This is a genomic window from Streptomyces diacarni, assembly GCF_003323715.1.
GTDB lineage: Bacteria > Actinomycetota > Actinomycetes > Streptomycetales > Streptomycetaceae > Streptomyces > Streptomyces diacarni.
The window spans coordinates 1-115343 of sequence record NZ_QOIN01000053.1 but is presented as its reverse complement, the minus strand read 5'-3'; the positions used below and the strand labels follow the sequence as shown (position 1 = coordinate 115343).

General features: G+C 72.4%; 95 protein-coding genes, 2 tRNA genes and 1 pseudogene (1 of these 98 running past the window's edge). 40 read left to right on the top strand and 58 right to left on the bottom strand.

The annotated features are described in order from the left end of the window. The 5 genes from DTL70_RS26915 to DTL70_RS26895 form a co-directional block, all read right to left on the bottom strand. On the bottom strand, positions 1-341 hold the beginning of the coding sequence (locus DTL70_RS26915; RefSeq protein WP_114024601.1) for a MurR/RpiR family transcriptional regulator. Its footprint begins 511 nt before the window's first position; 341 of the gene's 852 nt are visible here — the first part of the coding sequence; the start codon lies at positions 339-341; its stop codon lies beyond the left edge, outside the window. A 157-nt stretch (positions 342-498) separates the two neighbouring features. Continuing rightward, positions 499-1746 carry a Gfo/Idh/MocA family protein gene (locus DTL70_RS26910; protein ID WP_114024600.1) on the bottom strand — a complete coding sequence of 416 codons (1248 nt, stop codon included), beginning with the start codon at positions 1744-1746 and terminating at the stop codon, positions 499-501. 79 nt (positions 1747-1825) lie between these two features. Further along, complete coding sequence (locus DTL70_RS26905) at positions 1826-2731, bottom strand: carbohydrate ABC transporter permease (protein ID WP_245979790.1); 906 nt, start codon at positions 2729-2731, stop codon at positions 1826-1828. Then, positions 2724-3731, bottom strand: a complete 1008-nt coding sequence (locus DTL70_RS26900; protein ID WP_114024599.1) for a carbohydrate ABC transporter permease — start codon at positions 3729-3731, stop codon at positions 2724-2726. The genes DTL70_RS26905 and DTL70_RS26900 overlap by 8 nt, the downstream gene beginning before the upstream one ends. After that, positions 3728-5017 carry an ABC transporter substrate-binding protein gene (locus tag DTL70_RS26895; protein WP_114024598.1) on the bottom strand — a complete coding sequence of 430 codons (1290 nt, stop codon included), beginning with the start codon at positions 5015-5017 and terminating at the stop codon, positions 3728-3730. The genes DTL70_RS26900 and DTL70_RS26895 overlap by 4 nt, the downstream gene beginning before the upstream one ends. A 167-nt stretch (positions 5018-5184) precedes the next feature. Here DTL70_RS26895 and DTL70_RS26890 point away from each other — a divergent pair, with 167 nt between their 5' ends. Continuing rightward, complete coding sequence (locus DTL70_RS26890) at positions 5185-5607, top strand: hypothetical protein (protein ID WP_114024597.1); 423 nt, start codon at positions 5185-5187, stop codon at positions 5605-5607. 376 nt (positions 5608-5983) lie between these two features. Here the strand turns inward: DTL70_RS26890 and DTL70_RS26885 are convergent, their stop codons facing one another. Then, positions 5984-7372: a cystathionine beta-synthase gene (locus tag DTL70_RS26885; RefSeq protein WP_114024596.1), complete on the bottom strand. Its 1389-nt coding sequence runs from the start codon at positions 7370-7372 to the stop codon at positions 5984-5986. 406 nt (positions 7373-7778) lie between these two features. Between DTL70_RS26885 and DTL70_RS26880 the strand changes: the two genes are divergently transcribed. The 3 genes from DTL70_RS26880 to DTL70_RS26870 all read left to right on the top strand — a co-directional run bounded on the left by DTL70_RS26880 (position 7779) and on the right by DTL70_RS26870 (position 11870). Continuing rightward, on the top strand, positions 7779-8810 hold the full coding sequence (locus tag DTL70_RS26880) for an SGNH/GDSL hydrolase family protein (protein WP_114024595.1): 1032 nt from the start codon (positions 7779-7781) through the stop codon (positions 8808-8810). Between the two features lie 275 nt (positions 8811-9085). Continuing rightward, positions 9086-10306 carry an acetyl-CoA C-acetyltransferase gene (locus DTL70_RS26875; protein ID WP_114024594.1) on the top strand — a complete coding sequence of 407 codons (1221 nt, stop codon included), beginning with the start codon at positions 9086-9088 and terminating at the stop codon, positions 10304-10306. Between the two features lie 292 nt (positions 10307-10598). Next, positions 10599-11870, top strand: a complete 1272-nt coding sequence (locus tag DTL70_RS26870) for a hypothetical protein (protein WP_114024619.1) — start codon at positions 10599-10601, stop codon at positions 11868-11870. A 14-nt stretch (positions 11871-11884) separates the two neighbouring features. On the opposite strand, the gene DTL70_RS26865 is transcribed toward DTL70_RS26870, so the two are convergent. Continuing rightward, positions 11885-12214: a hypothetical protein gene (locus tag DTL70_RS26865; RefSeq protein WP_114024593.1), complete on the bottom strand. Its 330-nt coding sequence runs from the start codon at positions 12212-12214 to the stop codon at positions 11885-11887. Between the two features lie 114 nt (positions 12215-12328). Here DTL70_RS26865 and DTL70_RS26860 point away from each other — a divergent pair, with 114 nt between their 5' ends. Then, entirely contained in the window at positions 12329-12556 is a 228-nt protein-coding gene (locus DTL70_RS26860) for a DUF4287 domain-containing protein (RefSeq protein ID WP_114024592.1), read from the top strand. Positions 12557-12776: 220 nt separating this feature from the next. Here the strand turns inward: DTL70_RS26860 and DTL70_RS26855 are convergent, their stop codons facing one another. After that, positions 12777-13661, bottom strand: a complete 885-nt coding sequence (locus tag DTL70_RS26855; protein ID WP_114024591.1) for a Bax inhibitor-1/YccA family protein — start codon at positions 13659-13661, stop codon at positions 12777-12779. 211 nt (positions 13662-13872) lie between these two features. Next, a complete protein-coding gene (locus DTL70_RS26850; protein ID WP_114024590.1) occupies positions 13873-14499 on the bottom strand; it encodes a DoxX family protein in 627 nt (208 codons plus the stop codon). A 128-nt stretch (positions 14500-14627) separates the two neighbouring features. Here DTL70_RS26850 and DTL70_RS26845 point away from each other — a divergent pair, with 128 nt between their 5' ends. After that, complete coding sequence (locus DTL70_RS26845) at positions 14628-15191, top strand: MarR family winged helix-turn-helix transcriptional regulator (RefSeq protein ID WP_114024589.1); 564 nt, start codon at positions 14628-14630, stop codon at positions 15189-15191. Here DTL70_RS26845 and DTL70_RS26840 read toward each other — a convergent pair. Next, positions 15140-16054 carry a nitroreductase/quinone reductase family protein gene (locus DTL70_RS26840; RefSeq protein WP_114024588.1) on the bottom strand — a complete coding sequence of 305 codons (915 nt, stop codon included), beginning with the start codon at positions 16052-16054 and terminating at the stop codon, positions 15140-15142. The genes DTL70_RS26845 and DTL70_RS26840 overlap by 52 nt on opposite strands. Before the next feature lie 495 nt (positions 16055-16549). Continuing rightward, positions 16550-17167: a TetR/AcrR family transcriptional regulator gene (locus DTL70_RS26835; protein WP_114024587.1), complete on the bottom strand. Its 618-nt coding sequence runs from the start codon at positions 17165-17167 to the stop codon at positions 16550-16552. A gap of 193 nt (positions 17168-17360) precedes the next feature. On the opposite strand from DTL70_RS26835, the gene DTL70_RS26830 reads away from it, so the two are divergent. After that, complete coding sequence (locus DTL70_RS26830) at positions 17361-18875, top strand: MFS transporter (RefSeq protein ID WP_245979788.1); 1515 nt, start codon at positions 17361-17363, stop codon at positions 18873-18875. A 142-nt stretch (positions 18876-19017) separates the two neighbouring features. Here DTL70_RS26830 and DTL70_RS26825 read toward each other — a convergent pair whose 3' ends face one another. Then, positions 19018-20241 (bottom strand): aminotransferase-like domain-containing protein, encoded by a 1224-nt coding sequence (locus tag DTL70_RS26825; RefSeq protein WP_114024586.1) that lies wholly within the window; start codon positions 20239-20241, stop codon positions 19018-19020. Positions 20242-20521: 280 nt separating this feature from the next. Here DTL70_RS26825 and DTL70_RS26820 point away from each other — a divergent pair, with 280 nt between their 5' ends. Continuing rightward, positions 20522-20881, top strand: a complete 360-nt coding sequence (locus DTL70_RS26820; RefSeq protein WP_114024585.1) for a hypothetical protein — start codon at positions 20522-20524, stop codon at positions 20879-20881. A 200-nt stretch (positions 20882-21081) separates the two neighbouring features. Next, on the top strand, positions 21082-22191 hold the full coding sequence (locus tag DTL70_RS26815; protein ID WP_245979786.1) for a hypothetical protein: 1110 nt from the start codon (positions 21082-21084) through the stop codon (positions 22189-22191). A gap of 344 nt (positions 22192-22535) precedes the next feature. Here the strand turns inward: DTL70_RS26815 and DTL70_RS26810 are convergent. Beyond that, positions 22536-22621: transfer RNA gene (locus DTL70_RS26810), tRNA-Leu, on the bottom strand. A gap of 487 nt (positions 22622-23108) precedes the next feature. Between DTL70_RS26810 and DTL70_RS26805 the strand changes: the two genes are divergently transcribed. Both DTL70_RS26805 and DTL70_RS26800 read left to right on the top strand, forming a co-directional pair. Next, entirely contained in the window at positions 23109-23924 is an 816-nt protein-coding gene (locus DTL70_RS26805; protein WP_114024584.1) for an ABC transporter ATP-binding protein, read from the top strand. A gap of 75 nt (positions 23925-23999) precedes the next feature. Then, positions 24000-26546, top strand: coding sequence for an ABC transporter permease (locus tag DTL70_RS26800; protein WP_114024583.1), 2547 nt, complete (start codon positions 24000-24002; stop codon positions 26544-26546). A gap of 106 nt (positions 26547-26652) precedes the next feature. On the opposite strand, the gene DTL70_RS26795 is transcribed toward DTL70_RS26800, so the two are convergent. The 12 genes from DTL70_RS26795 to DTL70_RS26740 all read right to left on the bottom strand — a co-directional run bounded on the left by DTL70_RS26795 (position 26653) and on the right by DTL70_RS26740 (position 40508). Further along, a complete protein-coding gene (locus DTL70_RS26795; RefSeq protein ID WP_114024582.1) occupies positions 26653-28098 on the bottom strand; it encodes an SAM-dependent methyltransferase in 1446 nt (481 codons plus the stop codon). Positions 28099-28363: 265 nt separating this feature from the next. Next, positions 28364-29806: an NAD(P)/FAD-dependent oxidoreductase gene (locus tag DTL70_RS26790; protein ID WP_114024581.1), complete on the bottom strand. Its 1443-nt coding sequence runs from the start codon at positions 29804-29806 to the stop codon at positions 28364-28366. Between the two features lie 464 nt (positions 29807-30270). Next, positions 30271-31230 (bottom strand): Ppx/GppA phosphatase family protein, encoded by a 960-nt coding sequence (locus tag DTL70_RS26785; protein ID WP_114024617.1) that lies wholly within the window; start codon positions 31228-31230, stop codon positions 30271-30273. A 2-nt stretch (positions 31231-31232) separates the two neighbouring features. Next, positions 31233-31790 (bottom strand): DUF501 domain-containing protein, encoded by a 558-nt coding sequence (locus tag DTL70_RS26780; protein WP_114024580.1) that lies wholly within the window; start codon positions 31788-31790, stop codon positions 31233-31235. A gap of 66 nt (positions 31791-31856) precedes the next feature. Then, the gene (locus DTL70_RS26775; RefSeq protein ID WP_114024579.1) at positions 31857-32336 is read right to left on the bottom strand and encodes an FtsB family cell division protein; all 480 of its coding nucleotides are present in this window, start codon (positions 32334-32336) and stop codon (positions 31857-31859) included. Positions 32337-32433: 97 nt separating this feature from the next. Next, positions 32434-33714 (bottom strand): phosphopyruvate hydratase, encoded by a 1281-nt coding sequence (gene eno, locus DTL70_RS26770; RefSeq protein WP_114024578.1) that lies wholly within the window; start codon positions 33712-33714, stop codon positions 32434-32436. A gap of 179 nt (positions 33715-33893) precedes the next feature. Beyond that, positions 33894-35024: a transglycosylase family protein gene (locus DTL70_RS26765; RefSeq protein ID WP_114024577.1), complete on the bottom strand. Its 1131-nt coding sequence runs from the start codon at positions 35022-35024 to the stop codon at positions 33894-33896. 159 nt (positions 35025-35183) lie between these two features. Beyond that, entirely contained in the window at positions 35184-36428 is a 1245-nt protein-coding gene (locus DTL70_RS26760) for a cytochrome P450 family protein (protein WP_114024616.1), read from the bottom strand. A gap of 245 nt (positions 36429-36673) precedes the next feature. Further along, complete coding sequence (locus DTL70_RS26755; protein ID WP_114024576.1) at positions 36674-37372, bottom strand: lysoplasmalogenase; 699 nt, start codon at positions 37370-37372, stop codon at positions 36674-36676. 104 nt (positions 37373-37476) lie between these two features. Further along, a complete protein-coding gene (locus DTL70_RS26750) occupies positions 37477-38457 on the bottom strand; it encodes a nucleoside triphosphate pyrophosphohydrolase (RefSeq protein ID WP_114024575.1) in 981 nt (326 codons plus the stop codon). A 191-nt stretch (positions 38458-38648) separates the two neighbouring features. Continuing rightward, on the bottom strand, positions 38649-39317 hold the full coding sequence (locus tag DTL70_RS26745) for a SurA N-terminal domain-containing protein (RefSeq protein ID WP_114024574.1): 669 nt from the start codon (positions 39315-39317) through the stop codon (positions 38649-38651). Between the two features lie 390 nt (positions 39318-39707). Continuing rightward, complete coding sequence (locus tag DTL70_RS26740; RefSeq protein ID WP_425470413.1) at positions 39708-40508, bottom strand: HNH endonuclease family protein; 801 nt, start codon at positions 40506-40508, stop codon at positions 39708-39710. 216 nt (positions 40509-40724) lie between these two features. Between DTL70_RS26740 and DTL70_RS26735 the strand changes: the two genes are divergently transcribed. Next, positions 40725-41990 carry an FUSC family protein gene (locus DTL70_RS26735; RefSeq protein WP_114024573.1) on the top strand — a complete coding sequence of 422 codons (1266 nt, stop codon included), beginning with the start codon at positions 40725-40727 and terminating at the stop codon, positions 41988-41990. A gap of 51 nt (positions 41991-42041) precedes the next feature. On the opposite strand, the gene DTL70_RS26730 is transcribed toward DTL70_RS26735, so the two are convergent. From DTL70_RS26730 to DTL70_RS26725, 3 genes are all read right to left on the bottom strand, one after another. Further along, positions 42042-43331, bottom strand: a complete 1290-nt coding sequence (locus DTL70_RS26730) for a serine/threonine-protein kinase (RefSeq protein WP_114024614.1) — start codon at positions 43329-43331, stop codon at positions 42042-42044. Continuing rightward, a complete protein-coding gene (locus DTL70_RS33710) occupies positions 43328-43480 on the bottom strand; it encodes a hypothetical protein (RefSeq protein ID WP_181861097.1) in 153 nt (50 codons plus the stop codon). Before DTL70_RS33710 ends, DTL70_RS26730 begins: the two co-directional genes overlap by 4 nt. Before the next feature lie 714 nt (positions 43481-44194). Continuing rightward, positions 44195-46204: an N-6 DNA methylase gene (locus tag DTL70_RS26725; protein ID WP_114024613.1), complete on the bottom strand. Its 2010-nt coding sequence runs from the start codon at positions 46202-46204 to the stop codon at positions 44195-44197. 216 nt (positions 46205-46420) lie between these two features. Between DTL70_RS26725 and DTL70_RS26720 the strand changes: the two genes are divergently transcribed. Continuing rightward, a complete protein-coding gene (locus DTL70_RS26720; RefSeq protein ID WP_114024572.1) occupies positions 46421-47020 on the top strand; it encodes a hypothetical protein in 600 nt (199 codons plus the stop codon). Positions 47021-47096: 76 nt separating this feature from the next. Beyond that, positions 47097-47522 carry a hypothetical protein gene (locus DTL70_RS26715; RefSeq protein WP_114024571.1) on the top strand — a complete coding sequence of 142 codons (426 nt, stop codon included), beginning with the start codon at positions 47097-47099 and terminating at the stop codon, positions 47520-47522. 72 nt (positions 47523-47594) lie between these two features. On the opposite strand, the gene mfd is transcribed toward DTL70_RS26715, so the two are convergent. From mfd to DTL70_RS26690, 5 genes are all read right to left on the bottom strand, one after another. Next, the gene (gene mfd, locus DTL70_RS26710) at positions 47595-51161 is read right to left on the bottom strand and encodes a transcription-repair coupling factor (RefSeq protein ID WP_114024570.1); all 3567 of its coding nucleotides are present in this window, start codon (positions 51159-51161) and stop codon (positions 47595-47597) included. A gap of 334 nt (positions 51162-51495) precedes the next feature. Next, complete coding sequence (locus DTL70_RS26705) at positions 51496-52428, bottom strand: coiled-coil domain-containing protein (protein WP_114024569.1); 933 nt, start codon at positions 52426-52428, stop codon at positions 51496-51498. A gap of 88 nt (positions 52429-52516) precedes the next feature. Next, positions 52517-53527, bottom strand: a complete 1011-nt coding sequence (locus DTL70_RS26700) for an LCP family protein (protein WP_114024568.1) — start codon at positions 53525-53527, stop codon at positions 52517-52519. A gap of 123 nt (positions 53528-53650) precedes the next feature. Continuing rightward, positions 53651-56347: an SUKH-4 family immunity protein gene (locus DTL70_RS26695; RefSeq protein ID WP_114024567.1), complete on the bottom strand. Its 2697-nt coding sequence runs from the start codon at positions 56345-56347 to the stop codon at positions 53651-53653. Between the two features lie 7 nt (positions 56348-56354). After that, complete coding sequence (locus tag DTL70_RS26690) at positions 56355-57335, bottom strand: SMI1/KNR4 family protein (protein WP_114024566.1); 981 nt, start codon at positions 57333-57335, stop codon at positions 56355-56357. A 282-nt stretch (positions 57336-57617) separates the two neighbouring features. On the opposite strand from DTL70_RS26690, the gene DTL70_RS26685 reads away from it, so the two are divergent. Then, positions 57618-58274, top strand: coding sequence for a YwqJ-related putative deaminase (locus tag DTL70_RS26685; RefSeq protein ID WP_114024565.1), 657 nt, complete (start codon positions 57618-57620; stop codon positions 58272-58274). Continuing rightward, positions 58271-58753 (top strand): annotated as a pseudogene (locus DTL70_RS26680) (SUKH-3 domain-containing protein); the annotation flags it as partial. The gene DTL70_RS26685 and the pseudogene DTL70_RS26680, both read left to right, overlap by 4 nt. Positions 58754-59006: 253 nt before the next feature. Here the strand turns inward: DTL70_RS26680 and DTL70_RS34455 are convergent. Beyond that, a complete protein-coding gene (locus DTL70_RS34455; protein ID WP_245979785.1) occupies positions 59007-60818 on the bottom strand; it encodes a sensor histidine kinase in 1812 nt (603 codons plus the stop codon). 179 nt (positions 60819-60997) lie between these two features. On the opposite strand from DTL70_RS34455, the gene DTL70_RS26665 reads away from it, so the two are divergent. The 6 genes from DTL70_RS26665 (at position 60998) to pth (ending at position 66558) form a co-directional block, all read left to right on the top strand. Further along, positions 60998-61888 carry a hypothetical protein gene (locus DTL70_RS26665; RefSeq protein ID WP_114024564.1) on the top strand — a complete coding sequence of 297 codons (891 nt, stop codon included), beginning with the start codon at positions 60998-61000 and terminating at the stop codon, positions 61886-61888. Further along, a tRNA-Gln gene (locus tag DTL70_RS26660) sits at positions 61874-61945 on the top strand. Before DTL70_RS26665 ends, DTL70_RS26660 begins: the two co-directional genes overlap by 15 nt. A gap of 131 nt (positions 61946-62076) precedes the next feature. Further along, entirely contained in the window at positions 62077-63627 is a 1551-nt protein-coding gene (gene glmU, locus DTL70_RS26655) for a bifunctional UDP-N-acetylglucosamine diphosphorylase/glucosamine-1-phosphate N-acetyltransferase GlmU (protein ID WP_114024563.1), read from the top strand. Between the two features lie 153 nt (positions 63628-63780). Continuing rightward, the gene (locus tag DTL70_RS26650; RefSeq protein ID WP_114024562.1) at positions 63781-64758 is read left to right on the top strand and encodes a ribose-phosphate diphosphokinase; all 978 of its coding nucleotides are present in this window, start codon (positions 63781-63783) and stop codon (positions 64756-64758) included. A gap of 419 nt (positions 64759-65177) precedes the next feature. Further along, on the top strand, positions 65178-65789 hold the full coding sequence (locus tag DTL70_RS26645; RefSeq protein ID WP_114024561.1) for a 50S ribosomal protein L25/general stress protein Ctc: 612 nt from the start codon (positions 65178-65180) through the stop codon (positions 65787-65789). 175 nt (positions 65790-65964) lie between these two features. After that, positions 65965-66558 (top strand): aminoacyl-tRNA hydrolase, encoded by a 594-nt coding sequence (gene pth, locus DTL70_RS26640; protein ID WP_114024560.1) that lies wholly within the window; start codon positions 65965-65967, stop codon positions 66556-66558. Positions 66559-66566: 8 nt separating this feature from the next. Here pth and DTL70_RS26635 read toward each other — a convergent pair whose 3' ends face one another. Further along, complete coding sequence (locus DTL70_RS26635) at positions 66567-67214, bottom strand: DUF421 domain-containing protein (protein ID WP_245979783.1); 648 nt, start codon at positions 67212-67214, stop codon at positions 66567-66569. Between the two features lie 184 nt (positions 67215-67398). Between DTL70_RS26635 and DTL70_RS26630 the strand changes: the two genes are divergently transcribed. Then, positions 67399-67914: a hypothetical protein gene (locus DTL70_RS26630; protein ID WP_114024558.1), complete on the top strand. Its 516-nt coding sequence runs from the start codon at positions 67399-67401 to the stop codon at positions 67912-67914. A gap of 130 nt (positions 67915-68044) precedes the next feature. Here the strand turns inward: DTL70_RS26630 and ppc are convergent, their stop codons facing one another. After that, the gene (gene ppc / locus DTL70_RS26625) at positions 68045-70897 is read right to left on the bottom strand and encodes a phosphoenolpyruvate carboxylase (RefSeq protein WP_425470412.1); all 2853 of its coding nucleotides are present in this window, start codon (positions 70895-70897) and stop codon (positions 68045-68047) included. Positions 70898-71146: 249 nt separating this feature from the next. On the opposite strand from ppc, the gene DTL70_RS26620 reads away from it, so the two are divergent. The 3 genes from DTL70_RS26620 (at position 71147) to DTL70_RS26610 (ending at position 74109) form a co-directional block, all read left to right on the top strand. Continuing rightward, positions 71147-72256, top strand: a complete 1110-nt coding sequence (locus tag DTL70_RS26620) for an acyl-CoA desaturase (RefSeq protein WP_114024557.1) — start codon at positions 71147-71149, stop codon at positions 72254-72256. Positions 72257-72466: 210 nt separating this feature from the next. After that, a complete protein-coding gene (locus tag DTL70_RS26615; protein ID WP_114024611.1) occupies positions 72467-73138 on the top strand; it encodes a TetR/AcrR family transcriptional regulator in 672 nt (223 codons plus the stop codon). 350 nt (positions 73139-73488) lie between these two features. Next, positions 73489-74109 carry a GNAT family N-acetyltransferase gene (locus DTL70_RS26610; protein ID WP_114024556.1) on the top strand — a complete coding sequence of 207 codons (621 nt, stop codon included), beginning with the start codon at positions 73489-73491 and terminating at the stop codon, positions 74107-74109. A gap of 108 nt (positions 74110-74217) precedes the next feature. Here the strand turns inward: DTL70_RS26610 and DTL70_RS26605 are convergent, their stop codons facing one another. Next, positions 74218-75009 carry a trans-aconitate 2-methyltransferase gene (locus DTL70_RS26605; protein ID WP_114024555.1) on the bottom strand — a complete coding sequence of 264 codons (792 nt, stop codon included), beginning with the start codon at positions 75007-75009 and terminating at the stop codon, positions 74218-74220. Between the two features lie 71 nt (positions 75010-75080). Here DTL70_RS26605 and DTL70_RS26600 point away from each other — a divergent pair, with 71 nt between their 5' ends. Beyond that, the gene (locus DTL70_RS26600) at positions 75081-75578 is read left to right on the top strand and encodes a MarR family winged helix-turn-helix transcriptional regulator (protein WP_114024554.1); all 498 of its coding nucleotides are present in this window, start codon (positions 75081-75083) and stop codon (positions 75576-75578) included. Positions 75579-75657: 79 nt separating this feature from the next. Further along, on the top strand, positions 75658-76419 hold the full coding sequence (locus DTL70_RS26595) for an SDR family NAD(P)-dependent oxidoreductase (protein WP_181861096.1): 762 nt from the start codon (positions 75658-75660) through the stop codon (positions 76417-76419). A 144-nt stretch (positions 76420-76563) separates the two neighbouring features. On the opposite strand, the gene DTL70_RS26590 is transcribed toward DTL70_RS26595, so the two are convergent. The 5 genes from DTL70_RS26590 to galT all read right to left on the bottom strand — a co-directional run bounded on the left by DTL70_RS26590 (position 76564) and on the right by galT (position 81691). Next, positions 76564-76995: a PPOX class F420-dependent oxidoreductase gene (locus tag DTL70_RS26590; protein WP_114024553.1), complete on the bottom strand. Its 432-nt coding sequence runs from the start codon at positions 76993-76995 to the stop codon at positions 76564-76566. Between the two features lie 72 nt (positions 76996-77067). Further along, positions 77068-78021 carry a response regulator transcription factor gene (locus DTL70_RS26585; RefSeq protein WP_114024552.1) on the bottom strand — a complete coding sequence of 318 codons (954 nt, stop codon included), beginning with the start codon at positions 78019-78021 and terminating at the stop codon, positions 77068-77070. Positions 78022-78309: 288 nt separating this feature from the next. Continuing rightward, positions 78310-79515 (bottom strand): galactokinase, encoded by a 1206-nt coding sequence (gene galK / locus DTL70_RS26580; RefSeq protein WP_114024551.1) that lies wholly within the window; start codon positions 79513-79515, stop codon positions 78310-78312. After that, on the bottom strand, positions 79512-80507 hold the full coding sequence (gene galE, locus DTL70_RS26575; protein ID WP_114024550.1) for a UDP-glucose 4-epimerase GalE: 996 nt from the start codon (positions 80505-80507) through the stop codon (positions 79512-79514). Before galE ends, galK begins: the two co-directional genes overlap by 4 nt. Further along, a complete protein-coding gene (gene galT / locus DTL70_RS26570; protein ID WP_114024549.1) occupies positions 80504-81691 on the bottom strand; it encodes a galactose-1-phosphate uridylyltransferase in 1188 nt (395 codons plus the stop codon). Before galT ends, galE begins: the two co-directional genes overlap by 4 nt. 280 nt (positions 81692-81971) lie before the next feature. Here galT and DTL70_RS26565 point away from each other — a divergent pair, with 280 nt between their 5' ends. Further along, a complete protein-coding gene (locus DTL70_RS26565) occupies positions 81972-83642 on the top strand; it encodes a sodium:solute symporter family protein (protein ID WP_114024548.1) in 1671 nt (556 codons plus the stop codon). A gap of 28 nt (positions 83643-83670) precedes the next feature. Then, positions 83671-84048, top strand: coding sequence for a hypothetical protein (locus DTL70_RS26560; RefSeq protein WP_114024547.1), 378 nt, complete (start codon positions 83671-83673; stop codon positions 84046-84048). A gap of 96 nt (positions 84049-84144) precedes the next feature. Here the strand turns inward: DTL70_RS26560 and DTL70_RS26555 are convergent, their stop codons facing one another. The 8 genes from DTL70_RS26555 to DTL70_RS26520 form a co-directional block, all read right to left on the bottom strand. Further along, complete coding sequence (locus DTL70_RS26555; RefSeq protein WP_114024546.1) at positions 84145-84822, bottom strand: response regulator transcription factor; 678 nt, start codon at positions 84820-84822, stop codon at positions 84145-84147. Between the two features lie 272 nt (positions 84823-85094). After that, positions 85095-86948 (bottom strand): outer membrane protein assembly factor BamB family protein, encoded by a 1854-nt coding sequence (locus DTL70_RS26550; protein WP_114024545.1) that lies wholly within the window; start codon positions 86946-86948, stop codon positions 85095-85097. Positions 86949-87303: 355 nt separating this feature from the next. Beyond that, entirely contained in the window at positions 87304-89142 is a 1839-nt protein-coding gene (locus DTL70_RS26545) for an ABC-F family ATP-binding cassette domain-containing protein (RefSeq protein WP_114024544.1), read from the bottom strand. Positions 89143-89232: 90 nt separating this feature from the next. Then, positions 89233-90096 carry a DMT family transporter gene (locus tag DTL70_RS26540; RefSeq protein ID WP_114024543.1) on the bottom strand — a complete coding sequence of 288 codons (864 nt, stop codon included), beginning with the start codon at positions 90094-90096 and terminating at the stop codon, positions 89233-89235. Then, the gene (locus DTL70_RS26535) at positions 90093-90581 is read right to left on the bottom strand and encodes a YbaK/EbsC family protein (protein WP_114024542.1); all 489 of its coding nucleotides are present in this window, start codon (positions 90579-90581) and stop codon (positions 90093-90095) included. Before DTL70_RS26535 ends, DTL70_RS26540 begins: the two co-directional genes overlap by 4 nt. Positions 90582-90703: 122 nt before the next feature. After that, positions 90704-92350 carry a penicillin-binding transpeptidase domain-containing protein gene (locus DTL70_RS26530; RefSeq protein ID WP_181861095.1) on the bottom strand — a complete coding sequence of 549 codons (1647 nt, stop codon included), beginning with the start codon at positions 92348-92350 and terminating at the stop codon, positions 90704-90706. A 313-nt stretch (positions 92351-92663) separates the two neighbouring features. Continuing rightward, entirely contained in the window at positions 92664-93098 is a 435-nt protein-coding gene (locus tag DTL70_RS26525) for a TIGR03668 family PPOX class F420-dependent oxidoreductase (RefSeq protein ID WP_114024541.1), read from the bottom strand. A 42-nt stretch (positions 93099-93140) separates the two neighbouring features. After that, on the bottom strand, positions 93141-94937 hold the full coding sequence (locus DTL70_RS26520) for a dolichyl-phosphate-mannose--protein mannosyltransferase (protein WP_114024540.1): 1797 nt from the start codon (positions 94935-94937) through the stop codon (positions 93141-93143). Positions 94938-94996: 59 nt separating this feature from the next. Between DTL70_RS26520 and rsmI the strand changes: the two genes are divergently transcribed. From rsmI to DTL70_RS26490, 5 genes are all read left to right on the top strand, one after another. Next, positions 94997-95872 carry a 16S rRNA (cytidine(1402)-2'-O)-methyltransferase gene (gene rsmI / locus DTL70_RS26515; RefSeq protein WP_114024539.1) on the top strand — a complete coding sequence of 292 codons (876 nt, stop codon included), beginning with the start codon at positions 94997-94999 and terminating at the stop codon, positions 95870-95872. Between the two features lie 321 nt (positions 95873-96193). After that, positions 96194-96493 (top strand): hypothetical protein, encoded by a 300-nt coding sequence (locus DTL70_RS26505; RefSeq protein WP_114024538.1) that lies wholly within the window; start codon positions 96194-96196, stop codon positions 96491-96493. 26 nt (positions 96494-96519) lie between these two features. Continuing rightward, complete coding sequence (locus tag DTL70_RS26500; RefSeq protein WP_114024537.1) at positions 96520-97398, top strand: TatD family hydrolase; 879 nt, start codon at positions 96520-96522, stop codon at positions 97396-97398. Positions 97399-97573: 175 nt separating this feature from the next. Further along, a complete protein-coding gene (rsmA, locus tag DTL70_RS26495) occupies positions 97574-98461 on the top strand; it encodes a 16S rRNA (adenine(1518)-N(6)/adenine(1519)-N(6))-dimethyltransferase RsmA (RefSeq protein WP_114024608.1) in 888 nt (295 codons plus the stop codon). A gap of 12 nt (positions 98462-98473) precedes the next feature. Then, complete coding sequence (locus tag DTL70_RS26490) at positions 98474-99415, top strand: 4-(cytidine 5'-diphospho)-2-C-methyl-D-erythritol kinase (protein WP_114024536.1); 942 nt, start codon at positions 98474-98476, stop codon at positions 99413-99415. Between the two features lie 59 nt (positions 99416-99474). Here DTL70_RS26490 and DTL70_RS26485 read toward each other — a convergent pair whose 3' ends face one another. The 4 genes from DTL70_RS26485 to DTL70_RS26470 form a co-directional block, all read right to left on the bottom strand. Continuing rightward, a complete protein-coding gene (locus DTL70_RS26485; protein WP_245979793.1) occupies positions 99475-100719 on the bottom strand; it encodes a serine hydrolase domain-containing protein in 1245 nt (414 codons plus the stop codon). 176 nt (positions 100720-100895) lie between these two features. After that, the gene (locus DTL70_RS26480; protein ID WP_114024534.1) at positions 100896-101690 is read right to left on the bottom strand and encodes an energy-coupling factor ABC transporter ATP-binding protein; all 795 of its coding nucleotides are present in this window, start codon (positions 101688-101690) and stop codon (positions 100896-100898) included. Then, positions 101678-102442 carry a cobalt ECF transporter T component CbiQ gene (gene cbiQ / locus DTL70_RS26475; protein ID WP_114024533.1) on the bottom strand — a complete coding sequence of 255 codons (765 nt, stop codon included), beginning with the start codon at positions 102440-102442 and terminating at the stop codon, positions 101678-101680. Before cbiQ ends, DTL70_RS26480 begins: the two co-directional genes overlap by 13 nt. A gap of 19 nt (positions 102443-102461) precedes the next feature. Then, the gene (locus tag DTL70_RS26470; RefSeq protein ID WP_114024532.1) at positions 102462-103589 is read right to left on the bottom strand and encodes an energy-coupling factor ABC transporter permease; all 1128 of its coding nucleotides are present in this window, start codon (positions 103587-103589) and stop codon (positions 102462-102464) included. Positions 103590-103830: 241 nt separating this feature from the next. Here DTL70_RS26470 and DTL70_RS26465 point away from each other — a divergent pair, with 241 nt between their 5' ends. From DTL70_RS26465 to DTL70_RS26455, 3 genes are all read left to right on the top strand, one after another. After that, positions 103831-104244 (top strand): SsgA family sporulation/cell division regulator, encoded by a 414-nt coding sequence (locus DTL70_RS26465; protein WP_114024531.1) that lies wholly within the window; start codon positions 103831-103833, stop codon positions 104242-104244. A 388-nt stretch (positions 104245-104632) separates the two neighbouring features. Further along, positions 104633-107968, top strand: coding sequence for a S41 family peptidase (locus DTL70_RS26460; protein ID WP_114024530.1), 3336 nt, complete (start codon positions 104633-104635; stop codon positions 107966-107968). 106 nt (positions 107969-108074) lie between these two features. Further along, positions 108075-108263 (top strand): hypothetical protein, encoded by a 189-nt coding sequence (locus tag DTL70_RS26455; protein WP_114024529.1) that lies wholly within the window; start codon positions 108075-108077, stop codon positions 108261-108263. A gap of 119 nt (positions 108264-108382) precedes the next feature. Here the strand turns inward: DTL70_RS26455 and DTL70_RS26450 are convergent, their stop codons facing one another. From DTL70_RS26450 to DTL70_RS26435, 4 genes are all read right to left on the bottom strand, one after another. Continuing rightward, complete coding sequence (locus DTL70_RS26450) at positions 108383-109273, bottom strand: SDR family oxidoreductase (RefSeq protein WP_114024528.1); 891 nt, start codon at positions 109271-109273, stop codon at positions 108383-108385. Then, complete coding sequence (locus DTL70_RS26445; RefSeq protein ID WP_114024527.1) at positions 109270-110265, bottom strand: alpha/beta fold hydrolase; 996 nt, start codon at positions 110263-110265, stop codon at positions 109270-109272. Before DTL70_RS26445 ends, DTL70_RS26450 begins: the two co-directional genes overlap by 4 nt. Next, positions 110262-111875, bottom strand: coding sequence for a flavin-containing monooxygenase (locus DTL70_RS26440; RefSeq protein ID WP_114024526.1), 1614 nt, complete (start codon positions 111873-111875; stop codon positions 110262-110264). Before DTL70_RS26440 ends, DTL70_RS26445 begins: the two co-directional genes overlap by 4 nt. 388 nt (positions 111876-112263) lie before the next feature. Further along, a complete protein-coding gene (locus tag DTL70_RS26435; RefSeq protein ID WP_114024525.1) occupies positions 112264-112965 on the bottom strand; it encodes a TetR/AcrR family transcriptional regulator in 702 nt (233 codons plus the stop codon). Positions 112966-113281: 316 nt separating this feature from the next. On the opposite strand from DTL70_RS26435, the gene DTL70_RS26430 reads away from it, so the two are divergent. Together DTL70_RS26430 and DTL70_RS26425 are read left to right on the top strand one after the other, a co-directional pair. After that, entirely contained in the window at positions 113282-114385 is a 1104-nt protein-coding gene (locus tag DTL70_RS26430) for an FAD-dependent monooxygenase (protein WP_114024524.1), read from the top strand. Positions 114386-114534: 149 nt separating this feature from the next. Next, the gene (locus DTL70_RS26425; RefSeq protein ID WP_114024523.1) at positions 114535-114993 is read left to right on the top strand and encodes a DUF6640 family protein; all 459 of its coding nucleotides are present in this window, start codon (positions 114535-114537) and stop codon (positions 114991-114993) included. Positions 114994-115343 lie beyond the last annotated feature (350 nt).

Below are 115343 nucleotides of genomic sequence, written 5' to 3'. Positions count from 1 at the left end.
AGCGCGGCCAGGTGCCGCAGGTTCTCGATCTCGGCGTGGACCGCCTGCTGGTACTCGTTGAGCCCGCCGGGATCCTCGCCTGCCGCGGTGGGCTCCGTCCCCTCCTGCGGTTCGCTCTCGCGCAGGTGGCGGCGGAGTGCCGGGTAGCCGTCGAAGCCGAGCGCCACGGCGAACCGGGTGACGGACGGCTGGCTGACCCCGGCCAGTTCGGCCAGCTCGACGCTGGAGAGGAAAGGCGCGTCCCCCGCCCTGCGGACCATGCAGTGGGCGATGCGGCGCTGGGTCGGGGTCAGCCGGTGTCCGTCGAACAGTTTCAGCAACCGCGCGCTCGCGCCGCCCATCCCACACCTCGCATTCAGCCCGCTCCTCCCGTGCATAATCCTATGCAGCCAGCGGGCGCCGCGGCAAGACGGCCACCGGAGGGTCGGGAGGCGGGGGTCAGAGGCGGGGCCGGGAGCCCGGGGGACGGGGACCGGGGGACGGAGGGCGGGGAGGGTGTCAGCCCTGTCCGTCCGCGAACCACCGCGCCAGCTCGGGAGCGAGACGGGAGACCGTCACCGGCGTGCCCCCGTCCCGCAGCGACTCGGTGGCAGCGACCCCGGCCGCCACGGCCTCACGCGCCGCGACGGGGCTGGTGTCGGTGGCGCCGCCCTCGCTCACGAACCGCAGGAACTCCGCCACCAGCAGCGGATCGGAGCCGCCGTGCCCGCCCTCCTCGTCACCGCGGGAGGGCATGGGGACCACGAGATCGGCCTCGGCGCGGTAGCCCTCCCGGCTGCGCCGGTTCCACACCCGCACCTCGGCGCTCTCCCCGTGGTCGCCGAAGTTCTCCAGCCGGCCCTCGGTGCCGATGACGGTGTAGTTGCGCCAGTAGTCGGGCGTGTAGTGGCACTGCTGGTAGCTGGCGTGGACGCCGCCCTGGAGCCGCATCACCACCATCGACAGGTCCTCCACGTCCACGACCGGGTTGAGCCCCGTGTTCGCCAGCGGCGGCCAGTTGTTCTCCGGGTCGTACCAGTCGGGCATCACCGTGCCCGGTGCCTGGCCCGAGCGGTCGGCGATGTCGCCGTAGAGCGTCAGGCCGCCCAGCGCCGTGACCCGCTCGGTGTAGGCGCCGGCCAGCCAGTGGATGACGTCCAGGTCGTGCGCGCCCTTCTGGAGGAGCAGGCCCGTGGTGTTGCGGCGGTCGGCGTGCCAGTCCTTGAAGTAGAAGTCGCCGCCGTGCCCCACGAAGTGACGGCACCAGACGGCCTTGACCTCGCCGATCTCGCCCCGCTGGATCAGCTCGCGCATGGTGCGCACCACGGGCATGTGCCGCATGTTGTGGCCCACGTACAGCCGGGCGCCGCCTTCCCTGGCCGCCTCCAGCACCCGGTCGCAGCCCTCGGTGGTGATGGCCAGCGGCTTCTCCACGAAGACGGCGACACCCGCCCGCAGCAGCTCGGTCGCGAGCTGCTCGTGCGTGTGGTCGGGGGTGATGACGAAGACCGCGTCCAGCTCCTCGGCCTCCAGCAGCTCGCGGTGGCCGCCGTAGAGCCGTACGTCGTCGCCGAACCACTCGCGGGCCCGCGGGAACATCGCCGGAGCCGTGTCGACGGCGGCCACCACGCGGGAGCCCTCGCCGGGGCGGTGTGCCTGACGGGCGAGGGTGGCGCGCAGCCCGAGCCCGATGACGGCCAGGCGCAGGTCCCGGGTGCGGGGCCGCTCGGCGCCTCCGGGCGCCGGGGCGAGGGTGGTGTCGCTCATGTGGTCTCCAGCCATTGCGGTCACGTCGTTGTCAGCCGTTCCGGTCACGTCATATCCAGCTGTTCCGGTCACGTGGTGGTCAGCCCTTCATGCCGGAGAAGGCGATGCCCTGGATGAAGTGCCGCTGCATCGCCACGAAGACGACGATCACCGGCAGTGTGGCCAGGACGGAGCCGGCCATCAGCACCGGGTACTCCGTCAGGTGCGCGCCCTGGAGGGTGGCGAGACCGGCCGACAGCGGCATCTGGGACGGGTCGGTGTTGACGACCAGCGGCCACATCAGATCGTTCCACGACCACAGGAAGGTGAGGATGCCCAGGGCCAGCAGCCCGGGGCGGGCCAGCGGCAGGGCGATCCGCCAGAAGACGGTGAACGGGTTGGCCCCGTCCAGCCTCGCCGCCTCCTCCAGCTCGGTGGGCAGCCCGAGGAAGAACTGGCGCAGCAGGAATGTACCGAAGGCGCTGAACATGCCGGGGACCACCAGCGCCTGCAGGGAGTTGAGCCAGCCGAGGTCCTGCATGATCTGGTACTGCGGCAGCAGGAACAGCTGGCTGGGCACCATCAGCACCGCCAGGAACCCCAGGAAGAGCGCTCCGCGCCCGGGGAAGGCGATGCGCGCGAACGCGTACGCCGCCATCGAGCACAGCAGCAGCTGCGCGACGGTGCGCAGCAGCGTCATCAGCACGGTGTTCAGCAGCTGGTCGGTGAACGGTATCGAGGAGAAGACCGTCGCGTAGTTCGACCAGTCCCAGTGCTCCGGCAGGAACGTCGGCGGCACCCTGGTCGACTCGCCGAACGACTTGAAGGAGGTCAGCACCTGCCACAGCAGCGGGAAGACCGTCACGACCGCGCCCAGGGACAGCAGCACGTGCGCCGGCCACAGCCGCCCCTCGCGGTTCCTGCGGGCCGCGCGGCGGGCCGCGGCGGGCGGTCGGCCGCCCTCGGGGCGCGTGCGGCGCGGGGCTGCCACGCTCGTCTCAGTCATAGTGGACCCACCTCTTCTGCAACCGGAACTGGAGGGCGGTCAGCGCCATGATCAGGACGAACAGCACACAGACGATGGCTGCTCCGTACGCGCGCTGGTTGTCGTAGAAGGACTTCTGGAAGAACAGCATCACGATGGTCTGGCCCTCGCTGTAGGCCGGGTTCGTGACGCCGACGGACGTGTTGGCGCCCAGGATCATGTAGATCAGGTCGAACACCTGGAGCGACTGGATCACCGACAGCACGGTGGTGAAGAACAGCGTCGGACTCAGCAGCGGCAGGGTGACGGAGAAGAACTGGCGCACGCGCCCCGCCCCGTCCAGGGAGGCGGCCTCGTAGTAGTCCTGCGGGATGCCCTGCAACCCCGCCAGCAGCAGGATCATGTTGTATCCGACGGTCATCCACACGCCGACGGCGGCGACGGCGAAGCGCACCACGCCCGGGTCGGAGACCCAGTAGGTGCCGTCGACGCCGATCGCGTCGAGCGCCTGGTTGAGGATGCCGACGTCGCCGTTGTAGAGCCAGCGCCACACCACCGCGACAGCGGCCGGCATCGTGACGACCGGCAGGAAGTACAGCGTCCGGTAGAACCCGGTGCCGCGCATGCCCTTCAGGTTCAGCAGCACGGCCAGCACCATCGAGACGGGGATGCCCAGCAGCACCAGCACCGTGTAGATCAGGCTGTTGCCCAGCGACTGCCACACCTCGGGGTCGTGCAGCATCGTGCGGTAGTTCTCCAGCCCGATCCACGAGGTGCCGCCGAAGGGGCCCCACTCGGTGAAGCTGAAGTACAGGGTCTGCAGCACGGGCCACAGGTAGAACACCGCCAGACCGAGACCCGCGGGGGCGATCAGCGCGTAGCCCCACCACTTGTCGCGGTGCAGGAAACGGCGCTCCCTCTTGCGCAGCGCACGCTGGCTGGACGCGGAGCGGGCAGCCCCCTCGGACGGAGGCGGCGACGCCGGCTTCGCCGCCGCGGTGGCCTCGACGTCGACGCTCATGCCTTCCCCTCCTGGGCGAGCAACTGGTTCATCGCCTTGGTGAGGGAACGCGACACGTCGGCCAGGCTCTCGTCCCCGCTCCACGCCCGGGACAGCAGCTGCAGCTCCTTGTGCGACCAGGCGGCGGTGTTGGTGGAGATCGGATACGGCACCGCGTAGTCCACGGCGTCCAGGTGGACCTTCAGGTCGAACTTCGGCATGGAGTCGACCCACGGCTGCTGGGTGCCGTTCCGTGCGGGGATGGCCGTGCCCTTGGCCTGGAGGAGCGCACCGCGCCTGGAGGAGAGGAAGCGCACGAAGTCCCGGGCGAGCTTCGGGTGCGGCGTCCTGGCATAGACGACGTTGGCCAGGCCGTGGATGACGCTGGCCCGGCGCTTGCCGCGCGGCAGCGGGGCCACGTCCACCTTGCCGCGCAGCGCCGGGTCGGCCCAGAAGACGGCCGCGTTGTACGAGCACTCGTACGTCATGGCGAGCTTGCCCGCCTGGAACATCTGCGTGGCGTCGGTGTCGGTGAGCTGCTGGAGGGTGGGCGAGGCGCGGTAGCGGTGGATCATGTCGATCCACAGCTGGAGCCCGTCGAGTGTCTGCGGGTCCGCGTACCCGGACTCGGTGCGGTCCTTCGAGAGCACCCAGCCGCCGGCCTGCGGTATGGAGTTGTAGTAGTTCTCCTGGGCGCGCACCGGGGCGCCCACGCCGTAGACCCCGCGGCGCCTGTCCGTCAGCCGCTGGGCGCTGGTGATCAGGTCCTGCCACGTCCACGAGTCGTCCGGGTGGTCCACGCCCGCCCGGTCGAACAGCTCCTTGTTGAACCAGAGCGCGACCGTGTCGAAGTCCTTCGGCGCCCCGTACTGGGTGCCCTTCCAGCGGTAGAGCTTCGCCAGGTCGGGCGGGAAGTCGGCCGGGTCGAGGATCGCCTCGGGGCCCTCCGTCTCCAGCGGGAGCAGCTGCCCGTTGTCGGCGTACAGGCCGAAGTTGGGCCCGTTCATCCAGAACACGTCCGGTGCCGAGCCGCCCGAGCAGGCCGTGCGCAGCTTCGTCCAGTACGTGGCGTTCGGGGTGAGCTGCACGTCCACGCTCACGCCCGGTCTGGTCCGCTCGAACTCCCTTGCGGCCTTCTCCATGGCCGGCATCTGGTACACGTCCCAGACGCCGTAGGTGATCCGACCGCGTTCGGCGCCGCCCTTGGACGAGGCGGTGGTCGGTTTCGGGGGACTGCCGCAGCCTGCCGCGAACGCCGTCGTACCGAACGTCGTCGCGGCGGCAGCGAAGAGAGAACGTCTGCGCACGCCGGAGGGCCTTCCTGGGAGCCTGATGCCCGGAAAGTTATGTGCTCGAAGATGACGCGTCAAGACTCGTTTCGATCAACTTAATGCAATGTGGTGCAGCCGGGTCCCGCCGCGGAGGGGTGCTAGCACCACTCCACTCCACCCCGCGCGCCCGTACCGTGACAGGCATGAGCACACCCGATCCCGAGCTGAAGAAGGAACTCGACGCCACCCTGCACACCCGCAGGGAGCTGGGGCCCGAGTACGAGGGCGAGCTGATCGACGCCTTCCTGGAGAAGGTGGAGCAACGGCTCGACAACGTCGTCGACAAGCGGATGCGCCGGCAGCTGGCGGAACAGCAGATGGTGGCCGCGCGCGGCGCCGCGTCGGGCAGGGCCCACCAGGGATCGCCGGTCTTCTCCGACGGCCTCGGCGCCCGGCTCGGCCTGGCGGTCGCCTCCCTGGTGCTGGCGATCCCCCTCTCGGCGATCGCCGTCGTCAACGCCGGCATGACAGGCCTGTTCACCTGCTGGGCCGGCATCGTCGCCGTCAACGCCCTCCAGGCCAGCCGGTCCTGGTTCACCCCCGCACGCCGGGACAAGAACGAGTAGCCACACCTCCGGCTTGAGCGCGTCCGCCGGGAACCGGCCCGCCACGTGCGGAGCCCCACCGGGCGGGCCGGCACGCACGTGTGCCCCTCCCGGGGGGCGGGTCGGCACGAGGAGCCCCACACGGAGGGCCGACACCGCACGTGTGGCCCCCCGCGAAACCCACACGGCACGAGCGGACCCGTCCGGGGGGGCACACGGAATGGCCCGCCCGGGGCCGTCACCGTACGAGCAACCCGCCCGGGGCCCGGCACCGCACGAGTAGTCCCCCCGTCGGGCCCCACGGAGTGGCCCCCCCCGGGGGACGAGAGGCGGCGGCGAGGCGTTCGGGCGCCGGGGAAGACCCGGGCCCGGGGGAGACCTCCCCCGGGCCCCCGTCTCAGCGGGCCAGGTACGCCAACAGGTCCTGCCGGCTGACGACCCCGCTCGGTTTGCCGTCCGCCAGTACCACCGCCGCGTCGGCGCCCTCCAACACGGCCATCAGGTCGGCGACGGCCTCGCCCGCGCCGACGTGCGGCAGCGGCGCGCTCATGTGCTTGTCGAGCGCGTCCCCCAGGGAGGCCCGCTGCGCGAACAGTCCGTCGAGCAACTCCCGTTCGACGACGGATCCGATCACCTCGGCGGCCATCACGTCGGGGTGGCCGGCGCCGCGCTTGACGACGGGCATCTGCGAGACGCCGTACTCGCGCAGCACCTCGATGGCCTCGCCGACGGTCTCCTCCGGGTGCATGTGCACCAGGGAGGGCAGCGGGCCCTCCTTGTACCGCAGGACGTCGCCGACCCGCGCCCCCGCGGTACCGCCCTCCTCCAGGAAGCCGTAGTCGTTCATCCACTCGTCGTTGAAGATCTTGCTGAGGTAGCCGCGCCCGCTGTCGGGCAGCAGGACGACGACCACCGCGTCCTTGGCGTCCGGACCCAGCCGGCGCGCGACCTCCAGCGCACCGACGACCGCCATCCCGCAGGAGCCGCCCACCAGCAGGCCCTCCTCCTTGGCGAGGCGGCGGGTCATCTGGAAGGAGTCCTTGTCGGAGACGCCGATGATCTCGTCGGTGATGTTGCGGTCGTACGCGTCGGGCCAGAAGTCCTCGCCGACGCCTTCGACGAGGTAGGGCCGCCCGCTGCCACCGGAGTAGACCGAGCCCTCGGGGTCGGCGCCCACGATCCGCACCCGGTCGCCGCTTACCTCTTTCAGGTACCGTCCGGTGCCGCTGATGGTGCCGCCTGTGCCGATACCCGCGACGAAGTGGGTGATCCGCCCGTCCGTCTGCTCCCAGAGCTCGGGCCCGGTCGTCTCGTAGTGCGAGCGGGGGTTGTCGGGGTTGCTGTACTGGTCGGGCTTCCAGGCCCCGGGGGTCTCCCGCACCAGCCGGTCGGAGACGTTGTAGTACGAGTCGGGGTGTTCCGGGTCGACGGCCGTGGGGCAGACCACGACCTCGGCCCCGTAGGCACGCAGCACGTTGATCTTGTCGGTGGAGACCTTGTCGGGGCACACGAACAGGCAGCGGTAGCCCTTCTGCTGCGCCACGATGGCCAGACCGACCCCGGTGTTGCCCGAGGTGGGTTCGACGATCACTCCGCCGGGGCGCAGCGCGCCCGACTCCTCGGCCGCCTCGATCATGCGCAGCGCGATCCGGTCCTTCACGGAGCCGCCCGGGTTGAAGTACTCCACCTTGGCCAGGACGGTGGCCTGGATGCCTTCCGTGACACTGGTGAGCTTGAGCAGCGGGGTGTTGCCGACAAGCTCGATCATCGACTCGTGATACTGCACCGTGGTCTCCGCGCGTAGTCGTGGTCGCGGGCCGCGGGTCGCGGGCCCGTGCCGACACCATATGGGGCAACACGCGCACGCAGGGGGCGCGTTGCAGCACGGTCCGGGGCGGGCAACACAGTCTTGAGGGGTACGAGCCCCGGCGCGCGGCGGGACGGTCACCACTTACTGGGCGGCCACCCGGACCAGGGTCCTTCGGGAGGCTTCCCGAACGGGCCTCGGGAACATCGTCCGACGAAGCCGCGCGCCACCCGAGGAACGGCGCGCACGTCCACGCCGCGAACCAGCTGAATCAGTGGAACCAGCGGAACCAGCGGAATCAGACGAAGCAACGGCAACCGAACCAGGTTGACCACAGCAACCGGACGAATCATCAGTACGGCAACGCGGGAGGCGGAAGAGCACAATGCCGATGTCGAAGGCGTCGAGCGCGAGAGTGGCCCGGCGAATCGCGACCGCAGCCGCCTACGGAGGCGGCGGAATCGGCCTGGTCGGCGGGGCGGCGGTCGGGCTGCTGTTCACCGAACTCCAACTGGCGAAACGTCATATCGGCGGCTCGGACGACGAGCCGCCCGAGTCCGACGGTCTGTACGGCGGCGCCTTCGGCAGGCTCTACGCCGGGCGCGAGCTGCGCATGGCCTTCCTCGGCGACTCGACGGCGGCGGGACAGGGCGTGCCCAGGGCACGGCAGACGCCCGGCGCCCTGCTGGCCTCCGCGCTCGCGGCCGTGGCCGAGCGCCCCGTGGAACTGCGCAACGTCGCACTGTCCGGGGCCATGTCCGACGACCTGGAGCGGCAGATCACGCTGCTGCTGAGCGCACGGGAGCCGGCGATGGCACCGGACGTGTGCGTCATCATGATCGGCGCCAACGACGTCACCCACCGGATGTCCCCGGCCCGCTCGGTCCGCTACCTGTCGGACGCGGTGGCGCGGCTGCGGACGGCCGGCTGCGAGGTGGTGGTCGGCACCTGCCCCGACCTGGGCAGTGTCGAGCCCGTCGGGCAGCCGCTGCGCTGGATCGCGCGGCGGCTTTCACGTCAGCTGGCGGCGGCACAGACCATCGCCGTCGTCGAGGAGGGCGGACGGACGGTCTCGCTGGGCGACCTGCTGGGGCCTGAGTTCTCCGCCAACCCGCGCGAGCTGTTCGGCCCGGACAACTACCACCCGTCCGCCGAGGGGTACGCCACCGCCGCCATGGCGGTCCTGCCCACCCTGTGCGCGGCGCTGGGGCTGTGGCCGGACGAGCGCCCCGACAGCCGCCGTCGCGAGGGCGTGCTGCCGGTCGCCCGTGCGGCGGCCGAGGCGGCGGCCGAGGGCGGCACCGAGGTCGCCGGGATGCGGGGCCCCTGGGCGCTGCTCAAGCACCGCCGCCGGCGCAGGCTGCCGCCCGAGCAGGAGACCACCTGGCAGCGCGAGGAGGAACCCGAACGCCACTGAGCGGCCGGCGGCCCGGACGGGAGCGTGCCGGACGAGAGCGTGCCGCCCACTGAGCGGACAGCTCCGGGACGGGATGGGGCGGACAGCTCCGGGACGGGGAGGAGGGGCGCGGCCGAGCGGCGCGCTGCTCGGCGGGAGCTTCTTGACGCCTCCCCGGGGCAAAGCAAACGCTTAGAAGAGGCCCGCATCACACCGTTCAGACCGTGACCGGCACCCTACGGGCGGGTAGCTTCCGCTGCGTACCGCCGATCCGCCGACTCCCCCAGGAGCTCCTGATGCCCGAAGCAGTGATCGTCTCCGCCGCCCGCTCCCCCATCGGCCGCGCCTTCAAGGGCTCCCTCAAGGACGTACGCCCGGACGACCTGACGGCCGAGATCATCAAGGCGGCGCTGGCCAAGGTGCCCGAGCTGGACCCGCGGGACATCGACGACCTGATGCTCGGCTGCGGTCTCCCCGGCGGCGAGCAGGGCCACAACCTCGGCCGCGTCGTCGCGGTGCAGATGGGCATGGACCACCTGCCGGGCTGCACGATCACCCGCTACTGCTCCTCGTCCCTGCAGACGACCCGCATGGCGCTGCACGCGATCAAGGCGGGCGAGGGCGACGTGTTCGTCTCGGCGGGTGTCGAGGCGGTCTCCCGTTCGGTCAAGGGCACCTCGGACGGGATGCCCGACACGCACAACCCGCTCTTCGCCGACGCCGAGGCGCGCACCGCGGCCCGCGCCGAGCAGGGGGGAGAAGGCTGGACCGACCCGCGCGAGAACGAGCAGGTCCCCGACGTCTACATCGCGATGGGCCAGACCGCCGAGAACCTCGCGCGGCACAAGGGCGTCACCCGCCGGGAGATGGACGAGTTCGGCGTCCGCTCCCAGAACCTGGCGGAGAAGGCGATCGCCGACGGCTTCTGGGAGCGGGAGATCACGCCGGTCACCACCCCCGACGGCACGGTCGTCGGCAAGGACGACGGGCCGCGGCCCGGGGTGACCCTGGAGGGCGTCGAGGGCCTCAAGCCCGTCTTCCGCCCGGACGGCCTGGTCACCGCGGGTAACTGCTGCGCGCTCAACGACGGCGCCGCCGCGCTGGTGATCATGTCCGACACCAAGGCCCGCGAGCTGGGGCTGACCCCGCTCGCCCGCATCGTGTCGACCGGCGTCTCGGCGCTCTCCCCCGAGATCATGGGGTACGGCCCGGTCGAGGCCAGCAACCAGGCACTCGCCCGCGCGGGCATGTCGATCGGCGACATCGACCTGGTCGAGATCAACGAGGCCTTCGCCGCGCAGGTCATCCCCTCCTACCAGGACCTCGGCATCGACCTCGACAAGCTCAACGTCAACGGCGGCGCCATCGCCGTCGGTCACCCCTTCGGGATGACCGGCGCCCGCATCACCACCACGCTGCTCAACTCGCTCCAGTGGCACGACAAGCAGTTCGGCCTGGAGACGATGTGCGTGGGCGGCGGTCAGGGCATGGCGATGGTGCTGGAGCGCCTGAGCTGACCTCGGAGCGCGGCGGTCCCCGGTCGCCCACCCGCTGAGACGCCGCCGAGACAAAAGCGCCCCCAGGATGTGATATACACCCTGGGGGCGCCACATTTTCGCAGGTCAGAGCGGTGCGCCGGGGACGGCGCCGGTCTCCCACCTGTCCAGTTCGCCGGGATTTGCACTACGGTCGAAGAGCCTTGGACGACCTCACCGACACCGTGTACCGACACCGCTGTTGTAGGAATTCAGGGTGAACGACCGGGGGGACCGCGTCAGGGGGAACGAACCGGAACCGGGAGTCAAGTCAGTGAGCGCCATATCCCTCATCCTGCTGTGTGCGGCGGCCGTGGCCACCGCATTGGGCGGTGCGGCACTGCACACGGCGCGTGGCCTGCGCCGCCAGCTGACGGCGCTGCGCGCCGAACTGGAGGCGGGGCGGCCCGACGCCACGGGCGCGCCCACCGTGGTCCCGCACGCCCGCACGGCACCGGCTGACGGAGCCCGTGCCGCAGCGGCCGAGGAAGCCCGCGTGGCAGCAGCGGCCACCGACGCCCCCACGGCAGCGGCCGCGGAGGGCGACACGGAGGCGGCAGGTCCCTTCTCCCGGCAGATCCGCGCCGCGGTCGCCGCCGCGCTGGCGGACGAGCGGGAGCGCGAACTCGCCGAGGCGCGTGCCTTCTGGGCCGCCCAGGAGGCACGCGGCGACGCGGGACCGGAGTCCGGCGCCCTGCTGGCGGGGCACGGCACCGAGTACGAGATCGCACCCGGCGACCTCGCCGACGGCTTCACCGACCCGAACCGGTGCACGGACTGCGACCCGGGGGCCACCGACCTCACCGGCCTCGTGGACTTCACGGATTACGCCGACTCCTCCGACTCCGCCGACTCCGCCGACCTCACCGGCCCCGCCGGTCAGCGGCCGGCGCCGCACGGCTCGGAGACCGGTCAGATGTTCATCCCGCGCCAGCCGGGCCCCGAGGACGGGGACATCGACGTGAACGTGACCCCAGCCGACATGGCCGACATGGCCGCCACAGCCTCGTTCGACGCCTGGGACACCTGGGACACGTGGGACACGCATCCGGGCGAGGACGGGGAGGAGCCGGACGGCACCCCCGCCCGCCCCTCGTCCCACGCCCAGGACGTGAGCGCGGAGTCCGACGCGGAATCGCCCGACCTGGCGGCCGCCCGGCGCCGCCATCCGTCCCAGCCCGACTACACCCTCAGCGGCGAGCCGGTCGCCGGGCAGGCGTCGCCGTCCCCCGCACCCACGGTCACCTACCACGAGCGCACCATCGAACGCCTCGCCGGCCTCGCCGAGGCCCGTACGCCGCTGACCGACGTACGCCCGGGTCCGCTCGGCACGCTGGACGTCTACCTCTTCGAGGACGGGACGACCGTATGCCTGTCGCCGGGCCACCGCGCCACGAGCGAGGCGCTGGCCGACGCGGTACGCCGCGGGGAGGCCCCCGTGCTGATGGGCGGCTCCGGCGTCTCCGGCTCCTACACGCTCACCTTCGGCTACCCGGACGGCAGCACGGCCTACCTGCTGGCCGACCGCGTCATCACCCCGCTGTAGACGCGAGGGGCCGCCTACAAGGGCGCTGCCGCCACCGCGCGCAGGGCTTCCGCCAAGGCGGGCTCGGCGTCCGCGTCGGGAGCCTCCTCCAGGGCCGCGGCCAGGTCGTGTCCGGCGACGGCGAGTTGGTCGCCGACAGCGAAGACGCCCGCGTCGGGCAGCGTGCGGCGCGCGGCACTCTCCGCTCCGCACTCCAGGCGCTGTGCCAGCGCGGCGAGTTCCCGCGCCAGAGCGAGGCCGTCGGCCGCGGCGCCGCGGGTCAGGGCGCTCTGCGGCGCCGCCCGCAGCCGGTCGGCGAGGCGCTCCACGGCATCGGTCAGGGCACGGGTGTCAACACGGGGCACGGCCTCACCCTATCCAGCCCTCTCCCGGTGCGGAGCGACCACACTGTTGCCAACGCCCGCGCACTCAGGCAACGTGTGGCCAAGGACTCATTGCAAAAGCGTCCGGAGGCGCCGATGTCCCAAGTCTTCTCCGAAGAGACCCACCGGAACATGCTCTCCCGCATCCCCCAGTGCACCGGCCGTGAAGTCTCCGACTGGCTGCGCACGGTGGACGAAGGTCCCGCTCTCGTCCGCTTCGAGGAGAAGGTGAGCTGGCTCCGTGGCGCGCACGACCTCGCCTACGGGCACGCCAAAGCGATCATCCACGAACACGACCTGCGGCGCGCCGCGCGCCACCTCTAGGCCCGGCCGTATGCCGGGGCAGGCCCGAGCGATCCGAAGACCCTAGGACACCCGCACGAGGACCGGCCGCCGGGCGGCACCCGAGAAACCCCGGGCCGGCACGGCGCACGGCCGGCACGGCCGGAAGAACAGCCGAGGGCCCGGGAGGTGGAACACCTCCCGGGCCCTCGCGGTGTGCGGCGCACACGGTGCCGGGCATCGCGCCCGGCACCGTCCTTCGCTAGTTGTCGCCTTGCAGAATGGCGATCAGGCGCAGGAACTCCATGTAGATCCACACGAGAGTCAGCGTCAGGCCGAAGGCGGACAGCCACGCCTCCTCCTTCGGTGCGCCGTAGGCGATGCCGTCCTCGACCTGCTTGAAGTCCAGGGCGAGGAACAGGGCGCCGAGCACGATGCCGACGACGCCGAAGAGGATGCCGAGACCGCCGCTGCGGAAACCGAGCCCGTCACCGCCGCCGAAGGCGGCGAAGAGCAGGTTGACGGCCATCAGCAGCACGAACCCGATCGCCGCGGCCATCACGAAGCGGTAGAACCGCTGCGTGACCCGGATGATGCGGGTCTTGTACATCACCAGCACGGCGGTGAAGACCGCCATCGTGCCGAGCACCGCCTGCATCGCGGCGCCGTTGACCCACTGGTTGACGTAGTTGCTCAGTGCGCCGAGGAAGAGGCCTTCGAAGGCGGCGTACGCCAGGATCAGCGCGGGCGAGGCCTTGCGCTTGAACGCCTGGACGAAGCCGAGCACCATCGCCACCAGCCCTGCGCCCAGCGCGAGGCCGAGCGAGAGACCGGTGAGCCAGGCCACCGCGGCGGTGACGACGACGAGGCCGAGGGTCATTCCCGTACGGGCGACCACGTCGTCCATGGTCATCCGCCCGGCGGACGGCGGAGCCGGCGGCGCCGTGTACGGCTGACCGGGGGTCTGCGTCTGCTGGCCCGCGTACGGGTTGGGCTGTGCGTACGGATTGCCCGCCTGGGGGTTGGCGGCGTAGGGGTTGGACGCGTACGGGTTCCCGGCCTGCGGCTGCTGCTGCGCATTGAAGCCGGCGTAGCCGCCCGCGCGGCTGAACCCCCGTCGCGAGAAGACCGGGTTACTGCTCCTCATCTCACTCCTCCATGGCCACACTGCGCGGCCTCGCAGTCCAGCGTAATGCGTTAGTAAAAACAGCACGCTAGTGCAGAGTCAACAACGAAGAGAAGACACGCGTTGTTCCCTGTGCCACACGGCCATCACGTCCTCACCCGTGCGGGTGACCGCTTTCCGACGGAACAGTCCGGTCGGTCCCGGCCCTTCCCCTCCGTGGACACGCCATCTTTCAGGAGCGCACGAGGAGAAGAGCGCCCGCGGCCACCGCTCCGAGGACGAGCGCGGCGGCACCGTGGCTGAGCCGGTGCCGCCACGGCGCCGGGAGCGGCAGCGCCGAGTCCGCCGCCAGCCGGCCGGGCCCCGCGAGGGTGAGCGCGGCGGCGGCCAGGGTCAGCAGCAGCTCGTACTCGACGCCTTCGGGGGCGAAGAAGCCTCCGCCCCACTTCACCGCGAGCGCGTTGAGCAGGGTGCCGAAGACCGCGGCGCCCGCCAGCGGGGTGAGGAGGCCGAACGCGAGTCCGAGCCCGCCGAGGGTCTCGGTCAGCCCCGCGACGACGGCCATGGCCCCGGCGGCGGGGTAGCCGGCCGACTGGAAGAACTGCTCCGTCCCGGCGAGCCCGCCGCCGTCGAACCAGCCGAAGAGCTTCTGGGAGCCGTGCGCCGCCATGGTCAGGCCGAGCGCGAGGCGCAGCAGGAGCAGCCCGGCGTCGTGGGCGGAGTGCGCGGAGGAGGCGGGCTGGTCGGCGAGTGCGGCGCCGGACCGCTCGGAGGTACCGGGGACCCGGGCTGCTGCGCCGGTGGCGGGCGGACTCTCCGGGGTGGTCGAAGCGTCCTGTGCGGCGTGGGGGGACGGCATGAGCGGAGCCTCCTGCGTCGGCGTGGGAACCGGGTGACGGGACGATGCCACCGGTTGTTCAAATTCGAAACGTACTGCCCGACGGTAACAAGGCGGTTTGAATTTGAACAACACGTAGGATGGGGTCCATGGAAGGGACCCGGTGGCTCGATGAACGTCAGATGGCGGCCTGGCAGGGCTTCCTCGAAGCCACCAGCCGGGTCTCCCGCCACGTGGAGCAGCAGCTGAAGGAGGACGCGGGGCTCTCCCACCCGCAGTACGAGGTACTCGTCCGGCTCGCCGGAGCACCCGGCGGTGAGCTCCGGATGACGGATCTGGCCGAGGGGCTGTTCAGCTCCAAGAGCAACCTGACCTACCAGGTGGGCCAGTTGGAGAAACACGGCCTCGTGCGGCGCCGCTCGTGCCCCACGGACGTGCGCGGAATCCTCGCCGTCCTCACCGAGGAGGGCCGCGACACCCTGCGTGCCGCGGCCCCCGGTCATGTGGCGGCCGTCCGCGCCGCCCTGATCGACGTGCTGGAACCCGACGAGACCGACACCATCGCCCGTGCGCTCGGCCGGGTCGGGGCCCGGCTACGTCCCCCGGCCCGCAACACGGAGGAAGCGGAGGCCGCGGAAACGGAGACCGCGGAAGCGGAGGCTCAGGGCGCCGGCAGCTCGGAAAGCGGCGGGATGAGCACCTCTTCCTCGTAGTCCAGGTGGGCCTCCAGCTGACGGGTCATCCGGGCGAGCTCGGCGCGGAAACGGCCGGGTTCCGCGGTCGTCAGGTCGGCCAGCAGGCGCTCCAGCTCCGCACGGAGGCGGTCCACCGTTTCGTGCTCGGCCCGCAGGCGCGCCAGCGCGGGAGCCAGGTGGGGGTACTTCTCGGCCAGCACGGGGAACGCCCCCTGGTCCTCGGAGACGTGGTGCGTGTGCATCGACTCGCAGAAGGCCAGGCAGTGCTGACGCAGCTGGAGCCCGAGCGGGACCTGCGGCGCCTCAGTGCCGTCGGACCGCTGCGCCCTGGCGGTGAAGTAGGCGTCCGCCTCCGCGGAGACGCGGCGCAGCTGGTCCCGCAGCCAGGTGTGGACCTCCAGGAGCTTGTCGACGAGCCCGGTGAACGGCGCGTCCGGGTAGGAGCGTTCGAGCCGGACGACGGGCAGCGCACGGGAGACGCGCGCCTGGTAGTCGGCGTATCCGGGCGCCTGCCGTACGACGTGCGCGAACAGCCGGTCCCGCTCGGCGCCCTCGGTGGGCACCGCGACGGCCCCGAACGATTCCTCCCCCACCTCGACTCTGGCCATGGGGTGCGCGAGCAGGTTGCGGTACCAGGCCGGATGGCGGGGTGCGCCGCCCGCCGAGGCGACGACGAGGAGATGGCCGTCCTCGTCGCGGACGTACCCGAGGGGAGAGGTCTGCTCCAGGCCCGAACGGGCCCCAGTGGTGGTCAGCAGCAGCAGGTCCCCGCCCTCGAACGGGCCGCCGACGCGGCCGGAGTTGGCGCGGAACTCCTCGACGACCGCGCGGTTGAAGTCACTGACGCGGGGCGGAGTGGGGGAAAGGGGCGAAGGGGTCAAGAAAACAGCTCCAAGCAGCAGAGACGACCCGGCCCACGGCTGCGTCCGAGCGCCCGTGCGGGCACACCTGGGCCCACCGCGTGTCCATGAGCGCGCACGTGAGCGGCGCGACTGGGCACGCGTGTGAGCGCACGTCGACGCGCGCGTGTCAGCACCCGGTCAGACAGGGCCGGGAAAACGGAGAAAGAAGAAAAGGGGGAGCCCGGCGCGCGGCCGAAGGGACGGCGGCGGCGCGGACCACGGCTGCGCTGTGCGTCAGCCGCGCCTCAGATACGTGTCAGACGAGCCTGGCGGTGTGTGTACCCACGATGCACTCTCCTCACGTCAGGGTGCCTCCATGCCACTGCCGTACCAACGACAGCGTCACGCGACACGGCCCCTATTCAACGGGCTTTCTCCGCCCGGGGCAAGGGACTGCAACACGTGCGGCGTCGCGCACCGTCCAGCGGGCCTCGCACAGGGCGGGCCGCAGGCCGTCGGCGGTCCGCAGACCGCTCAGCGCGCCAGGGCGGCTTCGAGCGCCGCATGGAGCGTGCGCCGCGCGCTCGGGGCTCCGGTCGTGCCGAGCAGCACGTGATAGGCGAGGCCCTCCGCCTGGGCCACCAGGGCGACAGCCGCGGCCTCGTGGCCTCCCGCGGGCTCGCGCCCGCCCGCCCGGGCCAGGCACGCGGCCAGGCTCCCGTGGAGACCGGCGTAGAGGCGGCGGACGCGCTCGGCGATGGCGTCGTCGGCCAGGGCGCCGGCGTTGAACGCGTGCCGCACCCGCAGGTGGGCCCGCGACTCCTCGTCGTGGGGGATCAACTCGTCCAGGACGACGGCGAGCACCTCGGCGGGCGGCGCGTCGGCGGTGCCGGCACCCAGGCGCGCCCTGATCCGTTCCTCGCTGCGCTCGTTGCCACGGTCGAAGGCGGCCTCCAGCAGCTTCTGTTTCGTCGGGAAGTAGTGCTGGACCCGGCCCGGTGAGACGCCGGCGTGAGCGGCGACCTCCGTGAGGGAGACGGCGGGCAGTCCCCTTCCGGCGACGACCACGAGCACCGCGTCGGCGATCTCCGTGCGCCGGCGGTCGTGGTGCAGCCCCGGCCCGCGGCCGCGCGTGGATGCGCTGGACGGCATGTTCCCTGCCCCTCCTCGCCCTGTTCGCCAGTTCCCTCTGTGGGCCTCCCGATAGTGCCACCCCGAGCATCCCGATGTCGCCGCATTGAAAAGCCCACCCGGAGAGCTTTACGGTGTGACCACATCGAAAAGCCCACCCGTGCGGCCCTTGCACCGGCGCGGTCAGGGCGCGGAAGCACACGAGGGAGGAGCCGTGCGCTCCACCACACCCGCCACCGCCTCCACCACGTCAGCCACGTCAGCCACGTCAGCCACGTCAGCCACCGCGACGGAAGCCGCCGCCGTCCTGGCGCTGGCCTGTGCGGCGCAATTCATGGTCGTTCTGGACGTCTCCGTGGTGAACGTCGCGCTGCCCGCCGTCCGGGAAGCGCTCGGTTTCACCACGAGCGGCGGCCTCTCCTGGGTCGCCACCGCCTACGCACTGGCGTTCGCCGGCCTGCTCCTGCCGGGCGCGCGCCTGGCCGACCTGCGAGGCCACCGCCAGGTGTTCGCCACAGGGCTGGCTCTCTTCACCCTCGCGAGCCTCGTCGGCGGACTCGCCACCTCCCCTGGCCCGCTCATCGCCGCCCGCGCCGCCCAGGGGCTGGGGGCCGCCGTGCTGGCCCCCGTCACCCTCACCGTCCTGACGACCACCTTCACGGAGGGTCCGCGCCGCACCCGCGCGCTCGCCATCTGGACGGCCGTCTCCTCCGTCGGCGGTGCCGCGGGAAACCTGCTGGGAGGAGTGCTCACCGAGGCGTTCTCCTGGCGGGCCGTCCTGCTCGTCAACGTCCCCCTCGGCTGTGTCGCACTGCTGCTCGTACGGGCGCTGCCGCCGAGCGGCCTCCCGCAGGGCACGGAACGCCCCCGGCTGGACCTGCCGGGGGCCCTCGCCGCGACCGTCGGCATGACGGCCCTCACCTACGGCGTCAGCCGCACCCAGGACGGTTCCTGGTCGGATCCCGCCACCCTCTGGGCGCTGACGGCCGGAGTCGCCGCCCTGTCCCTCCTCGTCGCCGTGGAGACCCGTTGGGCGTCCCGGCCGCTGATCCCTCCGGCACTGCTGCGGCGGCGCACGGTGGCGGTCGGCAACACGATCGTGCTGCTGGCCGGGGCTTGTCTCCAGATCCCCGTCTGGTACTTCCTGACGTTCTTCATGCAGGACACACTCGGCTACTCGGCACTCCGCACAGGTCTCGGCTTCCTGCCGCACACACTGATCGGTGCGGCAGCCGGTGTAGGGGTGACGCCCCGTCTGATGCGCCGCTTCGCACACCGGACGCTCATCCTGGCGGGGGCCGTGCTGTGCGGTGCCGGTTTCTGGTGGCAGAGCACGGCGTCCGCCGACAGCGGCTATCCCTCCGGCGTGCTGGGGCCCGCGATCGTGTTCTCTTTGGGCGCCGCCGTGTTCGTCACGCCCGCGACGGCGGTGGTCACCTCCGGCGTTCCGGCCGGTGACGCGGGAGCCGCCTCCGGTCTGATGAACACCGCCAAACAGTTCGGCGGCGCACTCGGGCTCGCCGCGCTCTCCGCCGTCGCGGGTCCCGACCACACCGCCCACGGCCGGGTGTTCGCCACCATGACCGGCGTGCTGGCCGCCATCGTGCTCCTCGCCCTGATCCTGCCCCGCGAGCGGCTGTCCCTGCCCCGCGAGCGGACGGGCGCGGGGAACACCGCGCGGGGAGAGAGCGTCGAGGGCGCGGACAGCGACGAGGCCCCAGGGGAGTGAGGGCGGCGGCGCCGGAGGGTGGAGAGCGGCGCGCTGAGCCGAGGGGCGGAGCGGACCCTCCGTCCGCCCCGTGAACCGCGCCTCCGTGCGCCCCGCGACCCACACCCTCCATCCCGCCGGGGCGGACCTCCGTCGGCGTCGGTCACGCCGCCGTCCGCAGGGCCTCCCCGAGCCGGTTCAGACCCTCGCCGATCTCCATCGGGGTGTGCGTGGTGAACGACAGGCGCAGCGCCGCGTGGTCGGGCGGGCCGGCGAAGAAGGGGGCGCCGGGGACGTAGGCGACGTCGTGCGCGACGGCCTCGCGCAGCAGCGAGGTCGCGTCGTGTCCCTCGGGCAGCCGGGCCCAGACGAACATGCCGCCCTCGGGGCGGTTCCACGTGCTGCCCTCCGGCAGCGCCGCGGCGAGTCCGTCCACCAGGGCGTCGCGGCGTTGCCTGTAGGCCTCGCGGACCCGCGTCAGGTGGGCGTCCAGGTCGCTGTCCGCCAGATACCTGGCGGCCGCGGCCTGGTCGACGGTGGAGCAGTGCAGATCGAGGGACTGTTTGGCGACCACACAGGCACGGCGCAGCGCGGCCGGCGCCCGCAGCCAGCCGAGCCGCACGCCGGGGGCCATCACCTTCGAGAAGCTGCCCAGCAGCACCGTCCGGTCGGCCGCCCGGGGCAGCGACGCGAGCCACGGCACGGACGCGCCCTCGAAGCGCAGTTCCCCGTACGGGTCGTCCTCGACGAGCCACAGACCGTTTCGTGCGGCGATCTCGGCGACCTCCCGCCGCCGCGCGAGCGGAAGGGTGCGTCCGGTCGGGTTCTGGAAGGTGGGCACCAGGTAGAGCAGCTTGGGCCGCTCGCGCTCCACCGCTTCCGCCAGCGCCCCGGGATCCACACCGTCCTCGTCGGAGCGGACGGGCACCACCCGCGCCCCCGCGAAACCGAAGCACTGGAGCGCCGCCAGGTAGGTGGGGTCCTCCACCAGCACGGTGTCTCCGGGCTCCAGCAGCGCGGTCGCCAGCAGCGTGAGGGCCTGCTGGGAGCCGGTCGTCACCAACAGCGCCCGGGGATCCGTCGGCAGGCCGCGGTCCGCGAGCCGCCCGGCCACCGCCGCCCGCAGCGCCGGGTCCCCCTCTGTGGTGGAGTACTGCAGCACCCGCTGCGGCTCCTCGGTGAGCACCCGGTCGTAGGCGGCGCGGATGCCACCGGAGTCGAACAGTTCGGGCGCCGGCAGGCCACCGGCGAAGGAGATGACCTCGGAACGCTCGGTCAGCGCCAGGATCTCCCGTACGGGCGACGAGCCCGCCGAGGCGACGCGGGCGGCGAGCGGGGGCACGGGGGCGGTGACCGGCGCGGAGCCGGTGAGCGTACCGGAAGTCATTGCCGCAGCTTAGGAGCGCTTCTCGCGCGGACCCGGCGCCATCCGGCATGTGGTCACAGGGCCGCCGGCCGCCCGGCTCGCCGGTCCCCCGGCGAATCGCCGGTTGGGATCCCGCCCGACGGGTACCTGCGGGCCGATATTGGGGCCTGGAGCGAATTCGCGAGCCTTGGCCCGCGAGGGAAGCGCCCGCGAGCGAAGCGCCCGCGAGGGAAGCGCCCGCGAGGGAAGCGCCCGCGGAGAAGGCGAGCCAGTGAGTAGGCGAGAGAGGGAGGCCCGGGACATGACGGCCGAGATGTCCGAAGGCGAGTGGGAAGTTTCCGTGGAGCTCAGCGACTGCGCCTGTGAGGACGCCGAAGCGGTGTTCCGGGTACTGGGCGGACTCTTCCGCTCCGACTGGAACGAGTTGCAGCCGGAAGGCCGCAGGGCCAACGTGTGGCTGTCCCGGTTCGACGTCTCCGGCGACGGAGGCAGGCCGGACGCGGTGACACTCGGATCCCCCGTGACGGCCGAGCTGCAGGGCTCCCCCCACGCGGTGGAACGGCTGCACGGCGTGCTGACCGAGGCGTTCGGCGTGGTGGAGGTGCTGGAGGTCGCGGGAGACCAGGAGAAGCAGCTGCGGCTGCGGCTGGAGACCCGCTGACGCGCGGCCCCGCCGTGCGGGGGCACGGCGACCTCGTGGATACCGGGGCCGCGGTGGTGGGGACTTTGGTCGTGCCCCAGGAGACCAAAGGCTGATCCGTGCGCCGAGGCAGCGTGTCTACGGTCGTGGTGAGTTCTGGAAGCGGCTGCGGGGAGGCGGCGCTCCGGCTCGTTTCTCGCGCTGTTCACCAAGGGGTCCGCATGGAAACAATGAGTTCTGTCCCACTCGGGCGACCACCGCGATTCCGCCGGCTGTCGGCGGTGCTGGCGCTCCTCGTGCTGTCTCCGGTCTGTGCCGAATACCTCATCGGCTATGACAGCATCATCGGCCGCCCGCGGGAGCTCGTTTCCGGGTTGCTGTTTCTCGCCCCACTCTATGGAACGGTAGCGGTGCTCATCAGAGAGGTCGTTCGCCGGTCCGGCCGAGGGTGGCCGAGCATTCTTCTGCTGAGCGGGGCGTTCGGACTGATCCAGGCCGGGGTGATCGACCAGAGCCTGTTCAACCCGCACTTCGTCAGCGATCCCTTCTGGTCCCAGGAGCGTCTTCCCACCCTCGTTCCGGTCGCCGGGATCAGTGTTCACCATCTGCTCGGATTCGTCGTCGGTCACGTGATCTGGAGCTTCGCAGCACCGATCGTCGTGGTCGAGTCCTGTGTTCCACGACTGGCTGACCGCCCGTGGCTGGGACGTGGGGGCGTCACGGCATTGCTGGTGTTGTACGTCCTGGCGTTTGTGGTGTTCTTTCACGAGCACACCAGAGGATTCCTGGCGAGCACGGCACAACTGGGCACCACCGCAGTTGTCGCCGCCGCGCTTGCCGCTGCCGCGCTCGCCTTGCCGCGCCGACATGAGGCCTCCTCGGGCTGGGTGCCGCCGCCGTGGCTTGCCGGCGGTGGAGCGGTGGGGGTGATGGCCACCCACCAACTGGCACCCCCCGGCTGGTCGGGCGTCCTCGCCGATCTGACGGTGCTCTCGCTGGGCGGCGGTCTGCTCCTGCTCTGGTCGGGCCGAGCAGGCTGGGACCGACGCCACGCACTCGTGGTTGGTGGCGCCGCCCTTGTGGTGAACTCCGTTCTCTCGTTCACAGTCGAGCCGCTGGGTGGACACACCTCTTATGCCGCGAAGTACGCGGCCAACGCCACGCTGTTGGCGGCCGTGATCGCTCTGCTGGCCTCGGCCTACAGGCGGGTCTCCCGCCCCGGGCCATCGACCGCGACAGCTTCCACGGCCCTTCGGCCGAGCCCTGCTCCTGGTCCTGGTCCTTCGATTGCCAAGATGCCGCCTTCGGCCACCGACTCGAACGACTACTGATCTTTTCGCGAGTTCAGTAGGTGTGGTGGCAAATCCCGCGCACCCACTCACCCCTAAAGCGGCTCCGCTGCTGCGTCACCAGGACGACACACGTCACACACCCAGGCTGCCTGGACACGTCGGCGGCTGGGCGGAGCCGGACAGTGCGCCGGCGACTTTTGTACCGTCGGCCGCGTCCACCGTCGAGCCCGGCCTCCCAGAGCCACACGCGGGCGGGCACGGAGGTGCGCACGGCGTTCGTTCCGCCCGGCTGATACGTCGGGGTGCCCCCACCGTGCCCCCGCAGCGCCATCACGGGGCGCCCTTACAGGTGGTTTTCAGCAGGTCAGGGCCACCAGGGGTGTTGGTGCCCGGAGCCGGACTTGAACCGGCACGGCCCTGAGGGCCAACGAGGTTTAAGCTCGTCGTGTCTGCATTCCACCATCCGGGCACCGGTCTCCGGGACCGCTCCGTGCACCGCCGGGCGCACACGGCCCACCCCAGGACGCGGGACGAGCCTATCCAGGGTCATCCCCCGAACAGCGGATCGACAGACCGATGTTGTCTTATTTTATTGGCAACTGACGGTGCATCAGTACCACATCGGCCACTTCGCGGCGGTCTTCTTCCTACATTCACCTCTACAGAAATGACGGAAAGTCGCCGTTCGGTCACGCACTTCCGGGCCACACACCTCCCGCTGGCATATGCCAGGGGTCTCTGCCCAGCTCAGTCGGGTGGCATCGGCCCCCGTTCCCGCCGTCTCAGGGTCGGTCCTCATACCCAAGGAGGACGAAGGTGGGGCGGGCTACCTCCGAAGACTCCCCCGCAAACAAGAGCCGGGGCGGATCCGGGAGAGGAGGAAGGGCGGAACGATGGAGGTCATTCGGAAGTTCCCAACCGGCTTCCTCCACCGACGACCCGACAGGAGCCCCGCCGTGACGACCAGCACCCGTCCGCACCACTTCGCGGGTGGCCCGCACCCCGGAGCCCCCGCAGCCCACACCAGCACCGGCGTCGCCGCGGCGCAGGCCACAGAACTGTCCAAGGTCTACGGCCAGGGCGAGACCCAGGTGGTCGCCCTCGACCGGATAACGGTGGAGTTCCGGCGGGCCGAGTTCACCGCGATCATGGGCCCCTCGGGCTCCGGCAAGTCCACGCTGATGCACTGCATGGCGGGTCTCGACGCCATCTCCAGCGGCAGCGCCCGCATCGGTGAGACGGAACTGACCGGTCTGAAGGACAAGAAGCTGACCCAGTTGCGCCGCGACCGCGTGGGCTTCATCTTCCAGGCGTTCAACCTGCTGCCCACGCTCAGCGCGCTGGAGAACATCACGCTGCCGATGGACATCGCGGGCCGCAAGCCCGACAGGGCCTGGCTGGACCGCGTCATCGAGACGGTCGGCCTCGCCGACCGGCTCAAGCACCGCCCCAACCAGCTCTCCGGCGGTCAGCAGCAGCGCGTCGCGGTGGCCCGCGCCCTCGCCTCCCAGCCGGAGATCATCTTCGGTGACGAGCCGACCGGCAACCTGGACTCGCGGGCGGGCGCCGAGGTGCTCGGCTTCCTCCGCAACTCCGTACGCGAGCTGGGCCAGACCGTCGTCATGGTCACCCACGACCCGGTGGCGGCCGCCTACGCGGACCGCGTGGTCTTCCTCGCCGACGGCCGCATCGTCGACGACATGGCAGGACCGACGGCCGACAGCGTGCTGGAGCGGATGAAGTCCTTCGACGCCAAGGCGCGCAGGAGCTGAGCCTCCCCCCGACACCCGAGCCGACCGGCCGACCGACGTCGGCCACATCCCAGAAGGACCCCCGAGGACTTCCTCATGCTCCGAACAGCCTTGCGCAACGTCTTCGCGCACAAGGCCCGGCTGCTGATGACCATGCTCGCCGTGCTGCTCGGCGTCGCCTTCGTCTCCGGCACCCTGGTCTTCACCTCCACGATCTCCGACGCGTTCCAGAAGAGCTCCGAGAAGGGCTACGCGAACGTCGACGTCTCCATAAGCCAGGACGGCAGCGACGCTCCCCAGGGCCGCGAGACCGTCTCGCCGTTGAGCCAGCGCACTCTCGACAAGGCCGCGAACCTGCCGGGAGCCGCCTCGGCGACCGGCGTGGTCTCCGGTTTCGCGGCGCTGTCCGACAAGGACGGCAAGCTCGTCGGTGACGGCTTCTCCACCCAGGGCGCCAACTACTACGCGGGCCGGGACGGGAAGGGCACCGACGCGCGCTACCCGATGAAGGAAGGCCAGGCACCCCGCGCCGAGGGCCAGATCGCGCTGGACGCCAAGACGGCCGAGCGCACCGGCTACCAGGTCGGTGACACCGTGCGCACGTCGGTCAACGGCCCGGTGCGCGAGGAGAAGGTCACCGGCATCTTCACCACCGACGACGGGAACGTCGCCGCGGGCGGCACGCTGGTCCTCTACGACAACGCCACGGCCCAGAAGCTGTTCGCCGAGCCCGGCGAGTACACCGAGATCGCGCTCAAGGCCGACCCCGGCGTCTCCCAGACCGCGCTCAAGGAGCAGGCCGAGAAGGTACTGCCCGCCGACACCGAGGCCGTCACCGGCCAGAAGCTCGCCGACGACGAGTCCAAGGCCATCGAGAACAGCATGTCCGGCATGAAGACGAGCCTGCTGGCGTTCGCCGGGATCGCACTGTTCGTGGGCATCTTCATCATCGCCAACACCTTCACGATGCTCGTCGCCCAGCGCACCAAGGAGCTGGCGCTGCTGCGCGCGGTCGGTGCCAGCCGCCGTCAGGTCACCCGTTCGGTGCTGATCGAGGCGCTGGTCGTCGGGGCCGTCGCGGGACTGGCCGGCATGGCCGCCGGGGTCGGCATCGCCGCCGGGCTGCGCGCGCTGGTCGGCACCATGGGCGGCATGCCCGACGGGCCGCTGGTCATCGAGCCGAACACCGTCGTCGTCTCGCTGATCGTGGGCGTCCTCGTCACCCTCCTGGCGGCCTGGCTGCCGGCGCGGCGCGCCGCCAAGATCCCGCCGGTCGCGGCCATGGGCGCACTCCACGCCCCCGCCACCACGCGCTCCCTCATCCTCCGCAACACCATCGGCGCCCTGTTCTCCGCGGCCGGTGCCGCGCTGGTGCTGATGGCGACGACCGTGGGGGACGTGGAAGACGCCAAGGCCCCCATGGGCCTGGGCGCCGTGCTCCTGGTGATCGGCGTCTTCATCCTCACCCCGCTGCTGTCCCGCCCGCTCATCGCGGCGGCCGCACCGGTGCTGCGGCTCTTCAACGTGAGCGGCAAGCTGGCCCGCCAGAACGCGGTCCGCAACCCGCGCCGCACGGCGGCCACGGCCTCCGCGCTGATGGTCGGCCTCACCCTGATCACCGGGCTGACGGTCATCGCCAGCGGCGTCCAGCAGGCCGTCAACAAGATGGCGTCGGACTCGCTGAAGGCCGACTACACGATCTCGATGGCCAACTTCACCCAGCTCTCACCCGAGGTGGAGAAGAAGCTCGCGCAGTCCGACCAGGTCACCGCGACCTCCCCGCTGCGCAACGCGTACGCCGACATCGGTGACGACTCCGAGTACCTCACCGGCGTCGACGGCTCCTCGATCGGCAAGCTGACCAACATCGACTTCACCGCGGGCGGCTGGGCGGGGCTCTCCAGCGGCACGAAGGTCGTGGTCGACAACGCCACCGCCAAGGAGAAGGGCTGGAAGGTCGGCTCCGACTTCACCGCCACCTACGAGGACGGCAGGAAGGGCAGGCTGACGGTCGGCGGGCTCTACGAGGGCAACCAGATGATCAAGGGCATCCTCGTCGACAACAAGGCCGTCACCCCGCACATGAGCGAGGTCGCCGACATGCAGATCCTCGCCAAGACCAAGGACGGGGCCGACGACGAGGTCAAGGAAGCCCTCACCAAGCAGCTCGGCGACAACCCGGCGATCCTCGTCGAGGACAAGAAGGACATCTCCGAGGGCATCGCACAGATGATCAATATTCTGTTGAACATGCTGTACGGGCTGCTCGCGATGGCCGTCATCGTCGCCGTCCTCGGCGTGATCAACACCCTCGCCATGTCGGTGTTCGAACGCGGTCAGGAGATCGGCATGCTGCGCGCCATCGGGCTCGACCGGCGCGGCATCAAGCGGATGGTGCGGCTGGAGTCGCTGGTCATCTCCCTGTTCGGCGGGGTGCTCGGCATCGGCCTCGGCATCTTCTTCGGCTGGGCCGCCGGCGAGCTGATCGCCGGATCCGGGCTCGACACCTACACGCTGGTGCTGCCGTGGGACCGGCTGGGCCTCTTCCTCGCCCTCGCCGCCGTCGTCGGTGTCCTCGCCGCGCTGTGGCCCGCTCGCAGGGCGGCCAAGCTCAACATGCTGGCCGCCATCAAGACGGAGTGAGCCGGAGGCCCTTCGGCCCCGTCTCCCCCGCCTGACACCGCCTCGCCCCCGCCCCTTGACCAAGGGCGGGGGCGAGCTGCTGTGCGGTAGGCGCAGGGGCGCCGCCTCAGGCGCGTTCGCTGTCCGCGTCGGCGTCCGCCTGCCACGCGCGAGTGCGCAGCGGCAGGCCGGACGTGCCGGACTCCGGCGTCCTGACGGCCAGCACCTGGTTGATGCCGATCCTGTTGCGTTCGAAGGCCAGCGCCGAGGCCGCCATGTAGAGCCGCCACACGCGCGCCCGTCCCGGGGAGGTGAGGCGGGCCGCCCGGGCGAAGTCGGCCTCCAGGTTGCGCACCCACGCCCGCAGCGTCAGCGCGTAGTGCTCGCGCAGCGCCTCGACGTCCCGCACCTCGAACCCGGCGTCCTCCAGCAGTCCGACGGTGCGCCCGACGGGCGCGAGTTCCCCGTCGGGGAAGACGTAGGCGTCGATGAACTCGTCGACGGAGTACGCCTCCTCGTCGGCCAGCGGCCGCCGCCCGATCTGGTGGTTGAGCAGCCGGCCTCCCGGCGCCAGCAGGGCGTACAGGTCGTCGGCGTACTCCCGGTAGCGCGCCGCACCCACGTGCTCGGCCATACCGACCGACGAGATCGCGTCGTAGGGCCCGCCCTCCCCCAGCTGCCGCTGGGAGGTACCCCCAGCCCGACCACGACCCCTCACCGTGGCGCTGCGCGCCGCCTCCTCCTCAGCCACCTCGCGGTAGTCCTGCACCCGGATCTCCACCCGGTCCGTCAGCCCCGCCTCGGCGATCCGCTTGCGCCCGTAGGCGGCCTGTTCGCGGGAGAGCGTGACGGCGACGGCGTGCACGCCGTACTCGCGCGCCGCGTGCAGCACCAGGGAGCCCCAGCCGCCGCCGACGTCCAGCAGCCGCTGCCCCTCCCGCAGGGCGAGCTTGCGGCAGATGAGGTCCAGCTTGTCGTGCTGGGCCTGCTCCAGGGTGCCGCCCGGCTGCCAGTAGGCGCAGGAGTAGACCATGCTCGGGCCCAGCACCAGCTCGTAGAAGTCGTTGCCGACGTCGTAGTGGTGGCTGATGGCCTTGCGGTCGCGGCTGAGGGTGTGCCGCAGGCCCGTGCGACGACGGGCCTCCTCGGGGGGCGGCGGTGGCGGCAGCCCCGGACCCGCCAGCTTCAGCAGTTCGGCGACGGCCTCACGGGCTTCGGGTTCACGGGCGAGGGTGAGCGCGCCCCGCAGCCAACCGGGCCCGGACGCGGCGGCGCCGCCGAACGCGGGGGCGCCGCCGTCCGGGTCGCTCTCCCAGATCAGTCCGGCGAGCACGTCGAGCGCCTCGTACAGGTCGCCGTCCACGTCGAGGTCGCCCGCGACCCAGGCGCGCGCCAGGCCCAGCTCGCCCGGCCGCCACAGGATGCGGCGCAGTCCCCTCCGGTTGCGGATCACCAGCAGGGGGGCACCCGGTGGGCCCGCTTCGCTGTGGTCCCACGCCCGTACCCGGACCGGGAGCGGTGCTCCCAGAACCCGTTCTCCGAGCGCGACGATCCGGTTGGCGGCACCGGCCATTGAGCACACCTCCGTGACAGGCAGGGGTGGATTCCCCCTACACGTAACACTGTCGCGGGGTGATGTATGCCCACCGTGCACGCAAATCCGGCCGTTGCCGTAAGGGTTCTACAGCCGTCCGGGTAGGCAGCCGGGGCGCGCGGCCGCCGACGACGGGGCGCGGACACGACGAAGGGGCGTGAGCACGACGAAGGGGCGTGAGCCCCACGGATGGCTCACGCCCCTTCTCAGGCGCGGTGGTGCGGCGGCGGGCCGCCGCGGAGGGTCAGGAGGAGGCCGCCGCCTTCTCCTGCTTGCCGTCGACCGGCGAGTCGGCCCGGCTGTCGGCGGTCGCCTTCGCCTTGTCGGCCGACGCCTCGGACTTGGCGAGGGCCGCGGCCGTCACCGGCGCCGCCGCCTCGTAGAACTCGCCGCGCGGGTGCTCCATGGCGCCCAGCGAGACGACCTCGCGCTTGAGGAACATGCCGAGCGTCCAGTCGGCGAAGACCCGGATCTTGCGGTTCCAGGTGGGGACCGCCATGCCGTGGTAGGCGCGGTGGAAGTACCAGGCCAGCCGGCCGCGCAGCTTGATCTTCGTCTTGCCGAAGACGATCATCGCGACGCCCTTGTGCAGGCCGAGGCCGGCCACGGCGCCCTTGTTGGCGTGCTTGTACTTGCCCTGCGGGAAGCCCCGCATACCGGAGATGACGTTGTCGCCCAGCGCCTTGGCCTGCCGCAGCGCGTGCTGCGCGTTGGGCGGGCAGAACGCGTTCTCCTTGTCGGAGGTCAGGTCGGGCACCTGCGCGTTGTCGCCGGCGGCCCAGGCGTAGTCCATACCCTTGACCTGCATGCTGGCGTCGACGTCGACATGGCCCTTGGGCCCGAGCGGCAGGCCGAAGCGGGAGAGGACCGGGTTGGGCTTGACGCCCGCGGTCCACACGATGGTGTTGGAGTCGACCTCCAGGCCGTTCTTGAGCACCACGTGGCCGTCGACGCAGGACTCCATGGAGGTGCTGAGGTACACCTCGACGCCGCGCTTCTTCAGGTGCTCCAGGCCCCACTCGCCGAGCTTCGGGCCGACCTCGGGCAGGATCCCGGGGGCCGCGTCGACGAGGACGAAGCGCATGTCCTCACGGCTGATGGAGGGGTAGTACTTGGCGGCGTCGCGCGCCAGGTCCTCGACCTCGCCGATGGTTTCGGCACCGGCGAAGCCGCCGCCGATGAAGACGAAGGTGAGGGCCTTGCGACGGGCCTCCTCGTCCTGCGTGGAGTCCGCCTTGTCGAACTGCTCGAGGACGTGGTTGCGCAGGCCGATGGCCTCCTCGACGCCCTTCATGCCGATGCCGTTCTCGGCCAGTCCCGGCACCGGGAAGGTGCGCGAGACGGCACCCATCGCGATGACCAGGTAGTCGAAGGGCAGCTCGTACGCGTCACCGGCCAAGGGGGTGACCGAGGCGACCTTGCGGTCCTGGTCGACCGAGGTGACGCGGCCGGTGAGAACCTCCGCCTTGGGGAGCACGCGTCGCAGGGGGACCACGACGTGGCGGGGGGAGATGCTGCCGGCAGCAGCTTCTGGGAGGAAGGGCTGGTACGTCATGTACGAGCGCGGGTCGACGACCGTGACGGTCGCCTCGCCGTACCGCATCTTCTTGAGGATGCGGCGCGCGGTGTACAGACCGACGTACCCGCCACCCACTACGAGGATTCGGGGACGCTCCGTGGTGCTCATGAAATCGAGTATCCACCCAAGCCCGGGGGTCACTTCGTGAGGGCCTTCACAAGCATGGGACGACCCTCTGCTACACTGCGCCGCCCCGTGATCGACCCCACAGGCGGGTGAGGGAACCACCGGGCACTCCGGGCCGTTGATGCACCTTTTGAGCTGCGAAGATCGGCGGCGCCTCGGGTGGACCACCTGCCGTACCGCCCCTCGCCCGGGGAAGCCCCCGCGGACGCCCGCCGTCGTTTCCCGGCCTCATCACCCCCGGAACCCTTCAATCCACGGCAAAAACCGGGCCTCACCGGGCACTTTTCCATGTGAAACAATTCACGAAAGTTCTCAAGCGGGACCCCGGAAGACCCCCGCCAAGGGCCCTCCATGCCTATCAGGAGAGTGAGCGCCCGCTCAAGTGAGGCCCGCACACCCTCCCGGCAACGACCCTCCAGCCGCCTCGCACACCTGGGGCGCGCCGCCTACCGCGCGTCGAGTGCCGTATGGAACGCGATCCCGTCCAGGATGTCGTGTTCGCTCACCACGACCTCCTCGGCGCCGATCCGCTCCATGAGGGCGAGCAGCACCAGGGCACCGGCGTTGATGACGTCCACGCGGCCCGGGTGCATCACCGGGATGGCGGCGCGTTCGTCGTGGGTGGCGGCCAGCAGGCGCGAGGTGAGCTCGCCGACCCGGGCGCGCGTCAGCCGGCTGTGGTGGATGCGGGAGGAGTCGTAGGCGTCCAGGCCGAGCGCGATGCCGCCGAGCGTGGTGACCGTGCCGGCCAGCCCGACCAGCGTGCGGGAGCGCTCCAGCGGCACCGTCGAGGCCACCTCGTCCACAGCGGCCGCCACGTCGGCACGGATCGCCGCGACCTGCTCCTCGGTCGGGGTCTCGCTCAGCGAGCCGTCGCCGTGGGTGAGGTGACGTTCGGTCAGCCGCACGCAGCCCACGTCCACGCTGCGGGCCGCCTCGACCGTCTCGTCGCCCAGCACGAACTCCGTGGAGCCGCCGCCGATGTCGACCACCAGGTAGGGCGGCGCGAAGGTGCCGCGGGACAGCTCCCTGGTGGCGCCTGTGAAGGAGAACTCGGCCTCCTGGTCGCCGGTGATCACCTCGGGTTCGACGCCGAGGATGTCCACGACCCCGGCCACGAACTCGTCCCGGTTCTCCGCGTCCCGCGACGCGGAGGTGGCCACGAAGCGCGTGCGCCGCGGCGGTACGCCGAAGCCCGCGATGGTCTCCGCGTAGCGGCGGCACGCGGCGAACGTCCGCTCCAGCGCCTCCGGCGCCAGCCGCCCCGTACGGTCCACGCCCTGCCCCAGCCGGACGATCTCCATCCGCCGGTCCAGGTCGACCAGCGCGCCCGTCTCCGGGTCGAGGTCGGCCACCAGCAGGCGGATCGAGTTGGTGCCGCAGTCGACCGCGGCCACGCGCTGCACGGTCATGACGTCTCCTCGTCCCCCTGAGCGGCCTTCGGGTCGCTGTCCGGCACGCTCACGCACGGGCCCTTGCGCCACCACTCGGGCAGCATCGCCAGCGCCTCGTCCCCCAGCGGGTTGACGCCGGGCCCCGCCACGAGCGCGTGCGCCACCAGCACGTGCAGGCACTTGACCCGGTCGGGCATGCCGCCCGCGCTGGGGAAGCCGACCAGCTCCTCGATGGCGTCCCTGCGCGCCAGGTAGTCCTCGTGGGCGGCGCGGTAGGCGTCGGCCAGTTCGGCGTCCTGACCGAGCCGTTCGGTCATCTGACGCATCACGCCGTCCGCCTCCAGCGTGCCGATGGCGGAGGCCGCGCGCGGGCACGTGAGGTAGTACGTGGTGGGGAACGGCGTGCCGTCCTCCAGCCGGGGCGCGGTCTCCACGACGTCCGGCAGCCCGCAGGGGCAGCGGTGCGCGATGGCGCGCAGTCCGCGCGGCGGGCGGCCCAACTGCTCGCGGAAGGCGGCCACGTCAGCGTCCGTGGGCGGTGTCGGCCGGGTCAGGGGCGGTGGGGTGTCCATGGGTGTCAGGGTGCTCGTCGCTTCGTCTCGGGTGGTCCGTTGCCCTGGGCGGGGCGGCGCGCGGCGTCAGCCTGCGTCGTCCGCGCTGTCCAGTCCGTCCCACAGGTTCTCGTACCAGGGCCGGTCGGCGGGCCCCCGGTCGCGGGGGCGGCGCGCGTCGGCTGTGCCGTCCCGCATGGTGTAGCCGGTCTCGTCGGGCCGCACGAAGTGCAGGTGCTCGCGCGCCTGCCGCTCCACGTAGGCGGGGTCCTTCCAGCGGGCCCGCTCCTTGCGCAGCTCCTCGACCGCGTCCCGCGTCCGCTCGGCCTGCGCGCGCTGCTCGGCGATCTCGGAACGCTGGCTGACGTACTGCCGTGTGGGGTACGCGAGCGCGACGACGAGGGAGCACAGGACGAGGGCGAGCAGCGCGGCTCTGCCGGTCAGCCGCCCCTTGCGCGGAGTACGCGGCTTCGCCGGGCCCTGCGCCCGGTAGACCCGCTCCGCTGCCTGTGCGCCGAGGGCGCGCAGGCGCGTCGCGGTGGAGAAACGGTCCCGGTCCGCTCCCATGCCTCTCCCTGCCTCGCCTCTCCCTGCCTCGCGCGCCCGCCGCCCCGGCCCCCGCCCGGTCCCCCGGGCGGGGGCCGGGGCGCTCGCGGCGCCCGCGTCAGCGCTTGTAGCGCGGGAACGCCGAGCGGCCGGCGTAGACCGCCGCGTCGTCGAGGATCTCCTCGATGCGCAGCAGCTGGTTGTACTTGGCGACACGCTCCGAGCGCGCGGGGGCACCTGACTTGATCTGACCGCAGTTGACGGCGACGGCCAGGTCGGCGATCGTCACGTCCTCCGTCTCGCCGGAGCGGTGCGACATCATGCACTTGAAGCCGTTGCGCTGGGCGAGCTCGACGGCGTCCAGCGTCTCGGTGAGCGAACCGATCTGGTTGACCTTCACCAGCAGGGCGTTGGCGCAGCCCTCCTCGATGCCGCGGGCCAGGCGCTCGGGGTTGGTGACGAACAGGTCGTCGCCCACCAGCTGCACCTTCTCGCCGAGCTTGTCGGTGATGGTCTTCCAGCCCGCCCAGTCGTCCTCGAACAGCGGGTCCTCGATGGAGACCAGCGGGTAGTCCGCGACAAGCTGCCCGTAGTACTCGGTCATCTCGGCGGCCGAACGCTTCTGGCCCTCGAACGCGTAGACGCCGTCCTCGTAGAACTCGGAGGCGGCCACGTCCAGCGCCAGCGCGATGTCCTGACCCGCGTTGTAACCGGCCTTCTGGATGGCCTCGATGATCAGGTCGAGCGCCTCGCGGTTGGAGCCGAGGTTCGGCGCGAAGCCGCCCTCGTCGCCCAGGCCCGTGGCCAGACCGCGCTCCTTGAGGACGCTCTTGAGCGCGTGGTAGACCTCGGCGCCCCAGCGCAGCGCCTCGGAGAACGACTCGGCGCCGATCGGCGCGATCATGAACTCCTGGATGTCCACGTTCGAGTCGGCGTGCGAGCCGCCGTTGAGGATGTTCATCATCGGCACCGGCAGCTGGTGCGCGTTGGGGCCGCCCAGGTAGCGGAAGAGCGGCAGGTCGGACGCCTCGGAGGCGGCGTGCGCGACGGCCAGCGAGACGCCGAGGATGGCGTTGGCGCCCAGCGAGGACTTGTCGGCGGTCGCGTCCAGGTCGAACATCGCCTGGTCGATCAGGCGCTGCTCGGTGGCGTCGTAGCCGACCAGCTCGGGGCCGACCTGCTCGATGACGGCGAGGACGGCCTTCTCGACGCCCTTGCCGCTGTAGCGCGCGGCGTCCCCGTCGCGCAGTTCGAGCGCCTCGAAGGCGCCGGTCGAGGCACCGGACGGCACGGCAGCACGGCCGGTGCTGCCGTCGTCGAGGCCGACCTCGACCTCGACGGTGGGGTTGCCTCGCGAGTCGAGGATCTCGCGGGCTACGACGACGTCGATGGACGGCACGAGGTTTCTCCTTCGTGTGGGACGGACGGCTTTCTCCGCCCCGAGCCTAACCGTCCCGCGTGCCCGGCCCCCGCCCCGCCGCACGATGAGGCCCACGTGCGGGTTCGCGGGGACCTCCTCGCGGCTCACCTGTCGGCGGAGCGGCTCACACGTGCCGGCTCACCTGTCGGCGAGGCGGCTCACACGCGCAGCTGCTGACCCGGCTTGATCAGGTCGGGGTCGTCGCCGATCACACCGCGGTTGTGGGCGTACAGTTCCGTCCAACCGCCCGGAACGTCCTGTTCCGCGGCGATTCGGGAGAGGGAGTCGCCGGGCCGGACGGTGACGCGGTGCTTGCCGCTCCCCTCGCCCTTGTCCTCCCGGTCGTCGCCCCGCGAGGCGCGGTCGCTCCCCTCGTCGGGCGTGCCCCGGTGCTTGCCCGTCCCCGGGGAGAGGACGTGGCCCTGCTCCCCGGACGAGTCCCTGAGCCGCTCCGGGCTGGACGGACCCTGGTTCGACCAACCGAAGCCGCCCTCGGACGGGTCGGACGCGCCGGCGTCAGCGGGGTCGCCGGAATCGGCGTCCTGCGAGCCCGAAGGGGCAGACGGCGACGGGGTGGCGGACGGCCGCTCGGAGGCGGACCCGTCGGAGCCTCCCTCACCACCGGAACCGCCGACCTCCCCGGCGGCCCCCTCCTCCCCCGAGGCCTTCTCGCCGGAGGACTCCCCCTCCGACTCACCGGAGGACTCCCCCTCCGACGCCTTCCCGTCGGAGGACTCCTCTGACGAGGTCTCCCCTTCGGACGGCTTCCCGTCCGGCGCCCCGGCCTCGGGCGACTCCCGGCCGGAAGGGTCACCGCTCGTGGCGCCGTCCTCGGCGTGGTCGCTGCCGTCCGGGTCCGCACCCTCGTCGGCGCCCGGGTCCGTGCCGTCGGGCGTGCCCAGATCGACGTCCGGGCCGACCTCGCCCGCGAGAACGGACCCGCAGTGCGGGAAGGACCGCGGGCCCTCCGCCTCCAGGATCTTCTCCCCGACGGCGATCTGCTGGCTGCGGCTGGCCAGGTCGGGCCGGTCGGCGTACACCGTGCCGCCGTAGTACTTCCAGGTGTCCAGGTCCAACTGGAGCCCGCCGTAGTACCCGTGTCCGTTGTTGGCGCTCCACACGCCGCCGCTCTCGCAGTCAGCGACCCGGTCCCAGGGCGAGGCGTCGGCGGCGTGCGCGCCGGTCGCGCCCAGCAGCGGCAGCGCGATGCCCGCGCCGGTGACCCCGGCCGCGACGAACAGGGCGGGTGCCTGGCGGGGGCGGCGGTGCCGACCGTTCCCGGAGCGCATGGAGGACCTCTCGTAAGGGACAAGCGGGACGACGACGGAGGACACCGGAAAGGGCAACCGAAGTCGGCGACCGAACGTAACCGCGAACGCCGGGCGTCACAAGCGAATGTCACGGACATCACGCCGCGGTCACACGGGTGACGGCCCCTCACACGTGCGTCACCCGCGGGCGGTGAACTCCACGGGCAGCGTCCGCAGGCCGCGCATGATCAGCCCGCCGCGCCACCTCAACTCCTCAGGGTCTGCGGCAAGTCGCAGGTCGGGCAGCCTGTGCAGGAGCGTGGCGAGCGCGGTGCGCCCCTCCAGACGGGCCAGCGGCGCACCCAGGCAGTAGTGGATGCCGTGCCCGTACCCGAGGTGCTGGTTGTCGCTCCGCGTCAGGTCCAGGGTGTCGGGTGCGTCGAACTTGTCCGGATCGCGGTCCGCGGCCGCGAGGACGACCAGCACCGGGTCCCCCTCCCGTACCCGCTGCCCGCCCAGCGTCAGCTCGCGGGTGGCGAAGCGCCAGGTCGCCAGTTCCACCGGCCCGTCGTACCGCAGCAACTCCTCGACGGCGGTGGCCAGCAGCCCGGTGTCCCCGTCCGCGACCGCCCGCTGGAGTACGGCCCGCTGACCGGGGTGGCGCAGCAGCGCGTAGGTGCCGTTGCCGATCAGGTTGACGGTCGTCTCGAAGCCGGCGAACAGCAGGATGAACGCCATCGCCGCCGCCTCGTTCTCGCTCAGGTGCTCGCCGTGGTCGGAGGCGCGGATGAGACCGGAGATCAGGTCGTCGGCCCCCTCGCCCCTGCGCTCCAGCTCGGCCCTCTTGCGGTGGATGAGCTCGGCCAGGTAACCGCGCATCCTCTTGACCGCGCGGCCCACACCGCCGCGCGGGCTGCCGGGCTGATGGATCATCATTCCGGCCCAGGAGCGGAAGTCCTCCTGGTCCTGTTGCGGGACGCCGAGCATGTCGCAAATGGCGTAGATCGGCAGCGGGAAGGCGTACTCGTGGATCAGGTCCGCCGCACCGCGCGCCGCGAAACCGTCGATGAGCGTGTCGGCCAGCTCCCGTACGCGGGGCGCGAAGGCGGCGACCCGGCGCGGGGTGAAGGCCTTGGAGACCAGGCGGCGCAGCCGGGTGTGGTCGGGCGGGTCGATGTTGAGCAGATGCGTCATCAGGTTGGCGCTGCGCTCTCCGGGGATGCCGACCTTGCCCTTGCCGTGCGCGCCCTGTTCGCCGTGGTGGTGCGGGCTCTTGCTCAGCCTCGGGTCGGCGAGCGCCTGCCGGGCGTCCGCGTACCGGGTGACCAGCCAGGCCTCCACCCCACTGGGCACCCGCGTCCTGTGCACGGGCGCGTGCTCGCGCAGCCACGCGTACGCGGGGTAGGGGTCGGCGGCGAACCGCCAGTCGAAGAGCGACGGCATCTCGGGCACGGACGCGTCGGAGGGCGAGGAGACCGGCGTGGACGCGTCGGAGGGGGGCGGGGCGGGGCAGGCGGGGTTCTGGTCGTGCACCCACACGACCGTAGACGCACCCACCGCCGGCCGCACCGGCGGCCACCGCTGCCCCGGCTCCCCGGCTCCCTGGCCGCCGGTCACGCCGGCCGGGAGACGCCACGGCAGCCGCCAGACGCCACGGCCCGGCGCCGCATACCGCCACCACGCGCTCGCTACGCGCGCTGCCGCTCCAGCCAGCCCGTGGTGAGCAGGTACTGGCCCAGCAGATAGCCCGCCATGATCAGCGTCTCCTGCGAGGGGAAGGAGCGCCCCGCCTGCTGGAGCCCGATCAGCGCGTCGGAGGCGACGAAGGACACCGCCCCCGCGGCCACCTTGCCGCCCACTCCGAGCGCGACGGCCCCCATCGTGGCGAGCGCCAGGCTGTAGCCGGCGACCGGGAGGCGCAGCCGGCGCTCCAGTGCGGGCGCGAGCGCCGCGTTGACGGCTGCCCACCCGGCGAACGCGGCCACCGCCCGCCTGGGCCTGGCCCGCAGACCGCGTACGCCACCGAGCCGGCCGGCCATCCCCGCCGTGTAGCTGACCTGGGTCCCCAGGAAGGCGGCCATCCCGGCGAGCAGCGCACGCTCGTGGCGGTCCCACAGCAGCGCGGTGTCGCCCGCGGTGGCGCAGGCCAGGCCGGCGAGGAGGGCCCCGTCGGGGCGCCTTGCCGCCGGGCCTCCGTAGCGGGCGTGGGCGGCGAGAGCGGGCATGAGAAGAGGCTTGCCGGCCCGCGCCGGGCCCCGGGGTGCCTTGACGGTGGCGTACAGGTCGGCGGCGGACAGGGCGACGAACGCCGCGAGCGGTCCACCCGGGCGGCGTGAGCGGCGCCCCTGTCCGAACCGCCGTGCCGTCCCGGCCTTGGTGGTCTCCATCACGGGAGTGTTACCGGCCGGTACGGCACCGTCAACCCGTCGCCACCGCTCTTCCTCCGTCGCCACCGCTTTCACGCCGTCGTGGCTGCCGACCCGGCGCGCTCTCAGCCGCGCTGCTCCGCGGCGCGGATGGTGTCGCGGTAGGTGCGGGCGGCGGCCCGCAGGGCGGTCTCCGGGTCGATGCCCTGCCGCTCGGCCTCCACGGCCAGGGCGAGGAGCGCGTAACCCACGTCCCCGCGCGCCCCCTCGACGGGAACGTCGAGCCCGGCCGCACGGGCCCGCCCCGCCAGCTTCGCGGCCAAGGAGAGCGCCGGCTGGCCCAGCGGCACGCCCTCGGTCACCGAGACCCGCTCGTTCTTCTCCTGCGCCTTGCGCCGCTGCCAGTGCGCCTCGACGTCCTCGGCGGACTCGGCGACGTCGTCACCGAAGACGTGCGGGTGGCGGTGGACCAGCTTCGCCACCAGCGTTCCCGCCACGTCGTCGATGCCGAAGGCCTCGTCCGGGTGGTCCTGGGCGATGCGGGCGTGGAAGACGACCTGGAGCAGCACGTCGCCGAGTTCCTCGCGCAGTTCCGCGCGGTCGCCGCGCTCGATGGCGTCGATGAGTTCGTAGATCTCCTCGACGCCGTACTTGAGCAGGTCCTCGTGGGTGCGCAGCGCGCTCCAGGGACACTCGCGGCGGATACGGTCCATGACCTGGACGGCGTCCAGCAGGCGGGCGCCGGGCAGATCGTAGGATCCGGGCAGCAGTTCGAGAGCGGGCATCGTCTGACGGCCGGAGCCCGCCAGGCGCGCGAGGCCGTCGGTGAGCGCCGGCTCGCCCTCGGCGGTCGCCAGCACCACGAGCGAGCGGCCGCCACCGCGCCCGCACTCCTCCACCAGCTCCCGCGCGTCCAGCTCCACCCCGGCCGCCACCTTCACGCCCGCGTCGCGCACATACGGCAGCTGCGGATGCGAGGGGTCGGCGCACAGCACGCGGTCGGCCCCGCGGAGCGCCTCCCACGCGGGCCAGGACAGCAGCCCGGGCGCCACCCGGTGCGTGGTGGTGAGCAGGACGATGCGGCCGGTCTCGGGGATTTCGTTCACCCCACGAACCTAACCCGATCGGCCCCGGCCGGGCCCGGGAGACCCAGGGCCCGGAGACCCGGAGCACCAGAGCCCCGGAGACCCAGCGGCCCGGAGGGAGGAGCGACAGCCCCGGGCCACCGGCATCAGACACAGGCCGCAGGCCACCGTCACCCGGCAACCCGGCACCCGCTGCCGACAGGCGCTTGACGTCACGCTCCCTGGGCGCGGTCGGCCTCGCCGGACAGCTCGCGCAGCCACGGGGCCTCATCCCCGCCGTCCCCGCCCAACGAGGAGGTGCGCGTGTTCCACTCCCCGTAGCGCGGGTTCACATTGATCTTCATGTCGTCCGCGGCACGCGACAGCTCCGCGTTGATCCGCTGCGGCCCTTCCGGGGACATCAGGTCGATGCCCTTCGCGGCGGCGATCTTCTCGATGCGCAGCTGCATCCGGATGAAGTCGTCGATGTCGTCGGGCGCGAGGTGGTGCTGGCGCAGCCACACCGCCTCCAGCCGCTTCTTGCCGCCGGCCTGCTTCTCCAGCTCCCCGCGGACCTGCTGAACCTCGCGGCGGCTGACACCGGCCCCCGCGTCCTTCGCCGCCTGCGCGACGACGCGCTCGCGGATCATCCCGTCGAGCGTGGCACGCGTCAGCTTGCCGCTCTGCTTGATCATCTGTTCGCCCTGCGGTTCCGCGCGCTGCGCGTCCCGCACGGCGCCCACCCGCGACTGGAGCTGCCCCATGCTGATCCGGTCCCCCTTCACCAGGGCCGCCGCACCCGGATGCGCGTCGTTGCCGCACGCCGTGAGCAGCGGGGTCGCGGCCAAGAGCGCCGCGACGGCGGAGAGAGTGAGCGCGGACCTGCGGCGTGGGCTTTCCATGGGGCCTCCCGGCGGCGGCGAGGGTCGGGCTCCGGCGCACGACCTGGCGATGATCGATGGTAGGGAGTCGAACGGCTCCATGACCACCGGTTCGACACCAAATCGACCAACGATTCGGGGGCAGTTGAGTCGCTGCCCCGTTCACCGGTTCGGATCACCACCCCGTGTTCCGGCACACCGGTTCGGGTCGCCACCCCGCTCAGGGGCACCGGTTCGGGCGCCTGGCGCGGGCCGCAGCACCGTTCGGACACCCGTCCCGACACCCCTTTTCGGACGCCGTACGCGCGCGTCCCGCGGCGACGAAGACGCCCGCGCCCTGCCGTGCCCGGACGAGTCCGGCCCCCGCGAGCGCCCGCAGGGCCCCGCGCTGCGCGCGCCTCGCGCGCTCCCTCAGCCGCCGCACTGCGCGAGCATCGTGCGCTTGTCGGGAGAGGTGACGGCCAGCTCGTACTTGTGCGCGACCTGGGCGAAGCGGACCGCGTAGGCGCAGCGGATCGTTCGGGAAGGCGGCAGCCAGGATGCGGGGCCCGAGTCCCGTTTGGCGGAGTTCGCGGGTCCGTCCACGGGCAGCAGGTTCAACGGGTCGTTGGCGATGCGCCGGCGCTTGTCCTCGGACCAGTGGGCGGCACCCATCTGCCAGTCGTAGGACAGCGGCATGACGTGGTCGATCTGCACGTCCGTGGCGTGCCGCTTCGTCCAGTTGACGCGCCGTCCGGTATAGGGGTCCTCCAGCGTCATCGACTCCACGACGCAGTCGGAACCTGAGCGGTGCCGCACCTTCGCGCCGTCGCGCCGCAGCACGTCGTTGCGGGTGTCGCAGCCGTTGCGGGCGAAGGGGACACCGTCGGCGGTGTCCATCCAGGCGTAGCCGAACGCGTCCCGCTCGTACCCGGTCCTCGGCCCGCGTCCCTTGGTGCGCAAGTCCGCTATGAGGCCGCGGGCCTTCGCCCGGTCGGCGTCGGAGGTGACGGGCGCCAGACCCGGCCTGGTGCCGTCCGGGTTGCTCAGCGGGCTGACGGCCCGGCCGCCGGTCCCCCCGCCACCGCCCGGTGAGGCGCTCGCGTCCTGTCCGTCCGGCATCCCCGCCCCGTCGCACCCGGTGACGAGCGTGACGGCCGCGAACACGACGGTGAGGGCGGCCCCCGCGCGGCGCCCACGTGCCCGGGGGACGCTTGCGCGGGGCCCGGATATGCGGGGGCGGGCGGGGCGGGGCTGGGCGGCGTCGGCGATCACCGGCTGAGCATAGCCGCGGGACGACGGCACCTCGCGAGGCGACCACGGCCGGCGCCCCGGCACGGGTCAGCCCGGGTCCGGGAGCGCCCGCCGCACCGGTGAGCGACGCTGCGGGCGTCACCCCGACGGCGCCCTGTCTGTGGCAACAGAGGGCAAAGCGGGCAGGGACGTGGGGTGCGCGAAGTCACCGACCCTCTGCTGAAACTGGTGCGGCGCCCGCACCACGAGCCCGTGGTCGCCCAGACGGCCCGCTCCACCATCGCCGCCGTGATCAGCTACGTCGTCGCCCTGCAGCTCAGCAGCGAGCCGGCGCCGCTGACCGCGCCACTCACCGCGTTGCTGGTCACCCAGGTCACCCTCTTCACGACGTTGCGTACCGGCGTCCGCCGCGTCAACGCCGTGGTGGCGGGCGTGCTGCTCTCCAGCGGCTTCAGCGCTCTGGTCGGGCTGACCTGGTGGAGCCTGGGCCTGGTCATCCTCGCCGCGCTGATCGTCGGCCGGTTCGTGAAGGCCGGCGAGTTCGTGCCCGAGACGGCCATCAGCGCCATGCTCGTCCTGGGCGTGACACAGAGCCAGGTCGCCTCGATGGCCTGGGACCGGGTGCTGGAGACACTGATCGGCGCCATCGTCGGGCTGGCTTTCAACGTGCTGTTCGTGCCCCCCGTGTGGGTGCAGCCGGCCGGAGACGCCGTGCTCGACCTCGCAGGCCGCATGCGGAACCTGCTGTCCGGACTCGGCGACGACGTCCGCGGCCACACCCCCGTCAGCCGGGCCGCCGAACGGCTGCACCAGGCGCGGCGGCTCGACCACGACATCGTCGAGGTCGACGTCGAGCTGCGGCGCGCGGAAGACAGCCTCCGGCTGAACCCGCGCGTACGGGAGGGGCTGCTCTCCCGCGTCGTGATGCGCACAGGACTCGACACCCTGGAGATCTGCGCCGTCGTGCTGCGCACCACCTGCCGCACCGTCACCGACCTGGCCAAGAAGCGCACCAGCGAACCGCTGTTCCGCGACGACATCGCCGAGGGCATGCATGAGCTGTTCGTCGAGATGGCCCGCGCGGTCGAGGCCTTCGCCGAGCTGATCACCACGCCCGTCAGCTCCAACGCGGAGGAGGCCGAGGCGCAGCTCGTGCGCTCCCTGGAAGCCAGCCGCACCCGCCGCGACACCGTCGCCTTCCAGCTCCTGGACACCGTCCGCTCCCACCCGCGCCAGTGGCAGCTGCACGGAGCGCTGCTCGCCGAGGCCGACCGCATCCTCGACGAGCTGGACGTCGAGAAGCGTTCCGAACGCCTGTGGGAGGAGCTCGACCGCCAGTCCCGCGAGAAGCGCGAGAAGAACCCCCTCCTGCGGGGACTGCGCCAGTTCCGGCACCGCGAGCGCTCCCGCCGCAAGGAGAAGGACGAGGAACGCGAACTGGAGTGGGAGGAGGAGCAGTAGCGCGGCGCCGCGGGCAGCCGCGCACGGCCACCCGCAGTACGAACTACGCGGTCAGTACCCGGCGCGTGGCGCCGGCTGGGCCAGCTGGTGGCGGCACAGCGACTCGTCCTGAAGAAGCTGGGCGAGCGCCGGGTCGGCCATGCCGCGTTCACGGATCAGATCGCGGATGAGGACGGCGAGCTCCGGCAGCGCCTGCCCGTACTGTCCGGTGTCCACCAGAGTGGTGGCGTACTGCTTGCGCAGGGTCCGCACCACGGGCGAGCCCTCGCCGTAGGCGACCACCGCCATCGGCAGCGCCCGCCCGAGCAGCGCGGCCACCTGGGCGTAGCGCCCTGCGCCGAGCAGTCTTCTGACCTCGTCGAGCACCGTGTTCAGGTCGCCGTCGGGCCCGGACGGTCCCGCGGCGGTACGGCGCGGGGGCCAGGGTGCCGCGGGCGCCAGGAAGGGGCGGGTGGGGTCCAGCGGCGGGCCGGGGGCGCGCAGACCCGGGGCGGGCAGCAACGGGGCGAGTTCGGCGTACACCTCATGCGCGTCGGCGGGCCGCCGCGCCGGATCACGGTCCAGCAGCCGGCGCACGAGCGCGGGCAGCGGCGCCGGGGCTCCCGGACACACCACGTCGAGGGGCTGCGGCTCCTCGTGCAGCTTCTTGTACAGCAGCCCGGCCGCCTCCGGCGCCTCGAAGGGGGTGCGCCCCGCGAGGAGTTCGTACAGCACCACGCCCAGCGCGTACAGATCGGCGGCCGGCCCGACGGCGCTGCCGCCCGTGGCTTGCTCGGGCGCCATGTAGACGGGCGTGCCCACCAGCGCGCCCGTCCGGGTCAGCCGGGTGACGTCGGGGGCGCCGACGGAGGCGATGCCCAGGTCGAGGATGACGACCCGTCCGTCCGGCCGCACCATGACGTTGCCGGGCTTCAGATCGCGGTGGACGACGCCCACGGCGTGCACGGCGGCGAGCGCGGAGCACAGCTGCGCGGCGACCGCCACGGCCCACTGCCACGGGTAGGGCTCGTGCTCGGCGAGGTGGTCGGCCAGATCGCTGCCGTCGAGGCGCTGCATCACCAGATACAGCTCCTCGCCGTCCTGGCCCGCGTCATAGACGGTGACCAGGCCGGGATGGTCCAGCTGGGCCGTCACCCGGCACTCGCGGGCGAAACGGCGGCGCAACTCCTCGGGGTCGGCGCTGTGCGCCAGGGAGGCCATGCGTTCGGAGTGCGCCAGTTTCACGGCGACGGGACGGCCGCCCAGCCCGGCGTCGAGGGCACCCCACACCTGCCCCATGCCTCCCCTGCCGAGCGGCTCCGCCAGCTCGTACCGGCCCGCTATCAGCCGGCCCGGCCTCACGCCCGGCCCCACGGCCCCGGCTGCCGCCGGGGGTCGTCGCCCGGCCGCTCCCCCGGTGCCTGCTGGTCGCCGCGCAGCAGCGCGCCGAGTTCGTCGAGCTCGGAGGCGACCTGCCGCATCCGCGGGGAGGCGGCCGGAGCGGGCGCCACGGGAGGAGCGGGGTGAACCGGGCGAAGGGGGGCGGCGGGGGGAACGGGGCCGGGTCGGCCGCCGCCGTCGGCGCGTAGGGCGCCGACGCGCCGTACGGGGACGAGGGGGTGCCGTACGGGGACGAGGGGGTGCCGGGAAACGGCGGAGGCGGGGCTCCCGCCCCGCGTGGCGTCCGCGGGAAGCGATCCGCCAGTACGGCGTGCACGACGGCCCCGCAGACGAGCAGCACGATGTAGAGCCCGGCGAAGAACTGCGCGTTGCCCTCCTGCCCCGGCTCGCTCGCCGGCACGAAGACGAGCAGCAGGACATAGACGGCGGTCAGCGCGCACGCCAGCGCGAACACCGCCCAGTCGCGCGGGCGGCGGCGCAGCAGCGCGAACCGCAGCGACGGCACCCACGTCAGCAGGCCCACCGACCACAGGGGGAACGACGCGAAGACGATCCGCAGCAGGAGGGTGCGGGTCGCCGTCGGCGCGGCCGGGCCGTACATCTTTCCTCCCGGGGGACAGGAACGGATAAGGCAGGAGGTGAGCGTATACAGCGGGACGGACAGCCCGGTACGCGACGGACGAGAAACAGGCCACGCGAAGCGGAATCGTTGCAACCAGCAGTCGCCGGGGCGGGGTTGCACCCCGAAGTCGCCGGGGCGGGGTTGCGGCGCGCAGTCGGCGCCGCATGGTCACGGCGCGGCGCGTGGTGGGCGGGTAGCGGGGTCAGGGGAAGGGCACCGTGCTGTCGGCGAGCCCGTCGAACATGCCCTGCACGAACTCCTCGCCCAGCTCCGACACGCGCCGCAACGCGGTCTCGAACTCGGCGAGGCGGCGGAAGCGCGCACCGTACGCGCGCTGCCGCTCCAGCGGCAGCCTCGGCAGCCGGAGCCTGCGGACGTCGATCCGGGAGGCGCTGGAGGCGTAGCTGCTGGCCTGGCGGGTGTTGGCGGTCGAGCGCAGGAAGCCTGCCACGAACCAGGCGTCCAGTGCGGCCGGGTCCACGCGCAGCAGGCACAGCGGCTTGGCCAGCCGGGCCCCGGACTCGCTCTCGGCCACCACGTGGGCGGCGCCCCTCCCCTGGACGGGGAGGACGATGTCGCCGGGCGCCGTGGTGACCGGTTCGGCGGAGGCCAGGTGCACCTCCAGCGCTCCGCTGCGGGCCAGTTCGCCGACAGTGACCTCCGGAAGCGCGGCCCCCTCGGGTCCGGGCGCTTCCGCGGCGCCGGAACCCGCCCCTTCCTCGCCGGCGAGGTCGAGCGTACGGCGCAGGGTGCGTTCCAACTCGCCCCGTACGGACGCGAGGGAGGCGGCGTCCGTCCCGGCGTTCCCCGGCGGCAGGTGGCGGGCGGGGGTGAGGTCGACCTCGTCGTCCAGCAGGTCGATGACGGGCAGCGTCGCGCACACGCCGGGCTGCTCGGGGGCGGCGCCGTCCGCGTCGTGGGCGCGCCACGCGGCCAGCACGGCGGCGGCCGTCTCGTGCCAGGGCGGCGGCTCCTCGCCCTCGGCGCGGCCGCCCGCCGCGTCCATGAGCAGCAGCCGGGCGTCGGCGGAGGTGCCGTCCGGTTTGCGGAGTATCCACAGGTGCAGGGGCAGGCTGTGCGGAGCCGCGGCACCCGGAGGGAGCGCGAGGACCGCGCGGAGCGCTCCCTTGCGCAGCAGTGCGGCGCGCACCCGGCGGCCGGTGCGGCGTGCGGCGACGGCGGGCGGGAGCAGGAGCACGGCGGTGCCGCCGGGCCTGAGCCGGGCCAGCGCGTGCTGCATCCAGGCCAGTTCGGACTCGGTGCGCGCGGGCAGGCCGTACGTCCACCGCGGGTCGTACGCCAGGTCGTCGTGGCCCCAGTTCCGCTCGTTGAAGGGCGGATGGCAAAGGACGGTCGCCACCGACGGCGCGTCGGGCGCCGGCTCGGTGCGCAGCGCGTCCTGGGCGCGCACGTCGACGGCGGCGGGCACGTCGACGGCGGCGGGCACGTCGACGGCGGCGGGCTCGGGCGCGGGTTGCCCCGCCCCGGCGGCCGCTGCGGCGGCGCGCAGCGTGAGGCGGAGCGCGGCGAGCCGGGCGAGGAGCGGGTCGGTGTCCTGTCCGTACAGGGCCGCCGGCGTGTCAGGACCGGCAGCGCCGGCGGCGGCCAGCAGCGCGCCCGCACCGCAGGCGGGGTCGAGTACCGCGTCCCCCGGCCCGGCGAGCCGCGCCATGAGGGCGGCGGTGGCGGGCGGGGTGAGCACGTACTGGCGGGGGTTGGTGTCGAGGTAGTCGGCGAGCAGCTGCTCGAACGCGGCCTCGGCGCCCGACTCCCGTGCCATCGCGTCGAGTTCGTGACCGAGCTCGTCCCCGACCCCGTCACCACCCACCACGCCGCCCGGCACTCCCGTCGCATCCGGTGCGCCGGTCCCGCCAGGGGCCGACTCGGGTAGCGGCCCCGGGGCGGCCGGTTTCGCGGGCGCTCCGAGGCCGGCCAGGTGTTCGCCCGCGCGGACGAGCGCGGGACCGTACCCGTCGGGGTCGGCCTCCAGCCGACGGCGCACCCGCTCGCGCGGCGGCGCCTCGGCGAGTTTGCCCTGGGCCCGCAGCCACCGCTCGACCTCGGCGAGGGAGAAGGCGGGGCTCGCCTCGGTGCCGCCGACGGGCCGGGGGAAGTCGGCGTAGCGGCGTCGCCAGTTGCTGACGGCCGCCCTGCCCACACCGGCGAGCCGGGCAATGGCCGCTGCCGTCACTTCCGTGCCGTCCGACCCCACGTGCACCGCGCCCCTTCCGTGTGTCTCGCCGACCGCACCGGTTCGGCGATGCGCCCGAGCATACCCACCGCACGTCCCCCCATCTCGTTCACAACGTGAAGTCCACCCTTCAAGTGTTCACGTGTTGACTCGGTTCACAAGCAATGCTCTTATTGGCGCACCGGTTCACACCTGTCGGAGCCGGGCCGCTCGCACACCCCGACCGGAGGTCCCGCCATGCCCACACGCGTACCGCTGCCCCGCACGCGCCCGCTGCTCGTTTCCGCCGCCGCGCTCCTGTCCCTCGGCGCGCTCGGCGCCTGCTCGCTGGAGGAGCCCGTCGCCGAGAAGGCCACGACGGGCGCGCAGTCCCCGTCGGGCAAGGCGGCCGACACCACGGCGGACGGCGACGGCTCGAAGGGCGGCAGGAAGGCCGCGGGGCCGCACTCCGCGGGCCAGAGCGCGGTGTACGCCGACAAGGGGCTCAAGGTCACCGTCTCGGCGCCCTCCGCGTTCACCCCGTCCGCGTACGCGGCGGGCCACAAGAGCGGCCGCTCGGCCTACAAGCTGCGCGTGACGCTGGAGAACACCGGCGACGCCAGGATCGACACCACGCTGGTCACCGTCGACGCCCGGCAGGGTGAGGACGGCGAGACGACCGAGGGGATCTTCGACGGCGAGACCGTCGGAAGCGGTTTCACCGGCCACCTGCTGCCCGGCAAGCGCGCCACCGCCACCTACGGCTTCGACGCGGGGCGCGGAGCCCGCACGCTCGACGTCGAGGTCAGCCTCAACGACTTCGAGACCGAACCCGCGCAGTGGAGCCTCACGCTCTGAGACCGCCGCGCCCGCCGGACGCACCGCACCGCCACGCAACCGCACGATCCGAACCGCTCACAGGGGGGAACCCACCATGTCGCACGTCCCGCACCACGACAGTCCGCACGACCGCCCCTTCGCCTCCGCCCCCGCGCCCGCGCCGGTGCAGCTTCCGGTCCGCGAGCCGCGCAACGGACTCGGACTGACCGCGCTGATCCTCGGTCTCCTCGGCGCCCTGTCCGGGCTGGTCCCGATCCTGTTCTGGGCCTCCGGCACGCTCGGTGTCATCGGCCTGGTCCTCGGCCTGGCCGGCCGCTCCCGCGCCAAGAAGGGACTGGCCACCAACGGCAGGACCGCGCTGACGGGCCTCCTGCTGTCCCTGCTGTCCTTCGCCCTCGGCGTCTGGGGCCTGATCACCGTCGTCACCGCGCTCGACGACGCGGCGAACGAGATCGACAAGGAGCTGAACAGCGGCGCCCCGCCCGCCGCCGTCCTCCCCCTGACCGCCGCCACGCGCTGAACACCCCGCCCGGCTCCGGGCCGCGCCCCACCGCGGCCCGGGCGACCCCCCACCGCCCCGGCGAACCGGGGCTCAGGCTCCCGGCACCGTCGTCAGGAACTCGCCCACCCAGGCCAGCAGGTCGCGGCCCGTCAGGGGTTTGCCGCCGATGCCGCCCGGCTTGGGGCGGGGCACCAGGACCTGATGGGTGGCCGACTTGATCACCGAGCCCGGGTACACCCGCTTGAGCCGCAGCTCCTGCGACTCCCGCAGCTCGACGGGGCTGAAGCGGATGTTGTTGCCCTGGAGGGTGATGTCGGTGACGCCGACCGTGCGGGCCAGCATCCGCAACCCCGCGACCAGCAGCAGGTTCTCCACCGGCTCCGGCAGCGGCCCGTACCGGTCGGCCAGCTCCTCGCGCACGGAGGCGATGTCCTCCTCCGTGGTGGCCGAGGCCAGCGCCCGGTACGCCTGGAGACGCAGCCGCTCACCCGGCGCGTAGTCGTGCGGGACGTGCGCGTCGACCGGCAGCTCGATCTTGACCTCCGGCGGGGTCTCCTCCACGGGCCCCGCCTCACCGGACTCCAGCGCCGCCCGGTAGTCGGCCACCGCCTCGCCGACCATCCGCACGTACAGGTCGAATCCGACGCCCGCGATGTGCCCGGACTGCTCGCCGCCGAGCAGATTGCCCGCGCCGCGGATCTCCAGGTCCTTCATCGCCACGTACATGCCGGCGCCCATCTCCGTGTGCTGGGCGATGGTGGCCAGCCGCTCGTGCGCCGTCTCCGTCAGCGGCTTCTCCGGCGGGTAGAGGAAGTAGGCGTAGCCGCGATCCCGGCCGCGGCCCACCCGGCCGCGCAGCTGGTGGAGCTGGCTGAGGCCGAAGTTGTCGCCGCGCTCGACGATGAGGGTGTTCGCGTTGGAGATGTCGATGCCGTTCTCCACGATCGTCGTGGCCACCAGCACGTCCGACTTCTTCTCCCAGAAGTCGACCACCACCTGCTCCAGCGCCTGCTCCGACATCTGCCCGTGCGCGGTGGCGATCCGCGCCTCCGGCACGATCTGCCGCAGCCGCGCCGCCGCGCGGTCGATGGACTCCACCCGGTTGTGGATGTAGAAGACCTGCCCCTCGCGCAGCAGCTCGCGGCGGATCGCCGCGCCGATCTGCTTCTCCTCGAAGGGACCGACGAAGGTGAGCACCGGGTGCCGCTCCTCCGGCGGCGTGGTGATCGTCGACATCTCGCGGATGCCGGTCACCGCCATCTCCAGCGTCCTGGGGATCGGCGTCGCCGACATCGTCAGCACGTCCACGTTGGCCCGCAGCTTCTTCAGCTGCTCCTTGTGCTCGACACCGAAGCGCTGCTCCTCGTCGACGATGACCAGGCCCAGCTCCTTGAACTTCGTCTCCGACGAGAACAGCCGGTGCGTCCCAATGACGATGTCCACCGTGCCCTCGCGCAGCCCGTCCAGCGTCGCCCGCGCCTCGGTGTCCGTCTGGAAGCGCGAGAGCGCCCGCACGTTGACGGGAAACTGGCCGTACCGCTCGGAGAATGTGGAGAAGTGCTGCTGCACCAGCAGCGTCGTCGGGACGAGGACAGCGACCTGCTTGCCGTCCTGCACCGCCTTGAACGCGGCCCGCACCGCGATCTCCGTTTTGCCGTAGCCGACGTCACCGCAGATCAGCCGGTCCATCGGGACCGACTTCTCCATGTCCTCCTTGACCTCGCCGATCGTGGTGAGCTGATCGGGCGTCTCCGCGTACGGGAACGCGTCCTCCAGCTCCCGCTGCCAGGGGGTGTCCGCGCCGAACGCGTGCCCCGGCGCGGCCATCCGGGCGCTGTAGAGCTTGATCAGGTCCGCGGCGATCTCCTTGACCGCCTTCTTCGCCCGCGCCTTCGTCTTCGTCCAGTCCGCGCCGCCCAGCCGGTGCAGCGTGGGCTGCTCGCCGCCGACGTACTTGGTGATCTGCTCCAGCTGGTCCGTCGGCACGAACAGCCGGTCACCGGGCTGCCCGCGCTTGGCCGGCGCGTACTCCACCAGCAGATACTCGCGGGTCGCGCCCTGCACCGTGCGCTGCACCATCTCGATGTAGCGGCCCACCCCGTGCTGCTCGTGCACGATGAAGTCGCCCGGCTGGAGCGTCAGCGGATCGATCTGCTTGCGGCGCCGCGCCGGCATCCGCGTGCCGTCCTTGCCCGCCGCCTTCTGGCCCGACAGATCCGTCTCCGTCAGCACCGCCAGCTTCAGCCCCGGCGCGAGGAACCCGTTGTCCAAAGAGCCGCAGGCCACGTGCACCAGGTTCGGGTCCAGCGCCAGCTCGGAGCCTGCCAGCCGGGCCGGCACCCCCTCGCCGCCCAGCACCTCCGCCGTACGGGACGCCGGACCGTGCCCCTCGGTGACGTACACGCAACGCCACCCCTGGGCCAGCCAGCCCTTGGTGTCCGCCAAAGCGCGCGCCGTGTCGCCCCGGTACGTCTCCGGCGCCTGCAGGCCCAACGTGAGCGTGTCCCCGTCGCCGTCCTCCGCCGCCTCGACGTCGGCGGTGAACTGGCTGACCGACCACCACATCATGCCCAGCTCGCGCGCGTGCTCCCGCACCTCGGCGATACCGCGCAGCGAAGCGGCCCCCACGTCGATCGGGGCGGCGCCGCCCGCACCGTCGCCGCTGCCGGCCGCCGCCGCCCACGACGCCTGCAGGAACTCCTGGCTCGTCGCCACCAGGTCCGCGGCCCGCGTCCGCACCCGCTCCGGGTCGCACACCACCGTCATGCTGCCCGCGGGCAGCACGTCCAACAGCAGCTCCATGTCGTCCACCAGGACCGGCGCGAGGGACTCCATGCCCTCCACCGCGATCCCCTCGGCGATCTTGCCGAGCAGCTCGTGCAGCTCCGGATGGAGCTCCATCAGCTCCGCCGCCCGCCCGCGCACCTCGGGCGTCAGCAGCAGCTCCCGGCACGGCGGCGCCCACAGCCCGTGCTCGGCGACCTCCAGGGAGCGCTGGTCGGCGACCTTGAACCAGCGGATCTCCTCCACCTCGTCGCCCCAGAACTCCACCCGGACCGGGTGCTCCTCCGTGGGCGGGAACACGTCCAGGATGCCGCCGCGCACGGCGAAGTCGCCGCGCTTCTCCACCAGCTCCACCCGCGCGTACGCCGCAGCCGACAGCGCGTCCACGACCTCTTCCAGATCGGTGGTCTGCCCCTGCTTGAGGGCGACGGGAACCAGGTCCCCCAACCCCTTGACCTGCGGCTGGAGCACCGAGCGGATGGGCGCGACGACGACGGAGACCGGCCCGGTGGCCGGATCGTCCGGGTCCGGGTGCGCCAGCCTGCGCAGCACCGCGAGCCTGCGGCCCACCGTGTCCGAGCGGGGGCTGAGCCGCTCGTGCGGCAGCGTCTCCCACGAGGGGAACTCGACGATGCCCTCCTGGGGCAGCAGCGAGCGCAGCGCCCCCGCCAGATCCTCCGCCTCGCGGCCCGTGGCCGTCACCGCCAGCACCGGACGCTGCGCTGAGCGTGCCAGCGCGGCGACGGCGAACGGGCGGGCCGCGGCGGGGCCCACCATGTCGACATGGTGGCGGTTGCCGTCCGCCGCGGCCCTGACCGCCTCCTCAAGCGCGGGGTCCTCGGTGACGGCGTCGAGCAGACCGTGCAGGCTCATGGGCTTCGCTTTCGGCTTTCCGTCCGGTGGCGGGGGCGTGCGGGGGGAGTCCTTGGGGCACGCCAAAGGGCCCGACACAAGCTGATCGGGCCCTTCCAGACTACGCCGCCCGGCGGACACCCTCCCCTCGTCCGCCGCGAACCCGGCTCCGCGCGGGGGCCGCCGGGGGTTCGCCGTCGTCGCCGGGTGCGGCTCTCGTCGTGCCCACCCTCCCCCAGCCTCCGGCCGGGGGAGATCCCCGGAACCTCCGACCGGCGGTCCCAGCCCCGCGGAACGCCTGCCCGCACCGAGGGCACCTGCCCGCACCGGGCGAGTGGGGCGCGGTTTCCCCGGGTCAGTCCTGGGGGGCGGGGGCCGACTGGGGCGGGACGGTGGCGGTGTCGGGGGCCGCCTCGGGGGCGCGGCCGGTCAGCGCGGCGAGCGACGAGCGGACGTGCGCCATGTGCTGCCGGAGCTCGTCGGCCCGCTCGGTGTGCTCCCTCAGCACCCGCTCGGTCTCGCGCGCGATGCCCTCTTCGCGCACGCGGGCCTGCGCCAGCAGCTCCTCGCCCTGCGCCACCGCGTCCTCGTGCCGGTGCCGTGCCCACTCCTCGGCCTGGGCGTGCTGCCGCTTGGCGTCGGCCAGTGCCCGCGCTCCGCGCTCTTCGAGGTCGGCGGCGTGCGCCGCGAACGCGGCCTCGTTCTGCGCGCTCTCGCGCTCGGCGGCATCCGACTCGGCCGCCTGTTCCTTCTCCTGTTCGGCCAGCAGCGCCGCACACCTGCGGGACATCTCGCGGAGCGCCTCGCCGGCCTCGCGGCTGGTCTTGTCGGCGTGCTCCCGTGCGTGGGTGCGCAGCTCGTCGGCGTGGTCCTGGGCGGCGTCGACGGTGCGGGCCGCGGCGGCCTCCGCGTCGGCGCGGCGGCGGGCCGCGGCTTCCCTGGCGCCGTCCTGGAGGGAGCGGGCCTCTTCCTCGGCCCGCCCCGTCAGCTCGTGGGCCGCGGCCTCGGCCGCCGCCCGCAGGTCCGCCGCCTCCGACTCCGCGGTGCCCAGGAGCCCCTGGGCGCGCGGGCCGAGCGCTTCGTAAGTCTGCGGGGGCAGGGCGGCGGCGACGTCGTGCAGCCGCTGCGCTTCCTCCGCGGCCTCCTCCGCGAGCCGGGTGAGCTGCGCGGTGCGGTCCCAGGCGGCCTCGCGTTCCGCGTTGAGACCGGTCACCCGGGCGTCGACCTGTTCGGGCCGGTATCCGCGGCCCCTGACGACAACGAAGCCGTGCGGCGACGACGCACTCATTTCGAGCCCCTTATCTCGGCTTATCTCGGTTCCCGGCTCCTGATGCGGTCCCGGCGACCACGGCGAGACCGGCCTGTCCCAGGATGCGCTACTTCACCGTGGTTGCCGTAATCGGCACATCCTGGCGCAACTGATCAAAAAGTGCGCGTGACCCGGATGGGTGCCACACGACGACGCTTCCGACGCCCGGCACGCTGAGCCCGGGGTTCGCCACCGGAACGGTCGTCGTACCGCCCTCGCCCGCCGTCAGCCCCCTGATCTCCCAGCCCATCCGTGTGAGTGACCCGACGGAGTCCATCCGGTCGACGGTCACCGCGTCGAGGGCCGAACCGAGGAAGGGGTAGAACCGGAACGGGTCGGCCACCACGTCGGCGCCCGTGCCCTCCCGCACGAGGGCGCTCAGCAGTTTCCGCTGCCGCTTGACCCGGCCCAGGTCGCCCTCCGGATCGCTGTAGCGCGCCCGGACGAACGCCAGCGCCTGCTTGCCGTCCAGCGTCTGGCACCCGGCGTCCAGGTCGGCGCCCGCCTTCTCGTCGCGCAGGGGCTCGCCGAGGCAGATCCGCACACCGTCGAGGGCGTCGACGACGTGCGTGAAGCCGAGGAAGTCGATCTCCGCGTAGTGGTCGAGCCGCAGCCCCGTGGCCTCCTCGACGGTGCGCGTCAGCAGCTCGGCGCCGCCCAGCGCGTACGCCGAGTTGACCTTGCCTTTTCCGTGGCCGGGGATCGGTACGTAACTGTCCCGCGGGATGCTCACCAGATACGGTCCCGCCGCACCGTAGTGCAGCACCATCACCGTGTCCGTGTTGCGCTGGCCCCCGCCGCCGACGTGCAGTTCCTCGCGTTCCTCGCGGGTCAGATCCGCACGGGTGTCCGAACCGATGATCAGCCAGTTGGTGCCCTCGCCGTGCGCCGGGCGGTCCGGGTAGTCGGTGAGGGCCTCCGTCTGCTGCAACCGGGTACCGGCCCACAGGTACGTCGCCGAGACGGCCGCCGCCGCGATGAGGACCACGGCGAGCACCACTACGATCACGACCCGCGGCCACCGGCGCCTGCGACGCGGACGGGCCGCGCGATAGACGGTGCTGCTCTCCCCGTACATGAACCGAGGGTCCCGCGCGGCGGCCGGTGCCGCGCGCCACCGTGGTCCGTCCGGCGGAGGGGGGCGCGCCGCACCGGCACGCCCCCTGGATCACCCTCGGATCATTCTGGGGTCACTCCCGGATCAGAACAGTCCGTCCCACATCTGTTCGAGCAGCACGGACCACCAGTTCTCTGGCGACCCCAGGGCCGGGGCGTCGAGCGCCGCGAGCTGGGCCTGGAAGTCGACGGTCCACCGTCCGGCCTGCTCGGGCGTCAGCCCGAACCGCAGCCGCCACATCCGCCCCAGCATGGCCACACAGCGCACGAACTCCGGCAGCCCCGTGTTGACGAACTGCGGAGGTGCCGGCTGCCCACCGGGCCCCGCCTCCAACGGCACGGCGACGATGTTCGCCGTGCCGTACTGCACGCACAGCTGCCGCCCGAAGTCGCTGCCCACCACCAGGTAGGAGCCGGCATCGGAAGCGGCGGCGACACCACGCTCCTGCGCGAGCTCCGCCAGCGTCGGGATGGGACGCCCCGGCTGGGCCTGCCCCCAGAAGAAGGGCCCCAGGTCCAGAGGGACGCCCGCCCACACGAGAGTCTGCGCGACGATGTCGGGCACACCCTGGCGGGAGACGGCCCGCTGGTCGAACCGGAAGACCCCCTGGGGCCCGAACGCCTGCATGAGCTCCTGCCCGATGGCGTCGGGCGGAATGGGCGGAGCGGGCGGGACCTGTCCTGGCGCAGGCAGCGGCACCGGATTGGGCGCGGGCCGCGCGGGCCCGTCGGCGACCTGGTGCAGCTCGCCCTGGTGCTCGATCAGGTGCCGCATCCCCTGCTGCCGGGAAGCGTGGTCGGTGCCGTACGACGCGGTGTGGCTGACCCGCACCTGGGGCCAGGTCTCGCGGATCATCCGGGCGCAGTAGCCGCCGGGCAGATCGCAGGGCTCCAGCTCGGTGTGGAGCTCCACCACCTGCTGCGGAGGCACGTTCATGGCCCGCAGCTCGTGCAGCAGCTGCCACTCGGGGTGCGGGGTGCCGGGGGCCGAGCGGCGGATGAGCTGCTGCTCGGAGCCGTCCGGCGCGCGGTAGCGCAGGGCGGCCATGTAGCCGGGGCCCACGGTGGGCTGCCCCGGCTGCGGCTGCGGTGCGGCGCCGGGCGGCGGCGTGCCTGCTCCGGGCACCATGCCGGGCCCGGCGGCGCCGGGGGGCGGCGTGCCGGGTGCCGCGGGCGGGGCGCCGGGCGGCGGGGGCGTGGCGGGTCCGGTCACCCCGGGCCCGGCGAGCATCGTCGCCGCGTGGTGGACGTCCGCACCGCCGGTACCGCCCGTACCGCCGCCTCCCGACGTGCCGGTGCCGCCGGGAGGCGGTGTTCCCGCACCGGCGGGAGGGGGCGTGCCGGGTGCGTCGGCCTTCGGCTGGCTGCCGCTCTGGCTGATCTGCTCGGCCAGGTCGTCGGCCGAGACCAGCTGGGTCGGCACATAGCCGCCGCCGGGTGCTCCCGGCGCTCCGGGAGCACCCGGAGCCGAGGGCGGAGGCGGGGTGGACGAGCGGCCCGGTGGCGGGGTGGACGGGCTGCCGGAGCGGGCGCCCGGGGTGCCGGGAGCACCGGGCGGCGGGGGGACGGACGGGCCGCTGCCGCGCGAGGACCGCGGGGGGATGGAGCCGCTCGGGGCCTTGCTGGTGGCGGCGTCGGCGATGTCACCGGCCCCCGGGGTTCCGGGAGCGGACGGGGCACCGGGAGCAGACGGGGCGCCCGGCGCCGACGGGGCGCCCGGCATCGACAGTCCGCCCTGGGAGGGGTCGGCCAGCATGGTCGCGGCCTGGTGCACTCCGCCACCGGTCCCAGGACCCGAGCCGCCCGTGCCGTCGCCGGGACCCTCACCCGTTCCGTCGCCCGGGCCGCTTCCCTGACCGCTGCCGCTGCCGCCACCACCGGTGCCGGTGTCAGCGGTTCCGGTGTCAGCGGTTCCTGGGCCGCCGTGCTGCGCCGCCGCCTGTCCGGGCGCCTGCGGGGGCTGCTGCGGGTTCGGGGCGGAGCCGGTGGCCGGGTCCTCAGCGGGCTGCCCGCCCCCGGCGCCCGGCAGGTCGAGTGCGGGTGCGACGGCCGTCCTGGGCAGCACACTGCCCTCGGGCAGCAGTTCGGTCCTGGCCTCGGACCTGGAGCCCGGCGGCGGAGGCGGCGTCTCGTCCTCGTCGCTGCCCATCAGCGGCGGCGCGAAGACCGTCGCGGGCGGCGCCTGCGCCTCACCGCTGCCGACCCCACCGGTGTCCGCCCCGTCCCACGGACTGGCGCCGGACAGACCTCTGCCGGAGGAACCCCCCTGCGATCCACCGGCGACGGGAGCGGACGGCGCACCAGGAGCCGACGGAGCACCAGGAGCGGGAGCGGGCGGCGCACCAGGAGCGGGAGCGGGCGGCGCACCGGAGGCCGAGGGGGGCCCGGAGGCGTCGGCACGCCGGTCCGGAATGCCCATCTTGTCGGCGGCCTCCTGCAGCCACTCGGGCGGCGTCAGCAGGAAGGACGTCGCCTCCAGGTCGAGCCGCTGCTGCGGGGCCGCTGCCGGGGCGCCCGCCTCCTCGGCGCCGTACTCCTCCTCGTAACGCCGAATGACCTCGCCCACCGGAAGGGCGGGCCACAGCGTGGTGTCGCCGCTGTCCCTGGCGATGACCAGCCGCAGGTTGCCGCCGTCCGAGACGGGCCCGCTCTCGCGGTCCTCGGCCCAGGCCACGAAGCCCAGGTCGAACTCGCGGACGCACACCTCGCGGTGCTGGTATCCGGGTACGTCGCCGTTGACCCAGCGCTCGGCGCGCTCCTGGGCCTGCGCGAAGGTCACCATCGCGCTCTCACCTCTCCACAGGGACGGCGCGGGCGAAGCCGCCGTCCACCATCAGGTTCGCCACGGTCTCCAACTCCGGCGGGTTACCCGCGAGCCGCAACAAGAACGCGTCGAAATCCGCACCGCACGGCCGCAGCAGCCGCTCCACCCGCTCCTGCACCCCCATGCCGTCGGCGTCCCGCGCGTCGTCGTACGCGCAAAACCACACCGACCCCAGCGCCTCGCCCTTCACCTTCAAAGCGATCAGACCGCCCTGGACGAAGCCGACGCCCAGGAAGTCCTTGGTCAGGTGGTCGCGCAGGCACTTGTTGACGTAGACGAGGTCGTTGACGGCCGCGTCGTCCCGCACCGTGAAGAACGGCTGGTCCACCAGCAGACCCAGCTCCGCGTCGAGCGCCACGCCCTCCGGGGCGCAGCCGCCCGCGGCCTTGAGGAAACCGCGGTAGGCACCCGGCAGCCGGTAGCCGAGCCGCTCCTCGACGTCGGCGACCTGCCGTTCGGTCACCGCGGGCTCCGGCCCGTGCGGCACGGCGAAGTGCGCCGGGCGGGTCTCCTGGAGCGGACGCGTACCGGTCTTGCCGTGGTCGACGGACGCCGTCGCCAGACCACCGTGGTGCCGCAGCAGCGCCTTCACCTCGACGGGCACCAGCTCCATACGGCGGCTGTGCGCCACGTGATGCCACGTCCAGCCGTGCGGAGTGGCCACAGGCGGCAGATCCGTCCACAGCTCGTGCCCCTCGGCGTGCAGCGCGGCGTTGGCCGACACGTAGTCGGTCAGGCGCAGTTCGTCGCCACCGAAGCCGTCCGGGGGCTCGGCGATCTCGGCGGCCGCACGGGCGTACGCGGAGAAGTCGGGAAACCCGGCCGCATCGACCCGCACCCCCTGGGGGTGGCGGGCCGCCCTGACCGGATCCGGGAAATTCACGACCTGCCCGGCGTACGCCCGGTTCGGTGGCGCGGCGGCTTGTCCGAGCCGACCTGTCGTCATGGCGTTGGCCCCCTGCTGGTGCTGGCTGGTTCCCAACAGCCTATGCGGTACGGCAACCGCCAGACACCGCCCCCGGCACTCCCCCCACCAGCCGCCTGCAGCGATCCCGCACGACCGCCGCCAGCAATCCCGCACCGGACCACTCACCCAGAGGGCGTGAAAAACGGTCTCCCTCCGGACCGCACCACCGTGACGCCCACGGGGGAATGAGCGACTCATGCGCCACACTGCATACTTGGGCGAGCCCCGGCACTTAAGGGGACACTCGGGGAGGAAGCTCCATTGCACACCGCACAACAGGCGCACACACCGCAGGCGCAGACCGCGCCCCCGGCACACCCCGCCGAACAGGCGCAACCCGCCAACAGTCACGGGGCGGGCGACCCGCGCATCGGCTGGACGAACGCCGCCGACTCCCTCAGCGCCACCGCCCCGGCCCTCAGGCACCGAAGGGACGGCATCCTGCCCGCGGTCGCCGCCGCCCTGTCCATCCGCGGCGAGACCCTCACCTGCACCGGCAGCAAGAGCGAACGGCCACCCGCCCACCACCCCCTCGTGCAGGACTTCCTCGACACCCTCACCACCGAACGCCGCTCCCGCACGACAGGGCGCTGCCCCGAGGCCGTCCTCCTCTCCCGCTACCTCACCGCCACCGAGACCAGTCGGGCCGCCAAACGCGGCGCCCGCAAACAAGGCAAGAACGCAAAGTCGGGCGGCACCAAGGCCACCAGGGCACCCCGCACCACGAAACCGCCCAAACCCCTGACCCTGAGCGAAGCCAAGCGCGCCCTCAAGCACGCCAAACTCACCGCACGCCGCATCCGCGAGGACGGCGACCCCCTGCACGGCAGCTACATCCCGCCGTGCCGCTCCTGCACCCCCCTGCTGGCCCACTTCGGGGTACGGGCCATCGACCCGGCACAGGAGCACGACCGGTGACCACCCGCTTCCCCGTCGCCGTCGACGACCCCCTGCGCAACGCCGGATGGGAACCAGGACGGTGGGACATCCGACAGGCCGAACAGTGGGCCGACACCCTGCGCGCCCACGTCTCCCCCGGCGGCCACCGGCACGCCGTCTTCCCCGCCGCCGTCGAGGTGTGGGCCGAGTTCGGAAGCCTGCACATCGCCCCCACAGGGCCGGGACGGCACCTGGCACCCGCACACGTCCACATCGACCCGCTCACGGGACTGCACGCCGCCCGCACCTTCAACGACCTCGGCCGCGCCCTGGGAACACAGATCTGCCCGATCGGCACCGAAGGCGAGTACGGCGGCACCGACGCGCTGCTCGTCATCGACGCCCAGCGCCGCGTCTACAGCCTCGACCCGACAGGCGACTGGTACGTCGGCGCCGACTTCGACTCCGCGCTCTCCGCACTGCTGATGGGCCTCGTCCCGGCCAAGCTCAGCGCAGGCGCCCCGCCGTCTCCGCGCACGGCCCCCGACGACACCGCCGTCCACGCGACCGCCCACGCGACCGAGACCGCCCCGCACCCGGCCGACGGCGCGCCCCACCCGACCGACGACACGGCCCCCGCCCCCGAACCCGGCCCTGACTCCGGCTCCGGCTCCGGCTCCGGCGACGAGGCGGGCACGGCGACGGGCGGCACCTGGGCCACGGGCGACGACACGCGCGCGCCCGACAGCGCACGGAACTTCCCCGAAGGGCTCACGCCCGCGCGTACGGAATGATCGCCGACACCCGGAACCCGCCGGAGTCCGTCGGCCCCGACACGAAGCCGCCACCCAGCGCCGTGACCCGCTCCCGCATGCCCACCAGCCCGTTGCCCCCGCTGGGCAGCCCCGCGTCGGCGGCACCGTCCACCGCGGGCTCGTTCTCCACCTGCAAGGCGACCTCCGCCTCCCGGTGCGCCACCCGCACCCGGGTCGCGGCACCCGCGGCGTGCTTGTGCACGTTGGTCAGCGCCTCCTGCACCACCCGGTAGGCCGTCTGCTCCACCGTGGACGGACAGGCACCGTCCGGGCTCCCCTCCACACTCAGCTCCACCGCCATCCCGGCAGCGCGCGACTGGCCGACCAGCGCGTCCAACTGCGCGAGCGACGGGACCTGCGCGTACGGAGCCCTCTCCCGGCCCGCGCCAGCCGCGCGGACGATGGCCTCCCGACGCGCGGCAGCCGCTGCCCCGGCAGTCGCCGACACGGACCCCGACGCGAACTCCGAGCCCGGCTCCGGCGGGCTCGAGGGCGCCCGCCCGGCACCGTCCCCGCCGGGCACACCCACAAACGGCCCCTCCGAGGGACCGCCCGAGGCGTCCGAGGCGTCCGACACGTCCGAGGCGTCCGATACGGGCAGCGCCCCGACGGACGACACCGGTGCGGTCGCGCGCGCCGGCGCGGCTCCGTCCTCCCCCGCCGCCGTTTCGCCCGTCCCGGCGCGCACGTGCTTCCCGCCCCGCTCGGCGACCTCCGCGTCCCCTGCCCCACCGGCGCCCGCAGCCCGCCCTTCGGCGCCCTCGGCCGCCACCGCCGCCCCGGTCCGCGCGCCCGGCCCACGGCCTCCGGACCGACCGGCCCGCACCGGCTCCTCGGCCTTCCCGTCCTTGCCGTCCTTGTCGCTCCGCTCCGCCTTCTGCCCTGCCCGACCAGGCTGATCGGACCGCTGGTCGGTGTGGCGGGCTTGCTCGGCCTGCGCCGGCTTCTCCCCGTCGCCGGACCGCAGCACACCCAGCATCGTCCGCAACTCGTTGAGAGCCTGACGGCCCATGTCGCCCACCAGCGCGGCGTTCCTGGACGCCTTCTCCGGATCCTTCAGCGTCACCGCCTGCAACGCCGCCGCGTGCACCACCATCAGGCTCACCCGGTGAGCGACCACGTCGTGCATCTCACGGGCGATCCGAGTGCGCTCCTCATTGCGCGCCCACTCGGCGCGCTCCTCCGCACGGTCGGCCAGCAGCGACAGCTCCCGCTCCAGACCGTCGGCCCGCTCGCGCAGCGACTCCACGAGCCGCCGCCGCGCCCCCACGTACAGGCCCAGCAGCACGGGCGGGGCCGTCACACCGATCGACATCAGCACAGCGGCCAACGGCACGAACCACGACGACGGGTTGAAATCGGGATCCTGCCCGACGCTCTGCTCCAGCCGGAACGTGGTCATCGCCAGCGTGCCCAGCGCGGTCATCGACGCCAGCAGCCCGGTGATCCGCCGCGGCACCTCGGTCGCGGCCAGGGTGTAGAGGCCCACCACGCACAGGGTCGCGCCCATGTCCGCGGGTATGACGGCGATGGCGACCAGGACGACGGCGATGGGCCAGCGCCGCCGCAGCACCATCGTCGCCCCCGCGACCACACCCAGCACGACCGCCAGCCCGTCCGGAATGCCCGTCTCGCGGGCGAAACTCTGCCCCTGGAGCGCGCACTCGGCGGCGGAACCCGCCGCGAGGCCGACATCGAGCACCGCACTCCGTGGCCGTTCCCACCACCACGGCCCGCCCCGCGCACGGTTCTCCCCCGTCTCGGTCATACCGACCAGCCTACGACCGAAGAGCACCCCCTTTCCGGCCGAGCCCCGGAACACCCCCTTCCGCGCATCTGTCCGTGACCGGATGGTTTGGCAATCGAACACAAAGGAATTCACCCGAACTAAGCAAGCGGACGTCTTTTCGCAGCGCACAGCGCCATTCCCCCGCAAGACTCACCCGTATGGCACAGACGCACGACACGTACGAACGCCTACGCGAACAAGCCCTCGCGCTGCGCCGCGAAGGCCTCAGCCGCCGCCACATCCGCGACCGCCTGAAGATCTCCAACAACGACCTCCTCAACCGCCTCGTCAAGGGCGAACCCCCACCCGCCTGGACCCGCCGCCCCCGCGCCAAGGACGACCTGCGCGCCCGCGCCCGCGAGCTGCGCCGCCAGGGCTGGACGTACGACCGGATCGAACTGGAACTGGGCGTCTCGCGCAGCTCGGTATCCCTGTGGGTACGGGACCTGCCCAGACCGCCGCGCCGCACCAGCGAAGAGGCCTCGGCCATCGCCCGGCGCGGGTGGGAGCGCACCCTCCAGCTCCGCGAGGAAGAACGGCAGCGCACCAAGGCCGCCGCCGCGGCCGAGATCGGCACCCTGACGGACAGGGAGTTGTTCCTGATCGGGGTGGGGCTGTACTGGGCCGAGGGCTCCAAGAGCAAGGTCTACCGACGCACCGAGCAAGTGACCTTCTGCAACAGCGATCCGGCCATGATCCGCCTCTACCTCGCGTGGTTGGATCTGCTCGGCGTGGCGGGCGAACACCGCTGTTTCCACGTGATGATCCACGAGTCGGCGGATGTAGCGGCCGCCGAACGCTTCTGGGCGGACCTGGCGGGCAGGTGCACCGACGACTTCTTCAAGCCCGTCCTCAAGCGGCACAATCCGAAGACGGTGCGCAAGAACGTCGGGGACGATTACCGCGGCTGCCTGGTCGTCCGCCTGCGGCAGAGCGCACACCTGTACCGTCGCATCGAGGGCTGGTGGTACGGCATAGTGTGTGAGGCCGGTTCGGCACCCAGACAGGAGTGTCCGAATTTAACCAGTATGCTATCCCCCGTGGTGTAATCGGCAACACTGCTCACTTTGGATGAGTTATTCCAGGTTCGAGTCCTGGCGGGGGAGCCCATGGCGCGCAGGCCGCGGAGCACCGCGGCCGCCCCTCTCCCAGCCGGACGGCGGCCATCCCCTTCCTTCGGCTGACCCCCCGGTATCCTGCGGGGCAGCACCCACCCCCGAAGTCGAAGGGCACCCCCGTGAGCGTCACTCGCCCGGCAGCCGTCGTCGTCCTCGCAGCGGGTGAGGGCACCCGCATGAAGTCGGCGACGCCGAAGGTTCTGCACGAGATCTGCGGCCGTTCCCTGGTCGGCCATGTGGTGAGCGCCGCGCGGGCGCTGGACCCGCGTGAGCTGGTCGTCGTCGTCGGGCATGCGCGCGAGAAGGTGACGGCGCACCTGGGCGAGCTGGACGCCCAGGTGCGGACGGCCGTGCAGTACGAGCAGAACGGCACCGGGCACGCGGTGCGTATGGCCCTGGCGGAGCTGGCCGACGGCGATCTGACGGGCACTGTCCTGGTGACCTGTGGTGACACTCCGCTGTTGACGGGCGCGACGCTGCAGCAGTTGGCGGACACGCACGTCGCGGACGGCAACGCGGTCACGGTGCTGACCGCCGAGGTCCCGGACGCGACGGGGTACGGGCGCATCGTGCGGGACGCGGCGGACGGTGCGGTCACCGCGATCGTGGAGCACAAGGACGCGACGGAGGCGCAGCGGGCGGTCCGTGAGATCAACTCGGGTGTTTTCGCGTTCGACGGGCGGTTGCTGTCGGAGGCGCTGGGCAAGGTGCGTACGGACAACAGTCAGGGTGAGGAGTACCTGACGGATGTCCTCGGCATTCTGCGTGGCGAGGGGCACCGGGTGGGTGCGTCGGTGGCGGGTGACCATCGGGAGATCGTGGGGATCAACAACCGGGTGCAGTTGGCCGAGGCGCGGCGGATGCTGAACGGCCGGCTGGTGGAGGACGCCATGCTGGCGGGGGTCACGGTGGTCGATCCGGCCACGACGTGGCTGGATGTGGGGGTGACGTACGAGCCGGATGCGGTGGTGCATCCGGGGACGCAGTTGCTGGGTGCCACGCATGTGGCGGCGGGCAGTGAGGTGGGGCCGAACAGCCGGTTGACCGATACCTGGGTGGGTGCGGGTGCGTCGGTGAGCAACACGGTCTCCGAGGGTGCTCGGGTCGGTGAGGGGGCGTCGGTCGGCCCGTACACGTATCTGCGTCCTGGTACGCGGTTGGGCCGGAAGGTGAAGGCCGGCAGTTATGTGGAGATGAAGAACGCGGTGGTGGGTGACGGCACGAAGGTGCCGCATCTGTCGTATGTGGGTGATGCGGAGATCGGCGAGGACACCAACATCGGTGCGGCGAGTGTGTTCGTCAATTACGACGGTGAGAACAAGCACAGGACGACGGTGGGTTCTCATTGCCGGCTGGGTGCCGACAACATGTATGTGGCACCTGTCACGGTCGGCGACGGTGCTTACAGCGCGGCCGGTTCGGTGATCACGAAGGATGTGCCGCCGGGGTCGCTGGCGGTGGCGCGGGGGCAGCAGCGCAACATCGAGGGCTGGGTTGCGCGTAAGCGCCCTGGTAGTGCGGCTGCGCTGGCTGCGGAGGCGGCGATCGAGGCGGGCCGGGACGCGGCTTCGGGTGGGGGCGTAGCGGAGGCGTCCGGGGTGGCGCGGTCGGCTGGTTCGGCCCGTTCGTCGCAGGGTGCCGCCGGGCAGGTTCCGGCAGAGGAGGGTTAAGACCGGGTATCCGGTTGTATGACGTGGGGCGTACGGTTATGGGGAGCCTGATTGGCCACGCGGCCGAAAACCGACGCCGCCGCCCCCGCCAAACCGACGCCGCCGCCCCCCGCTGAGCCGTCGTGCGGCGCACCACACAGGGAGACAACAGCAGTGACCGGGATCAAGACGACCGGCGAGAAGAAACTCATGCTCTTCTCCGGCCGCGCCCACCCCGAACTCGCCGAGGAAGTCGCCAAGCAGCTCGGCATCGGCGTGGTCCCGACCAAGGCTTTCGACTTCGCGAACGGTGAGATCTACGTTCGCTTCCAGGAGTCCGCGCGCGGCGCCGACTGCTTCCTGATGCAGAGCCACACGGCCCCCATCAACAAGTGGATCGTCGAGCAGCTGATCATGATCGACGCGTTGAAGCGGGCTTCGGCGCGGAGCATCACGGTGATCGTCCCGTTCTACGGCTACGCCCGGCAGGACAAGAAGCACCGGGGTCGTGAGCCGATCTCCGCGCGGTTGATGGCGGATCTGTTCGGTACGGCGGGTGCGGACCGCATCCTGACCGTGGATCTGCACACGGATCAGATCCAGGGCTTCTTCGACGGTCCGGTCGACCACCTGTTCGCGCTGCCGTTGCTGGCGGACTACGTGGGTGCCAAGACCGACCGCAGCAAGCTGACCGTGGTCTCTCCGGACGCGGGCCGGGTCCGGGTCGCCGACCGCTGGGCCGACCGTCTGGGTGCCCCGCTGGCGATCGTCCACAAGCGCCGTGACCCGGATGTGGCCAACCAGGTCACCGTGCACGAGGTCGTGGGTGATGTGGAGGGCCGGGTCTGTGTCCTCGTCGACGACATGATCGACACGGGCGGCACGATCTGTGCGGCGGCGGACGCGCTGTTCGCCAACGGTGCCGAGGACGTCATCGTGACGGCGACGCACGGTGTGCTGTCGGGTCCGGCGGCCGACCGGTTGAAGAACTCGAAGGTCAGCGAGTTCGTGTTCACGAACACGCTGCCGACCCCGGGTGAGCTGGAGCTCGACAAGATCACGGTGCTGTCGATGGCTCCGACCATCGCGCGCGCGGTGCGCGAGGTGTTCGAGGACGGCTCGGTGACCAGCCTCTTCGAAGAGAACGCGTGAGCGGTCCCGCAGGGGCCCCGGACCGGCCTGTGCGATCGGCGCGGCCGAGCGGGCCCGCCGGATTCTCGCGCTGAGCGATTTCGGCACAGCAGGCCGCTCGATTTCCGAGCGGCCTGCTGTGCGTTCTTCCGACGGGCCTGCCGATCGGTTCCCGGCCGGCATTGCTCCTCGGTTGCCGGGGCCGGCCTGCCAGCCATTTCCCGGCCGGTCTGCCGATCGGTTCCCGGCCGCCCTGTGATCGATTTCCGACCGGCCTCCCCCGCCGAGTAGACTTCGCACGTCGCTCGGCGAGGGAGGCCGGTCCGGTTGTTTTCCGGAGGCCGGATGCTCCGTTATCGACGCGCGCTCTTCGTAGCAGGTCCGTCGGGACCGAGTGGCAACGCACTGTCCGTCTTTTTGTTGCCTACGAGGAGCGCAGCATGGCTGATGTGAATCTCACCGCCACCACCCGCAATGAGTTCGGCAAGGGCGCCGCGCGCCGCCTGCGCCGCGAGGAGAAGATCCCCGCGGTCATCTACGGCCACGGTTCCGAGCCGGTGCACATCGCGCTGCCGAGCTACGACATGATGATGGCCCTCAAGACGCCGAACGTCCTGATCAACCTGGACATCGAGGGCAAGAAGCAGCTGGTCATCCCGAAGGCCGTCCAGCGCGAGGCGATCCGCCAGTTCCTCGTCCACGTCGACCTGCTGGTCGTCAAGAAGGGCGAGAAGGTCCAGGTCGACATCCCGATCCACATCGAGGGTGAGCTCGCGCCGGGCCAGAACCTGCTGGAGCACGTCTACAACTCGCTGCCGGTCGAGGCCGAGGCCACCCACATTCCGGAGACCATCACCGTCTCCGTCGACGGTCTGGACGTCGGCGACTCCATCCTGGCCAAGGACATCAAGCTGCCGGGCAACACCGTGCTGGCCATCGAGGGTGACGAGACCGTCATCCAGGTCCTCGGCGCCCAGGCGGAGGAGCCGGCCGCCGAGGGTGCGGAGGGCGAGGAGGGCGCTGCGGAGTCCGCCGCGCCGGCCGCCGAGTAAGGACCCTGGCTGTACCTGTGCTGTGCGCGGGCGCCGGACGGGCTGTTCACGGCCCTGTCCGGCGCCCGCGCCGCACAGTGCACCGTGCGGGGCGTACCGCGCCCCGCATCCTGCCCCGCACGCTGAGCGCCCCGGCCGGCGCGCGCCTGACCGGATCGACCGAAGGACCACGCACATGGCGGCCACCACCGAACCCTGGCTCATCGCGGGCTTGGGCAATCCGGGTCCCGACTACGCCGGCAACCGCCACAACGTGGGCTTCATGGTCGCCGATCTGCTCGCCGGGCGGATGGGCGGCGCGTTCAAGTCGGCGAAGGGTGCCCGCGCCCAGGTGCTGGAGGGGCGCATCGGCGTTCCGGGGGTCAGCAGTACGCGCGTGATTCTGGCCAAGCCCATGTCGTACATGAACGTTTCGGGCGGCCCCACCAAGGCGTTGCTGGATTTCTACGGGGTGCCCGCCGCGCGCCTGGTCGCCGTCCACGACGAGCTGGACATCGACTACGGCGTTCTCCGGCTCAAGCTGGGCGGGGGTGACAACGGCCACAACGGGCTCAAGTCGCTCACCAAGCTGCTGGGCCGCGACTACTACCGCGTCCGTTTCGGTGTCGGCCGCCCTCCTGGCCGCATGCAGGTGGCCGACTACGTGCTGAAGAACTTCTCCTCCACGGAGCGCAAGGAGCTCGACTACTTCGTCGACCGTGCGGCGGACGCGTGCGAGGCCCTGGTGCTGGAGGGCCTGGAGAGGGCCCAGAGCACGTACAACAGCTGACGCGGCCCTCAGCCCTTGTCGCTCTGCTCGCGGCCGTTCGCGCGCAGGAGTTCCTCGATGGCGGCGAGACGCTTCTCGAGGCGGTCGATGTCGGCCCGGGTGGACTGTGCGGCCTGGGGGTCGGGGACGATGACGAAGCGGCCGTCCGGTTCGAGGCTTCCGCGTTCGACGGTGTCGATGCTGCCGCCGGTCTGCAGGCGTACGGCCTGCTGGAGCTCGCCGGAGCGCAGCCCGAGCCGGCGCATGGCCCGCCGTACGACGCGGCCGTCCTCGATGACGGTGGTCGGGTCGCCTTCCAGCAGCTTGGCCGCGCGCGTGTCGGCGGCCAGCCACCGGTTCATCAGCGCGTTGACGGCCACGAGGGTGGCGGCGCCGACCACGCCGCCCAGGAGGCTGTAGTCGCTGCCGATGATGGCGTTCTGCACGACGTTGGAGAGCAGGAAGACGACGACGAAGTCGAAGGTGTTCATCGAGGCGAGTCCGCGTTTCCCGGAGAGCCGGATGAGCACGATGATGACGGCGTAGACCAGCACGGTGCGCAGGATCTTCTCGACGACGGGGATCTCGATCGTCATCATGTCGTGCCACATGCGGGCGGCCTCCCTCTCGGCGCTCGCTCCCACAGTGGTGGCGTCGGCCCCGGTAACGCTGCTCAACGCGCGGAGGGAGCGCGAAAAGGGGGGTGGTGGCGGCGCGCCTGTGCGTGCGTGTTGCGAGGGCTCGCGACGGGGTGCGGCCCACGTCGTTACCGGAGGGTCGACTTCCGATAGTGGCGCAAGCGCGCACAAGACGGTCGGTCGAGGTTGACCGGTAACCGTCAAGTACCCAAGGATCTCCGCCATGTCTTCACGAGTCGCCCAGACGAAGATCAAGCGGAGCCGCGTGCGGCGGCTCGGGGAGAGCGCGTTCGGGATGCTGTTGCTGGCGCGGGCCGCACTCATGGCGCTGATCGCGCTGGTGCTGGTGGTGGCGGGGGTGTGGACCTCGTGGGACACCGCTTCGGTCGCCATGACGGGGGACGAGCGCGGCACGGTCACCGTCACCACGTGCGGTGACGAGAGGTGCAGCGGGACGTTCTCCCCCGCCGGGTCGGGCGCGTCGGCGAAGGTGACGGTCTCCCAGTTCGTCTCGGGCGGCCGGGGCGAGACGCTGGAGGTGGCGCGCAAGCCGGGTTCGGACCAGGTCGTGCGGACGGGGCCGGCCGGTGTGCTGTACGCCTGGGTGCCGCTGGGCGGCGCGCTGCTACTGGCGTCGCTCGTGGTCGCGGGCGGACTGCGGATGCGGAAGACGGCGCTGGCCACCGGGGTGTGCGGGGCGCTGGTCATGGGCGGGGCCTGGGCCCTGCTCACCTTCTGAGTCACCCGCGAGAGGGGTCACCCGCGAGATCCCCGCGAGATCCCCGCGAGAGAGAGTCCTTCGCGAGAGGGTCCTCCGCGAGGAGAAGGAGCAGCAGCGCCCAGGCCCCGTCGGCCCGTTTGGCAAGGGCTCAGCCGGTGTTGCGCAGGCCCGCGGCCACGCCGTTGACGGTCAGCAGCAGGGCGCGGCCCAGGGTCTCGTCCGGTTCCTTGCCCGCGGCCGCCGCCTGCCGCTGGCGGTCCAGCAGGGAGACCTGGAGGTAGGAGATCGGGTCGAGGTAGGCGTCGCGGATCTTGAGCGTCTGCTTCAGGACCGGGTTGGACTCCAGCAGCCCGCTCTCGCCTGTTATACGCAGGACTTCTTCGACGGTGAGGGCGTGTTCGGCCTCGATGGTGGCGAAGACGTGCCGCAGTTCGTCGGGGACGAGGGTCTCCACGTAGTGGCGGGCGATCCGCAGGTCGGTCTTGGCGAGCGTCATCTCGACGTTGGCCAGGAAGTTGCGGAAGAAGTGCCAGTAGGTGTGGGCCTCTTCGAGCACGCTGTCGAGTCCGGCTTCGCGGGCGGCCTTGAGGCCGGTACCGACGCCGAACCAGCCGGGGACGATCTGCCGCGACTGGGTCCAGCCGAACACCCACGGGATGGCGCGCAGCCCGTCGAGCCCGGCGCCGGTGTCGGGGCGGCGGGAGGGACGGGAGCCGAGGTGGAGTTCGGCGAGCTGGTCCACGGGGGTGGAGGCGAAGAAGTAGGCGGGCAGGTCGGGGTCCTCGACCAGCTTCCGGTACGCCTGGTGGGCGGCGTCGGAGACGGTGTCCATGGCCGCGTCCCAGCGGGCGAGCGCCTCGTCGGACTGGCGGGGCGCGGTGTGCAGCGCCGAGGCCTGGAGGGTGGCGGAGACGGTCAGCTCCAGGTTCTCCCGGGCGAGGGAGGGCACCAGGTACTTGTCGGAGATGACCTCGCCCTGCTCGGTGACCTTGATCTCGCCTTCCAGGGTGCCCCAGGGCTGGGCGAGGATCGCGTCGTGGGTGGGGCCGCCGCCGCGGCCCACGGTGCCGCCGCGGCCGTGGAAGAGGCGCAGCCGCACACCGTGCCGGTGGGCGACGTCGCGCAGCCTGCGCTGGGCGCGGTGGATCTCCCACTGGCTGGTGGTGATGCCGCCGAACTTGGAGGAGTCGCTGTAGCCGAGCATGACCTCCTGGAGGTCGCCGCGCAGGGAGACCAGCTTGCGGTAGGAGGGGTCGGAGAGCATCGCGTCGAGCAGCTCGTCGGCGATCTTGAGCTCGTCGGTGGTCTCCAGCAGCGGGACGATGCCGATCTTGGCCCAGCCGCCGTGCAGGTCGATCAGTCCGGCCTCGCGGGCGAGGACGGCGGCGGCGAACACGTCGTCGGCGCCCGCGCACATCGACAGGATGTACGACTCGATGACCTCGGGCCCGAAGGTGTCCAGGGCCTTGGCGACGGTTTCGAAGACGCCGAGCGTCCTGGCGCCCTCCGCGTCCAGCGGGGCGGGGCTCGGGGAGAGCGGGCGGCGGGAGCGCAGCTCCTTGGCGAGCAGGCGCTGGCGGTAGTCGCGCGGCATGTCCGCGTACCGCCACGACTCCTCGCCGAGCCGGTCGAAGAGCTGGCCGAGCGCGTGGTGGTGGGCCTCGGCGTGCTCGCGGACGTCCATCGTGGCCAGTTGCAGCCCGAAGGCGGCCACGGTGCGCAGGGCGCGCTCCAGGCGGCCGTCGGCGACCAGGCCGCCGCGGTGTTCGCGCAGCGACTCCTGGAGGAGCTCCAGGTCGTCGAGGAGTTCGCCGGTGCCCAGGTAGTCCCAGCCGGGCGCGTGGGGCAGCTTCTCGGCCAGCCGCGTGCGGGTGTTGAGGAGCTTCTGGCGGACGCAGGTGGCCTTGAGCCGGTAGGGCTCCTCCGCGTTCAGCCGCTTGTAGCGGGGGCTGATCTCCGGCAGCCGCGCCAGGTCGGTCTCCAGGGAGTCCAGCAGGGGCTGGGTGGCGCCGCAGTTGCGGATGGAGTTGGACAGGGCCCCGCGCAGCTCGTCGACGTGGGTCAGCGCGTCGGTGATGCCGTGTTCGTGCTGGAGGATCAGCACGTCCCAGGTGACCTGGGGGGTGACGTTGGGGTTGCCGTCGCGGTCGCCGCCGATCCAGGTGCCGAACGTGAGCGGGCGGGTGCCCGACGGCAGCGGGGCGCCTGCCCGCTCCAGCTCGGCGGCCAGGTCCTCCAGCACGTCGCCGACGGCGCCGCGGTGCAGCTCGTCGAGGTAGTAGATGGCGTTGCGGGCCTCGTCGGCCGGTTCGGGGCGGGCGACGCGCAGTTCGTCGGTCTGCCAGACCAGGTCGACGTTCTCGGCCAGCCGCAGGTCGCTGCGGCGCCGCTCGGCTCCGCCGATGGCGTTCTCGGACTCCTCCAGCAGCTCCGCGATCTTGCGCAGCTTGGTGAGGACGGAGCGGCGGGCCGCCTCGGTGGGGTGCGCGGTGAAGACGGGGCGTACCGACAGGTTGCGCGCGGTGTCCGCCAGGTGCGCGGGGTCGGCGTCCTTGAGCATGTCGGCGGTACGGGCCAGCATGCCGCCGTCGCCGGCGCGGCGGGCCCGCAGCTCGCGGCCGCGGTGCACCTGCTCGGTGACGTTGGCCAGGTGGAAGTAGGTGGAGAAGGCGCGGACCAGCTTGGTGGCGGTCTCGATGTCGGTCTCGCCCAGGAGTGCCGCGGCTGCTTCGCCGTCGCTGCGGGTGAGGGCGCGGACACGCTCGACCAGGTCGAGGAGTTCCGCGCCTTCCTGGCGGACGAGCGTCTCGCCCAGCAGGTCGCCGAGCCTGCGGATGTCGGCGCGCAGGGCGGAGGTGGCCTCGACGGCGTCGGCGCCCTCGCCGTGGCCACCGCCGAGGGTGTCCACACCGAAGGTGTCGTCGAGCGGGGCGGGGTCACTCGATCCGGGCGCGTTCCGCGAGGGGGTCGAGGTGGGTGGATTGGTGTCGGCGCTGCTCACAGGTGCTGCTCCCTTGGGGGTTCTCGTCCCTTGCGGGGTGGCTTCGGGCAGGTGGCGGACCGCGCTGTCCGACGGCACAAGGATAGGTCGGCCCCAGCGTGGTACAGCACCTCTGTCCGAGGCGTGGGCACCGCGCGGCGTGATCGTGCCCGGTGCGCACCCCTCTTGTCCCGTGACTTACGGCTGCCATACTTACGACGCCGTAGGTTACGGAACCGTAGCCAAGCCGAGGTCCAATGAGGGACATCTATGACGACTAGTCCGGACGTGCTCGACAGTTCGCCGGAGGCCGCCCCCGCCGCGGGAGCCGAGGCCGGCGCCTCCCCCGCCCCGGCTCCCTCCGCGACGTTGGGCGGTGAGCAGCGCCGCTCGATGGAGCAGATCGCGCTGCTCGCCTTCATCACCGTTCCGTTCATCGCGCTGGTGGCAGCCGTGCCGCTGGCCTGGGGATGGGGGGTGAGCTGGCTGGATCTGGGGCTGCTGGTCGCGATGTACTTCATCGGCTGCCACGGCATCACGATCGGCTTCCACCGGTACTTCACCCACGGCTCGTTCAAGGCCAAGCGGCCGCTGCGCATCGCGCTGGCCATCATGGGCTCCCTGGCCGTCGAGGGCCCGCTGGTGCGCTGGGTCGCCGACCACCGCAAGCACCACAAGTTCTCCGACGCCGAGGGCGACCCGCACTCCCCCTGGCGCTACGGGGAGACGGTCCCCGCGCTGATGAAGGGCCTGTGGTGGGCCCACATGGCGTGGATGTTCGACGAGGAGCAGACGCCGCAGCACAAGTACGCGCCCGACCTGATCAAGGACCCGGCGCTGCGTGCCATCTCCCGCCAGTTCGTGCTGTGGACGGCGGTCTCGCTGCTCATCCCGCCGCTGGTGGGCGGCCTGGCCACCTGGTCGTGGCAGGGCGCGCTGACGGCCTTCTTCTGGGGCTCGCTGGTGCGCGTGGCGCTGCTCCACCACGTCACCTGGTCGATCAACTCCATCTGCCACGCGGTGGGCAAGCGCCCCTTCAAGTCGCGGGACCGCTCGGGCAACGTGTGGTGGCTGGCGGTCCTCTCCTGCGGCGAGTCCTGGCACAACCTGCACCACGCCGACCCGACCTGCGCACGGCACGGCGTCGAGCGCGGACAGATCGACTCCAGCGCCCGTCTCATCCGCTGGTTCGAGAAGGCGGGCTGGGCGTACGACGTGCGCTGGCCCAAGCGCGAGCGGCTGGAGACCAAGCGGAACGAGGACGGCTCGCCCGGCCGCAGGACCGGCGCGGCCGGCGCAGGCGAGGCGGCCTCCGCCGACTCCGGGGGTGCGGCCGCCGCCGACTCCCGGCGTGAGGAGCGGGTGGCCGGGGCGGCATGATGCTGTGCTGACCCAGGGGCGACGCCCCTGGGTCCCCGGGCGCCAGCCCCGGGACCCCACGCAGCCACACGACAGGGAAGGCCCCACCCCGTGCCGACCGACGAGACGCCGCAGCCGTTCGGCGACGCGCCGCAGCACTACACCGGTGCGCCACCGGCACCTGACGGTGCGAGGCCGACGGCGCACCCCGGTGCGCCGCCCGGGCCGAGCATCCCCGACGGCACGAAGGGGGGCAAGGCACCCAGGGGTGCCAAGCCCCCCAAGCGCGCCCGCCGCCGGATGACGGGCAAGGAGCGCCGCGAACAGCTCCTGGACATCGGCCGCACCCTCTTCGCCGAGCGCGGCTTCGAGGGCACCTCGGTCGAGGAGATCGCCCACAAGGCCGGGGTGTCCAAGCCCGTCGTCTACGAGCACTTCGGCGGCAAGGAAGGCCTCTACGCCGTCGTCGTGGACCGCGAGATGCGGCGGTTGCTGGACATGGTGACCGGAGCGCTCACCGGCGGGCACCCCCGCGAGCTGCTCGAGCAGGCCGCCTTCGCCCTGCTCGACTACATCGACCACTACACGGACGGGTTCCGCATCCTGGTGCGCGACTCCCCGCTGCCGCAGTCCACCGGCACCTTCGCCTCCCTCATCTCCGACATCGCCACCCAGGTCGAGGACATCCTCGGCCGCGAATTCAAGTCCCGCGGCTTCGACGCGAAACTCTCCCCGCTGTACGCGCAGGCCCTCGTCGGCATGGTCGCCCTCACGGGACAGTGGTGGCTCAACGTCCGCAAGCCGAAGAAGTCCGAGGTCGCCGCCCACCTGGTCAACCTCGCCTGGCACGGGCTGGACGGCCTGGAGCAGAAACCGCGCCTGATAGGGCACCGCAGGTCATAGCCGGCCGGCCCCGCGCCCCGCGGGAACGGGGAGAGGCCGGGCGGCCCGCGAACCGTCCTGGACGGCCTCGCCCGCGACCTCGCCCCCGCGGCCCCTCCGTGACGACACCTGGCCGACCGTGTGACGACGCTCGGTACGGCTGCGGAACCCGCCTTCGACGGTGGCGCACTGCCGGAGGCCGTCGCAGGTGCCGCCGGCGCCTTCGAAGGCCGGAAAAATCAGCCGCGACCGGGGGAAACCTGTGCGAGGATCCCCCGCGTGGCGCGTGCGTTGCGGGCGTGCGCAGCGTGCGTGCGCAGCGTGCGCGGTGTTGACGGTCGTCGACCGTTCGGAGGCGTGGAGGCCGGGACATGTTCGCGATACCCCTGGGTGACGACGGCGCCGAACTGCGCCCGCTCGAACCCTGGCAGGCCGAGGAGTTCCTCGCCCACATGGAGCGGGGCAGGGAGTTCATCGGCCGCCACATCGGCTTTCCCGACCAGGCCACCGACCTGGAGTCCAGCCGCGCCTGCCTGCGGTCGTACGCGGACAAGGCCGCAGCCGACACCGGGCGGATCTTCGGCATCTGGACGGAGGTCCCCGAGGGGACGCGCGGCAGCGGCGGCAAGCTGGTCGGCGGGGTGCTCTTCCGCACGATGAACCCCGCGCAGGGCGTCGCCGAGGCGGGCTGCTGGCTGGAGCCCGCCGCCGTGGGCAGGGGGCTGATCACCAGGGCGTGCCGGGTCGTCGTCGACTGGGTGATCGAGGAACGGGGCTTCCACCGGGTGGAGTGGCTCGTCTCCGCGGCGAACGAGCCCAGCATCGCGGTGGCCCGCCGCCTGGGCATGACGAGGGACGGCGTGCTGCGCGAGAGCCAGCTGTACCGGGGGAAGCGCACCGACATGGAGCTCTGGTCGGTGCTGGCCCCGGAGTGGCGGGCGGCCAAGCGGGCGGCGGCGGCCCGGCCCACCGCACCCAGGTACGCTCCGTGAGCTTCGGCCGGTTGCCGGAGGGGCCCGTCGTGGGAGCGCGGGTGCGCGGAACCTGGTCGCCCCCGCGCCGCTGCGGTGCCCGCCACGCCCAGGCGGGCCGCCGGCCGCTCAGCGTTTGACCGCCACCACGAAAATCCGGCGGAACGGCACCGCGGTGGTGCCGTCGGGGCCGGGCGGGTACGCCGCGCGGAGGGCCGCGCCGTACGCGGTGAGGAAGGCGTCGCGGGCGTCCTGGTCGTCACCGAGGCGGGCGAGGGCGGGGCGGAGGGTGGTGCCCTTGGTCCAGTCGAGGACGGGATCGGGTCCGGTGAGCCTGTGGAGGTAGGTGGTCTCCCAGGTGTCGATGTCGCAGCCGAGGGGGGCGAGGACGTCCGCGTAGCCCGCCGGGTCGAGGGCGTCGGGGCGCGCCACGTCGGCGAGGCGGTCACGCCAGCGGGGCGAGGCGCACAGGTCGGCGAGGAGCGTGTGGCTGGGGGCGCGGAAGTTGCCGGGCATCTGGCAGGCGAGGACGCCGCCGGAGGGGAGGGCGGCGATCCAGTCGGGGAAGGCGTGCTGGTGCCCAGGCACCCACTGGAGGGCCGCGTTGGAGAAGAGCAGCCCGAAGTGTTCGTCGGGGGCGGGGCGCCAGTCGGCGAGGTCGGCGTGGGTGAAGTCGAGGCGCCCGGGGCGGGTGTGGGCCGCGGCCTCCTTGAGCATGTCCTGGGAGCTGTCGTATCCGGTGATGTGCGCCTCGGGCCAGCGTGCGGCGAGGACTTCGCTGGGCCCGCCGGGGCCGCAGCCGAGGTCGGCGATGCGGGCGGCGGGGTGCCCCGGCAGGTCGTCGGGCACGCGGGCGAGGAGGTCGCGGAGGGGGCGTAGACGGTATCCGGCATGACGGAGATACTGCTTCGGATCCCACATGGCAGCAGCCTGCACCGGACTTCTCTTGACGTCAAGAGACTTCACGTCGACAGAACCTCTACACTGATCCCATGGAGGACGAGGTCGACCGTTTGGTGGCAGCATGGCGCCGGGAGCGCCCTGACCTCGACGTCGAGCCGCTGGAGGTACTCAGCCGGGTCAGCAGGCTCGCCCGGCATCTGGACCGTGCCCGCCGGATCGCGTTCGCCGAGCACAACCTGGAGCCCTGGGAGTTCGACGTGCTGACCGCGCTGCGCCGCGCGGGCACCCCCTACCAGCTCTCGCCGGGCCAGTTGCTGACGCAGACGCTCGTCACCTCCGGGACGATGACCAACCGCATCGACCGCCTCGCAAAGAAGGGCCTGGTCGAACGGCTGCCCGATCCCAACGACCGGCGCGGCGTGCTGGTCCGGCTGACCACCGAGGGCCAGGACCGCGCCGACAGCGCCCTGGCCGGGCTGCTCGACCAGGAGCGCGCCCTCCTCGCCGAACTCTCCACCCCGCAACGCGACGAACTCGCCTCCCTGCTGCGCCGGCTGACGGCTCCGTTCGACAACATCCCCATCTGACGGCCCTCCCGCCACCCGCACGGACGCCACCCGCGCCGTGCCCTACCGGACCGGGCGCCGTGCCCCTACGATCACGCGCATGGCCATGGGCGCGCGGTTCGCATCACGTACGGTCGTCATCTCCGGTGGAGGCTCCGGGATCGGGGCCGCGACAGCGCACCGGCTGGCGGACGAGGGGGCGGCCGTCGTCCTCCTCGACAGGGAAGAGCCGGGGGCGCATCGCACGGCCCGCGAGATCACGGCGTCGGGCGGACGCGCCGCCTTCGTCCTGGGAGACGTCACGGACGAACCCGCGTGGGCGCGCGCGGTGGCGACCGCGCACGAGGGGTTCGGGCCGGTGGACGGGCTGGTGTGCAACGCGGCGATGGCGCGGCACGGCGCCGCCGACGAGATCTCCGTCGCCGACTGGGAGAGCCAGCTCCAGACCAACCTGACAGGCGCGTTCCTGGGGGTGCGCGCCTGCGTGGCGGACCTGCGACGGCAAAACGGCGCGATCGTGCTGACGTCCTCCGTACACGCCCTGGTCGGGCTGCACGGGCGGCCCGCGTACGCCGCGAGCAAGGCGGGTCTGACCGGGCTCGGCCGCCAGCTGGCGGCCGACTTCGGCCCACAGGTGCGGGTCAACTGCGTGCTGCCGGGTCCTGTCATGACACCGGCCTGGGACGGGGTCGAGGAGGAGGACCGGCGGCAGGCGGCGCACGAGACGGTCGTCGGCCGCCACGGCCGCCCCGACGAGGTCGCCGCCGCCATCGCCTTCCTGCTGTCCGAGGACGCGTCGTTCGTGACGGGCGCCGGACTGGTCGTGGACGGCGGCTGGAGCGTCTTCAAACACTCGGTGTAACCCCGAACGAAACGGTCACGCCACCAAGCGGCCAACCCGCGAGGCCGCGTGGCCGTCAGGCCGCTCCGTCTGGCCATGTGATGCCGGCCCGCCCCCGGGCCGGGGCGGGCCGGCGGCTCGCCCGTGCGGGGGCCGGCGGCTCGGTCAGGCGGCGAGGTCCGCGTAGGCGATGGCCCGCGCCACGTGTGCCCGCACCAGGTACTCGCCGGGGACGGCGTTGCGCTCGCCGAACGCGGCGGCCTGCTCGCGCCCCATGTAGCGGCCGCCGATCCTGGTGGCCCAGTCGCGCAGGAGGTCGAGGTCCTCGACGAACTCCTCGACGACGCATTCGAGCATCACGAAGCTGAACGGGGGCTCCTGGTCGTCGACGCACAAGGCGAAGCGGGGGTCGCGGTGCAGGGAGGCGGACTTGAGGGAGTCACTGCCGGTGGTGAACAGCAGGCGTCCCTCGTCGTCCAGCAGGAACCACACGGGCGTCACGTGGGGGCGGCCGTCCTTGCGGACGGTGGCCAGCTTGCCCGTGCGGGTTCCGGTGAGGACGAAGTCGCGCCACTGGGCCTCGGTCATCTGCTGCATCGTCGCTGCTCCCACGCTCGTCCCGGTAGAGGCGGCACAGCATAGGCACCGGGTGCGGCGCCTGGTGGGATCTCAGCGCGCCGCCGCGGGCTCCAGCTCGGCCGGGCCCACGCCGGCGCGCCGGGCGAGGGCGACCGCGGCCAGGGTGGAGTGGACGCCCAGCTTGCCCAGGACGTTCTGCATGTGGGTGCGCACCGTGTGCGGCGAGAGGTAGAGCCGCTCGGCGACGGCCTTGCGGCCCAGTCCTGCGACCATGCAGCGCAGCACCTCCCGCTCGCGCGGGGTGAGGGATTCGACGAGGCGTTCGCTCTCGGTGCGGTGCTTGCGGGTGGCGGTCAGTTCCCTGAGCACGCCGGTGAGGAGGGCGGGCGGCAGGTGCGTCTCGTCCTTGAGGACCCCGCGGATGACCTGGAGCAGCCGGGAGAGGGAGCAGTCCTTGGCGACCCAGCCGCCTGCCCCTGCCTGGAGTGCCGCAGCGGCGTGCCGGGGGTCGTCGCGCTCGGCGAGGACGACGGTGCGCACGGCCGGGTACTCGGTGCGTACGCGCGCCACCAGCGGTAAGCCGCCCGCAGGCGCGGACACGGCGGTGGTGGGAGAGGCCGAGGAGGCGGCGGTGGCCGTCACGTCGGCGGGCTGTTCCTCCAGTGGCCCGGCGCCCAGGTGCCGGGCGTGGAGGGCGGCGGAGGCCGGGAGCGTCGCCGTGGCGGCGGCTGCCGGGACGGCGGCCGAGGCCGGGCCCGGCGCCTGGGCGGCGGGCCGCTCGCCGTTCGTGCGGACGGACAGTGACGGCGGAGGCGGCGGAGGCGGCGGGGGCGAGGTGCCGTTCATGGGTGTGCCCAAGTCGGCGTCGACCAGCAGGACGTCGAACCTGCGGCCCTCCGCCGCGCCCCGCTCGAGATGGCGCAGCGCTGCCGTTCCGCTGCCCGCCGCGCCCACTTCGACATCCTGTTCGGCCGCGAGCGCGGCGGCCAAGGACTCGGCGAAGATCCGGTGGTCGTCGACGACCAGCACGCGAATACGTTGCATGGCACCCCCTGGCAGTGCGGGCACGGCGCCCATGTGCGGGAAGCGCGCAGCGACACGGCCGCCGCCGTGTTCGTCTGTCTACCCCGCCCCTGGGCGTCGTACCCGGCTGTCTCGCCCCCTGATCAGCGCCGGCCCCCACCGGCGCTGTGCATACGACTCAGGGTACGGCTGGGCTCTGGCATGGGAAGGCAAATCACAAAACTTGCGGGCATCTTGTGAGCCCAGGGACCGCTCACCGCAGCACGCCGGGAGCGCGCACAGCGCTCGCCGGGGCGCTCACGGGGGCGCTCACAACCGCCGCGCCCCCGCGCTCGGTACGGCCTCGAACAGGTGCGGCACCAGGTGGCCCGCCGACGCGAACGTGGAGGTGACGGCCGCGCCGACCCTCTCGGTGTCCGCCTCCTCCACCAGTACGAGCGCCGAGCCGCCGAAGCCGCCGCCGGTCATCCGGGCGCCGAGCGCGCCGGCGGCCAGCGCCGTGTCCACGACCAGGTCCAGCTCCTGGCAGGAGACCCGGAAGTCGTCCCTGAGGGAGGCGTGTCCCGCGCTGAGCACGGGCCCGACTTCGCGGGTGCGGCCGGCGTCGAGCAGCGCGATGGTCTCCTCGACCCGCCGGTTCTCGGTGACGACGTGGCGTACGCAGCCGCGCACCTCGGGATCGTCGAGGCGCTCGTCCAGGCGGGCCAGTGCCGTGTCCAGTTCCTCGTGGGAGACGTCGCGCAGCGCGGGCACGCCGAGCGCCGCTGCTCCCGCCTCGCAGGCCCGGCGGCGTCCCGCGTAGGCGCCGTCGGCCAAGGTGTGCTTGACGCGGGTGTCGACGACGAGCATCCGCAGCCCCTCGGCCGCCAGGTCGAAGGGGACCTGGCGTTGCGCCAGGTCGCGGGTGTCCAGGTGCAGCACGTGCCCAGCGGTGCAGCACGCGGAGGCCATCTGGTCCATGATGCCGCAGGGCATGCCGACGAAGTCGTTCTCGGCCTGCTGGCACAGGCGGGCCAGCGATTCGCGCGAGAGGCCCAGGTCGTACAGCTCGGACAGTGCCGCGCCGGTGGCGACCTCCAGCGCGGCCGACGAGGACAGTCCGGCGCCTGTGGGCACGGTGCTGGCCAGGTGGATGTCCGCGCCGCCGACGGGCGCAGAGGCCTCGCGCAGCGCCCAGGCGACGCCCGAGGGGTACGCGGCCCAGCCGCCGTCCCGGCCTGGAGTGAGCGCGTCGAGCGGCACCTGGTAGGCGGCGCCGGGCACGTCGCCCGAGTGCAGCCGCACGATGCCGTCGTCGCGGCGGGCCGCGGCCAGGTGCACGGTGTGCGGCAGCGCCAGCGGCATCACGAAGCCGTCGTTGTAGTCGGTGTGTTCGCCGATCAGGTTGACCCGCCCGGGGGCCGCCCACACGCCGTCCGGCGTGCGCCCGTAGACGGCCCTGAAGCCTTCCCGCACGTCTTCCCTGGCGCCTTCCCCGCCGCCTGCCGCGGCGTCCTGGCGCGTTCCCTCGCTCACGTGCGGGCTCCTCCCCTGGCCTCCGCCGTGGCGTGCTGGGCGAACCGCCAGGCGTCCTGCACGATCTCGGCCAGTCCGCTGCGCTCGGGCTGCCAGCCCAGTGCGGTGCGGGCGCGCTCGGCGGAGGCGACGAGCACGGCCGGGTCACCGTCCCGGCGCGGCGCGACCGTCTCGGGCACGTCGTGCCCGGTGACCTTGCGGACCGTCTCGACGACCTCGCGGACGGAGAAGCCGTTGCCGTTGCCCAGGTTGCAGATCAGGTGCTCGCCCTCGGCGGCCTGCTCCAGCGCCATCAGATGGGCCCTGGCCAGGTCGGCGACGTGGATGTAGTCGCGCACGCAGGTGCCGTCAGGGGTGGGGTAGTCGTCGCCGTAGACGGAGATCGACGCACGCCTGCCCTGGGCGACCTGGAGCACCAGCGGGATCAGGTGGGACTCGGGGTCGTGGCGCTCGCCGTAGGCGGTGCCGTCGGAGGCGAAGTAGGCGCCGGCGACGTTGAAGTAGCGCAGGGAGGCGGCCGCCAGCCCGTGCGCCCGGCACTCGCCGCTGATCATGTGGTCGACGGCGAGCTTGGAGGCGCCGTACGGGCTGGTGGGCGCGGCCGGGTCGGTCTCGGTGATGGGGGTGCGTTCGGGTTCGCCGTAGACGGCGGCGGTGGAGGAGAAGACGAGTGTGCGCACTCCGGCGTCGCGCATGGCGGCCAGCAGGTCGAGGGTGCCGCCGACGTTGTTGCGCCAGTACTTCTCCGGGTGCTCGACGGACTCGCCCACCTTGGAGTGCGCCGCGAAGTGCAGCACGCCGTCGTAGGAGGGGTCGAGCACGCGGGCGGCGTCCTGGATGCGGCCGCTGACGAACGTGGCCCCCTCCGGCACCCCCTGCGGGAAGCCGGTGTCCAGGTCGTCGAGCACGGTGACGGTGTGTCCCGCCTCCAGCAGGTGTGCCGCCACCACACCGCCGACGTAGCCGGCGCCGCCGGTCACCAAGTACTTCATCGAGAAGCCACCTCCCGCAGTCGTTTCGCCGCAGCTTCCGGCGGCACGTCGTTGATGAACACGTTCATGCCGGACTCGGAACCCGCGAGGAACTTCAGTTTGCCGGGAGCCCGTCGGATGGTGAAAAGCTCCAGATGGAGGGCGAACTCCTCGCGCGCCGCGCGCCGCGGCCCGCCGCCCGAGCCGACAGCGCCACCGCCCGAGTCGGCACCGGCGCCGCCCGCGGGGTCGGCCGTGTCGCCGCCACCGCCGTCGAAGGGCGCCTGGTGCCAGGCGGCGATGTAGGGGGTGCGCGGTTCGTTCTCGCCGAAGAGGCGGTCGAAGCGGCGCAGCAACTCCAGGTAGATGCCGGGGAACTCCGCTCGCGCCGCCTCGGGCAGTGCGAGCAGGTCGGGCACCCGCCTCTTGGGGTAGAGGTGCACCTCGTAGGGCCAGTGCGCCGCGTAGGGCACGAACGCGACCCAGTGCTCGCCGTCGATGACGACGCGCTCCCCCGAGGCGAGCTCGGCGGCGAGCAGGTCGTCGAAGAGGTTTTCGCCCGGGTGCCGGGCGCCGTACGCGGCGACGGAGTGCAGCATGCGCGCGGTGCGCGGGGTGGTGAAGGGGTAGGCGTAGATCTGTCCGTGCGGGTGGGAGAGGGTCACCCCGATCTCCTCGCCGCGGTTCTCGAAGCAGTAGACCTGCTCGACGCCGGGCGTGCGGGACAGTGCGGCGGTGCGGTCGGTCCACACGTCGAGGACGAGCCTGGCCTGCTCCTCGTCGAGGTCGGCGAAGGAGGCGTTGTGGTCGGAGGTGAAGCTGACGACCTCGCAGCGCCCGGCGCCCGGCGCGTGGCGGAAGAGGGCGGCGGGGTCCTCGTGCCGCACGGCGCCCGGTGCGCCGTGGAAGGAGGGGAAGCGGTTCTCGAAGACGGCGACGTCGTACGTCGGCTCGGGGATCTCGCTCATCCGTCCCTCGCGGGAGGGGCACAGCGGGCACTCGTCGGCCGGCGGGTGGTAGGTGCGCGCGTTGCGGTGTGCCGTGACGCCGACCCACTCGTCCAGCAGCGGGTCGTGCCGGATCTCGGAGTGCGCCTCCACGGGCGGCATGGGGCGCTGGTCGGCCGCGGTGCGGGCGGTGTCGTCGTGCAGGTCGTAGTAAACGATCTCGCGGCCGTCGGCAAGGCGGCCTGAGGTCTTCTTCACCGGGTGGCTCCTCGTTCTGTGACCTCAAACATAATCGCACACAAGGAACCACGAGCCAACAGAATGTTCAACGCCGACCCCGTCACGCAGCACACCCTCCGCCACGGAGCACTCTCCCGTACCGCGCAGGGACCAACCAGGACACAGGGGGACTTTTCCCTGTTGTTGGACCCTAACAATCATCACAATCAAACAAACCTCTGCAACACGTCCCTTCAAAAGTCGAAGCATTGTCGGTACGTTCGCGGTCGTTCCGATCGCGCGATGAAGCGAGTGACTGATGTTGCACCTGGCCGAAGGGCTACGGCTCCCCACCAACGGACTCGATTACACACTTCTTGGCATCTACTTCGTCGTCGTGCTCGGGATCGGCTTCGCCGCCCGGCGCAGCGTGAAGACGAGCCTCGACTTCTTCCTCTCCGGCCGGTCGCTCCCCGCGTGGATCACCGGCCTGGCCTTCGTTGCCGCCAACCTCGGCGCCACCGAGATCCTCGGCATGGCCGCCAACGGCGCCCAGTACGGCGTCTACACCGTGCACTGGTACTGGGTGGGCGCCATCCCCGCCATGGTCTTCCTCGGCCTGGTGATGATGCCCTTCTACTACGGCTCGAAGGTGCGCTCCGTCCCGGAGTTCCTGCTGCACAGGTTCGGGCCCTCGTCCCACCTGCTCAGCTCCATCATCTTCGCCGTCTCCTCGGTACTGATCGCCGGCGTGAACCTCTACGCGCTGGCCCTCGTGCTCAAGGCGCTGCTGGGCTGGGAGCTGTGGGTCTCCATCGTGATCGCGGGCTTCTTCGTCCTCGCGTACATCACGCTCGGCGGACTCTCCTCGGCCATCTACACCGAGGTCCTGCAGTTCTTCGTCATCCTCGCCGCGCTGATCCCGCTCACCGTCGTGGGCCTCAAGCGGGTCGGCGGCTGGGGCGGCATCAGCGACACCCTCTCGGGCGAGAAGGGTGACGCGTTCATGACCGCCTGGGACGGCACGGGCATCGGCTCGGGCAACCCGCTGGGCGCCAACTGGCTGACCATCGTGCTCGGCCTCGGCTTCGTGATGAGCTTCGGCTACTGGACGACGAACTTCGCCGAGGTGCAGCGCGCCCTGTCGGCCAAGAACCTCTCCGCGGCCAAGCGCACCCCGCTGATCGCCGCGTTCCCCAAGATCTTCATTCCGGCCGTCGTCGTCATCCCCGGCCTGATCGCGCTCGTCATGGAGCCCACCCTCGGCAAGACCAAGGACGGGCTCCAGTACAACGACGCCATCCCCGTACTGATGCGCGACCTGCTGCCCAACGGCGTGCTCGGCATCGCGGTGACCGGTCTGCTGGCGGCGTTCATGGCCGGCATGGCGGCGAACATCTCGTCGTTCAACACCGTCTTCACCAACGACATCTACGCGGCCTACCTGAAGAAGGACCGGCCCGACGAGCACTACGTGCAGACAGCGCGCTGGGTGACGGTCGTCGGTGTGCTGATCGGCATGGGGACCGCGTTCATCGCCTCCTCGTTCAGCAACATCATGAACTACCTGCAGACGCTGTTCTCCTTCTTCAACGTGCCGCTCTTCGTCGTCTTCATCATCGGCATGTTCTGGAAGAAGACCACGCCCGCCGCCGGGTTCTGGGGGTTGCTGAGCGGCACCGTCGCCGCGATGGTGAACTACTTCTGGTTCTACAAGCAGGGCGTCATCGACATCCCCACCGACCAGGGCGCCAACTTCGTCTCCTCGATCGTCGCCTTCGTCGTCGGCTCCGTGGTGATGGTGGCCGTCACCCTGTTCACCAAGTCCAAGCCGGCCGAGGAACTCGCGGGGCTCGTCTACGGCACCAGCTCGCCCGGCGCCCCCGAGCTGCCGGAGAAGGGCGACGACGTCTGGTACCGCAAGCCCGCGCTGCTGGGCTGGGGCGCCATGATCCTCGCCGCCCTCTGCTACATCCCCTTCTCCTTCTGAGCCGCGACGCGAAGGACACTGAAGCGCAATGAGCGACATGAGCAACGAGTCCGCCGCCCAGCAGGCGGCAAGGGACGTCGAGGAACTGGAGCAGCGCTCCCAGACCGCCGCCCGCCTCTTCGACGTACGGCGCATCATCGGCGGCCTCTTCGTGGTCTACGGCGTGATCGTCACCCTCGCGGGCGTCTTCGCCTCCGACGAGGACCTGAAGAAGGCCCAGGACATCAACATCAACCTGTGGACCGGCATCGGCATGCTGATCCTCGGCCTGGCCTTCCTTCTGTGGCTGCGCCTGTCACCGACCATCCCGCCGCCGGACGCGGAGAAGGGGGCCCCGGAAGGTACGGACGGCAACGAGGGGACGGCAGGTACGGAACGCGGCGAGGGCGGGGACTCCGGGAAGTAGGAGACCCCCTTCGAGGCCGGCGCGGGCCCGCTTCGCCCACCACGGGCGACGGGCCCGCGCCCCCGGCGCCGGGCCACGGCCCGCGCCGCCCGCGGCTCAGGCGCCCGCGCTGCCGCCCGCCCGCTCCAGCAAGCCCGTGCGGGCGGCGAGCGCGGCGGCCTCCAGCCGGGAGCCGACGCCCAGCTTCATCAGCACACGCTGCACGTGCGTGCGCGCCGTCGACGGCGCGATCCCCATGCCGGCCGCGATCAGCCGGGTGTCCTCACCCTCCGCGACCCGCACCAGGACCTCGACCTCCCGCGGCGTGAGCAGCTGCAACAGCCGCGCCCCCTCGTCGTCGGGCTCGGCGGCGGGGTTGAGGAGCTCGGCGAACGACTGCGCCAGCAACTGCGGTGCGACGGCCGCCTCACCGGCGCGGGCCTTGACCATGGCCCGCTCGACGCCCTCGATCCGCTCGTCGTGCCGCACATAGCCCGAGGCGCCCGCCGCGAAGGCCGCGGCGATGCCGCGCGGGCTCGGCACCGGGCCCAGCACGACGAGGGCTATCTGCGGTTTCTCCCTCTTGATGCGCACGACGGGGTCGAAGACGCCCGGTTCGGCGGGCGCCGCCGTGCCCAGCAGGCACACTTCGGGCGCCCGGCTGATCACCAGCTCGGCGGCGCCCGCGCTGGGCGCGGCCGCCGCGAGCACCCGGTGCCCGCGCAGCTTGAGCGCCGAGGCGAGGGCCTCCGCGAGCAGGCGATGATCGTCGACCACCATGAGCCGTACGCTCATAAAAGTTCGCTCCCCCACACACTGCTGCCACTGCCGAAGGCCCCGCGCCCCCTCCGCAGCCCCTCCTCCTGTCTCCGGGAAGCTACACGCTCACTCGCGGTTCCGCTCCCCTTACGAAGCGAAATCCCCAAGGGAGAGCTTGAACGCTGCGCCTCGGGCAGCCGGCCTGGGCGCCGCGCCCCAGCGCTCCTCGACGAGCACCCCGCGCACACACGCGTCGGCCCGCCACGGAAGCACCGTGGCGGGCCGGGAATCCTCTCGCGAGGGGCGCGTCAGCCGCCGGTGGGTCCGTACCCGACGGCCAGGCGCGGCGTCTCGTCGTCGGACGAGCGACGCTCCGAGATCAGGTCGTCCTGGAGGAAGAGCCTGTTGTTCTCGAAGATGATCGGCGCGTCGACCGAGTAGGCGTCGACCGAGAAGGCCTGCTCACCCTGGCCGATGTCGGAGGCCGGCATCTTCAACAGCCGCGTCTGCTTGCCCTTCTTCGGCTCGATGGTGACGATCTCACCGCCGTGCCCGTAGCTGGGCGTCTTGTAGCCGAGGACGTTCGAGCCCTGCATCTTGAACGGGATGATCGTGCGGTCCTCGCCCGCGCTCGACTTCCACTTGGCCTTGCCCGTGTCGAAGTCGAAGGCCATGACCTCGTTGGTCTCGGACAGGTCGGAGGAGCCGTCGTGCTCGGTGGTCGACAGGTAGACGGTGTCGGGTCCGACCGCCATGGCGTAGCAGCCGTTGACCTCTAGTTCGCAGGGCTTGTTGTAGCGCTCGCCCAGCGAGATCTTCGCCTTGAGCTTCTTGTCCTCGCCGACGGTCAGCACGTCGCTGGTCAGCTCGTCACCGGCGCCGGCGACCAGCACCAGCGGGTCGGTGGAGGCCACCCGCACGTCCTTGACGCCCTTGGGCGGCTCGTACTTCCACTTGGCCTTGCCGGTGTCCGGGTCGAGCTTTTGGATGGAGACCTGCGGCTTGTCGTAGTCGCGGCCGCACTCGACGACGGCGACCAGCGACTTGCCGCCCTGATAGCCCTTGTCGCGGCAGTTGCTCGGCTTGGCCTCCCACACCTTCTTCTTGTCGGAGATCTTGTAGCCGACCGAGCCGCCGATCCAGGCGGAGGCGACGGTGTCGCCGCTGATGGCGACGTTGTCGACCGACCGGGTGTCGGCGTTGGGCATCGTCTTGTCCCAGGCGATCTTCTTCGCGTCCAGGTCGACGATGACCATGCGGTTGCAGTCCGCCGCCGGGGAGATCGTCGCCTGCACGACGACGGCGACCTTGTGGTCCTTGGTCATCTCGTTGGAGGCCGCGCAGACGTTGCCCTTGAGGGAGATCTTCGTCTGTTTCTTCGTCTCCAGGTCCTGGACGATCATCTCGTGGACCGAGGACTTGGCGAAGACCTTGTCGGTGGCCCACGCGCCGGCGACGCCGGTGACGTCGTTGACGCTGGGCGCCTTCAAATCGACGATCTGCTGGGCCTGGGTGTTCTTCGGCGGGGAGTTGGGGTTCTTCTCCGCGGCCGGGCTCGGATCGTCCTTGCCGCCCCCGCCACCGCCGCCGTCGTCGTCCTTGGTCAGGAAGAAGACGCCACCGCCGGCTATGAGCACGACGGCGACGACGGCCGCCACGATCATGAGGACCTTGGAGTTGTTACTGCCGCCCCCGCCGCCCGGCATGCCGCCGGGGGTGTTGGCGTACGGGTAACCACCGGGCGGCTGCTGACCGTACCCGCCGGGCATCTGCTGCTGGCCGTACCCGCCGGGCGGCGGCCCGGGCGGGGCCGGGGGTCCCGGCGGGGTGGGCGGACCCGACGGCGGGGGCACGGCGCCGAACGCCGCCTGGGTGGGCGCCGCGTGGCCCTGGTCCTGACCCTGGGGGTAGCCGTAGCCGGGGGGCGCCGCGGGTGTCGGCGGCTCCTTGGAGAACGAACCGGGCGCCTGCGGCGGCTGCGGAGGCTGCTGCGGCGCACCGTACGGCTGCTGGCCCGGCTGCTGGGGATAGCCGTACGGCTGCTGGCCCGGCTGCTGCGGGTAGCCGTACGACGGCTGCCCTTGCGCGTCCTGTGGCGGGTCCTGCGGTGCGCCGTAGCCTCCTGATGGCGGCTGACTAGGCGGCGGAGGCGGCTGCGACATGAACTGTTCCCTCGTGACGGGCAGACCGACGCCGGACCCTCAAACCCCCGTAGGGCGGAGCGAATCGGACATGTGGCCTGCCAATGGCAGACTTCGGAGCGGAAGTTCTTTCTACCATCGGACACGATCCGGCCACGGGGTCGGTTCCGGCACCCGTTCACCGTGACACCGACTCGCAACAACCTCGGGACCGATCCGGAACCCGCACCGCCCTCTTTGCCCGTATAAGAGCGCTGCGCGACGGTACGCCCCGAAGGGGCGCGGGGAACCGCGCGAGACGCCACCGCCCACCCGCGGACCGCACGCGACGGGCAGTGGCACCCCCTGGCCGGAGCACGCAGCCGCAGGGGAACCCCTATGCGCCCTCCGACTCCGCCAGCTCCAGCCAGCGCATCTCCAGTTCCTCCCGCTTGTCCCTGACCTCGCGCAGCTCAGCGTCGAGCTGCGCCACCCGCTCGAAGTCGGTGGCGTGCTCGGCCATCTCGCCGTGCAGCTCCGCCTCGCGCTGCTCGGTCTTCTCCAGCTGCCGCTCGATGCGCTGCATCTCCTTCTGCGCGGCGCGGGAGAGCGCCGCCGGCTTCCCCGCGGGCTTCGCCGCCGGCGCCGCGGAGGGCCCGCCCGCGCCACCGGCCGGTGGCGCCACCCGCGCCTCCATGCGCGCGCGGCGCTCCAGGTACTCGTCGATGCCGCGCGGCAGCATCCGCAGCGTCCCGTCACCGAGCAGCGCGTGGACGCGGTCGGTGGTGCGCTCGACGAAGTACCGGTCGTGCGAGATGACCACCAGCGAGCCGGGCCAGCCGTCCAGCAGGTCCTCCAGCTGCGTGAGCGTCTCGATGTCCAGGTCGTTGGTCGGCTCGTCCAGGAACAGGACGTTCGGCTCGTCCATCAGCAGCCGCAGGATCTGCAACCGCCGCCGCTCACCGCCCGACAGGTCGCCCACCGGCGTCCACTGCTTCTCCTTGGCGAAGCCGAAGCGCTCGCACAGCTGCGAGGCCGTCATCTCGCGGCCCTTGCCCAGGTCCACCCGGGAGCGGACCGCCTCCACGGCCTCCAGGACGCGCACGGCCGGGTCCAGCTCGGCCACCTCCTGGGAGAGGTAGGCCAGCTTCACCGTCCTGCCGACCTTGATCCGCCCCTCGGTCACCAACGGCGAGGGGTGCTCACCCTGGGTACGGGCGGTGTCGGCGAGGGCCCGCAGCAAGGAGGTCTTGCCCGCCCCGTTGACGCCGACCAGGCTGATCCGGTCACCGGGGCCCAGCTGCCAGGTCAGGTGCTTGAGCAGCACCTTCGGCCCGGCCTGCACCGTCACGTCCTCGATGTCGAAGACGGTCTTGCCAAGGCGCGAGCCGGCGAACCGCATCAGCTCCTGATTGTCCCGCGGCGGCGGCTCGCCCTCGATCAGCGCGTTCGCCGCCTCGATGCGGAAACGGGGCTTGCTGGTGCGCGCGGGGGCGCCGCGCCGCAGCCAGGCCAGCTCCTTGCGGACCAGGTTCTGCCGCTTGGTCTCCTCCTGCTGCGCGATGCGCTCCCGCTCGGCGCGCGCGAAGACGTAGTCGGAGTAGCCGCCCTCGTACTCGTGCACGGCGCCCCGCTGCACGTCCCACATGCGGGTGGCGACCTGGTCGAGGAACCACCGGTCGTGAGTGACGCACACCAGCGCAGCGCGCCGCGCCCGCAGGTGCCCTGCCAGCCAGGAGATCCCCTCGACGTCGAGGTGGTTGGTCGGCTCGTCCAGGACGATCAGGTCCTGCTCGGCGATCAGCAGCTGGGCGAGCGCGATACGGCGGCGCTCGCCGCCGGACAGCGGGCCGATCACCGTGTCGAGGCCCTGCGGGAAGCCCGGCAGGTCGAGGCCGCCGAAGAGGCCGGTGAGCACGTCGCGGATCTTCGCGTCTCCCGCCCACTCGTGGTCGGCCATGTCGCCCACCACCTCGTGGCGGACCGTCGCCCGCGGGTCGAGCGAATCGTGCTGCGTGAGTACGCCCAGGCGGAGGCCTCCCGTGTGGGTGACCCGGCCCGCGTCCGGCTCCTCCTGGCGGGCCAGCACCGTGACGAGCGTCGTCTTGCCGTCGCCGTTGCGGCCGACGACGCCGATCTTGTCGGTCTCGTTGACGCCCAGCGAGACGGCATCGAGAAGGGTGCGGGTGCCGTGCGCCTTGGTGACGGCTTCGAGGTTGACGAGATTGACAGCCATCTCACTCCTGTTGGGGACCAGCCCTCAAGGGTAGTACTTGCCGCGCGGCGACCGGGGTCTCCCGTCGGGGGCCCGCTGGGCTCGCGGACCCTACGTGCCGTGCAGCATCAGGGCTATGCCGCTGACCATGAGCACGCTCGCGGCCGTCCGCGGCCAGCCGAAGCGCTCCTTGAAGAAGAGCGCGCCGATGGCCGCCCCGGCGATGATCGAGGACTCGCGCAGCGCCGCCACCGGGGCCAGCGGCGCCCGGGTCTGCGCCCAGAGCACCAGCCCGTACGCCAGCACGGACAGCGCGCCGCCCAGCAGGCCGCGCAGCGCGATCGGTCTCAGCTGCGCCGCCAGCCCGGAGCGCCGGGTGGCCAGCGCCCACAGCGGAATGGCGATCCCTTCGAGCAGCATCAGCCACGCGATGTAGCCGAGCGCGGACCCGGAGGCCCGCACGCCGACCCCGTCCACGACGGTGTACGAGGCGATGGCGAGACCCGTGCAGACGGCCGCCGTCAGGGCGGGCCACTGCGGGGCACCGCCCGCCCGCTCCTTCTTGCCACGCAGCCCCCACAGCGCGACCCCGACCAGCCCGGCGGACGCCAGCAGCACACCGGCGAGCTGCCAGGGGCCCGGCATCTCGTGCACAAACACGGCGGCGAGCACGGTCACCACCAGCGGCGCCGTCCCGCGCGCGATGGGATACATCTGCCCGAACTCCCCCATCTGGAAGGAGCGCATCAGCAGGAGCTGGTAGACGACGTGCAGGGCGGCCGACACGAGCAGCGCGGGCCACGCGTCCGCGGCGGGCAGGGGTGCGAAGACGGCGAGGACGGCGCCGCAGAGCGCACCGCCGGCGCCGACCAGCGTGAAGGCCAGGAGCTGGTCCCTGATGCCGTGCGCGAGCGCGTTCCAACTGGCGTGGGTGAGCGCCGCGGCCAGGACCGCGGCGACGACTATCGGGGTCACGCGGCGCCTTCACGCACGTCGACGAGGGCGCCGCCCGTCTGCTCGATCAGCGTCGTGGGCGTGAGCGCGAAGACGCTGTGCGGGGTGCCGGCCGCCGCCCACACGGCGGTGTGCCGCAGCAGGCCCCGGTCGGCCAGGACACGCATCTCGGCGACGTGCCCGAAGGGCGGCACCCCGCCGATCGCGTAACCGGTGGCCGCGCGCACGGTGTCCGCGTCGGCGCGCTGCACGGCGGCGCCGCCGAGAGCGTCGCGGACCAGGCCGACGTCGACGCGGGAGGCGCCGTCCATCAGGACGAGGACGGGTGCCCCGTCGGCCGTGAAGACGAGGGACTTCACGATCTGGCTGAGCTCGCAGCCGATGGCGGCCGCGGCGTCGCCCGCCGTGCGGGTGCCGTCGGGGAACGTGCGGACCTCGACGTCGTCGAGGCCGCGGGCGGTCAGGGCTTGCGCGAAGCGTGGGTGAACGGTGGCGGACTGCGTCATGTACGGGACGCTACCGGTACCATCCCGCGCGCCCGCCGCGCCCCTTCCCCCGCGCGGAGCCCCGGACTCCCCCGGGGCCCCGACCGCGCTCACCTGGTGGGCCGGTGCGGGCTAGCCGTACCTCAGCCGCCTGCGGCCTGGAGCACCTTCTTCACGATGGGCCCCGCGTTCTCCCCGCCGTGCCCGGAGGCGGGCACGACCGCGGCGGAGGCCACGTCACCCGAGTAGGCCGTGAACCAGGCGTTGGGCTTCTTCTGCCCGTCGACCTCGGCCGAGCCCGTCTTGGCCCCGATGTCGCCGCTGAGCCCCGACATCGCCTCGGCCGCCGTGCCGCTCTGCGCGGTGAGCTTCATCAGGGACTTGAGGTCCTTGTGGACGCCCGGCTTCATGGTGCGCGACGCCTTGGCGAGGGTGCGGTTGTCGACAGAGGCGGGCACGATGACGGGCTGCCGGAAGGTGCCGCTCTGGGCCGTGGCCGCGACGGAGGCCATGTTGAGCGGGTTCATCCGGACACCGCCCTGGCCGATGAGCGAGGACGCCATCTGGGCGTCGGACTGGACGGGAACGCTGCCGTCGAAGGTGCCGGTGCCGGTCTGCCAGTTGAGGCCGATACCGAAGACGTCCCGTGCCTCCTTGGTGAGGTCGTCGTCCTTGAGCTTGGGCGCCTGCGAGATGAAGGCGGTGTTGCAGGAGCGGGCGAAGCTCTGCGCGAAGGTGCCGCCCTTGATCTCGAACTTGTCGTCGTTGTGGAACTTCCAGCCGCCGTACTCGAAGTACTTGGGGCAGGGGTGTCCCTTGCCGGGCGAGGCGAGCCCCTTGTCGAGCAGCATGGCGCTGCTGATGACCTTCATGGTGGAGCCGGGGGCCAGGGAGCCGCTCAGGGCGATGTTGAAGGCCTTGGCCGGGGCGTTGGCGACGGCCAGGATCTCGCCCGTGCTGGGCTTGATGGCGACGACGGCCGCCTTCGACTTGCCGTCGACGGCCTTCTCCGCCGCGCTCTGGACGCCCGCGTCCAGCGTCGTCTTGAGCTTGCCGGGGCTGGGCTTGGTGAGCTGACGCAGGACGTGCTTCGTCTTGCCCTTCGCGTCGACGATGCGCACCTGCAGGCCCGGGGAGCCGTCGGTCTTGTCGCCGTAGCGCTTGCCGATGTCGGTGATGACGCGGGCGAGCGTGGGGTGCGCGGAGGCCTCCAGCGGCTTGCCGTTGCGGTCGACGGCCTCGACGGGCGGCGTGCCCTTCTCGTCCGTCCTGATGGACTGGCCGTCCTTGAGCTTCGGGTGGAGCACGGACGGCTTCCAGTCGACGACGGGCTTCCCCGTGGAGGTGTCGCGGACGACCTCAAGCGCCGAGTCGTAGGACCAGGAGCCGCTCTTGGTGCCGTAGGAGAGGTGCGCGGTGGCGCTGAAGGGCACCTTCTCGCCCTCGGCCGCCTTCGGGGTCAGGGCCAGCTTGGAGACCTGGGCCTTGCTGCGGTAGGCGGCCAGTGCCTTGCCGGCCTCGCCGGAGTCGTCGGTGAGGGCCGCGGCCTTCTTGGGCTCGCCCTGCGCCCACGCGCCGAGGAACTCCTTGGCGGCGGTGCGCACCTCCTCGGCGCTGAGAGGGCCCTTCTTGACCTCGCGCGCCTTGCCGTCACCCGCGGCGGAGACGGTGCCCTTGCCGTCCTCCCCGTCGCCGTCGCTGCCGACCAAGGCGTAGACGCCGACGCCGGTGAGTCCGACGACGGCGGCTGCGACTCCGCCGATCACGGCCATCTTCTGTGTGTCGCGCATCCGAGTTCTGCCCCTCCACCCCGCCTTGGCCCGTGCGGCCGAAGTCCTGACGCGAGGCACCCTAGAGCACGCTCATGACAGCTCGTGCCCTGGTATGCCCGTTTGGCCCCGTCGTCCGGAGATGTGCGGTGCGCGATTCACCGGTTCCGGGGTTTCGGGCCCGGGAGTGGAACCGCCGTACGGCGGCCGCGAATTCCCGTGGCCCATGGGAAAGACGAGCGGCGCGTGGCGATCGGTTCCGGTACCCGGCACCGTGTCCGAATCGCGATCTTCGCTTGCCGATTCCGTGCTCTTGCGGACCGGGGCCGCCCCCCTACCTGACCGGGGGACGTCCTCCACCGTACGCCCAGCCCGTCAGCCGCGTCAGCGTGAGGGCGACGAGCGGCCCCTCGGGCCGACGCCGCGCGTACTGCGGGTACTTGGCCACCAGCCGGTCGGTCAGGGCCACTCCCTCGTCGCCTTCCACGAGGCGGGCCACGCCGTCCGCACGGACCCACCACAGCCGTGTCCAGTCCTCGTCGTACTCGTCCACCAGCGCGCACACCGCGGGGTTCCGCTCGATGTTGCGCAGCCGGCGCAGGTCGCGGTGGCGCTTGGGCTTGTGGTCCACGGCCGTCACCAGCGTGTCCCCGGCGACGGCGAAGGTGGCGGGCACCAGATGCGGCACCCCTTCGGGGTCGGCGGTCGCCAGCCGCAGCACCCGCGCGACGCTCAGCCTGCGCCGCGCCTCCGCCTCACCGAGCCGCATCCCGCCTCCCGGTGCGGCGTCCCGCCGGCCGGTGCCGCCTCGTCAGATCCACGTGTCCAGCCACATCCGGTGCCGCCACTCCTCCAACGGGATCGTCTGTCCTGTGTAGATGGGCCAGAAGTAGATGAAGTTCCAGACGATGAGCAGGCCGATGACGCCGACGGCGACGATGCCGATCGTGCGCCGTCTCTCGTCCGTGCCCGGCGGTCCGGCCAGCGCCCCGGCCGCCATGGCCAGGGCGAGGCAGAGGAACGGCAGGAAGACCACCGCGTAGAAGAGGAAGATGGTCCGCTCCTGGTAGGCGAACCACGGCAGGTAGCCCGCGGCGACGCCACACAGCAGGGCGCCCGCGCGCCAGTCGCGGCGGAAGAACCAGCGGTAGAGGACGTAGACGAGCGCCACGCAGGCCGCCCACCACAGCACAGGGGTGCCCAGCGCGAGGACTTCGCGGGCGCAGCCCTCGCCCTTGTCGGTGCAGCCGTCCGTGCCCGCCTTGGGCGACTCGTAGAAGTAGGAGACGGGACGGCCCAGCACCAGCCAGCTGAACGGGTTGGACTGGTAGGTGTGGTGAGAGGTGAGGTTGACGTGGAAGGAGTAGACCTCGCTCTCGTAGTGCCACAGGCTGCGCAGCGGTCCGGGCAGCCACCCCCACGGGCCCGCGGCGCCCTGCTTGTCCGCCCAGTCGCGGAAGTAGCCGCCCGAGGTGGCGAACCAGCCCGTCCAGGAGACGGCGTAGGTGACCAGCGCCAGCATGGGCAGCGACACGAAGGCGGGCAGCGCGTCCTTGCGGAGCATCGCGAGGAAGGGCCGCGAGGCGCCTGCGGTGCGGCGTGCGCCCATGTCCCACAGCACGGTCAGGATGCCGAACGCGGCCAGGACGTACAGGCCGTTCCACTTGGTGGCGAAGGCCAGTCCGAGGCAGAGTCCTGCCAGCAGGCGCCAGGGGCGTGCGCCCAGCCCTGTGCGGTCGCCCACGGAGGCGTCGGGAAGCGGCGCGCCCTGGCCGGGGCCCTCGTCGGTGCCGCCGCGCGGCAGCCTGGCGGCCAGCAGCGCGCGGGACTTGTCGCGGTCGACGAGCAGGCAGCCGAAGGCGGCCAGTACCCAGAACATCACCACGAGGTCCAGCAGCGCGGTGCGGCTCATCACGAAGTGCAGTCCGTCGACGGCCATCAGGGCGCCGGCCAGGCAGCCCAGCACCGTGGAGCGGAAGAGGCGGCGCCCGATGCGGCACAGCATGAACACCGAGAGGGTGCCGAGCACCGCCGTCATGAACCGCCAGCCGAACGGGTCGAGTCCGAACAGTGCCTCGCCCAGGCCGATGATCCACTTCCCGACGGGCGGGTGGACGACGTAGGAGCCTTCCGACGAGAGGGGGATCTCCTGCGGGTGGGCCAGGATACGGTCGTTGGCGTTGTCCGGCCAGGTCCCCTCGTATCCGAGGTGGATGAGCGACCAGGCGTCCTTGGCGTAGTAGGTCTCGTCGAATATGACGGCGTGCGGGGAACCGAGGTCCCAGAACCGCAGCGCCCCCGCGATCAGGGCGACCAGCAGCGGCCCTCCCCAGGCCGCCCAGCGGGCCAGCCGCACGGCCGTCTCGGGGCCCAGCCCGAACACGGCACCCAGGCGCGGGTCGGGCGCGGGGAAGCGCGGGGTCAGCCGGTCGGCGACGTCGGGCCGCGGCCTGGCGGCGTAGCCGAACCTGCGCAGTCGCGCCTGCCACCTGGGCAGCGTGCCCGCCGCGCGCTCCCCGCCGGGCCCCGCCCCGCTGTCCGGGGCGCCGGGCCCCGCCTGTTCGCGGTCGGCCTCACCCACGGTGTCACTGGTCGTCACGCGGGCCATCGTAGGGATCGCGGGGGCGCTGTGCTCGGGCGCGTGGCCGCCGCTGCGAGGATGGACGGGTGACTGGAACGCTCGTGCTCGCCGGCACCCCCATCGGCGACCCTTCCGACGCCCCGCCGCGACTCGCCGCCGAGCTGGCCGCCGCCGACATCGTCGCCGCGGAGGACACCCGGCGGCTGCGCAGGCTCACGCAGGCGCTGGAGGTGACGTTGGGCGGGCGGATCGTCTCCTATTTCGAGGGCAACGAGTCGGCGCGTACGCCCGAGCTGGCCGAGGCGCTGGCGGGCGGGGCGCGGGTGGTGCTGGTGACGGACGCGGGCATGCCGTCCGTCTCCGATCCCGGCTACCGGCTGGTGGCCGCGGCGGTGGAGCAGGGGGTGCGGGTGACGGCCGTGCCGGGGCCCTCCGCGGTGCTCACGGCGCTGGCCGTCTCGGGGCTGCCGGTGGACCGCTTCTGTTTCGAGGGGTTTCTGCCCCGCAAGCAGGGCGAGCGGCTCGCCCGGCTGCGGGAGGCGGCCGACGAGCGGCGCACCCTGGTCTACTTCGAGTCGCCGCACCGGGTGGCGGCATCGCTGGCCGCGATGGCACAGGTGTTCGGCGAAGAGCGCGAGGCGGCGGTCTGCCGGGAGCTGACCAAGACCTACGAACAGGTGCGGCGCGGCCCGCTCGGAGAGCTGACGCGGTGGGCGGCCGAAGGCGTCCGCGGCGAGATCACCCTCGTCGTGCGGGGCGCCGAGGCGGCAGCGGCGGGCGAACCCGACGCCGCCGAGCTGGCGCGCCGGGTCGCCGTACGCGAGGAGGCGGGCGAGCGGCGCAAGGAGGCCATCGCCGAGGTGGCCCGCGAGGCGGGCGTACCCAAGCGGCAGGTGTTCGACGCGGTGGTCGCGCACAAGGACGCGGTGGTCGCGCACAAGAAGGCGGAAGGGCCCCGGTAGCCCGGCGGGGCCCCCGGGCGGCCGGTGGCCCGTCTACTTGGCGGCACGGCGGCCCGGCGGCGCGGCGACCCGGCGACCCGGCGACCCGGCGACCCGGCGACCCGGCGGGTAAAACGCCCGGGCGTTCCGGCATACGTGCAGGCAAAGGGAAGCCCCATGGAGGCCCCCGCACCTTGACGCTTGCCTCAAATCTCTCCAAACAGACAGAAAGCTCCGCCGACTTTCCTTCCGGTGTGCTCGTAGGAGGAGTGCACTGGGGTGTGGGCGTACCACTCACCCTCCCCCGCCTTCGGCCGGGAGGTGCCCCGGGAAGGAGCTGCCATGAAGCGCGAGAGCGGCATCGACAAGGACACCGCCACCACCCGCCACGACACGGTGCGCGAGGCCTACTCGTTCGCCTGCATGCGGTGCGGGCACGGCTGGGAGCAGGACTACGAGATCCAGCACCTCGAGTACGCCGACGGCAGGCCCCTGATCGTGTACTACGCGGACGGCGAACGCGTCCCCTCGCCGCTCACCCGGCCCACGTGCCGGTTCTGCGACGGACACGTGGTGCGCATCATGCGCTCAGGGCGCGTCTCGACCGCGGACGCGGCGCTCCCCGGCCACTGGGAGCGGTGACATACCGGCGCCTTATCATCGCCGGTATGTCCCCCTCCGCGTCCCCGAGCACCACAGCGAACAGCGCCGCGAAGGCCCGCGCCGCACAGGCGCCCCCGCCGCCGCCCGAGCCGCTCACCCACCCGGTCGCGGACTCCCACACCCACCTGGACATGCAGGAGCCGTCCGTCGCCGAAGCCCTCGCGGCGGCGGCGGCCGTCGGTGTGACGACGGTCATCCAGGTCGGCTGCGACCTGGAGCGCTCCCGGTGGGCCGCCGAGACGGCCGCCGCCTGGGAGCCCGTCTGGGCCGCCGTCGCCCTCCACCCCAACGAGGCGCCACGGCTCGCCGCCGAGGGTGGGGACGCGCTGCTGGACGAGGCGCTGGACGGCATCGAGGAACTGGCCGCGCTGCCCCAGGTGCTGGCGATCGGCGAGAGCGGCCTGGACTACTTCCGCACCGGCGAGGACGGTGTCGCCGCCCAGCACCGCTCGTTCCGCGCCCACATCGAGCTGGCCAAGCGCACGGACAAGGCCCTGGTCATCCACGACCGTGACGCCCACGCGGACGTGCTGCGCATCCTCCAGGAGGAGGGCGCGCCCGAGCGGACCGTCTTCCACTGCTACTCGGGGGACGCCGAGATGGCGCGCGTGTGCGCGGACAGGGGCTACTTCATGTCGTTCGCGGGGAACGTCACCTTCAAGAACGCGCAGCCGCTGCGCGACGCGCTCGCCGCGGCGCCGCCCGAGCTGCTGCTGGTGGAGACGGACGCCCCGTTCCTCACGCCCGCCCCCTACCGCGGCCGCCCCAACGCGCCGTATCTCGTTCCTCTCACCCTGCGGGCGATGGCGCGGACCAAGGACATGCCCGAGGAGACGCTGGCCCGCCATGTGGCCGCGAACACGGCACGGGCCTTCGGGTACTGAGCGCACCGGTGTCCGGCCCGGCTCTTAGACTGTCGCAGTGAGCGCAGCCCCTTCCGATCCGCCGTCGGCCCCGTCCGAGGGCCAGGCCGAGCCCCCCTCCGACGCGTCGGCCGCCCCACGGGCCACCGGCCAGGCGGATCCCTTCGACCATCCCGCCGACTCCCTCGGCAACGGTGTGCTGCTCGGGCCCGCCGACGTGCGGGAGCTGGCCGGTGCGCTGGGTGTGCGGCCCACCAAGCAGCGCGGCCAGAACTTCGTCATCGACCCGAACACGGTGCGGCGCATCGTGCGCACCGCCCAGGTGAGCGCCGACGACGTCGTCCTGGAGGTCGGCCCCGGACTCGGGTCCCTGACGCTGGCGCTGCTGCGGACAGCGGCACACGTGACCGCCGTCGAGATCGACGACGCACTGGCCGCCGCCCTGCCCGCCACCGTCGAGGCCCGGCTGCCCGAGCGCGCCGCGCACTTCTCCCTCGTCCACCAGGACGCCCTGCGGGTGTCCCGGCTGCCAGGGCCCGCGCCGACCGCCCTGGTGGCCAACCTGCCCTACAACGTGGCCGTGCCCGTGCTGCTGCACCTGCTGGCCGCCTTCCCCGGCATCGAGCGGACGCTGGTGATGGTGCAGTCCGAGGTCGCCGACCGGCTGGCCGCGGCCCCCGGCTCGAAGGTGTACGGAGTGCCGTCGGTGAAGGCCGCCTGGTACTGCGAGGTGAAACGGGTCGGCGCCATCGGACGGAACGTCTTTTGGCCCGCGCCCAACGTCGACTCCGGTCTCGTCTCGCTCGTGCGCCGCCCGCACCCGCCGCACACCACGGCCAGGCGCGAGGAGGTGTTCGCGGTGGTCGACGCGGCCTTCGCCCAGCGCCGCAAGACCCTGCGGGCCGCGCTCGCCGGCTGGGCGGGCTCCGGCGCCGCCGCCGAGGAGGCGCTGCGGGCCGCCGGGGTGTCCCCCCAGGCGCGCGGCGAGGCGCTGACCGTCGCGGAGTTCGCCGCCATCGCGAAGCACCGCCCCGGTGCCCGCACCGCCGAGCGCCCCCTGTCCCGGCCTTCCGACAGCAACTGAGGAGCACCGCCCGTGTCCCAGCCAGCCGCAGCACCCGCCCGGACGGTCACCGTGCGCGTCCCGGCCAAGGTCAACGTCCAGTTGTCGGTCGGCGGGCTGCGGGCCGACGGCTTCCATCCGCTCGCCAACGTCTTCCTCGCCGTCGGCCTCTACGACTCGGTCAGCGCCACCCGCGCCGAGACGCCCCGGCTGACCGTCTCGGGACCCGACGCCGCGCTCGTGCCGCAGGACCGCAGCAACCTGGCGGCGCGCGCCGCCCGGCTGCTGGCCCAGCGGCACGGCATCGAGGCGGCCGTCCACCTCCACCTCGCCAAGGACATCCCCGTCGCGGGCGGCATGGCGGGCGGCAGCGCCGACGCGGCGGGCGCCCTGCTGGCCTGCGACCGGCTGTGGGGCCTGGACACACCGCGCGAGGAACTGCTCGCCCTGTGCGCCGAACTCGGCTCAGACGTGCCGTTCAGCTTCGCGGGCGGTGCCGCACTCGGCCAAGGGCGCGGCGAGGTGCTGACGCCGCTCGAGGTGGGCGGGGACTTCCACTGGGTGTTCGCCGTCGCGGACGGCGGACTGTCCACGCCGGACGTCTACCGCGAGTGCGACCGGCTGCGCGAGGCGGAGGGCACCGGGTCCGCCGACACCGACGTCCCCGAGCCCGTCGCGTCCGAGGCCCTGCTGGCGGCACTGCGCGGTGGCGACCCGCAGGCGCTGGCCGCCACCGTGCACAACGATCTGCAGGCCGCCGCCTTGTCCCTGCGGCCCGCGCTGGCCGAGACCCTCACGGCGGGCCTGGAGGCCGGCGCCCTGGCCGGGCTGGTCTCCGGCTCGGGCCCGACCTGCGCCTTCCTGCTGCCCGACGCGGACTCCGCCGCCCGCACCGCCCACGCCCTCACCACCTCGGGCACCTGCCGCGCGGCCCGGCCGACCTCGGGGCCCGCACCGGGCGCGACCGTGGTGTGAGCGCCCGCCGTCCCGACGGCGTCACCATCCACTGGCGCCGTCAGGACCGCGCGCTGCCGTCAGGTCGGGGTCACCGTGCGCAGTGCCCTCACCAGTGCCTGGGCGCGGGGATCACTGGTGACCGAGCGGTGCAGGGTCCCGGTGACGTAGCCGAAGGAGAGGGCGGACTCCGGATCGGCGAAGCCCAGCGAACCGCCGCGGCCCGGATGCCCGAAGGAGCCGGGGCCGAGCATCGGGCAGGCCGAACCGTGCAGCATGTAGCCGAGCCCGAAACGCGTGCCCACGATCAGGACCCGGTCGGGGCCCTCCGCCTCCTGCGACCGTGCCTGGGTGAGCGTCGCGGGCGTGAACAGCCGGCGGGCACCCTCCCGCACGCTCCCACCGGATCCGGCGTCCGTCCGGGAGCCGGCCGAATCGGCGGACTCGGCCGGCACAGGGCCCATCAGCGCCGCGTAGAAAGCGGACAGGGAGCGGGCCGTGGCGATGCCGTTCGCGGCGGGGAGCTCGGCCGCGCGGTAGGCGGGGGCGTTCTCGTCGGGCCGGGGCTCGACGGCGTCGAAGGCGCGGCGGGTGAGCGAGGACGGGTCGGCGTAGGCGTCGGTCACCGCGCGCTTGGGCCGGGTCCGCAGCGCCCCCGGGGCGGGCTCCGGCGCCGTCAGCTCGGCGACCCTGGCCACCCGCCCGGAGGCGGCGACCTCCGCGGGCAGCCCGATCCACAGGTCGAGCCCCGCGGGGCCTGCGATCTCGTCCGCGAACCAGCGGCCCAGGCTGCGGCCGCCGCTGGCCCGGCGCACCAGCTCCGCCAGCAGCCAGCCGAAGGTGTGCGCGTGGTAACCGTGCCCCTCCTCGGGGCGCCACTCGGGCGCCTGCGCGGCCAGCGCCCGCGGCCCGGCCGCCGGGTCCAGCAGCTGCTCGGGGGTCAGCGGGACGTCCACAGCGGGCAGACCCGCACGGTGGGCGAGCAGATGGCGGACGAGGACGCGTTCCTTCCCGGCGGCCTTGAACTGCGGCCAGTACGCGCCGACGGGGGCGTCCAGATCGAGCTGGCCACGCTGGTGCAGCAGATGCGGGACCGCCGCGGCGAGCCCCTTGGTGGCCGAGCGGACGACGACGGCGGTCTCCTGACTCCAGGGCGCGGCGCCGGGGTCGGCCGGATCGGTGCTGCCGCCCCACAGGTCGACGACCTTGCGGCCCTCGTGGTGCACGGCCACGGCCGCGCCCCGCTCACCGCGCTCGGCGAAGTTGCGTACGAAGGCGTCCCTGACGGGCTCGTAGCCCTTCGCCACCGTGCCGTGCACCGTCACCGCAGTGCCCGCCGCCGCTGCCGGCGGACCGGGCACCGCCGTCGTTGAGTGAACGACCTTCGCCACGTCTGATTCGCTCCTGTCGCCTTGGGGGCGCCTGTCGCCTTGGGGCGTTGCCTGTCGCCTTGGGACGGTTTCGTGCGCCGCGCCCCCATGGTCCTACGCGCCCGCGGACGCTATGCGACGGGGGCTGTCACCGAACGGGGGTCGAAGCCGAAGGGCAGCTCCAGGCGGTGCGCGCGCATCAGCTCCGCGTCCGACAGCAGTTCCTGCGTGGTGCCGTCGGCCACCAGGACGCCGTCACCGAGGACGACGGAACGCGGACACAGCTGAAGCGCGTACGGCAGGTCGTGCGTGACCATCAGCACCGTCACATCCAGCGCCCCGAGGAGATCGGCCAGCTCGCGGCGGGCCGCCGGATCCAGGTTGGAGGACGGCTCGTCCAGGACGAGGATCTCCGGGCGGGAGGCCAGCACGGTGGCGACCGCGACGCGCCGCCGCTGCCCGAACGAGAGGTGGTGCGGCGCACGGTGAGCGTGCTCCGCCATCCCCACCCGCTCCAGCGCCTCCTCGACCCGCTCCTGGAGCTGTGCGCCCCGCAGTCCGGCAGCGGCCGGGCCGAAAGCGACGTCCTCCCGCACCGTGGGCATGAACAACTGGTCGTCGGGGTCCTGGAAGACGATGCCCACGCGACGCCGGATCTCCGCCAGGTTCGCTCGGGTGGCCGGCAGCCCGGCGACCGTGACCGAACCGGCACCCGGCGTCAGGATCCCGTTGAGGTGCAGCACCAGCGTGGTCTTGCCCGCGCCGTTGGGGCCGAGCAGGGCGACACGCCGGCCGCGCTCCACCGTCAGATCGACACCGAACAGCGCCTGATGGCCGTCCGGATAGGCGTAGGCCAGTCCCCGCACCTCCAGGGAGGGCACAGCGGCGCCGTCGGCGGGGTAAGCAGCACGGTTCACAGAGTCCATCCCGTCACACAGATCGCGAGAGCGGCGAGCGGCAGCGCCGCCGAACGGGCCCACTGCGCGCGGGCCGCGGGGCCGTCGCCGAGAGCGGGCGGCATGGTGCCGGTGTAGCCGCGGCTGAGCATCGCCAGGTGCACCCGCTCGCCCCGCTCGTAGGAGCGGATGAACAGCGACCCGGCCGACTTGGCGAGCACCGCCCAGTGCCGTGGGCCGCGCGCCTCGAAACCGCGCGAGACGCGGGCGGTGCGCATCCGGCGCATCTCCTCGCTGATGACGTCCGCGTAGCGCACCATGAACGTGGCGATCTGGCACAGCAGCGGCGGCATCCGCAGCCGCGCCAACCCCAGCAGCAGCGCGTTCAGCCCGGTCGTCGAGGCGAGCAGCACCGACGCCGCCACCCCCAGGGTGCCCTTGGCGAGCACGTTCCACGCGCCCCACAGCCCCGACTCGGACAGCGACACCCCCAGCACGGTGACCCGCTCCCCCTCGGCGACGAGTGGCAGCAGCACCGCGAACGCCACGAACGGCACCTCGATCGCCATCCGCGTCAGCAGATGCCGCGGCGGCACCCGCGAGACCGCGGCCACGGCCGCGAGCAGCACCGCGTACGCGCCGAACGCCCACACCGCCTCGCGCGGCGTGACCACCACGAGGACGACGAAGCAGAAGACCGCCGCCAGCTTGCAGTGCGCCGGCAGCGCGTGCACGGGCGAGCGCACGTCCTTGTAGAGCTTGTGCGCGTGTCCCGCACCCATCTCGCCGCGGCCTCGCTGCTCAGCGCTCGGTGGACACGTCGGCCGGCTGCTGCGCCTCCGTCGACGCGCTCCCGTCGACGCCTCGGCGCCGACGGCGCAGCACCACGAACACGCCCGAGCCCACCGCGAGGGTGGCACCGGCGCCGATGACGCCCGCCAGGCCGCCCGAGAGACGGGCGTTGGCGATGTCCCCGACGCCGTAGTCGGCCAACGGCGAGTCCTCGGCGGCATGGTCCTCCGCCTTCTCGTCGATGCCGTTGTCGGCGGCGACCTTCTCCAGCCCGTCGGGGCTGGCCGACGCGTAGAAGCTCAGCCCGCCCGCGCACACGACGGTCACCGCCAGGCCGGCGAGCCAGAGGGAGCGGGCGGAACGGCGGGACGGGGCCTTCGCGGATGCGGATTCTTGTTCGTGCGGAGCTGCGGTTGTGGGTTCGTCCGCGGGCGCGAGCGGGGAGGGGCGGAGTTCCAGGCGGACGGACAGGCGGTCACGGGCGGCGTACACCAGGTCGGGACGGACGGCCACCACCGCGCCCACCGTCGCCGCCGTGATCACGGCCTCGCCGACACCGATGAGCACGTGCACGCCCACCATGGCGGCGAACACCTTGCCCAACGACACGTCGGTCGTCCCGCCCAGCGCGTACAGCGCGGTGAACGCCACAGCCGCGGCCGGTACGGAAACCAAAGCGGCGACGAACGACGCGACCGTCACCGCGGAACGCCTGCGCGGCAGCACCCGCAGCAGCGCACGGAAGAGGCCGTAGGCGACCAGGACGGTCACCACGCCCATGTCCGTGATGTTCGTCCCCAGCGCCGTCAGCCCACCGTCCGCGAACAGCACCCCCTGGAGCAGCAGCACGACGGACACACACAACACGCCCGTACAGGGGCCCACGAGGATCGCGGCGAGAGCCCCACCGAGCAGATGCCCACTCGTCCCGGCAGCCACCGGGAAGTTGAGCATCTGCACGGCGAAGATGAACGCCGCGACCAGACCGGCCAGCGGCGCCGTCCGCTCCCCCGCCTCGCCGAGACCGCCACCGAGTTCGCGCCGGGCGCCACGCAGGGAGGCAGCGACAGCCACCGCAGCGAGCACGCCCGTACCGGCCGAGACGGGGGCGTCGATGAATCCATCAGGTACGTGCATGGGGAGGCACCCCTTCTCACGACGGCACAGCCGGTGACGGCTCAGCGTCCTGAGAATAACGCTCACATGCAAAGAGGTTGCAAGAGGGAGAACAAGCAAAGAGAAGAAGTCCGCACGCTGTGGCAGAGCTCACCAGGCTCCCCGGGTGACTGACCGGCCGTCCCACGCGTCTGACAGGGCGAAGGGGCAACCCGGCCCGAGCGATGAGCGGACCGGGAGTCCCCGACCCAGAGGAGCAGACGTGTCACAGGTCATCACCCGCACCGTGCCGGCCCAACTGATCACCCGGCCGCCCGCCACCCGTCCCCTGACACCCGCTCTTCGCTACGACTCGGGCGACCCGCTCGCCGTGCACCTCGTCTTCCCCGCCGACATATCCCTCGACGGCGAGGAGGTCACCTGGACCTTCTCCCGCGACCTCCTCGCCCAGGGCGCGTGCGGACCCGCGGGGGAAGGGGACGTCCACGTGTGCCCCTTCGGACAGGAACGGACCGTGATCGAGTTGCACGCGGGGGAAGGGGTGGCCCTCCTGGAGTTCTCCAGCGCGGACCTGTCCGCGTTCTTGCAGGGGTCGTACGAGGTTGTTCCCGCTGGGTGCGAGAGTGCCTTTCTCGATCTGGAAGAGGGGTTTCGTTCTCTGCTCCGCGGAGTGTGATACCTCCGCTCCTCCTGGGGCGGGCCCCCCAGACCTCCCCCTTTACCAGTGGGGCCAGCCCACCCCCGAAGGGCTGCTCTCTCCCTGAGGGGCTCCGCCCCCCAGACCCCCGGCCCCTCGCCGGGGAGGCTTTGGGGCGGCTCCGCCCCCCAAATGCCCCCCGCTACGGGGGCTCCGCCCCCCTAGGAACCCCCGCCAAGGGGCTCCGCCCCCTGGACCCCCACACAAGAGAGAACCACAGAACCCCAGTGCCGGGCCGACTCACGTAAGAGGGAGCTAGCTCTCCTCCAGGGGGCTCCTAGGGGGGCGCGGCCCCGGGACATTGGCGAGGGTGAGGGCGTCATGGCACGACTTGCCGATGGCCCCCGTGGCCCGAACCATAGGAGGGATGATCGACGACGCCGCCTACCTCCGCTTCCCCCACCTGCACAGCAACCATCTCTGCTTCGTCGCCGAAGACGACCTGTGGCTCGCCGCGCTGCCCGGGGCGGGGAAGCCGTCGGAGCGGGCGTGGCGGCTGACCGTCGACCGCACGCGCGTCGGGCATCCCCGCTTCTCCCCCGACGGCGGGCGCATCGCCTTCACCACCTGGCGCAGTCTCGACCCGGAGGTCCATCTGGTGCCGGTGGGGGGCGGCCCCGCGCGGCAGCTGACGTACTGGGGCGCCACCGACACGCGGGTGTGCGGCTGGACCCCGGAGGGTGACGTGCTGGCCGTGGCCTCGCACGGCGAACCGTTCGCGCACCGCGCCTGGTCCTACCGCATCCCCGTCGAGGGCCCCGACGGGCCGCCCGCCGACCGTCCGGACGCCCCCTGCCCTGGCAGCAGGCTGCCGTGGGGGCCGGTCTCGGACATCGCCGTCGCCGAGCAGGACGGCGAGCGGCGCACGCTGCTGCTGACCGGCACGCCTCCGCACGAGCCGGCGAGCTGGAAGCGGTACCGGGGCGGCGCCACGGGGCGGATGTGGTTGCAGGGTGAGCGGCTGCTGCCCGGTGTGGAGGGACATCTGGACGCGGTGATGCTGGTCGGCGGGCGGGTCGCCTTCCTCTCCGACCACGAGGGCGTCGGCAACCTGTACTCCTGCCTTCCCGACGGCTCGGACCTGCGCCGCCACACCGACCACGACACCTTCTACGCCCGGCACGCCGCCACCGACGGGCGGCGGGTCGTCTACCAGTGCGCGGGCGAGCTGTGGCTGGTCGACGACTTCGCGCGGACGGCTCGCCCGCGCCGGCTCGACGTGCGGCTGGGCGGGCAGCGCACGGGGCGGCGCCCCTACCAGGTGCCGGCGAGCGCGCATCTGGACGGGCTGGCCGTCGATCACACGGGGCGGGCGAGCGCGGTGGCGGTGCGCGGCAGCCTGTACTGGCTCACGCATCGCGACGGTCCTGCGCGGGCCATCGCCGACGCCCCGGGGGTGCGGTCGCGGTTGCCGGAGATGCTGGGTGGCACCGGGCGGATCGCCTACGTCACGGACGCGGACGGCGAGGACGCCCTCGAGATCGCCGACCTCCCCCGCGCCTCCCGGCAGCGGCCCGCCTACCGGGTGGCCGGCGGGCAGCTCGGCCGGGTGCTCGAACTGGTGGCCGCCCCCTCGGGGGAGCGGCTCGCCGTCGTCACGCACGACGGGCGGCTGCTGATCGTCGACGTCCCCGACCTCGACGAGGACACGTCCGCGCCCGAGGCCGCGATCACCGAGGTCGTACGGTCGCACAACGGTCCCGTGCACGACCCCGCCTTCTCCCCCGACTCGCGGTGGCTGGCCTGGGCGCACCCCGGGGTGGGGCGGTCGCTGTCCTGCATCAGGCTGGCGAAGGTCGCCGACTGGCAGGGGCTGGAGGCGGAGCGGACGGTCCTCGACGTGACGGACGGGCGGTTCGAGGACGAGCAGCCCGTCTTCACCCGGGACGGGCGTTATCTCGCCTTCCTGTCCTGGCGCGGTTTCGATCCGGTCTACGACGTGCACACGGGCGATCTCTCCTTCCCGCTGGGCTGCCGCCCCTATCTGGTGCCGCTGGCGTCGGCGACGCTCTCGCCCTTCGCGCTCACCCCGGAGGGCCGCCCCGCCGCCGGCGGACTCGACCCGCAGGACCGGGTGGGTGCGGGCGGCGACGAGGACGGGCCGGAGGTGACGGTGCTCGTGGAGGCGGAGGGCCTGGCGAACCGCGTGACGCCCTTCCCCGTGACCGCGTCCAAGTACACGGCGCTGTGTCCGGTGGCGGGCGGCGGGCTGATCTGGCTGCGCTTCCCCATCTCGGGCGCCCTGGGCGAGACGTTCGTCAACCCGGCGGACACCTCGGGCCGGCCCACGCTGGAGCATTTCGACCTGACCACCGCCAAGCGCACCGAGTTGACCAGCGACATCGACTGGTTCGCGCTGAGCGGGGACGGCACCCGGCTGGTCGTGGCCGACGAGGGGATACTCCGCGTCGTCCCGGCCGAGCAGCAGGCCGACTCCGACAGCACCACCTACATCGACATGCGCCGCGTGCTGCACGACGTCGACCCGGCCGCCGAGTGGCGGCAGGCCTACGCGGAGGCCGGGCGGCTGATCAGGGCGTACTTCTGGGATCCCGGCATGAGCGGGGTCGACTGGGACGCCGTCTTGGACCAGTACCGCCCGCTGGTCGAACGTGTCGCCTCGCCCGACGAGTTCGCCGACCTGCTGCGCGAGGTCCTCGGCGAACTCGGCACCTCGCACGCCTACGTCACCCCGGCGCGGCGCGACGAGGGCCCGCCGCACTACCAGCGGCCCATCGGTTTCCTCGGCGCCGACCTGATCCGCACCCCGGAGGGCGACTGGCGGATCGGCCGGATCCTGCCGGGCGACTCCTCCGACTCGCGCGCCCGTTCCCCGCTGGCCGCCTCACCCGTGCGCGAGGGCGCGCTGCTCACCCACGTCGACGCCCGCCCCGTCGACCTCCACAGCGGTCCCGCGCCCCTGCTGGCCGCGGCGGGCGGCACCACTGTCGAGCTGACCTTGGAGCAGGCGGGTCCGCGCCGGGTCGCCGTCGTCCCGCTGATCGACGAACGCCCGCTGCGCTACCAGGACTGGGTGGCCCGCCGCCGCGAGGTGGTCCGCGAGCTGAGCGGCGGGGAGTGCGGCTACCTGCACATCCCCGACATGGGCGGCTCAGGGTGGGCACAGTTCAACCGCGACCTGCGCCTGGAGGTCTCCCGGCCGGCGCTGATCGTGGACGTGCGGGGCAACGCGGGCGGCCACATCAGCGAACTCGTCCTGGAGAAGCTGACCCGCACCATTCTCGGCTGGGACCTCACCCGCAACGCCGAACCCGTCTCCTACGCCAGCAACGCGCCGCGCGGGCCCGTGGTCGCCGTCGCCGACGAGGCCACCGCCTCCGACGGCGACATGATCATCGCCGCGTTCCGGCAGCTCGGTCTCGGCCCCGTCGTGGGCGCCCGCACCTGGGGCGGCGTCGTCGGCATGACGGGGCGGCACCGGCTCGGCGACGGCACGGTGATCACCGTGCCCATGAACGCGGCCTGGTTCGAGGGCTTCGGGTGGTCGGTCGAGAACCGCGGCGTCGACCCGGACATCGAGGTCCTGCGCACGCCTCTCGACTGGGCCGAGGGGCGCAGTTCCGTCCTGGGGACCGCCGTGAACACCGCGCTCGACCTGCTGGAGCGGCATCCCGCCCGCACGCCGCCCGGCTACGGGGACGTTCCCGACCGGTCGCGGCCGCCGCTGCCGCCCCGCCCCTGAGGCGGCCGCCGTCTCGACATCCTGCCCCTTTTGGCGCGGAATGCACTATTCGCACCGGCGTGCGAGGGTGGAAGGAGCCCTTCAGGACAACACCGAAGGAGTACCGATGGGCCTCGCAGACCAGTTCAAGGACAAGATGGGGCAGCTCCAGCACAAGGGCAAGGAGAAGAGCTCCGGTGAGAAGTCGTCCGACGACCGCGGACAGCAGGTCCGCGAGAAGGGCGAGGAGATGAAGGACAAGGCGCAGGACCGCGCGCAGGAGTGGCAGGAGAAGCGGGACAAGGGCAACCAGTAAGCCCTCGCACCGCTTCCCCGCACCCCTTCCGCGACGGGTGCGGCCGGGCCCCCGGAGCCAGGCAGGCACGGGGGCCCGGCCCCCGTCGAAGAGGGCGGAGCCGGCTCAGGGCACCACCGCTAGCGGGAGGCGCGGGACTTCTCGTCCGCCTCTCCCCCCGCCCCGACCAGGCCGGTGGCCACTCCGCCCGCCGCCTCGATCCGGCCCGCCACCGCCTTCATCTCGCGCTGCCCCAGCGGACCCCCGATGAGCGACCCGAGATATCCGCGTATGCCCTGCATGCCGCGCAGCCACCACTGGCCGTACACGTGGGGCGAGCGGCGCTCTATCCCGTCGACGAGGCGGTCGACGGCGGGACCCAGCGGGTAGGTCTTGTTGGTGGGCCACGGCAGCCGCTGCCGCACGTCGCGCATCACGTCGTCGGCGTCGGCCCCGCGCACCATGTCGGTGTCGGTCCAGCTCAAATAGCCGACGCCGACGCCGACGCCCTTGTAGCCGACCTCGGCGCGCAGGCTGTGCGCGAAGGCCTCGACGCCGGACTTCGAGGCGCAGTAGGCCGTCATCATCGGCGCGGGCGTGAGGGCCGCGAGTGAGGCGATCTGGAGGAAGTAGCCGCGCGACTCCGCCAGGACGGGCAGGAAGGCGCGTCCGGTGACGGCGCCCCCGATGAGGTTCACCTCGATGACGCGGCGCCAGGCGACGGGGTCGGAGTCCATGAAGGGGCCGCCGATGGCGACCCCCGCGTTGGCGACGGCGATGTCCACCTTGCCGAAGCGGTCCTTGACCTCGCGGGCGACCTCGGCCATGGCCTCGTGGTCGGTGACGTCGGCGTGCCAGTAGGCGGATTCGGTGTGCAGGGACTCGCTGACCCGCTTCAGCTCGTCGGGCTCGAGACCGACGAGGGCGATCTTCGCGCCCCGTGCGGCCATCTTGCGGGCCAGCAGCGCGCCCACGCCCCGTGCCGCACCCGTGATGACGGCGACCTGTCCTTCGAGCCTGACCCGGGTCATGCGCTCTTCTCCTTCGTCGTGGCGGCACCGGTGCGCGTGGCGGCGTCTGTGGCGGCTTGCGGGGCGACGGCGGTGAGGTGGTGGCTGACGAGCCCGGCGAGCACCTCGGCGACGGTCTCCGGCTCCTCCAGCGGCGTCATGTGACCGCGCCGCTCCAGGCGGTGGACGCCCGTGCAGTCGGGCAGCAGCGCGGCCATCCGGTGGGCGTGCGGGAGCGGGGTGAGCCGGTCGTGGGTGCCGATGACGACGGCGGTGGGCGCGTCCAGGTGCGGCACCTTGGCCGACAGGTCGAGCCCGGCGAGCACCCCTCCCCACGCGGCCCGTACGCCCGTCGGGCAGGCGTGCACGATGCGCGCGGTCGCCTCGACGGTGGCGGGATCCGGCCGCGGGCCCAGCGTGCCGTACGCGAGGGCCTTGCGCGTCAGCGCGGTGACCGGGCCGAGAGGGGCGCTGGAGCCGAGCAGTGCGCGGTGGGCGTGGTGGCGCAGCCGCTCGGAGCGGAACGGGATCACGCGGGCCTGTCCCGTCAGGTGCTGGGCGCCGGTGCTGCACAGCATGAGCGCGGCGGCGTGCGAGCGCAGTTGCGCGCGGCCCGCCGCCGCCATGAGCGTCATACCGCCCATGGAGTGGCCGCCGATGACGGCTTTCTCGCCCGGTGCGAGCGCGGCGTCGAGGACGGCGCACAGGTCGTCGGCGAGCATCGCGGTGCTGTAGACCGCGGGGGTCGCGGCGGCGGGGCTGCGGCCGTGCCCGCGCTGGTCGTAGACGACGACGCGGTGCCCCGTGGCGGTCAGTTCCCGGATGACCGGAGCCCAGAAGAGGGTCGAGCAGGTCCAGCCGTGGGAGAGGACGACCGCGGGGTCGCTGTCGCGGCCGTGGATCTCGACGGGGAAGGTCACGCCGTCCCCGGAGCGCGCGGTCACCTCGCGCGCGGGCGTGGGCGGCGCGTAGCGTCCCGTGAGTTCGTCGGTCGTGGTGGTGAGGCGGCTCATCGTGCGTCCTCCCGTGCGTGGCCCGGCATGTCCTCCGCCGTGTGGAAGGCGTGGGCGACCGCACCCCTGCTGACGCTTCCGGCGAGCAGCGGCGCCTTGCGGCGCGCGCCCGTCCTTCCGGCGCCGGACCGCCGCAGCACCTCGTACTCCTCCAGCCACACCTCCCGCGTGACCTTGCGGAACTCGGCCGTGGTGCCGGGCCACACAGCCACCGGGCGGCCCTGTGCGTCCAGGTACCAGCTGGTGCAGCCGGTCTCCCACACGCTGGAGCTGATGCGTTCGCGCAGCTTGGCGTTGTAGGTGTGCTGGGCGATGGGCCGCACGTCCAGTGCCGCCTTGTCGCCGCCGCCGAGGGTGTCGAGCTTGCGCAGGTAGTCGACCAGGTAGTTGAGCTGGGCCTCGATGATCAGGATCATCGAACTGGTGCCCAGGCCCGTGTTCGGCCCGATGACGAACAGGAAGTTGGGGAAGCCCGTCGTGGTCGTCCCGCGCAGCGCGTTCATGCCGTCCTCGGCCCACGACTCGGCCAGCGTCTCCCCGTCCGCGCCCTTGACGAGATCGGCGACCGGCATGTCGGAGACGTAGAAGCCGCTGCAGAAGACGATCGCGTCGACCTCCGCCTCACGCCCGTCGGCGGAGACGAGCGTGTTGCCGCGGATCTCCTTGAGCCCGGAGTCGATCACGTGCGTGTTGGGCTGCGCGAGCGCCGGGTAGTAGTCGTCGGACACGAGCGTGCGCTTGCAGCCGACGCGGTAGTCGGGCGTCAGCTTCCTGCGCAGCTCGGGATCCTTGACCGCGCGCTTCATGTGCAGCGTGCAGAGCTTCTCCACGGCCGGCAGCAGCTTCGGGTACTTGGCGAAGACCTGGGTCTCCAGCTCGTGCACCCCCCACAGGGCGAGGCGGCGCAGCTTCTGAGTGGCCGGGAAGCGGGCGTGCAGCTTCTGCTCGGCCTTGGTGATGCGGCGGTCGTTGCGCGGCACCACCCAGGCGGGAGTGCGCTGGAAGACGGTCAGTTCGCCGACCACGGGCTGGATGGCGGGGATGATCTGGATGGCCGAGGCCCCGGTGCCGATGACCGCGACGCGCTTGCCGCGCAGGTCGTAGCCGTGGTCCCAGGTGGCCGAGTGGAAGACCTTGCCCTCGAAGGAGTCGAGGCCAGGGATGTCGGGCAGCTTGGGCTCGGAGAGCGGCCCCGTCGCGGAGACGACGACATCGGCGGTCAGCGCGCCCCGGGAGGTCTCCACCCGCCAGTGCAGCTCCTCCGCGTCCCAGGTCATCTGCTGGACCTCGGTGTCGAAACGGATGTGCTGGCGCAGCCCGAAGGTGTCGGTGACGCGCTCCAGGTAGGCGCGGATGTCCGGCTGGGGTGAGAAGCTGCGCGGCCACTCCGGGTTGGGCGCGAAGGAGAACGAGTACAGGTGCGAGGGGATGTCGCACGCACACCCGGGATACGTGTTGTCGTGCCAGGTGCCGCCGACGGCCCCCCTGCGCTCCAGGAGGACGAAGTCCGTCACCCCTGCGCGGCGCAGCCGCACGGCGGCTCCCAGGCCGCCGAATCCGGTGCCGATCACCGCCACCCGTACGTGCTCCTGCTCGTGCTCGGCCGCCATGCCGCCGCCTCCCGAGGTCTGTCGCATCCGTGCGCTGAGCGCTGTGTGCCTTGTGCTCGCGTGCTGCGTGTCAAGTGCTGTCTGCTGCGCGCGCTGTGCAGTGGGGCGCGCACCGCGAACCGTGCCAGTAATCACTGGCACGGTCTGAGAGTAGAGCAGCCGCATACTCATGGGTAGGGGGCGGCGGGGAGAAAGTTACCGGCGGTCGCACCGGATCGCCGGACGGCAGGCGACACCTGGGTGCGGGCGCGGGTGCGGGTGCGGGTGCGGGTACCAGGGTGCCCTGGTGCGCTCGGGCCGGTTGAGGCCCTCCCCGTACTCGACCAGTGACGACTTCGACCGGCGACGGCATGTTTTGGACGTCTCAGCCGCGGCCCGCGGACGCCCCCTACAGGTCGAGGACGTCGGCCAGGTCGCGCAGGCACTCTTCGAAGACGGGTTCCAGGTCGGAGTAGGCGAAGTCCAACTGGTGCAGGACCTCCATGCACAGCAGCCCGTAGAGCCTGGTCCAGCAGGACAGGAAGACGTGCGCGGCCCCGGGGGGCAGGCGCCCGTCGATGCCGGCGGAGTACGCGACCAGCTGCTCGCGCAGTGACTCGGGAAGATCGGCCGGTTCGGGCACCGGAAAGGGGCGCGTCCTCCACAGCTCGACCGTCAGATCCAGCAGGACGTGTTCGAAACGCTGCCCGGCCTGGTGGCGGTCCGAGTCCGGCTGCCGGTTGGGCGAGGCGATCGGACTGGCGAAGATCCAGCCGAACTCGGCGGGGTGGGTGCGCGCCCAGGCGCGCATGGCCCGGCAGACCGCGAGGATGCGCTCGCCGACCGGCGCGGCGGCGTGGGCGTCACGGGCGTGCTCCATGGCGGTGGCCAACTCGTGGAAGAAGTCCGCTGTCACCGCGCCGACCAACGCGTCGTGGCCGGCGTAGTAGTGGTACAGGGCCGGGCCGCTCATGCCCACCTGCCTGGCGACGGCGTTGATCGTCACCGCAGCCGATCCCTGCTCGACCAGGAGGCTGCGCGCCGCCGTGTGGATCTCCTGGAGAGTCGCCCGGCGCAGCCTCTGCCGTCTGCTGCCGGCTTCTGCGGCCATCTCGCCCCTCCAGTCGCTCCGTTGACTTCTGGTCGCCGGCTTCGGGCCTGTTGGCCGTCGGCTCGGGCCCTGTGGACCGTCGGCTTCGGGCCCTGCCGGCCGCCGGCCCTGTTGACATCCTATGACGCCTATGGTTCCTTATCGCCTCTAAGCCAGTCTAGAGCCTCTAAGGAGTGGGTGTGGAGCACTGGTTGTGGGTCCCTTTCGTGGCGTTGCCACTCATCACAGCCGTGTGGTGGGGGTTGTCCAGATCCGCCCACGTCCGCCGCCGTCCGCGCCGGCCCCAGGACACGACGGCCACACGGGAGGCCCGGCGATGAAGGTGGTCATCGTGGGGGGCGGCATAGGCGGACTGACCGCGGCCGTCGCCTTCCACCAGCGCGGCTGGCAGGTGGAGGTGCTCGAACGCGCTCCCGCATTCACCGAGATCGGGGCGGGCATCTCGCTCCAGCCCAACGGTCTGCGCGCGCTGGACACGTTGGGTCTCGGTACACCCCTGCGTTCCGGCGGGCCGGCCGATCCGCCGGCGGGCATCCGCTGTGCGAACGGGCGCTGGCTGATCCGCAACGACATCGACGGCCTCAAACGCCGCTTCGGTCAGTGGGTGACCGTGCACCGGGCCGCGCTGGTCGACCTCCTGCGCGCGGCCGTGCCCGCACAGGCACTGCGAGCCGGCACCGAGGTGCGCGAAGTGCGGACGGATGGGACGGTCCGCCACAGCGGTGGCACCTCCAGCGCGGATCTCGTGGTGGGTGCTGACGGCGTGCACAGCGCGACCCGGCGATCCCTCTGGCCGCACATCCCCGGCCCGCGCTACGTCGGATACACCACCTGGCGTTTCCTCACGCCACCCCAGCCCCTCGAGGGGAGCGTGGAAACGTGGGGCCGAGGTGAGCGATTCGGGCACGTACCGATGCCGGACGGCCGCGTCTACTGCTACGCGCTGGCCAACGCCCCCATCGGCTCCCGCACCCACCTGGACCGGCTGCGCGAACGCTTCGCGCACTGGCACGGCCCCATCCCCGGACTTCTGCACCGCGCGGACGAGGAAGCGGTGTTGCAGCACGACACGTACGAGCTGCCGGAATTGCCCGCCTACGTCGCCGGAAAGGTGGCGCTACTCGGAGACGCCGCGCACGCCATGACCCCCAACCTGGGGCAGGGCGCCTGCCAAGCGCTCGAGGACGCGGTCACCCTCGCCGAGGCCGTGGACACTCTGAACGTGGGTGCGGGGCTGCGGGCATACGACCGCGTCCGCAGACCGCGCACCCAGACGATCGCCCGCCGCTCCCGGCAGGCCGGCGCTCCCGCGCACTGGAGGTCCCCGCCCCTGACCGCCCTGCGCGACGCGGCTCTCCCCCTCCTGCCCCGTGCCCTCCTCAGCCGCGCGGTCACCGACGCCTACACCTGGACGCCCTGACCTCCCCCCAGACGCCCTGATGCCAACCCCCGACGCTCTCGCACCCCGCCCCCGACGCCCTGACAAGTCGCCTTCGGGAAGAGTCCCTCCGCCCGGCTCCGCGAAGGCACCTCATCCCCGGGACACAACGAACCTCAAGAGGCCCCTTCATGCCCCTCCCGCGCCTTCTGATCGCCCTTGTCGGAGCGATCACAACGGTCAGCGCCGTGCTCGCCGACCTCGTCATCCCCGACCTGGCGGCCCAGCACGCCTTCAACCCCGGCTGGCCGCCCCACGCCAAGTTCCACGACGCCCAGTACATGCTGATGACGGTGCTCCTCGGCCTCATCGGCCTGGCCCTCTCCCTCCGGCAGGGCCGCAACCCCCGCGGTCGGCTGTTGTGCGCCGCCGCGATCCTGGCCACCCCCTGGCTCAGCATGATCGGTGCACTGCTGTTCCCCGGCACCGCCACCTACGACCCGGAGTTCTCCACCCGAACCCTCTTCGTCCTCGGGGTGCACGGCCAGGTCGTCATGGCCCTCGTCCTCACCCTGGTCCTGCTTGCCGCGACGGCGGCGGCACTTCGCACGCCCACCCGCCCCACCACCGGACGACAAACCGCCAACTGAAGCCTCTCTCCCACGAGGGGGTGGCGGGCCGGAAGGCCGGCCGTGTGCGGCGCGGACAGGCCGGCGGCCGCCGGTCTTCGACCGGGGATCCAGCAGGCCTCACGGGCCTCTCGTTCGGCCCCTGCCGGGCTCGCGGCCCCGGCCAGGCGCTCTCGCGGCCGGGGTGCCCCGGCCGCGAGAGCGCGCGCCGGACCCCGCTACCTGACCCAGCCGATTCCCCACGGAACGCCCTAGGCCGTTTCTGATGGCTCTTGGTGATGGATCGGTGTGGTGCTGGGCAGGTGTCCTGCATGGTGCGACGGCATGAGCTGAGTGATGCGCAGTGGCTGAAGATCGAGCCGTTATTGCCG

Bases quoted from the DNA above. Each gene is read 5' to 3' on its own strand.
- DTL70_RS26610 (WP_114024556.1), top strand. From the start codon at position 73,489: ATGTTCGCGATACCCCTGGGTGACGACGGCGCCGAACTGCGCCCGCTC.
- DTL70_RS26720 (WP_114024572.1), top strand. From the start codon at position 46,421: ATGCCCACACGCGTACCGCTGCCCCGCACGCGCCCGCTGCTCGTTTCC.
- DTL70_RS26800 (WP_114024583.1), top strand. From the start codon at position 24,000: ATGCTCCGAACAGCCTTGCGCAACGTCTTCGCGCACAAGGCCCGGCTG.
- mfd (WP_114024570.1), bottom strand. From the start codon at position 51,161: ATGAGCCTGCACGGTCTGCTCGACGCCGTCACCGAGGACCCCGCGCTT.
- DTL70_RS26555 (WP_114024546.1), bottom strand. From the start codon at position 84,822: ATGAGCGTACGGCTCATGGTGGTCGACGATCATCGCCTGCTCGCGGAG.
- DTL70_RS26535 (WP_114024542.1), bottom strand. From the start codon at position 90,581: ATGACGCAGTCCGCCACCGTTCACCCACGCTTCGCGCAAGCCCTGACC.
- DTL70_RS26795 (WP_114024582.1), bottom strand. From the start codon at position 28,098: ATGGCCGGTGCCGCCAACCGGATCGTCGCGCTCGGAGAACGGGTTCTG.
- DTL70_RS26905 (WP_245979790.1), bottom strand. From the start codon at position 2,731: ATGACTGAGACGAGCGTGGCAGCCCCGCGCCGCACGCGCCCCGAGGGC.
- DTL70_RS26505 (WP_114024538.1), top strand. From the start codon at position 96,194: ATGAAGCGCGAGAGCGGCATCGACAAGGACACCGCCACCACCCGCCAC.
- DTL70_RS26550 (WP_114024545.1), bottom strand. From the start codon at position 86,948: ATGTCGCAGCCGCCTCCGCCGCCTAGTCAGCCGCCATCAGGAGGCTAC.
- DTL70_RS26845 (WP_114024589.1), top strand. From the start codon at position 14,628: ATGGAAGGGACCCGGTGGCTCGATGAACGTCAGATGGCGGCCTGGCAG.
- DTL70_RS26595 (WP_181861096.1), top strand. From the start codon at position 75,658: ATGGCCATGGGCGCGCGGTTCGCATCACGTACGGTCGTCATCTCCGGT.
- DTL70_RS26630 (WP_114024558.1), top strand. From the start codon at position 67,399: ATGTCTTCACGAGTCGCCCAGACGAAGATCAAGCGGAGCCGCGTGCGG.
- DTL70_RS26715 (WP_114024571.1), top strand. From the start codon at position 47,097: ATGTCGCACGTCCCGCACCACGACAGTCCGCACGACCGCCCCTTCGCC.
- DTL70_RS26500 (WP_114024537.1), top strand. From the start codon at position 96,520: ATGTCCCCCTCCGCGTCCCCGAGCACCACAGCGAACAGCGCCGCGAAG.
- DTL70_RS26765 (WP_114024577.1), bottom strand. From the start codon at position 35,024: ATGCGCTCCGGGAACGGTCGGCACCGCCGCCCCCGCCAGGCACCCGCC.
- DTL70_RS26880 (WP_114024595.1), top strand. From the start codon at position 7,779: ATGCCGATGTCGAAGGCGTCGAGCGCGAGAGTGGCCCGGCGAATCGCG.
- DTL70_RS26695 (WP_114024567.1), bottom strand. From the start codon at position 56,347: ATGGTGACCTTCGCGCAGGCCCAGGAGCGCGCCGAGCGCTGGGTCAAC.
- DTL70_RS26900 (WP_114024599.1), bottom strand. From the start codon at position 3,731: ATGAGCGTCGACGTCGAGGCCACCGCGGCGGCGAAGCCGGCGTCGCCG.
- DTL70_RS26620 (WP_114024557.1), top strand. From the start codon at position 71,147: ATGACGACTAGTCCGGACGTGCTCGACAGTTCGCCGGAGGCCGCCCCC.
- DTL70_RS26755 (WP_114024576.1), bottom strand. From the start codon at position 37,372: ATGGAGACCACCAAGGCCGGGACGGCACGGCGGTTCGGACAGGGGCGC.
- DTL70_RS26875 (WP_114024594.1), top strand. From the start codon at position 9,086: ATGCCCGAAGCAGTGATCGTCTCCGCCGCCCGCTCCCCCATCGGCCGC.
- DTL70_RS26520 (WP_114024540.1), bottom strand. From the start codon at position 94,937: ATGGCCCGCGTGACGACCAGTGACACCGTGGGTGAGGCCGACCGCGAA.
- DTL70_RS26780 (WP_114024580.1), bottom strand. From the start codon at position 31,790: ATGGACACCCCACCGCCCCTGACCCGGCCGACACCGCCCACGGACGCT.
- DTL70_RS26645 (WP_114024561.1), top strand. From the start codon at position 65,178: ATGGCTGATGTGAATCTCACCGCCACCACCCGCAATGAGTTCGGCAAG.
- DTL70_RS26665 (WP_114024564.1), top strand. From the start codon at position 60,998: ATGGCACAGACGCACGACACGTACGAACGCCTACGCGAACAAGCCCTC.
- DTL70_RS26565 (WP_114024548.1), top strand. From the start codon at position 81,972: ATGTTGCACCTGGCCGAAGGGCTACGGCTCCCCACCAACGGACTCGAT.
- DTL70_RS26815 (WP_245979786.1), top strand. From the start codon at position 21,082: ATGGAAACAATGAGTTCTGTCCCACTCGGGCGACCACCGCGATTCCGC.
- DTL70_RS26745 (WP_114024574.1), bottom strand. From the start codon at position 39,317: ATGGAAAGCCCACGCCGCAGGTCCGCGCTCACTCTCTCCGCCGTCGCG.
- DTL70_RS26560 (WP_114024547.1), top strand. From the start codon at position 83,671: ATGAGCGACATGAGCAACGAGTCCGCCGCCCAGCAGGCGGCAAGGGAC.
- DTL70_RS26760 (WP_114024616.1), bottom strand. From the start codon at position 36,428: ATGCCGTCGCTCTTCGACTGGCGGTTCGCCGCCGACCCCTACCCCGCG.
- galE (WP_114024550.1), bottom strand. From the start codon at position 80,507: ATGAAGTACTTGGTGACCGGCGGCGCCGGCTACGTCGGCGGTGTGGTG.
- DTL70_RS26855 (WP_114024591.1), bottom strand. From the start codon at position 13,661: ATGAGGAGCAGTAACCCGGTCTTCTCGCGACGGGGGTTCAGCCGCGCG.
- DTL70_RS26450 (WP_114024528.1), bottom strand. From the start codon at position 109,273: ATGACCCGGGTCAGGCTCGAAGGACAGGTCGCCGTCATCACGGGTGCG.
- DTL70_RS26820 (WP_114024585.1), top strand. From the start codon at position 20,522: ATGACGGCCGAGATGTCCGAAGGCGAGTGGGAAGTTTCCGTGGAGCTC.
- DTL70_RS26860 (WP_114024592.1), top strand. From the start codon at position 12,329: ATGTCCCAAGTCTTCTCCGAAGAGACCCACCGGAACATGCTCTCCCGC.
- DTL70_RS26470 (WP_114024532.1), bottom strand. From the start codon at position 103,589: ATGCACGTACCTGATGGATTCATCGACGCCCCCGTCTCGGCCGGTACG.
- DTL70_RS26425 (WP_114024523.1), top strand. From the start codon at position 114,535: ATGCCCCTCCCGCGCCTTCTGATCGCCCTTGTCGGAGCGATCACAACG.
- DTL70_RS26850 (WP_114024590.1), bottom strand. From the start codon at position 14,499: ATGCCGTCCCCCCACGCCGCACAGGACGCTTCGACCACCCCGGAGAGT.
- DTL70_RS26790 (WP_114024581.1), bottom strand. From the start codon at position 29,806: ATGAGCACCACGGAGCGTCCCCGAATCCTCGTAGTGGGTGGCGGGTAC.
- DTL70_RS26430 (WP_114024524.1), top strand. From the start codon at position 113,282: ATGAAGGTGGTCATCGTGGGGGGCGGCATAGGCGGACTGACCGCGGCC.
- cbiQ (WP_114024533.1), bottom strand. From the start codon at position 102,442: ATGGGTGCGGGACACGCGCACAAGCTCTACAAGGACGTGCGCTCGCCC.
- DTL70_RS26585 (WP_114024552.1), bottom strand. From the start codon at position 78,021: ATGCAACGTATTCGCGTGCTGGTCGTCGACGACCACCGGATCTTCGCC.
- DTL70_RS26460 (WP_114024530.1), top strand. From the start codon at position 104,633: ATGATCGACGACGCCGCCTACCTCCGCTTCCCCCACCTGCACAGCAAC.
- DTL70_RS26690 (WP_114024566.1), bottom strand. From the start codon at position 57,335: ATGACGACAGGTCGGCTCGGACAAGCCGCCGCGCCACCGAACCGGGCG.
- DTL70_RS26775 (WP_114024579.1), bottom strand. From the start codon at position 32,336: ATGGGAGCGGACCGGGACCGTTTCTCCACCGCGACGCGCCTGCGCGCC.
- DTL70_RS26530 (WP_181861095.1), bottom strand. From the start codon at position 92,350: ATGCGCGACACACAGAAGATGGCCGTGATCGGCGGAGTCGCAGCCGCC.
- DTL70_RS26545 (WP_114024544.1), bottom strand. From the start codon at position 89,142: ATGGCTGTCAATCTCGTCAACCTCGAAGCCGTCACCAAGGCGCACGGC.
- DTL70_RS26445 (WP_114024527.1), bottom strand. From the start codon at position 110,265: ATGAGCCGCCTCACCACCACGACCGACGAACTCACGGGACGCTACGCG.
- DTL70_RS26705 (WP_114024569.1), bottom strand. From the start codon at position 52,428: ATGAGTGCGTCGTCGCCGCACGGCTTCGTTGTCGTCAGGGGCCGCGGA.
- DTL70_RS26440 (WP_114024526.1), bottom strand. From the start codon at position 111,875: ATGGCGGCCGAGCACGAGCAGGAGCACGTACGGGTGGCGGTGATCGGC.
- DTL70_RS26605 (WP_114024555.1), bottom strand. From the start codon at position 75,009: ATGTGGGATCCGAAGCAGTATCTCCGTCATGCCGGATACCGTCTACGC.
- DTL70_RS26480 (WP_114024534.1), bottom strand. From the start codon at position 101,690: ATGGACTCTGTGAACCGTGCTGCTTACCCCGCCGACGGCGCCGCTGTG.
- DTL70_RS26835 (WP_114024587.1), bottom strand. From the start codon at position 17,167: ATGCCGTCCAGCGCATCCACGCGCGGCCGCGGGCCGGGGCTGCACCAC.
- DTL70_RS26825 (WP_114024586.1), bottom strand. From the start codon at position 20,241: ATGACTTCCGGTACGCTCACCGGCTCCGCGCCGGTCACCGCCCCCGTG.
- DTL70_RS26890 (WP_114024597.1), top strand. From the start codon at position 5,185: ATGAGCACACCCGATCCCGAGCTGAAGAAGGAACTCGACGCCACCCTG.
- DTL70_RS26910 (WP_114024600.1), bottom strand. From the start codon at position 1,746: ATGAGCGACACCACCCTCGCCCCGGCGCCCGGAGGCGCCGAGCGGCCC.
- pth (WP_114024560.1), top strand. From the start codon at position 65,965: ATGGCGGCCACCACCGAACCCTGGCTCATCGCGGGCTTGGGCAATCCG.
- DTL70_RS26590 (WP_114024553.1), bottom strand. From the start codon at position 76,995: ATGCAGCAGATGACCGAGGCCCAGTGGCGCGACTTCGTCCTCACCGGA.
- DTL70_RS26700 (WP_114024568.1), bottom strand. From the start codon at position 53,527: ATGTACGGGGAGAGCAGCACCGTCTATCGCGCGGCCCGTCCGCGTCGC.
- DTL70_RS34455 (WP_245979785.1), bottom strand. From the start codon at position 60,818: ATGACCGAGACGGGGGAGAACCGTGCGCGGGGCGGGCCGTGGTGGTGG.
- DTL70_RS26435 (WP_114024525.1), bottom strand. From the start codon at position 112,965: ATGGCCGCAGAAGCCGGCAGCAGACGGCAGAGGCTGCGCCGGGCGACT.
- DTL70_RS26455 (WP_114024529.1), top strand. From the start codon at position 108,075: ATGGGCCTCGCAGACCAGTTCAAGGACAAGATGGGGCAGCTCCAGCAC.
- DTL70_RS26600 (WP_114024554.1), top strand. From the start codon at position 75,081: ATGGAGGACGAGGTCGACCGTTTGGTGGCAGCATGGCGCCGGGAGCGC.
- DTL70_RS26525 (WP_114024541.1), bottom strand. From the start codon at position 93,098: ATGCGGCTCGGTGAGGCGGAGGCGCGGCGCAGGCTGAGCGTCGCGCGG.